Origin of the sequence: Marinomonas hwangdonensis, assembly GCF_003721245.1 — a bacterium.
Classification (GTDB): domain Bacteria; phylum Pseudomonadota; class Gammaproteobacteria; order Pseudomonadales; family Marinomonadaceae; genus Marinomonas; species Marinomonas hwangdonensis.
This window is the reverse complement of the sequence record NZ_RIZG01000002.1, coordinates 57,672-173,014: the sequence shown is the minus strand read 5'-3', so window position 1 is coordinate 173,014 and position 115,343 is coordinate 57,672. Positions and strand designations below refer to the sequence as shown.

The window sequence follows — 115,343 nt, the reverse complement described above, 5'->3', positions numbered from 1 at the left end:
AGCCAGACGATGTTTTTTGGTGTGCAGCGGATGTGGGTTGGATTACAGGACACAGCTACGTAGTTTATGGACCACTTGCAAATGGTACAACCAGCATTTTGTTTGAAGGCGTGCCAACCTATCCAGATTCCGGTCGAATTGGTCGTGTAGTGGATAAATTTGGTGTGACTATTTTATACACCGCACCAACGGCGATTCGAGCTTTGATGGCCAAAGGTGATGAAGCTACGAAAACCAGTCATCGCGGTTCATTACGTATTTTGGGCAGCGTGGGTGAGCCCATCAACCCAGAAGCATGGTCTTGGTACTATAACGAAATTGGCAAATCAGCTTGCCCAGTTGTCGATACTTGGTGGCAAACCGAGACTGGTGGCACCATGATGACGCCGCGTATTGTTCAAGGTGATATTAAACCAGGTTCTTGTACGGGACCTGTATATGGTGTTAAGCCTGCCCTAGTTGATGCACAAGGCGTACTTCAAGATCAACAGGGTGTCTTGGTAGAGGGTGGACTGGTTATTACTGACTCTTGGCCTGGCCAAGCGCGTACGGTTTATGGCGATCATGAGCGTTTTGAACAAACGTACTTTAGTACATTTGATGGCATGTATTTCACTGGAGATGGTGCGTCGCGCGATGCCGATGGCCATTACTGGATCACGGGTCGTATGGATGACGTACTAAACGTTTCTGGTCACCGTCTAGGTACCGCTGAGATAGAGAGCGCTCTTGTGGCTCATCCTTCTGTTGCTGAAGCGGCGATTGTCGGTTACCCACACGATATCAAAGGTCAAGGTATTTACGTATACGTAAGTGCAATCGCTGGAGTGACGCCAGACGAAGAGTTGACTAAGTCATTGAAGCAATTCGTACGTCAGGAAATTGGACCGATTGCCACGCCTGATTTGATTCAGTGGGCAAGTAAGGGGCTCCCAAAAACTCGGTCTGGTAAGATCATGCGTCGTATACTGAGAAAGATAGCTGCCAATGAACATGATCAGCTGGGCGATACAAGTACGCTGGCCGATCCAAGTGTAGTTGATGATTTGATCGAAAACCGTTTAAATGTGTGATCGTTTACATATTTAAAAAAGGATAGGCAGTGATTTCACTTGTTATCGCAGATGATCATCCTTTGTTTCGCAGTGCACTCAGTGGTGCACTGCGTTCAGAGATACAAGGCATTTCGATTGTCGAATCCTATGATTTAGAATCGACTTTGCAGTGTCTGAGCAAACTCAATGACATAGATTTGCTGTTGCTGGATTTAAATATGCCGGGCAGTGGTGAACTCTACGGACTGATTCGTATCCGTAAAGATTTTCCAGACGTGCCTGTTGCTGTGATTTCTGGCAGTGAAGACAGTGCTATGGTTGCGAAAGTGATGGATGCTGGAGCGCTTGGTTTTATCTCCAAAACCAGTGAGCCTGCTACCTATGTTCATGCTATTCACGCTATTTTAGCCGGTGATATCTGGTTATCGGACGAGCTAAGTGAAGCGGTTGCTAATCAACCAAAGCCAGACCTGTCTATGCAAAATAAAGTAGCAGAGCTGACACCTCAGCAATACAAGGTTCTTTGTTATTTGCACGAAGGGTTGCTGAATAAACAAATCGCTTATCAATTGTCGATTTCTGAAGCGACAGTGAAGGCACACATCACCGCGATTTTTCGAAAACTAGAAATTAATAATCGTACCCAAGCGGTATTGGTAGCCAGCGATTTGAAGTTGCAGATGACCGTCATTTAAAGATGACGTTTCTGACCTTAATGGTTTTTCTTACCTTGATTGCTTGTCTGAAGTGGATTCTTCTGAGATCGATTGTTTTTTCTTTTCTTTGTGTTGGCAGCTAGGTACAGGATCTATACCCCCTTCGTGCCAAGGGTGGCATTTGGATAGTCGTTTCACGCCCAAATATATGCCCTTAATGACGCCAAACTCTTCAATAGCTTGAATCATGTACTGTGAACAGCTGGGATAAAAACGACAGTTATTGCCCAAAAAAGGGCTGATGAATAATTGGTAGCCTTTCACGAACAGAATACACAGTTTTTTTATCATGGGGATGCGTCGCCTAATGGGTTAGGTGCTTTGTTTCTCTTTACTCAATGTCACTTCTGGTTCTTTTTAGAACGTATGTCGTAATCAATTAAAATAATTTAATCATAGTCTGTTTTTTTGGACACAGGCCTTCGTCTTTTTTGTGTATCATAGATGCCATTATCTTGATCCAGTATCTGACGAAGAAGTTATATTACCATGCCAGACCAATATTTAACGCTTGATGCTACCCAAATAGTGGCCTATCAAGGAGAGCCCGGGGCCTACTCTCATCTGGCCTGCACGCACACGTTTCCCGATTGGACCAATGTGAACTGTGCGACTTTTGTTGATGCACTTCAGATGGTTGAAAAAGGCGACGCCTATTATGCAATGATACCCGTTGAGAATTCTACGGCAGGCCGCGTTGAAGAAATTTACCGCGAGTTGCAGCGAACTCAGCTTTATGTGGTGAAAGAGCATTTTGAGCCAGTAAATCATTGTCTTATTGGCCGCCACACTATGACAATAGATCAAATCACTCGAATTGGCAGTCATCCACAAGCCTTGGCTCAATGCGACCGCAATATCAAAGCCTTAGGCGCAAAAAGCCAAGCCATGTATGACACCGCTGGTGCGGCTAAGCACATTTCAGAAATCGAAGAGCCGGGGTTGGCGGTCATTTCGTCAGAATTAGCCGCGGAACTGTATGGACTCCAGATACTGCAATCACATTTTAATGACACCGTTGGTAACACCACTCGCTTTTTGGTTTTTGCGCGCCAACAAAAAATGCCCGTGTATGAACCTCATCAAACGTACATAACGTCTTTTATGTTTCGTGTACGCAACATTCCAGCGGCTTTATACAAGGCCATGGGTGGTTTTGCGACGCAAGGCATCAATATGTTGAAGCTGGAAAGTTACATGGTCAACGGGCATTTCACCGCGACTCAGTTTTACGTCGATGTCGAGGCACACTTTCAGTCCTCTGCCATGCAGGCGGCGCTTGAAGAATTAGGTTTTTTCTCTGAAGAAGTACGAATACTGGGAACCTATTTAGCGGATGATTACAGGTTAAAATAATGAAAGGAATGGGTTTTCAATGGATTGCTGTTGGGGTGTTGGTGTGCGGCAATGTGCTTGCTGAAGCCAACGAGGATGCATTTGGTCGTGAGTTGAGTTTTGCAGGGTATGACAGCTTTTTAAGCGCCATCCCCGTTGTTGTTACCCCTTCTAAAATGCCGCAGCCAAGAGTCAATGTATCTTCTACCTTGTCGGTGTTGGACGGGGAGTTTATCCGTCGCATCAATATGCAGTATGTGGAAGATCTTTTGCAGTTTGTTCCGGGCTTTTCTGTGGCGCCTTTTAAGACCTCCAGTCAAAAGATTGTCTCGTACCACGGCACACAGCTGGATGAATATCGGCGTATCCAAGTCTTGGTCAATGGTCGTTCTGTTTACAGTGCGGGCTTGGCACGTGTCGAGTGGGCAACCTTGCCGCTCAACATTGAAGATGTGGCGCGAGTCGAAGTAAACCGAGGCCCTAACGCCGCCAGTTACGGTATTAATTCTTTTTTTGCTGTTGTTAATATCATCACTCGTACGCCTCTAGAAACGTTAGGATCAAGTGTTTCTGCTTACTCAGGTTCTCGTGGTGACTACCGTTTATTTGGTCAACAAAGCCGTTTAAGTGACGAGTGGAGCTATCGGGCGTCGGCGTCTATTAATTCAGTTCAAGGATTTGATGAAGACGCTTCAGGTCGTCCTCGCCACGATGGTCATCGCTCTGTGATGGGCAATGTGGTGATGCAGAAAGACATGTCTAATCGCTCGTTTGATATTGACATGGGTGCTAGTCAGCTACGGGATCGTGTTGAACCGTCTCAATATGTTTCTAATCGTTCTCGAAGTGGAAATTACGACACTAATCAGCCAATGCGACTCGTTGACCGGGAACATATTAAGTTAGCTTATCGTCAACAGTTATCCGCTGACCATGAAATAAAGCTGCAATATTATTACGACCAATCGGATTTGAATGAATACCATGAAGTCTTGTTAACGCCGGAGTTTTATAACGAAGTTTTTGGCGGTGTCAGTGCTGTGAATGTGAATAAAGCGTATTCGGTTGACTTGTTTGAAACGCGTCATGACCTCGAGCTTCAAAGTGATTGGAAAGCATCGGAGCGGCTCAGAGTAATTAGTTCGCTAGGGTATCGTTGGGATGAAGCTGACTCGGATCTTTATCTGTCAGGCAAAGCCGGTGATGAAGTGTTTCGGGGGTCGTCTAATTTAGAGTATTTACTCGGGGACGACTGGGTACTAAACACGGGTGCCATGCTAGAGCGCAGCCAGATGGGAGGTACTTTTTTCTCCCCCAAGCTAGGCGCGACTTATAAATTGTCTGAGCGAGAATCGGTTCGTATGAATGTTTCTCAAGCGGTGCGTACACCCGATATATCGGATCAGTTTTTTCGCTGGCGTTATACCTTGACAAGTGGAGAAGTATCCACGACCAGTTACGCACTTAATGGCGAGAAGAGTGAGGAGATTACGTCTTATGAAATGGGGTATTTTCATTACTGGCCTAGTCAAGGGGTATCTTTAGACCTCAAGTTTTACCACGATAAAGTGCAAGATATGGTGTTAAGTAAAAAGCACTTTTCGGCACTTTTTGGGGCTGATAGGCCGATTCAAGAGGGCGTTGTTGAGGATGTGACTATCCGGGGCGCCGAGATCGAGCTTGATTGGCGCTTTCGTTCGGGTGCCATGGCTCGCGTTACCTATGCTTATCAAGACACACAGACTCAGAATGCGTCGCTGTTAGAGTCTACGACACCGAATATGATGTCTTTGTTTGGTAGTGTGCCATTTGCCGACGTATGGGCAGTGAATGGCTATTATTTTTATGCCGATAAATTGGCAAATAAAAACTACCAGTTTCTCAATACTTGGCTATCTTATAGATTGACTTTAGGTGGATATTCTAAAGCTACGTTAGGCATTGGTATGGAAGCTCGACTAGATAAAAATGCGCTCGTGAGAAAACACAATAATCTAGCCGATGATCGTTTTGCTTATGTTTTTACTAACATCACTTTTTAAGTGGGATTAAAAGAAACGTGAAAAGGATTTTTTGGATTACGCTATTGCTGTTGTTTTCTTCTACGAAGGTATTTGCAGCGGTTTATGTTGTGCATGACATGGAAGAAAGGGTTGCTCGGTCCTTTGTGTTTGAGCTCGACCGACGTTTATTACTCGATGTATCGCTGGTGCCTGTGCGCAGTCATGCTTTTTTAGAAAATTCAGCTCAAAAGCTGAAAGAGGATGATCTTATCGTAACTGTTGGCGTTAAAAGTGCGCAACAGGTATGTTCCTCTTTGTCTAAGGGGGTTGTGGTAGCGGTATTTATTGGTAAAGAAGAGTTTCAGAAAGCCCAGTTTGATTGTTCTGTGCCGAGTAGTGCGGTTTTTTCAGGGGCACCTTTGGATACTCGGTTTGCTTTGCTTAAAGCCATTTGGTTTGACCGCAAGCCGCTTGCGGTTCTTCATAGTGATCATCTGCTGATTGATCAAGAAAGTATGTCACGTCAGGCAAAAGAATACGGTTTTGAGCTTAACTTTCATCATACAGAATTAGATCGTCTGTCGGTGTTGAAGTCAGTGAATTTTGTTTTAGAAGAGTCAGCAATGATTTTTTCTTTGGTGGACTCTGAGTTGTATCAAAATACGTTAGCGCAAGATATTCTCAAATTGCTTTTTTATAAGCGCCAGGTGATGGTAGGGCCTTTCTTGCCTTTTGTGAAAGCGGGTGCATTGCTTGCCATAGACTCAGATACCGAGGTTAAGCTTCAGGTTCTGACGAATCATATTACAGTATGGCATTCTTCAAGGGTGCTGCTGCCCGCTCAGTATCCTGATAAGTTACGCGTAAGCTTTAATCCACATTTGATTAAAGCTTACGGTATTGTTCCACCTTCTGCGGCTTTTTTGCGAGACGAATACGGCCTGTGCTCTGACACACAGTGTGACTAATCAGGATAAAAAGCGCTTTACAAGGCTCGTAAACGGCAGAGGTTTCTCGGCATGAAGCCAATGCCCCGCCTCAGCAATCACTTTGACACTCACCTGAGGAAACAAGGTCGTAATCGCGGTCTGGTACTGTTGGACAATATAGTCAGAGCGTTCGCCTTTAATAAAAAGAGTAGGAATATCAATAGGGCTATTCATTACCGGCTTTTGCAATATGGTGTGGTAACTGTCTGCAATATTGTCTATTGATAACGCCAATTGGTAGCCTTTGTCTGTACGGATGAGATTTTTTAGTAAAAACTGTCTTATTGCCAAGTTGTCTTCATATTGGCTCAATATCTTATCCGCTGCCTTGCGAGAGGGAATGTCGACCGCATTAATGGCATTAAGCCCTTCCAAAATTCGAGTATGGCTAGCCTGATAATCTACTGGGGCGATGTCGACCACGATGAGTTTTTCAATCACAGAGGGCTTTGCCAACGATGCCATTTGCATAGCCACCTTTCCTCCCATTGAATGGCCCAACAAATAGAAGGAGTCGATACCATTTGTGCTTGCCCAACTGAGAAGGGCGTCTGCCATTTTTGGGTAGCTGGCCTCTTTCATTGGCGCTGATTTGCCATGATTGGGTAGGTCGACACAGTAAACCGTAAATTGTTCTGCAAGACTTTGTGCGATGGAGTGCCAGTTATCCGCGTTGCCAAATAAGCCATGTATCACAATGAGGTTGGGGCCAGAGTGGCCGTATTTTTTTGCGTTGATCATAAAAAACCTAATAAGCTATCAAGTAGAAAGATGCGTGTTTTACTGTATGCTTTTGTACAGTGTGTTTTGGTGATGGTATTCGACGTTGTGCTGCTAATGTATTGTATCAAGTCTTTAAAATTCCTGTTTTATCAAATCAAGGTTATTTCTTATGTTTGACACGTTTTTTATTAAAAACCTAAAGCGTCCTTTGCACTCGAGTGCCTTAGTGATCGATAAATGTGGAGTAAAAGCCAATTGGATTACCGTGTTGGGTTTTGTTGTTGGCATGATGGCGGTGCCCGCTTTGTATTTTGAGCAAACTGGACTGGCGTTGCTTTTGATCATTATGAACCGCTTAATGGACGGGTTAGATGGGGCTGTGGCAAGAGTGCAAGGTCCGACCGATCTTGGGGGCTATTTGGATATTACGCTGGATTTCATTTTTTATTCTGCGATCGTGTTTGGTTTTGCCTTGATGAATCCGTTGGAAAACGCTTTGGCCGCCAGTTTTGTTATTTTTTCTTTTATGGGAACGGGCAGTAGCTTCTTAGCCTTTGCCATTATGGCGGAAAAGCGGAGTATCGAGCGTTTGGATTATGGGCGGAAATCTTTGTATTTTTTGGGCGGATTAGCAGAGGGTAGCGAAACAATTGCCTTTCTTGTGTTGATTTGTATGTTGCCTGAGTATTTTGTTTGGTTGGCGTATGGCTTTGGGGCGATTTGCTGGGTGACGACGGCAACGCGCATTTATGCAGGTTACCGTACGTTACGGTAGTATTCGACTCTTTTACAGTCAAACTTGATTATAGCTAAACTTGTTGGCTGAAACATTCTTGTTAGTCAAAAAAGGCAATCTCTATGTCGCTTTTGACTATGGCACAACAGGCGAGCAAATACCCACTTTGCACCCAGGCTAAGGGCTCGAACGGATAGCTCACATTGCCCCATAAAAGCTTTATCGAGCAGGAAGAGCAGTAGCCTTCACGACATTGGTATTCAACGTGAATGCCTGCTCGTTCTAGCTGCACTAGTAGCGGCTCTTCTTCCGTTACCAATATCTGTTTTTTACCCAATAGGACGCGGTGTACCGCGTCCTTGTTGGCGACAGTACTCACCTTAGAGGTCGAAGTCATCAAAGTCAGAGTCGTCAAGTTGGTTGTCAGTCTGCCCAACCAAATAGGAGCTTATTTCCGCTTCCTGCGGGGCGACTTGCACGTTATCACTCACCAGCCAAGCATTGATCCATGGGATGGGGTTGTGTTTTGTGTTGAAGCAGGTTTCAAGCCCTACTGCTTGCATGCGTATATTGGTAATGTATTCCACATACTGACCAAGGATTTGAGCATTTAGGCCAATCATTGATCCATCTTTAAACAAATACGTTGCCCATTCTTTTTCTTGCTCAGCGGCTTCGATAAAGATGTTACGCACTTCTTCTTGGCATTGTGCTGCGATGACAGCCATTTCAGGATCGTCCCGGCCGGATGCCATTAGATTTAGCATATGCTGTGTACCGGTTAGGTGCAGAGCTTCGTCGCGAGCGATAAGCTTAATGATTTTGGCGTTGCCTTCCATCAAGGTGCGTTCAGCGAACGCAAAGCTACAGGCAAAACTGACGTAGAAACGAATCGCTTCTAATACGTTGACTGATGCTATTGTCAGGTACAGCGCTTTTTTTAATTTAGGCATGGAGACTTCAACGTCACCTTTGCCTGGAATGTGAAAGGTCCCCATTCCCATAGTATTGTAGATATTGACCATTTCGATCAAGCGATCATAGTATTTTGACACACTGTCTGCGCGCTTGGTGATTTCGTCATTGGTGACTATGTCATCAAAAATCTTACTTGGATCATTGACTATATTACGAATGATGTGAGTATAGGAGCGGCTGTGTATGGTTTCACTGAACGACCAAGTTTCTATCCAAGTTTCCAATTCAGGCAAAGACACAATGGGCAAGAAGGCAACGTTAGGGGAGCGGCCCTGTACACTATCAAGCAATGTCTGATACTTTAAATTGCTAAGGAAAATGTGTTGTTCGTGCTCTTCCAATCGTTGAAAGTCTTTGCGGTCATTTGAAAGGTCTACTTCCTCGGGACGCCAGAAAAACGACAATTGTTTTTCAATCAGTTTTTCAAAAATAGGGTGCTTTTGTTGGTCGTAGCGAGCAACGTTCACATTTTCACCAAAGAACATCGGCTCTTTAGTGCTGTCAAAATGTTTGCGGTTGAATGTTGAGTAACTCATATATCAGGACATTCCTCAAAAGCGTAGGACGTTATTTTACTGAGTGCTGGCACTGAGTAGCTGTCTGTAAACGTCGCCGTTAATATCGATTATTTGCGTGTGTACTTTTCGTCGTACTGTTCTGTGTAGAACTCACAAAGCCTCACTGTAAAAAGTGAGGCTTGTTAAGAGCCATAATTGAATGGTTATATTTTGCACGCGCCGCCTGCGCAGTCATCCATATCTTCTTGCTTATCATCCGCACCATCACGAGTATTGTGATAATAAAGCGTTTTAACGCCGTATTTGTACGCTGTCAGCAAGTCTTTCAAAATGACTTTCATGGGGACTTTTTGTGCATCAAATTTTTGCGGATCATAGTTAGTATTGGCGGAAATCGCTTGGTCAACAAATTTCTGCATAATACCAACGAGTTGCAAATAACCATCGTTTGATGGAATGGTCCACAAAAGCTCATAGTCCTGTTTTAACCGTTCAAATTCAGGCACGACCTGCTTCAAAATGCCGTCTTTACTGGCTTTCACAGACACAAAGCCGCGAGGTGGCTCTATGCCGTTGGTCGCATTGCTTATCTGAGACGAGGTTTCAGATGGCATCAACGCGGTTAAGGTTGAGTTACGAAGGCCATGTTCTACAATGCTTGTACGTAAAGACTCCCAATCATAGTTCAGTTTTGGTGAACAAATTGCGTCAATTTCTTTCTTGTAGCTGTCAATTGGCAACACACCTTTTGAATAGGTGGTTTCATTAAAAGCAAGGCATGGTCCAAACTCTTTAGCCAGCTTGTTTGATGCTTTTAGCAAATAGTATTGAATGGCTTCAAAGGTATCATGAGTCAGCTGGTTCGCACTGCCGTCAGAGTATTTGACACCATTTTTTGCTAAGTAATACGCATAGTTAATGACCCCAACACCGAGTGTGCGACGCATTTCAGTGGCACGTTGAGCGGCAGGAATCGGATAGTTTTGGTAGTCCAGTAAGCTGTCTAAAGCGCGAACAATCAATTCTGCCAGCTCTTCTAGCTCGTCAAGATTGTTCAAGGTTCCCAAGTTAAACGCGGACAAAGTACACAGGGCAATTTCACCCTCTGGGTCATCTACACTGTTTAAGGGTTTCGTTGGTAATGCAATTTCTAAACACAGGTTGCTCTGTTTTACCGGGGCAACTTTAGGGTCAAAAGGACTGTGTGTGTTGCAATGATCAACGTTCTGTAAATAGATGCGGCCAGTGCTTGCACGTTCAGAAGCAAACAAAGTAAACAACTCGCTGGCTTTAATAGTTTGCTTGCGAATAGAGGCATCTTGCTCATACAGGGTATAGAGGCGATCAAACTCCTCTTGGTCTGCAAAGAAGGCATCGTACAATCCCGGTACATCGGATGGACTAAACAGCGTGATGTTGCCGCCTTTTATCAGACGTTGATACATCAAACGGTTAAACTGCACGCCGTAATCTAGGTGACGAACACGGTTCTCTTCAACACCGCGGTTGTTTTTCAATACCAGTAGGCTTTCCACTTCTAAATGCCAAATAGGATAAAAAACTGTGGCAGCACCACCACGTACACCGCCTTGAGAGCAGCTTTTTACCGCTGTTTGGAAGTGTTTGTAGAAAGGGATACAACCCGTATGGAAAGCTTCACCACCGCGAATAGGGCTACCCAGCGCACGAATCGCACCGGCGTTCACGCCAATACCTGCGCGTTGGCTAACGTACTTAACAATAGCGCTTGAGGTGGCGTTGATTGAGTCTAGGGAATCACCACATTCAATCAATACACAACTACTGAACTGACGAGTTGGTGTGCGGATGCCAGACATGATAGGCGTCGGCAAAGAAATTTTAAATTTAGACACCGCATCGTAAAAACGACGAATCAGATTTAGGCGCTCATGTTTGTCGTAACCGGCAAAGAGGCAGGCCGCAACGAGAATATAAATAAACTGTGGGCTCTCATAGATTTCGCCAGTAACGCGGTTTTGTACCAGATACTTGCCTTCCAGTTGCTTCACGGCAGCATAGGAAAAGTTCATGTCGCGTGAATGATCGATAAAATCATTCATCTGGTTAAAATCATCTTCTGAATAGTCTTCCAAAAGATGAGCATCGTAGCGTTTTTGCCCGACCAAGTTTTTAACATGAGTATAAAGATGAGGCGGCTCAAAATCCCCAAAGGCTTTCTTTCTTAGATGAAAGATGGCCAATCGGGCGGCAAGGTATTGGTAGTCTGGGGTGTTCTCAGAGATTAAGTCAGCGGATGACTTGATCAGAGTCTCATGAATGTCCGTAGTACGAATGCCTTCAAAGAATTGAATTCGTGCTTTTAGTTCTACTTGAGAAACAGATACATTTTCTAAACCCTCAGCAGCCCACGCGATGACTTTGTGGATTTTTTCTAGGTTGATATTTTCGGTCTTCCCGTTACGTTTTGTAACTGTGAGAGTGCTCATGCCTTGTTTTCCCATTAGTGCGGTAAAGTGGGTAAATTACACGATATAGTGTTTTATTTTTATTGTGGCACTACATGTAGTGTTAATGTTTGAAATCTGACGCGAACAATAGTGCGCATTTCTTCGAAAATCAAGGCTTGAAAATTTTGCTAAAATGAGAAACAGAGATTACCTAAGTGGTCACTTACTTTGTTTGCCACAAGAAGCGTAAAGTTAGCGTTTGGCAAGTCTGTAAAGGTAATTTTCATCTATTTTTTTGAGTTAAATTGGACGTGTTTTTTCGCCATCAAAAGTGATCAAGAAAAGTGCAATAATGTCATTTTGACAGCAGCGACTAGAGTAAAGAGAATAAGTTGATGACTCAGATATATTGTCAGAGCATGACGCCCCATAAAGGTCAGAATGTTAGGGAAAAGGCGCGGTGGCCATTTTATTCGATGCCATTGCAAATAACCTAACAAGGGGCCCAAGAAAACGACACCGATCCATGGAAAAGGAAAAACAATATCAAGGGTTTTTTCAGGTAAAGAGACATAGCGCGACAATACAGCAAAGGCATTCGGAAACTCTAGCCAAGTGGTTGTTTGATATACTAGAAGGATAAGGCTTCCAAACAGCGCACACGCGATTGGCCATTTTGCTAGGGGTCTAATGATAAACGAGGCGACTAGTATGAAATGCAATATGCCAAAATAGATCCATTGGTCAGGTAAGGCGAGATATGTGGCAAGGGAAATGACGCAAGCGGAGATAAGGAGTTTGCTGTCGCGCTTCCATGAAATCAGTCGATGCTTTGAGGTTGTTTCTGACGTTAGGTAAGCAGACCAACCTATAGCGGTTAAGAACAAGGTCAAAATAAGGCTGCGAAAATCAACCCAAAATGGGTCTTGCAGGTTGTAGTGTATAAAACCAAAATGTCGTAAATCCCAACACAAATGAAAAATCATCATTAAGAGGACCGCAAGACCGCGGTACACGTCTAAAAAGGGACTGCGGTAGGCAGACGTACTATGATGCGCAATGTGCATGAGAATCCACGAGGAAAGGTTAAATGAAAACCCAGCCATCATACCGATACTCATTTTCTAGCTCAAGCTTGGCGCTCAGTCTTGATAAGCTGAAAGCGGATTTACTATGGGAGCGGGAGAGCCTCATGATGTTTGGTCGACCCGTTTTGGTGCCGAGAAACGTTGCTTTTGTGGCGGACCAAGGAGTGATCTACCGATACTCGGGGAAAGACCATGTAGGGGAAGGATGGCCTGATTGGTTGTTGGCAGCTAAAGCGGAGGCGGAAAGCGTTGCCCAGCAAGTGTTTAATGCGGTGCTACTAAACTGGTACCAAAATGGCGAGGAATATATGGGCTGGCATTCGGATGATGAGAAGTCTTTGGGACCGGCCCCTGTGGTGGCGATGTTAAGTCTTGGTGCCACGCGCAGTTTTCTATTTCGATTGAAGAAAAAGCCTTCGATTAAGCACAGTATTGAGCTAGAAAACGCCAGTTGGTTGGTGATGTCTGCATCGACACAGGTGATGTGGCAGCACTGTTTACCCGTAAGGAAGCGCGTTAAAGAGGAGCGCATAAGTCTGACTTTTCGGTTGATTCTTTGATTTTAAAACTCTGCTAAGCCCCTTGTTTAGGAGCGGTTAGCAGAGTGTAGGAGAAAGACTGTTTAAGGTGCTTTTCGGGTTCTTAACCAGGCACTGTCTTGCTGAGTGTAACAGATTCGATCATGAAGTCGGCTGGGTCGTCCTTGCCAAAACTCAATGAACTTGGGTTTTAAGACATAGCCTCCCCAGTTGGTTGGACAAGGAACGTCTTGGCCTTCAAAAGCGTTTTCTTCTTGTTTAAAGGCGTCTTGTAGGGCTTCTCTATTTGCAATTTCCATGCTCTGTTTAGAGGTTCGTGCGGCCAGCTGGCTGCCTCTAGGTCGGCTGGCAAAGTAGTCTTCTGACACCTGGCGTTCGACTTTCTCAACGATGCCTTCCACGCGGATTTGGCGAGACAGGGCAGGCCAGAAAAAAGTCAAGCTGGCCTTATTGTTCAGTGCAAGCTGTTGGCCTTTGTCGCTGTCGTAGTTAGTAAAAAAAGAAAAACCCGCGTCATTGCGCTGTTTCAATAGCACCACCCGTGAATGAGGCCAACCTTCTGAGTCAACCGTGCTTAATACCATGGCCGTTGGGTCATCGGGGCAGGCATCAATGGCAGCGTTTAACCAGCTATCGAAAAGCGTGAAAGGATCGTCACCTGCTTTTTCTTCTAATAAATCTTCAAACTGATAATCTCGACGAATGGAATGTAAGTCTCTGTTCATGATTAAATCCGGTAAGTTGTTGTGGTCATGACTTTAGAAATATGAGTCATTACGGCCATCACAGGCTGAGGAAATTCGTACCCACCTGCTTGCAATGCCATGGCTCGATGTTTTGCTTCATCCGTATGCATTTGAGTTAACACGGCTTTACTTTTCAAATCGCTTTTTGGCAGTTCTGTCATGTGTTTGTCTAAATGTGTGCAAACCTGGTCTTCAGTGGCGGCAACAAACCCAAGGCTTAGTTTATCGCTGACTAGGCCAGCACCAGCTCCGATCACAAAAGAGGCGCCATAGAAAAAGGGGTTTAGAATGCTAGGCTGGCTGCCAAGATCGTAAAGGCGCTGCTCACACCACACAAGATGGTCGATTTCTTCGTCTGCAGCGTGTTGCATATCTTGGCGTACTTTTGCCAGTTTGGCTGTCGTAGCCTGACCGGCGTAGAGTGCCTGAGCACACACTTCGCCCGTGTGGTTGATTCGCATCAATCCTGCAGCATGCTTGCGTTCTTTGTCGGTTAATTCAACGTCATCAAGTAACAGTGCTGGCGATGGGCGTGATGATGTTGCCGCACGAGGAACGAGCGTTTGTAGGGCTCTATCAAGTTGTAAAACCGCTTTGTCTATAAAAGAAAGCATAGGTATTCCTCTTTGAATGTCGTTCAGTTAGCCAGGCGGCCAAGTCATTGCTCGGCCACCAAGCACATGCATATGAATATGATAGACGGTTTGTCCACCAGCCTCATTACAATTCATCACCACACGGTATCCGCTATCGGCAATGCCTTTTTGTTTGGCTACTTTGGCCGCCGTAATTTGTAATTTACCAACTACGTTAGCATCCGCGTCGGTTAAGTCATTCAAGGTGCTAATATGGCGTCTTGGAATGACTAAGAAATGACTGGGTGCTTGAGGCATGATGTCTTCGAAGGCAATAACATCTCCATCTTCGAATAAAACATGGGCTGGGATATCGCCATTCACTATTTTACAAAATAAGCAATCCATGTTGTTTTTTCCTCGCTGTATTATTCAGTGTATGTTGGATGGTATCAAGGCACTTTGCGTAAAGGATTGATCCGTGACAAGGGCGCTTTCTTTAATCTATCACCTTTTTGTACAAGGCGCGAAAAACGTTGCTCTAACTTATCGTCCAGTTCATCACAGGTGAGAAAGTCATCAAAGCCAAGTTTTTTGGCGTAATCAAGTGACATTTTGACATTATCGCTGATCAGTAAACACTGGTCTTCATTTCGCATTATAGGAAACAGCTTTTGTTGTGTTATGTGGGGGATTTGTCCCCCATTATCAAACACAATAATAATGAGCCCTGAGTCACGAGTAGCCGGCGGTTCTAGTTGTTCTAGTAAACGCTCAAGTGATGAGAAGTGTTCAATTTTATTACTGTTACTTTGCAGCATAGACAGAGACTTTTGTAGGTTTTCATCCGTCTGACCAAGCAACACAATATCAAATGGGTGTTGTGACGCTAGATTGTTTGGAGTAGGGCGAATGTGGGTGCGAATGGGTACGAACAGTGTGATTTTTTGCAAGTCGTCTTCTTTGCTGAGTACAATTTTTCCATTTAAATGCTGACATAGTATGTTTATGTAATACATACCAAGGTCAAAGTTTGTGTTGTTGGTACGAACTCTTCTTGGAATAGGATGACAACATATAACGAGTTCAGTGACGCCTTCACGGTTAACGTCTTGGCGTTCGATCTCCATGGTCAGCACTTGATCGGTGAAGTGCTTACATTCAAGCAAGATGCTTTCAATGAGGTGTTGCAGGATGGGGGCGTGCTGTAAAATCTCGACTTGTTCTATTTTGCGAGTATGTATTTCGATCAGGGAATTGTCTTGATCGAGGTTTTGTACCTTGTTGTAAGCGTTATCAATTAACTGGTTTAAGGTAATGGGTGTAGGCTGATCTGTTGATGTGTTTTCATAGATCTCGTTGAGTAAGTCCACTCGATCAATCAGGTTTATGACATTTTTATTGGCTCTTAAGCTGTTCGCAAGATGACTGTCGTGTCCATCATGAGCCAACGTCTTTTCAAGGTGAACTAGGCCACCTTCAATAATATTGGTCTGGCGTCGTAGTCGGCTAGAAATATCTGACAAGAGATCAGCGATTTCATTTTGTGACGCTGACGTTTTATTGAGCTGGCGTTTAAAAATAGAGGTCGATTGAGCAATCATGCCAGCAAAGTGGATAATAGCTTCAATGATAATAGTCCCCGTTAATCCCCATTTATAGAGGGTAGCACTCGGGACAAAACCGTACACGGACATGAGCCAGCAGAAATGTCCTGTCAGTAACACTGTCCTTGCGGCCAAATAATACCCAGAATAAGGCAAGTTATTTATGGACGCGGCGACAGCGTGGACTGTCAAAATACAAATCGTTAAAACCGCAATCATTGACAACAGTATAATGCTGGGCGTGACGGGAGAGAAAGTGTAAACCAACGCCATTAAACCATTAATTGATCCTGCCAGAATGAGCAGTTTATCCAGTCGTGGTAAATAGCTTTTTGTGTCCAAGTAGAGTCGAGAAAAAAAGGCGATCGCACTTAGGCAAGTTAACGCGGTTAGATTGTACACACGTTCTTGCACGTTGACGCTGTTGGGAAAAAATTGTGACACCAAGTCATGCAGTGACAGATGTAAAACGGTAATGCCAATTAAAAGCATGCCGTATATTAAATACATAGGGTGTGACGTTTTAATGAAGAAAAATAGGTTGCCGATAAACAAGGTGAATAAAACGCCAATCATGATACCCGTTAGTGTTAGATCTTGCTGGGCTCCTTGACTGAGTTCAGACAGTGTCTTCAGTTCTATTTCAGCATTAATAGGCAGGTGAGACGACATCTTAATAAATACGGTAAATACCGAGGGAGTATTGGTTGGGATAACAAAAGCATAGTGAGGTGCTTTAATCTGTTTATTGTTATAAGGTCGAGCGCCACCCAATTCAGCTTGAACCTGACTGCCAAAAATGGTCGGTAAATAGATATCTAAATATTGTAATCTGGGTGAGCGTATTTCGAGTAAAATGGGGTTTTTGTGTGTGGTTCGAATGGCGATGTCGGATCGAATCCAAATGTTTCCTTTTACTAGACCAAACTGTAAATACTCTCGATTAATGGGGCGAAAGCGTTTTAGATACTGTTCAGATGATACGGTGGTAAAAGAAAGATCAGCGGTTTCATCGATAAAAAATGAAGCGCTTTTGCCAATATGAAACGTATCCATAGAGTCATCTATGATGGCAATGGTGTTTGAGCTCCAAGCGGTATTGGAGAAAATGAGTAAAAACAGTAAAATCGATCGATAAAGCAAAACACTAGCCCAAACAAAATCTATAAAGGCTGTCATTATTAACTAGATAGGGGATCAAATGCTATATCCAATGTTGGTGGAACACTATGTTTGGTTTAGTCTGTTGCTATTGGGTGTCACTTGGTTTGCTAGGCAGTCGAAGCCTGCCACACGAACCAATCTCATGTATGGCTACGGAATGATTGCGACCTTAGGATTTTTATTGGGGTTTGATTGGGCGGCCGGTATTATATTTGGTCTCTTAGTACTGGAAGTGGGACGTTTATTCAAGGCGTGGCTGGATAAGAAAGAGTCCCAGCTAAAGAAATAGCTTGCCGTACATATGTCGTGTATTTAGATAAGAAAAAGGCCTCATTCGAGGCCTTTTTAGCGATCTGAATATTTTATAGCAGACTAATTTTGTTCGCGAGCAATGGCGCGGTGGCCGATGTCGGTACGGAAATACACCTTGTCCCAAGACAAGGTTTTGACAACCTCGTAAGCAGACGCTTGAGCTTCTGCAACCGTATCACCAAGAGCAACAGCACAAAGAACACGGCCGCCATTGGTCACTACTTGGCCGTCTTTTAATGTTGTGCCCGCTTGAAAGACTTTTTGGCCTTCAGGAAGGACGGTGTCCAAACCAGAAATAACATCGCCTTTAGGGTAATCGGCAGGGTAGCCGCCAGCCGCAAGAACAACACCTAAGCTGGCACGTGGATCCCAATTTGCTTCAATGGTATCAAGTTTGCCATTGATGGCAGCCAAACACATTTGTGCCAAATCAGAACGCAAGCGCATCATGATTGGTTGTGTTTCTGGGTCACCAAAACGGCAGTTGTATTCCAATGTTTTTGGTGTGCCATCGGGGGCGATCATCACCCCAGCGTATAAAAATCCACGGTAGCGGTTGCCTTCAGCGTTCATGCCTTTAACAGTTGGCATGATGACTTCATTCATAATGCGATCATGAATTTCTGGTGTCACAACCGGTGCTGGAGAATAAGCGCCCATGCCACCAGTATTCGGACCTTTGTCACCGTTGTCGCGTGCTTTGTGGTCTTGGCTTGTTGCCATAGGTAAAACGGTCTCGCCATCAACCATGCAAATAAAGCTAGCTTCTTCACCAACCAAGAATTCTTCGATAACAACTCGACTACCTGCATCGCCAAAAGCGTTGCCTTGTAACATGTCTTCAACCGCTTCGATCGCTTCGGCTTCGGTCTGAGCTAAGATAACGCCTTTACCAGCGGCTAGACCATCGGCCTTAACCACAATCGGAGCGCCTTGTTGCTTGATGTAAGCAACCGCAGGCTCGATTTCTGTGAAGTTGCCGTAAGCGGCTGTTGGAATGTTGTGGCGAGCTAAGAAATCTTTCGTGAAGGCTTTAGAACCTTCCAATTGAGCTGCCGCCGCTGTTGGACCAAAGATAGCCAAACCTTCTTTTTCAAACGCGTCTACCACACCAATAACCAATGGCGCTTCTGGGCCAACAATGGTCAAATCGATGTTTTCGCGTTTTGCAAAAGCGACAAGATCGGCAATGTCGGTTACGCCAATGTTAACGTTCTCTACTTTGTTTTCTGTTGCAGAGCCTGCGTTACCAGGTGCGACGAATACCTTTTGAACTTGGTCAGATTCAGCGGTTTTCCATGCGAGTGCATGTTCACGACCACCGTTACCAATAATAAGAACTTTCATTATCTAATCCTTTGTATTGCAAACCAGAGGCCGCAGCCTCTGGTGACGAACTAAGAAGTCTTGGCTTCTTAGAGACGGCTTATTAATGACGGAAGTGGCGCATTCCAGTGAAGACCATGGCCATGCCTGCTTCATCAGCAGCGGCGATAACTTCGTCATCACGCATAGAGCCACCAGGCTGAATAACAGCCGTAATGCCCGCTTGCGCTGCAGCATCGATGCCATCACGGAATGGGAAGAAAGCATCAGACGCCATAACGGAGCCCGCTACTTCTAGATTTTCGTCAGCGGCTTTAATGCCTGCGATTTTAGCACTGTAAACGCGGCTCATTTGGCCTGCGCCAACGCCAATGGTTTGTTCTGCCTTCGCATACACAATCGCATTGGATTTAACGAATTTAGCGACTTTCCAAGCAAACAATAGATCTTTTAGTTCTTCTTCGCTAGGTTGACGTTTAGAAACAATTTTAAGATCGTCTAAGGTAATGACGCCGTCATCACGGTCTTGAACCAGTAAACCGCCGTTAACGCGTTTGTAATCCAGCGCCGCTGGCTTGTCTTTTGACCATTGGCCACACTCAAGTAGGCGAACATTTTGTTTCGCAGCCACGATGTCAGCGGCTTCTTTGCTCACGCTTGGTGCAATGATGACTTCAACGAATTGACGATCAACAATCGCTTGAGCGGTTTGTGCATCTAGCTCTTGGTTAAACGCAATGATGCCGCCAAAGGCAGACGTTGGGTCTGTTTGGAAAGCAAGGTCATACGCTTCAAATTGCGTTGCTGCAGTTGCAACGCCACAAGGGTTGGCATGCTTAACGATAACACAAGCAGGCTTATCGAAACTTTTGACGCACTCAAGAGCGGCATCGGTATCGGCGATGTTGTTGTAAGACAGTGCCTTACCTTGGATTTGTTTAGCCGTGCTGATGGACGCTTCTTTAGGATTCACTTCAACATAGAAAGCGGCTTTCTGGTGTGGATTTTCACCGTAGCGCATTTCTTCTTGTTTGTGGAATTGTAGGTTGAAGGTGCGAGCGAAGTCTTCGCTACCGCCTTCTACTTTTTTGCCTAGGAAGTTCGCAATCGCACCATCATAGTGTGAAGTGTGTTCGAACGCCTTAACCGCAAGGTCGAAACGTTGCTCGTACGTCAAACCGCCGTCGGTTTTAAGAGAGGCCAAGATGCCTTCGTAGTTAGAAGGAGAAACCACGATAGCCACATCTTTGTGATTTTTCGCTGCAGAGCGAACCATGGTAGGGCCACCGATGTCGATGTTTTCAATCGCCATGGGAAGATCACAATCAGGGCGTTCGATCGTGGCTTCGAACGGATATAGGTTCACCACCACCATATCGATTTCTTCGATGCCGTGCTCTTTCATGATAGCGCCGTCGATATCGCGACGACCAAGAATGCCACCGTGTACTTTAGGATGAAGTGTTTTAACGCGGCCATCCATCATTTCTGGGAAGCCTGTGTAGTCAGAGACTTCGGTTGCTTTCACGTTGCTGTCCAATAAAAGACGGTAAGTACCACCCGTTGAAAGAATTTCAACGCCTTGAGCGGTCAGTTCACGTGCGAATTCGACAATGCCTGTTTTGTCGGAAACACTGATTAACGCTCGTTTGATAGGAGTTACGGTATTTTGATTTGCCATCATGGTTCTCGCAATTAATTTAACACTAAATAAAACAAGGGGAAGATAGGACGAAAAAAAGGGCGAATCCGCCCTTTTTTCTTTGTGCTTATAGCATGCCGTATTGCTTTAGCTTCTTGCGAAGCGTTCCTCGGTTTAATCCAAGGATGGTGGATGCTTTGGTTTGGTTATCCTTTGTGTAGCTCATGACAGACTCTAGCAAAGGCGCCTCAACCTCCGCTAAGACTAACTGATATAAGTCTGTTATTGGCTGCCCATCAAGATGAGCGAAATAGTTTTGTAGGGCTTTTTCAACGTTGTCACGTAGAGTTTGTGACTGCTCTGAAGAAGCGGCTTGAAACGTATGAGTATGAGTTTGTTCTACCACAGAATGACCTTCTATTTTTAAAGCTAACCATTAGTTAATGTGCATTGATTAATACAGCGGAAAACACATCGGCTTTCTTATAATAATACCCATTACATTAAGTGTGAGATTTGTTTACCTATTGCTAAACAAAGAACTCTTCCAATTTATCCAGCTGTTCTTGCGTATTATCAATACGGTTAAACACGCTGCGAAATTGTGTTTTATCCGCTAACGTCTGCAGGTACCAGCCAACATGCTTACGAGCAATTCGCACGCCAAGGTAATCGCCATAAAACTGATGTAAGGCGTTTACATGGTTGATTACAAGTTGTCTTACCTCAGACAGAGGGGGTGGTGCTAACAATTCATTGGTTTGTAAATAGTGGTTTATTTCGCGAAAAATCCACGGCCTTCCTTGAGCGGCTCGTCCAATCATGATGCCATCCGCTTTGGTGTACTCTTTCACGAACTTCGCGGATTGCGCGTCGTTTATATCCCCATTAGCGAAGACGGGAATACGTAAATGATGCTTAATCTCGGCAATCGTATCGTATTCCGCCTGTCCTTGGAATTTGCATTCTCGCGTACGACCATGAATAGCCAGCGCTTGAATGCCGATATCTTCCGCCATTTTCGCAATGGCTAAGCCATTTTTTTGATCTTGGCTCCATCCAGTACGAATCTTCAGCGTGACGGGAACCGAGACACTATTTACAACAGACTCCAGTATTTCTCGAACAAGTGCTTCATCTTTTAGTAATGCAGAGCCTGCTGCTTTATTGCATACCTTTTTAGCGGGGCATCCCATGTTGATATCAATGATTTGGGCGCCAAGCTCAACATTTTGTTGAGCGGCTTCTGCCATCATTTGAGGATCACCACCTGCAATTTGAACGGATCTCGGCGAGACTTCCGCATCGTGGATTAAACGATGACGGCTTTTTGTCGAGTTCCACAGGCGAACGTCAGAAGTGACCATTTCTGATACCACTAAGCCTGCACCTAGATCATGACAAAGGCGGCGAAAAGGCAAATCCGTTACGCCCGCCATTGGGGCAAGAATAACAGGGTTGTCAACGCAATACGGGCCAATAGCAAAAGCCATGATGTTCCTGAATACTGGATTGAATGTTAAAGATCGTCGACAGTGTCGAGCGGGCGTGAATAATACCTAGGCAATCGTTGTTTTTGAAGTCTTGACAGTGCAAAAACTGACTATTTTTTGTGCTTTTTTTCACTTAATCACAAAACGTGCTCAAACTAGTACGAACGGGTATCTGTTGGGAAGGCTTTGAGTTGATGAGTGACAGCACGGGCGCCCGGATCCTGTATCGGAATAACGAGATGGATGGGGGTTTCGGGTGGCATATAAGTGATGTCGAGAAAGTCTTTGTGTAAATAATCGCTTGGTGCAAAAAGACGTGCGGCCACAGGGGCGCCATTGAGGTCGAAAAATTCCAGGGCAATTTTCGGCATAGGCTGAGAAAAGCTACTACCGTTGGTGATGATTGCGTTTACTAATAGCGTGTTAGCTAAAGAAGGATGGCTTTGTATGCGCACGTGCTGGAGTGAAATGGCGGACACATCTTCAAAGCGAGGTAGCACGCAACCCGTGTACGAACAAACAGAGCGATAAAAATGGCGAAAGCTTGATGAGCGGCTACCTTCGTCGAAGAAATGAATCGCAGCTTGGGCAAATAATAAAGAAGCCCCAAGTAACGACGCTAAAAACCAAAGCCACAGGTGCTTCTTTCTACTGCTTTCTGGATGGGGTTGGTCATCCAGTAAGGGGGCGAGATTTTGTTGAGCGGAGAGCTGGTCAAGAAAACTGTGTTGGTTATGGCCCGCTGGGTCTTGTTTAGCGGCTGTTTGCGCCAACGAGTGCAGAGCGGTCATGTAATCCGGCTCTTTTTCATCGGCGATAAAGGGTTGGATGGATGTGTAGGGCGATGTCTGTGCCTGTAATGGCTCTCTTGATGTGTCCGCTTTAGATGGTTGGCTCTTTGTCTCCTTGTTTGTATTGCTAGTGTAAGACGCGTTGAGAGCCGCTTCCACTTCGGCAAGTTCGACTTCCCAAGGTGCTTGGTCTGTTTGTGCTGGAGATGTCACCGATTTTGTGCGGTCGGTAGCGGGTTGGGCTTTAGGCGCTGTGGCCGCTATTTGTGTGGCATTGTGCTCATCCGATACGAGCGCTTCTGTTTCAAGGTAGTCTGGTTGAGACGGTTTATAGTCCGTCACAGGGTTAAGGTCATCATCGTCAAAAAGTGTCTGCAGCCAGTCAGGGTTAATCACTTCTTCGGTTGGCTCTGGATTGTTATCCGTTGATTCAGTGATACCAGTAAAAATTGACTTGGATTCTGGCTCATTAAATGATGCTTGTGGCACGGAAGGAGTGATGGCTTCTTTTTTGCGATTCTGTTCTTTTTGGGTGGCCGAGCTGGCAGCAGAATCTTCAGACTGGCTGGCATTGAAAATATGGAAGCACTGACCACAACGAACTTTGCCCTTGGCCATGCGTAAAACTTCATCGCTGACGCGAAATGCAGTGGAACATTTTGGGCAACGTGTGATTAGGCTACTGGCCATGAGTGACAACTATCCTGTTTGGTTTACAATCAATGATTACAACTTATGCGTGTTTCGTTCCAACAATACGAACCCATTCTTCTTTTTCTACTACAGAATCAATGGTGAACCAAGTTTTGTAAGCGTCAATGACATCGTGTGCTTGATTGGCAAGAATACCAGAAAGCGCCAATTGGCCATTGGTTTTCACCAGTGCAGAGATGGTAGGTGCCAAATGAGCAAGAGGGCCTGCAAGAATGTTGGCAACAACGATATCGGCTTGTAAGTCGGATTCGTAAGGCGGTAATTTGACTTCAATACGGCTTGGCTCAATGTTGTTGCGTTCTGCGTTGGCTTCGGTGGCTTGGACGGCTTGAGGGTCTATATCAATGCCGACCATATTCTTTGCGCCCAGCAATAAACCGGCAATTCCTAAAATGCCTGAGCCGCAACCATAGTCAATGATGGTTTTGTCTTGGCAATCAACACTGTCTAACCATTGTAAGCATAAGGCGGTTGTCGGGTGTGTGCCAGTACCAAAAGCGAGGCCAGGGTCAAGCATTAAAGTGACCGCATTTGCATCAGGTACTTGGCGCCAGCTTGGGCATACCCAAAGGCGTTCACCAAACTGAATAGGGTGGTAGTTATCCATCCACTCTCTTTCCCAATCTTTGTCTTCAAGGATTTCGATTTTTAAATCTATGTTGGTTTCACCAAGCGATTCGGCTTTATGCTCAACCACAGGGCGAATATGCTCAATGTCTGCGTCTGCTTCGAACAAGCCTGTCACTTTCGTATGATTCCAAAGTGGGGTGGTGTTTAAGTCAGGTTCATATACAGGGTCATCATGAACGTCTTCAAAGGTGACCACCAAGGCGCCACATTCTAAAAGTGTATCCTCAAAAGCGGGAACATGATCGGGTGTAGTGTGAATGCGTATTTGAAGCCAAGGCATAAATGAAATCCAACAATGAAAAAAAACAGGAATAGAATAGCGAAGCTTGGGATGGGTGGCGAGAGGAAAATGATAACCCCTAGTGAAATACTCGTTCGCTAGGGGTTAAACTACGGTGATTACAAACCGAGTTTTTTCTCCAAATAATGGATGTTAACGCCACCTACAATGAAGTTAGCGTCATTTACCAAGTCTTTTTGTAACGCTATGTTGGTTTTGATTCCATCAATAAAGGTTTCGTCTAGTGCCCCAGAAAGGCGTTTTAGCGCTGCCGTTCGGTCGGGTGCATGACAGATGATCTTTGCGATCATGGAATCATAGTTCGGTGGTACGGAATAACCACTGTATAAATGTGAGTCAACGCGAACTCCCATACCGCCAGGCGCATGGAAATAATGAACTTTACCAGGGCAGGGCATGAAGGTTTTGGGGTCTTCCGCGTTGATACGCGCTTCGACAGCGTGGCCATTTAGTTTGATGTCTTCTTGCTTCAACGATAACGGCATACCGCTCGCGATGCGAAGCTGTTCTTTCACAATGTCGACACCTGTGACCATTTCCGTTACAGGATGTTCTACTTGAACGCGAGTGTTCATTTCTATGAAGTAGAAATTACCATCTTCGTAAAGGAACTCAAACGTACCCGCGCCGCGGTAGTTGATTTTGATACAAGCATCTACACAGGCCTTTAAGCAAGCTTGACGAGACTCTTCATTCAGCATGGGAGCGGGAGCTTCTTCCAACACTTTTTGATGGCGACGCTGCAAAGAACAGTCACGATCGTATAGGTGTATAGCGTTGCCTTGACCGTCGGCCAATACTTGAACTTCAACGTGACGTGGGTTTTGGAGGAATTTTTCCATATACACAGTGCTATCACCGAAGTAAGAGCCGGCTTCAGACTGAGTGATGCTGATGGATTTTAATAGGCTCCCTTCGTTGTGAACAACACGCATACCACGACCACCGCCGCCCGCTGCTGCTTTTACAATGACTGGGAAGCCAATTTCTTTTGCGACGCGCAAACATTCATCTGGATCGGTAGGTACGGGACCATTTGACCCTGGAACGGTGGGAACGCCCGCTTCTTTCATTGCTTTAATAGCCGATACTTTATCGCCCATTAGGCGAATGGTTTCGGCTTTAGGGCCGATAAAAGCAAAACCAGAACGCTCAACTTGCTCAGCGAAATCCGCGTTTTCGGCTAAAAAGCCATAGCCTGGGTGAATCGCTGACGTATCGGTTAATTCAGCCGCGCTAATGATCGCTGGAATGTTCAAATAGCTTTGAGCTGAAGGGTTAGGTCCAATGCAGATGGATTCGTCTGCAAGGCGCACATGGAGTAAGTCACGGTCAATTTTTGAATGAACCGCAACGGTTTTGATACCGAGTTCTTTGCACGCACGCAGAATACGCAATGCGATTTCGCCTCGGTTAGCAATCAATACCTTATCGAGCATGATGAAACCTTTGTTTGCGTTGGATTAAATGATGGAAACAAGTGGCTGATCAAATTCAACCGGCTCGCCGTCTTCAACAAGAATAGCGCCGATGGTACCGGATTTGTCCGCTTCAATTTGGTTCATCATTTTCATGGCTTCAACGATACAAATAGTGTCGCCTACATTCACTTTTTGGCCTACTTCAATGAAAGGCTTCGCGCCTGGTGCAGAGGATTTGTAGTAGGTGCCAACCATTGGTGAATTAACAGTATGGCCGTGATTGACAGCAGCAGGTGCCTCAGGCGCCGCAGCGGAAGGAGTGGGGGCAGCTTGTGGTGCCATAACCGGAGCGGGTGCATACGCCGCTTGCAAAGGTGCACCACCACGGCTAATGCGAACCGCTTCTTCGCCTTCCTTTATTTCGATTTCGTAGACGTTAGATTCTTCTAATAGTTCGATTAGTTTTTTGATTTTGCGAATGTCCATGAATACTCTCTTCTGTCTTTATTGGCGTTTCAGTGATTGCATAGCTCACTGACTATTATAAATTTTTCGCAATAATCCCATTTGATGCGTAAATATGACGGATTACGAATGATAATGGTAAATGCTTATAGTTCGAAATTATCGGTAAAAAGCGGTATTTTGTCCAGTTCTGTAGCAAAAAAACCAAAAAATGTTTATGTAGGTTGAATAATGATCTTTTGTAAACTTGCTCTGTTGGCTTTTTTGCTAAGGTTGTGTGATGGCGTCTAAACGTGCGGAAATAAGAGATTGGGTTGGCGTTCCCATTAAGGTCATTCCTGGGTATTCGTCTCCCTGAGCATTTAAAAACACCAAAGAGGGTGGGCCAATCAAATTAAATTGGCGCATTAACGCCTTGTTTTTCGCACTATTTTGCGTGACATCCACCTTAATTAGCCGGGTCTGATTAAGCTGTAAAGCGATATCTGGTGAGGCAAGCATACGATTGACGCTTATGCAGCTGATACACCAGTCTGCGTAAAGATCCAATACAATAGGTCTGGGATCTTGACGATGAATTAATGCGTTCAATTCGTCCAAACTTGTTATGGTGGCGTGAAAGATAGGCTGGCTGTTCATGGTGCCAAGATTTTTGCTTTCTTGCGATGACATGTTGAGCTTTCTCAAAGGTTGAAGGGGGTCAACTTCACCCATTGCTCCTCCTAAAAACTCAATGATCCCCAATGTCATAAACACTAAGGCCATAAACCAGCGTATGGGGTGACTGTGTTCCTTGATACCGCGGTGAATAAAATAACCGCTAATAGACAGTGCTAATCCTCCCCATAACAGCAGGTGGCTGCTAAAGGGGAGCCATCGAGTTATCAGCCAAATTGACATTGCCAATAAGGCAAAGCCCATCATTACTTTTATGTCATGCAGCCACTCGCCATTTTTAGGTAGAATTTTGGGGCCAAATAAGCCGACTAACAAAAGCGGCACGCTCATGCCCATCGCCATCACAAACAAAATGAGTGCGCCTTGTAAGGCGCTATTTTGACTGCTGATAAATAGCAAGGCACCTGCCAATGGGGCCGATACACAGGGTGAGACGATTAAGGTAGATAAAACGCCAGCGATAAAAACACTGATGCTGGTTTTCGAAGAAGGGTGTTTGGTACTACTGGCTACCTGCAGTTTTTGTTGCCAAGAACCTGGTAGCTTGAGCTCATAAACGCCAAACATGGCTATCGCGAGAGCAACAAATATTCCGGCACTTAGCAGTATTATGATGGGGTTTTGCAGGCTAGCTTGTAAATTGAGCTGAACACCAAAGAGTCCAACTAGACCACCAATAGCCGCATAGGTCAGTGCCATGCCCAGTACATATACCAAACTGTAGTAAAAAGCCCCCATTCTTGAATTTTGTGTCCCAACAACGATAGCGCTCACAATGGGAATCATTGGTAATACGCAAGGAGTAAACGATAAAAGCAAGCCTATTCCAAATAAGGTTGCAAGCGTGGTCCATGAGAAAGACTGGTTTAAAAGCTGATTCACTGACTCGGTTTGTGATGGCGAGATCTGAGGTTGTTGGCTTGCACTCTCGTTCTTCTCCGACGGAACCTCACCAAGTTGTGAGGCGTTAACGTCTTGATTTAAGGGGGGGTTAGGCACTGTATACTGAATTGGATGGTTAACGGGGGCATAACATAACCCTTTATCGGCACAACCTTGGTAGGTCAGCACGGCGTTTATTTGCGTCCCGGGTGGAAGGCGTGGGTCGTGTTGAATGGACAGCGATAGCTCGTCTCTGTATACCGTTACCGTACCGAAATAGGGGTCTTGTATGATTTCGCCTAACGCAAAGGATGCGAAAGATAACCCGTTTACTTGGTCCGTTCCGGTGAGATGACTCAAGTCTACTGAGGGTGTGTATGTGAATTGCTCTAATTTGAACTGATCACGATATAAATAATACCCCTGGTGAATTTTCCAGTGTGCAACCAAGGTTCCGTCATCATTAGGTGTAACCAACAGCTGAAATGCTTGTTCTACGTCGAGAAATGTGGGCTTGGTTAGGGAAGGCGTGACAGAGCCAAAGGTGAAAGCGGGAGACGCACTGTGAAAAAAGAGAAAAAACAATAGAGCGAAAAAGCGCATAATAGCCTTTTGATAGGTTAACCTAAGCTTGTTAGAGGAGAATCCATATTTCATCCAATACCTTGATACGTGTAGACTAGCAAGGTACCGATTATATGCCAATTGTAAGGTGAAAAGTTGATGATAAAATGGGCGTGTTTCCTAATTGTTGTGCTTTTCCTGACAGGCTGTCAGGGCGCCATGACGACCCTGAAAGGGAATCATAGCGCTGAAACCGAGCAACTCACTCACGTTCAGCCGCTGAGGGAATTGAATGATGATGAAGAGAGCAAGGAGAATACAACAATGCTAGGTCAAGTTGCTGACGCGAGTATTCAGAAACCATCCGCTAGGGTCAAGCGTCTTAGCCAAGCAGAACAACTGACACAAAATTTGATCGAACGAGGTAATCAAGCATTGTCTGGTAATCGACTGGTAACGCCAGAAGAAGATAATGCCAATATGTATTTTCAAGCGGCTTTAGGAAGGGACCCTGGCAACTTTTATGCGATTCAAGGCATCAGTAAAATTGTTGATCTTTATACAGAGTGGGCTTGGCAAGCGGCTCTAAATCGTCAATATTCACAAGCCAGCCGTTATCTTGACTTAGCTCGCTCTGTTAACTCCGAAGATCCCGTTTTATTGGAAATGTCTTCGCGAATAAAGGATTTGCATGAGCGTCGTAGTGTGTCAAATACCGCTTTAAATGCCCCACAAAACAGCGTCCGTAACGATTCGACGGCAACAAACGATAGTCAAGACGCTAAGGGGGGGAGACAGGTACCGTTGGAAGAAGGTCAGTTTCGTTTGCCAAAAGACCTTTTCAGTCGGAGTGAAGAAGACATTATCCTGCAAATCCAGCCTATTATCGATCAAGTGTCAGCGTTACAATCGTCTATAGTGATTTATTGGCCTAACGATAAAGAGGCTCGATTGCTTTATCAGATTATTAACAGCCGAGTTACAGAGTTTCGTGTGCGTGCGATGACATATCATCGTGCCGATTATAGGGTGGAATTACAACAAGATTAAGGTAGGTCAAAATGTCGCGTATAACGGAAAAGTTAATGGCTTTAAAACCAAACGTGAATATGTCTGGAATGGGAAAATCCGCGACCATTGCGGTTTTAGTGGTCGTGGCTTTAGTGACTGTCTTGGGGATGTACTGGAGTAATGAGCCTGAGCCTTTTGATGTCGTGGCAGTGGCAAAAGAAAAAGCCGCTGAGCGTGGGTATTTAGACAACAGTCAAAATCTTGTTGTTGGGTATACCACGGCAAGTACCTTACACACGATTGTTGAGACTCTACTGGAAAAGCCTGGTGGTTTTATCACCAATGATATCATGCCGCCTGGTGTGTTTATGGATAACATGCCAGCGTGGGAATTTGGGGTTTTAGTACAGTCTCGTGATCTGGCTAGAGCGTTTCGTAAAGAGTTTAGTCGGTCACAGTCTCAGTCAACGGAAGATGTCAATTTAAAAGTGGCTGAACCACAGTTTAACTTTGATAACAAAAGCTGGGCGCTGCCATCAAGTGAAAATGAGTATCGTCGAGGCAACAATGAGTTGATGGCGTACTTGGATCGTTTAGCAGGAGAAAGTAATAATAAGGCACAGTTTTATGCCCGTGCTGACAACTTAGCCGACTGGCTTTCCGATGTGAGTACCCGTTTAGGCAGCTTGTCGCAGCGTCTGTCAGCCAGTGTGATCGATGACGAGCCGCAAATGGGCTCAGACGAAAACAGTCGCTATGTAAGAACACCTTGGTTAAAGATTGACGATGTGTTCTATGAGGCGCGCGGCACCAACTGGGCGTTGATTCATATGTTGCAAGCAATAGAAGTCGATTTTATGTCTACTCTAGAAGACAAAAACGCACTAGTGAGTTTACGTCAAGTCATTCGCGAGCTGGAAGCGACCCAAGCTACTCTTTGGTCACCTATCATCTTAAATGGTAGTGGCTTTGGTTTGTTAGCAAACCATTCATTGGTGATGGCGTCCTACATAGCGAGAGCGAACACTGCGATTATTGATCTTCGTCGTTTGTTGTTACAAGGGTAAGTGTTGTTGACAGCAAATAAGAAGAATCACATTGTGCGTCGAGCCGAATTGGACGATGCTCCGTCTATTTTGGCCATTTTTTGTGGTGAGCAGGCGCACTCTGGCAAGTCTCGTTACAAAGATGTCAATCTAATTGATGTCATTGATTGGATTGAGAGAATGACGGATAGGCATCCTTTATTCGTCATGGCGCAGCAAGGAGAGATCATCGCTTGGTGTTCTATTGAGCCCTTTTATGGACTCGCGGCCTTTGATGAAACCTGTGAAGTCAGTTTGTACGTTAAACCTGCTTATCAGCAAAACGGCGTCGGTACTCAGCTACTGGGTTATTTGATGGACCAACACCTTGCCTTGTGTTTTACCCGCTTAATTGCCTACGTTTTTGAGAGCAACTTAAGTAGCAGGGTGTTTTTTGAAAAACAGGGGTTCGAGCAGTGGGGCAAATTGCCTGGCGTTGCCAGGCATGAGTTCGGCCAAGAAGATGTGTATTTGTACGGTAAATTATTGTCGTGATGTTTTTAGACAGTGTTTTTAGACAGAGCGAAAAGACAATCTGAGTATCTGCTTCACCTAAAGCGATCCGTTAAAAGGGGCTCTAGGTGAAACGGTCTAAATCAAACGGCTGAGCGGGTTAAATTAGTTCCAGCGCTTCCATGGTTTGACGAATCGTCGCTTTGGTGCTGTCTTGAAGTGGTACCATCGGCAAACGGCATTCTTCTGTGCATAGCCCAAGTAATGACATGGCGTATTTTGGCCCTATTGGATTAGGTTCTATGAAGAGTGCGGTGTGCAAGGCAAACAGTTTGTCTTGTAATTGAGCCGCTTCGACATATTTTCCTTCGCGACATAAACGGTGTAATTCGACCACCTGTTTTGGTGCCACGTTTGACGTTACGGAAATACAGCCGTTACCCCCACCAATGTTATAGGCAACTGCCGTAACATCGTCTCCGCTTAAAAAGTTAAAAGGCTTATTAATTAAAGCGCGCTCCCTAATAGGGCGGGTTAGATCTCCTGTGGCGTCTTTTACGCCAATGATGCGAGGCAGTTCAGCCAGTTTGGCCAATGTACTTACGTCTAAGCCGACAATAGAGCGTGGCGGAATGTTATATAAAATAATGGGCAATTTACTGTGGTCGTGAACATATTTGAAATGTTCATAGAGGCCCGCTTGGTTGGGGCGATTGTAATATCCCGCAACATGTAGGGTGGCGTCTGCCCCTGCTTGGTAGGCGTACTCTGAATAGTTGACGGCCTCAACAGGGTTGTTTGATCCGGCGCCCGCAAGCACAGGGACGGCTTTATTTGTTTCTTGAACGGTGATCTCAATAACGCGTTTGTGTTCTTTTTCGCTTAGAGTGGGCGACTCACCCGTTGTGCCGACTGGCACTAAGCCGTTTATCCCCTGATCTATTTGCCAGCGAACGATATTGCGCAACGCACTTTCATCAAGCTGGCCGTCGCGGAAGGGGGTAATTAGTGCTGTGATTGCGCCGTAAAACATACATTTGCCTCATTTGGGCCGGTATGCATTTTGCTGAAGAGAGAAACAATACCGTCAGCAAGAATGCTGCCGGGGAAGTTTAATATCTTAATTTCACACGCCAGCCAAGCAGAGCTTCTTTGCTTTACGTTTATCGCCGTTGTGTTTTTTTAAGATGCTGTTGTTCATAAAGTAACGTTAAATTAAGTAAATATTCAGTGTTTTTGTATGCTGAACTTTTTTTCTAAAAAGGTCAACCTACTAAAAGGCTTTTATTTGTCTTGCAACTCTGTAGAAACTGTATGCCCGCCACGAACCTATTCTTGAGGTGTTTTTGTGGCGGGCATCAACGTCTTAGCCGTCTAGATTGATCGTTTGAATGATTTTCTCAAGCGTGGCATCGGCGTCTGCATTGTCAATTTGGCAGGTGCCAGCATTAAGATGTCCACCGCCACCGTATTGCAAACAAAGTTCACCCACGTTGGTGTTGGAGGATCGATTGAGAATCGATTTACCGATAGCAAACACGGTATTTTGTTTTTTCAATCCCCACATTTTGTGGATGGATATATTGCAGTCTGGAAACAGAGCATAGATCACGAAACGGTTTGTGGCGTAAATGGTTTCTTCTTCAGTTAGGTCAAGCACTACTAAGTTTTTATGCTGTGTAGCGCAGCGGCTTAGCTGAGCTTTCGCCAGTTCGTCGTGTTCGTTATACAGTTTTACTCGTTCCTGAATATCTTCAAGGGCGAGTATGTCTTCAATGCTGTGGTTGGCACAATAATCAATTAATTTCATCATCAGTTGATAGTTAGAGATGCGAAAATCACGAAAACGCCCCAGGCCTGTTCTCGCATCCATAATGAAATTTAATAACACCCAATCGGTAGGATTGAGTATTTCTTCTTTGGAAAACTGTGCGGAATCCGCTTTATCAACCGCATCCATCATGTCGACAGAGATGTGAGGGAATTTGTCTGCACCACCATAGTAGTCGTACACCACACGAGCCGCAGAGGGCGCGTCTGGGTCAATGACATGGTTTTCTATACGGCTGTCGTTACGAACGGTTTCACTCAAATGGTGGTCAAATGCAAGATGACAGCCTTTTACATAAGGCAGATTGGTTGTAATGTCGTTAGGGCCAATCGGTACCTTGCCATCTTGCATGTCTTTAGGGTGTACGAAAAGAATATCGTCGATGATATTAAGATCTTTCAGTAAAACGGCACAAACTAAACCGTCAAAATCACTGCGTGTCACGAGTCGAAACTTTGTTGTTGACATGAAAATCCTACTGCGTTTCATCAAATGTTAAGGGTTATTTTTGGAACACAAAGCTTTCAATCTCAAGGAGTTTTTCTGTCCAAAGATCATACGCTTTATGATTAATATGTAACTTATCATTTTCAAATAAGTTTTCTTTCATCTCACCGTTTTTGTCTATCAGCAGGGTGAACAGGTCAAGGTAGCGAGTATTTGGACGCGTTTTGGCCAACCGTTTGAGCTGTTGGTTGGTTTTTTCTATCGTCCCGCGCATGGCTTTTCGAGCAGGGCTGCATTTTATGCTGATTAGAGTGACCGGTATGCCAGTGAGGTGACGGTCAATTTTTTCAAGCAGCTGAATATAAAGCTCAATGACTCTGTTGCTGTCACATTGGTTGCCAATGTCGTTGTCTCCCGCATAGATCACCAATGAGCGGGGTTTATGAGGCAATATAATGCGTTCAAAATAATACACACAGGCTTCTAATGTGGCCCCGCCAAAGCCTAAGTTTATACCGTCTTTATCGCGAAAGTGTTGCGCAAAGTCATGCCAGAGGCGCATTGTTGAAGAGCCAAAAAAGGCCACAGGGCGTTCTTTGTATTCTTGATAGGCCAGATGAAACTCTAGTTCACGGACATCCGATTCGAATTCCACGTCTATTTGATTCAGTCCCATCACGTTGGAACGATAGCCATTTTGCCCACTTAATATGGGGTACTGGTGTATTTCTCTTGAAAGGTTTACGGCTTCATCCACATACCCTTTATATTCAGCTTGGTAGTCGATGAGAAATTGGGCAAGAGCCTCTTTATCCGCTGGATTCACTCGGCTGGACAGCTTAAAGGCCGGTTTTACTATCACGGTATACAGGTTGTGATCCGCTCTTTTATCAAAGTTAGCCACAGCGACTGGTACAATCCAAGGCTCATCGGCCCCCATAGAAGCGGCAATTTCGAAAGCGTGAGGCAATAATGGCCCAGGTGACTGTGATGTGCTAAAACTTTGACCTTCTGGCGATATCATTAATGGGAAATTATTGCGCAGCGTCGTCTGAGACTGCTGAATAAACGAATCGTATTCAGGCGTGTCTTTGGTAAGGCTGTCCCAGCTGCTAATGAATACATTACCGAATCGACTGTAAAAATCGTCTCGCCAAAATTCGCTTTCTTTACTGCGACGAACGACTCGTTGACCAGATACGCCGTATTCGTTGTCGATGACCATAGCGCTAATAAACTGAGCGTCCATGGAAAAGCGAAAACCATTAGGCAGTCTATTTGTCGGTGAGCCTAATAAGTGATTGTAAATAAATAAGGAGCCAGCTTTTTTAGGTAGGTTTTCCAGTCCTTTAATGACATAAGGCACCTGCTGAAACGCCTGCTTAAACAGCTCTGTCCCCAAACGTCGTGCGTCCAGGGCAGGCGTCTCTTTGGGAAGGTTGTTAATGGTGTCATACACATTTTGCAGATGTCGGTAAAAGGCGTTTTCACGCTGAAGATCTTTTAAAATGTCTAAACACATACCCGCGATTGTACGTTCCAGTACACAGCCAAAATGCAGGCATTTATAGAGTACGCCAAAGGCTTCGTCAGTGGTTATGGCGCTTTTTAGTAGCTCGCTGACCTTGTATAAAGGGGAGCTGACGGGCAGAAGTGCCGCGTTTTGTTCGATCACATTGCTGACGGCCAGTACTTCATCATTTGCAATTTGTGATAAATAGCGCATGCGAGCCGAAAGCAAGTGTGTGCCAATTAACCAAATCAATCTATATAGGTATTTCACAGAGAACTTGGGGTTCTCTTCGAAAATGGCCAATAAGTCTTTCTGTGCAATGTATAAAATACTGCTGTCTCTAGAGGAAATAATCGACGTACGATTCTTCATTGAGGCATTTTTTGTGGTCCACGCCAAAATGGTGCCGGGACGGGAAATCGAGCGAGTTGTGATGATGTCGCCCGTTTCCGTTTGGTAGCTGACCACGACCTTACCTTTAATGAGCAGGTATAGCCCATCAGAAGGTTGGTCCTGCTGGCTAATAATGTCGCCCTGGTGCGCCAACAAGGTGGTGGATTGTTTGGCTAGGGTGTGAATTTCCGCTTGGGTAAAAGTTTCGCAGAAAGGCGCATAATTCAGTAGATTGACCGCATCTTTGATTATTTGAGTCGGCTTTTCGGTTGTGACCAAAGGGCGTGTTTCTTCAAACGCCAAGGATTCGTTAGAGAAAAAGGGGCGCGTTTGATTTTGAATGTCGGTCAGAATAGGCAAAGACTCTTCATACACAAACTGCAAAAAGCGATTCGCTAAGACTAAATCGGTTTCTAATATTCTTTGTAATTCAACAATCGGCCATAGAATCAAGGTGGATGATTTTGTCGCCGTAAACGTTGTGGCGTAACGGGAAGGGTGTCGAAATGCAGACCAACCAATAGGAGACAATGGTTTATTGATTAAGCCAACGTTGTACGATTTCCCTGTATCTTGTAAGGGGACTGAAATAGCGATTTCACCCTCAATAAGAAAATAAATATACTGGCCTACTTCAAATTGCTTGGCCAGGACTTCACCGACTGTCAGTGTTTTGGTGCTGGCAAGATCAACCAAGGACGTCATCAGTTCTGTGCTGACGTTGCCCATAAAAGGGAAAGCATGTATCTGTTTGGTTATATCCATTTTTGGTACCTCAAAACGGTATGGCTCTAATTAGGGCGCTTGATCGTTACTGTTTCACCGAGCAGTGCGTAGTGGTTGCCACCGAGTCGTGAAAGCGGGTTGAGTTTCTTGTTATCGATGACGGTACGACGATCATTTTCGGTTACTAGATCGTCGTCGATAAACACATCGATAACTTCAAGGTAGAGCGCATCAAAGCCTTTATCGCCTAAGGAATGGCTATCAAACAATCGGCAATGAAACGCGACCTTTGCTTGTTTGATACGCGGCAGTGTTTTTGTGAAGGCTTCAAGAGTAAGCGCTGAGCCAGACAATTCAGACTCCCCATAGGCAAGGCTGGCGGCGCTATCGTTCACTGCATTGACTAAGTCACCGCTTGGAATATGCAAAACACATTCCTTTTCTCGCAATAGGTTTTGCTTGGTGTCTTTGGCGATTTCGTGGGTTTTATTGCCCACCGAGACAACAAACAGAGCAGGATCAGAAGAGAGGGGAGCAAAGTAAGAAAACGGTGCGAGATTAAAGGTCGCATTGTCATTTTTTGTCAGAATCCACGCGATAGGGCGCGGTGTCACTGTCTGAGTGATCAGATGATAGCGTTGACCTTCACTCAGTTGATCAAATTGGAAACGCATAGACTTCCCCGTCGTTGTGAGACACTGCTTGTTAAATTACTACATATACGGATCAGTTGTGAATGTTTGCAGTAAAACTTATGGAATTTCCTGTTAAATCTTTCTAATAAGCTTCGATGATGGCGTTGAAAGCGATGACGACGCGGTCGTTATCACCAAAATAAGGCAAAGCAGAATGCTTCAAATAAGACGGGAAGAGAATGACCTGACCATCTGTCGGAGTAAAATCCCAAACCCCATGCCCGCCAAGGTAAGCGGTTCCTGGATCGGCGTAATGTTCTGCATTGACTCTAGGGTCATAGAATCGGTTAAGTCCACCCTTACCCGCTGTTGCGGCATCGCCAGGTTCGAGATAATAAATACCACACCACGAACAGTTTGGGTGGCTGTGGGCATCATGGTAGCCCCCTTTTTGTGTGACGTGATACCAAGACTCAATAATATGTGCTTCAGCCTGCATATCTTCAGGCCAAAAGTTCCCATTGACGGAAGCCGCGACTTCCAAGATAAGCTCTTCCAAAGCGCGTTTTACTTCGGTCACGTTGGCATCCGCAAGTTCTAGAAAATCCAGCGTGCTTTCATGCAGAGCGTGTTTGGCTTTGGGTGCGATTTGGCTTTCTATTGCGGTGGTCTGCGTCGACTTTTGCTGATACACAGCGGCCAGTAAGGCTTCTTTCAGAAACTCATGGTCTGGCATTTGAGTCACAAAAAGCGGTGTACTCCAGACGGTCAGTTCTTCTAGGACAAGGGGGTTGTCAGTCATTTTGTAGTTCAACTTAATCTATTATGAAGCATCATAATAGCAAGCCTCAATAAGAAGTGAAGCAATCCTTTGATTGCTTCACTTAAAAACGCTAGAGGCTATTGGCTTTCTTCAGTTGCTCTATCACCATGACTTCTTGATCTATTTCAGCCATCCGAGCGGTCATGTCTTGGATTGCAGCGATGCTCTTAGTGACATCGCTGCTGGCCATATTAGACGCGTCGCCTAGGTTGAGAATTTGTGCAGTTAGCTCGCTGGTGTTGTCTGTAAGTCGCAACATAAACTGCTCGATGCTTTCGATTAGCTGGCTGATGGAGCTGGTGGATTGTGTCACCGCAGAGATGGTTTCGCCGGTTTTGTTGAGACTGTCTTGCGTGTTTTTTGACAGCTGTCGTACTTCGTCAGCCACAACGGCAAATCCTCGGCCGGCTTCCCCAGCACGCGCAGCTTCAATAGCGGCATTTAGAGCCAATAGATTGGTTTGGTCTGCGATGCCTGAAATGACTTTCAAAATGGCCAGCACTTGTTCGGAATTGTTTTTGAGTTGTGCGACATTGCCGCTTAGGGCTTTGCGGCCATCTTCCTGAGCATGAATATCGGTTTTTAGACCGTGAAAGGTGTTGCTCACGTGATTGATAATCTCTTCTGTTTGCTGAGAGTAGGTGGTCATTTGGTTAAAGCTCACCACTACCTGCTCCAAGAGGGGACGATATTCTGAAAGGTAGGTGATTAAATCCGCTTGAAGACGGTTGATCTGCATTAAGCTGTTGAGGCGCGATAGGGTAAAAAATTCTTTGAAAAAGCTGTAATGAATCGGGAAATTATCAACAATAGGGTCAGAGAATGCTTCGCCTTTAGCGACGTTAAAGAAGAATAGCGCGGTTAGTGTTTGGTTCATGTGAACACCAAGCAATTCACCAAAAGTTGAAAAACCGGCGGCTTTGATTTGTTGAAAAGCGGTTAACTCAGGCAGTGCTTTTGCGTTATTTAAGCGACGTAAAATACAGTCGTTTGCCAGCATGGCAACGGGCTTAGGTTTGCCTTTCATAAATTCATCAAAGGCTTGCTTTGTGCTGTCTGCAAAGCCTTTAGCTTGCACTAAAATAAGTTCGTCACCAAAGTCTAGATCGCAGAAAAAGTGAATGACTTTTTTGTCTAAGTCTATGTTCGCAATAGAACGAATAAACAGTTCTTTGCCAATCTCAACGGCAAACGAATGGCTGATGAGCTTTTTATCTAGGTCAGTGGGGTGGCATTGGAAGTAGTCACAAAGGTGGTCAACAATATTGACTATTTTGCCGGTGGATTTTGAAATGACCGTAGTGACGGTGCGTTTTTGTGGGTCTGATTCGGCAATATAAAAGGAGCGCTGGGTTTTTTGAAAATTGTGCGTTTTCAAGATGCCGTAGCGAATATTCTCTGCCAGCTTAGTGAAAATGACCACCGCACAGTGATGGGCGACTTTGTTGCCATCATAGACACTGGCTTGTTTGAAATCTAACTTACCCCCTGCTGATCCGCCGATAAAATGGCAAGGAAAGCGTTGACTGTCATACAGGGCTTTCATAAAAAAGTTTTCGCTGGATGACAAGCCGTCAATAAACGTAATAGCAATGGTGTTTTGATAATTAATCGGCATTTCTACGTTGAGCTTTTCTATTTCGCTCTGAATGGTTGCAATCCTATCTTGCTTAGATTTGTTGATATTGCCTTGTTTTAGATCTTCACAATGCAGTGGAATGGTTTTGATTTCGGTTTCAGCGAGCAAATCTTCACTAAAACTTTGTAGCACAATAGAGTCCCATTGACCTTCCGTGGTCTGATAGAAGTTTTTTTGCTGGCTGTTAAGCTCGCCGGCGGTCATGACGGCGACTACCTTGTTGCAAAATGGTGTGTATTTTTGAATCTTGGTCACGACGTCTTCAAAATTCAGATTGGAGGAGACAAAGGCAAGTATGAGTTGCGTTTTTTTACCTCGGAACTGCAGCGCCGATAAGCTGGCTTCTGATAGTTCAGAGTAGGTAATCTGTAAAATCTGTACACTCTCGTGCTCTTGTGTACTGTGATGGCTGGGTAGGGTTGTTCTTTTGAACCAAGACATAAATACCTCTATCTATCAAACGGCTGCATGTTAGCAAGTGATCATCTCATTCTTTAAGGTAAAACAATGTTGGCTTTGTGTATACATGGGGTGAAGAGAATAACCTTAATTCCTATAAGGAAAATAAGGTGTGGCAGGGTGTAAAGCAGAGATTGATAGAGGCGTTTTGGTATTGAGAAAAACCTTGAGTTAGATATCCAATTCAGTGACCGTTGGCTTGTAACCACAAAACATCATAACGAGGTTGCGAAAACCCGTTGCACTGTCCGGGCCATCGAGTCCTTTGATGCTTTTGTCGATGAGTGCTAGGTAGTTTTGCATGTAGGGCAGGGTAATGGCATTGTGCCGAGACATGGCGCTTTCATAAAAAGGCACGCGTTTGTCCCAAATTTTTTCGGCCTGACAAGCCTGACGCAGGCTGGCGGATTGCATGGCGCGCAGTAAGTTGGTGAGCGTTTGGATTTCTCTATTGAATAGCCATAAAATGATGCTGCTTTCTATACCTTCGCCCATCAGTTGGTTTAGACAATGCATGGCGTCTTTGGTTTTGCCAAGCAGCAGTCGATCACTGAGATCAAAGATAGAATAGCGACTGCTGTCTGCCACAGATTCAACGACTTTTTCCGTATCAATCTTGGCGCCTCGACCGTGTGATAACGCCAGCTTCTCTAGCTCTTGCGATATCGCCAACAGGTTGCCTTCGCCTCTTTCACACACAATGCCAGCGGCCCCACGGGTCAGTGTTAGCTCTAACGTCTGCGCTCTTTGTTGCACCCAGGCGGGAAGGCGGGTGGCATCAATCGGCCAAATTTGAACAAAGACGCCTTTTGATTCTAGCTGCGTGAACCATTTAGCTTTTTGAGTGCGGGCATCAATTTTCGGTAGGGTTAACAAAATAACGTTATCTTCGCTCAGAGATTGGCCTAATTGTGTTAGGGCCTTACTGTGCTTTTCACCCATTTTATCAATTTGAATATCAAATAGGCGACGATTAGAGAACAGCGATAAACTTTGGTTTTCGTTGATGACCTCTTCCCAATCAAACTGGGCGTCGGCAACGAAGCGTAAGCGTTCATCGATCTGATGGTTTTGAGCAGCTTTACGAATCTGGTCAGCAGCCTCTTGACATAAGAGCACCTCGTCCCCTGAAAGAATATAAATCGGGGCGAGATTTTTATTAAGCTGTTGTGCTAGTTGATCAACTCTGACTTTCATTCGCGTTGCCTAACCGACGTGCGGTTTATAATGGGGCATAACTCAGGTCATACAGCAATTGATTTGCCAGCGCCTGATGCATGCTTTCTGTTTGAGCTTGGTTGTAAGAAATTTTGGCACTTTCTTCTGCGTTTTGATTCGCGAGTGTTTGTGTGGTGGTAATGGTTCGTGGGCCATACACCGATTTGCCATCCGCTTGGCGAATAAAATAATACGCGCTTAGACGACGCTGTAATTGGGAAATGTCATTATTTGCGTCACGCGCCAGCTCAGTATCGGTGGACGCAATGGCGTTGATTTTGACGTTTAACGTATCCGGTGTCGCGTTCGCTTGATCAATGATCATGATGCCGGCTCTACTTAGTGAGATACGTAGTGCGCGATCGAAACTCTCAGAGCCGCTGTCGGAGGTTAAGGTAATGACCTTGAGTCTGTCGGGTACTGTGACATTACCACGTAATTGGAAGCCACACGCGATTAACGACATGGTCACTAATACGAGTAAAAGGTAACGAGAGGTATGTGTCAATGTGCCTATCATATCGATGATCTCGGTGATGTGATGAAGATAGGAGGGACGGCGTAGCCATCCCTCATTTAGGCTTTAGTTAGTTCGCAACAATATTGACCAATCGCCCTGGCACAACAATCACTTTGCGTACGGTTTTGCCTTCTAGGTGTTTTATGACACCTGGGTGGGCAAGTGCTTCGGCTTCAATGGTTTTGTTGTCGGCACTGGCTGATACTGTCAATTCAGCGCGTTTTTTACCTAATACTTGCACCACAATGGTCAATTCGTCTTTTACTAAAGCCGCTTCGTCCAAGGTGGGCCATGGTGTATTAACGATATTGTCACTGTGTCCCAACTCGCTCCATAGCTGGTGGGCAATATGAGGAACGATCGGAGACAGCAATAAAGTGGCCGCTTCCAACGCTTCTTGCTGGACGGCAAGACCCAGTTTAGAGGCGTCTTCGAACTTGCTGATGTCGTTGCAAAGTTCCATCACAGCAGCAATGGCCGTATTGAACGTTTGGCGACGCTCAATATCGTCAGTGACTTTCTGGATGGTTTCATGGGTCTTACGTCGTAAGGCTTTTTGAGCACCGTTTAATTCAGCAGGGTTCAATTTGCCAATGTTGCCGGCATTCATGTGTCGATAGCACAAAGCCCACAAGCGGCGTAGGAAGCGTGAAGCGCCATCGACACCTGCGTCATTCCATTCAAGTGATTGCTCTGGTGGTGCACTGAACATCATGAACAAACGAACCGTATCGGCACCGTATTTTTCAATCATTTCTTGAGGGTCGACCGTGTTGCCCTTTGATTTGGACATCTTGGTGCCGTCTTTGTTAACCATGCCTTGTGTTAACAATCGTTTGAATGGCTCGTCAGAATTCACCAGGCCAGCATCACGCAATAACTTATGGAAGAAGCGTGAGTACAGCAAATGCAGAATAGCGTGCTCAACACCACCAACGTATTGGTCAACAGGGAGCCAGTAATTCGCCTCTTCCGTTAGCATGGCATCGGTAGAATCTGGGCAGCAGTAACGTGCAAAGTACCAAGACGATTCCATAAAGGTATCGAAGGTGTCGGTTTCGCGCTCAGCTTCTTCGCCATTGAACATAATGGAGGAGAAAGCAGGGTTGTTTTTAATGGGAGAATTCACTCCGTCCATGATCACATCGGTGGGTAATTCAACCGGTAACTGATCCGCTGGCACAGGAACAACCGAACCATCTTTTAAGTTGATGGTAGGAATAGGGGTTCCCCAGTAACGTTGACGGCTAACACCCCAGTCACGTAGTCGATAGTTAACTTTCACTTCGCCAAGCTCACGTTCAACCATCCAAGCAGAAATAGCATCGAAGGCTTCTTTAAATGCCAATCCGTCAAATTCCCCAGAGTTGCAAAGTGTGCCTTTATCTGTGAAAGCGGCGTTCTCTAAATCGAGGGTTTCCTCTCCAGCAGATTGGACGACTTGTTTGATGGGCAAGTTGTACTTTTTAGCAAATTCAAAGTCACGCTGGTCGTGAGCAGGAACCGACATCACAGCACCCGAGCCGTAATCCATCAACACGAAGTTGGCTGCATACACAGGAACCGCATCACCAGTAATGGGATGAATGGCTTTAAAGCCTGTGTCCATGCCTTTTTTCTCGACCGTTGCCATGTCGGCTTCAGTGGTTGACATCTTTTTACTTTCTTCAATAAAAGCAGCAAGCTCGGCATTGTTTTGAGCGGCTTCTAATGACAATGGGTGTTGAGTGGCAACCGCCACATAAGTGACGCCCATGATGGTGTCTGGGCGCGTCGTATACACTGACAGACGCTCTGTTTTATCTGTTATTTCAAAGCTGAATTCTAGCCCTTCAGAGCGACCAATCCAGTTACGTTGCATGGCTTTAACTTTTTCTGGCCAGCCATCTAGTTGATCTAGATCGTTTAACAGTTCTTCTGCGTAATCCGTAATGCGAATGAACCACTGAGAAAGCTCTTTCTTTTCGACCGTGGTGCCACAACGCCAGCAACCTCCATCTTCCACTTGCTCATTGGCGAGTACCGTTAAGTCATTGGGGCACCAGTTCACCGCAGCGGTTTTTTTGTAGGCCAAGCCTTTTTCAACGAGTTGGGTGAAGAACCACTGCTCCCATTTGTAGTATTCAGGCGTGCAGGTGGCGATTTCTCGGTCCCAATCATAACCAAAACCTAGCTCTTTAAGCTGGCCTTTCATGTAGGCGATGTTTTCGGTTGTCCATTTTGCTGGTGCGGTTTTGTGTTTGATGGCGGCGTTTTCAGCGGGTAAACCAAAGGCGTCCCACCCCATCGGTTGAAGGACGTTTTTGCCTTGCATGCGCTGATAGCGAGAAATGACATCGCCGATGGTGTAGTTACGAACGTGACCCATGTGTAGGCGGCCACTTGGGTAAGGAAACATTGAAAGGCAATAAAACTTCTCTTTGCTGGAATCGGCGACGGCTTTGAAGACTTTGTTTTCGTCCCAAAATGATTGAGCCGCTTGTTCAATTTGCTGCGGATTGTATTGTTCTTGCATGATGTATTCTTATCCCGTGGTCGACGTCAGATTAGTAAAAGGTTATTTTCTAGTATAAAAGAAAGGCGAATAGCGCGATTTAATGCAAAAAATCACTCTTCAGCTTACAGAGTTTGAAAATAGTCGCTATTTTATAGAGATGAGGCTCTAATTAGAAGCTGCATAAAGAAGGAGTTACGAAATCCATGAAAAAAGATCCAGTAAAAAACGACAATGAAGCGAATTTAGTCGAAGAAGCCCAAAAAACCTTAATGGGTGCGAAAGATTGGTTTTTAGAAGACGTGGCGTTAATGAAAGCCTACTGGCACGACAAAATGGGTTACACCGAAGCATGGATAGACGCGAACTGGCACCTAGTGTTGGACGAAGGTCATGAGCTTATTGACGATTTGGATGAAAAAGAAGACGCGGCTTTGTTGTGGCTGATCAATCATGCTAACAATAACCCTGTACCGCTTGAGCAGTGTCATGTTGCTGGCAGCTTGGTGGAACCAGGCACTTACCATTGCATGTCATGTGGCTATGATAACGTGATTGAAACACAACAAGCGCTGGCGCCTTGTGAAGTTTGTCACTATGGTTTGATGTCGACTCACCACGATGAGGAAACCAACGACTAAAAATACCCTATTAGGTGATAGTGTTAGTGATTAATGCGCTGTTCTTTGTCGATGAGCGATTAATCCACTTAGATAGGAAAAAATCACACACAGGCTTAGCAGCCAAAGCATCGGCCAGTAGCCCCATTGTACATAAGGCGTATTGCCCGTAAACGCTTTGGCTTCTGCGGTTAATGTGGTTCTTTCAAATTGCGGGGCTTGCGCCACCACAGCGCCTTTTTCATCAATGAAAGCGGTTATGCCCGTATTAGTGGCGCGGATCACATAACGCCCCGTTTCTTTGGCTCTAAATTGTGCAATCTGCAGGTGCTGCCAAGGGCCAATAGAGGTGCCAAACCAGCCATCATTGCTGATCGTAATGAGGAAATCACTGTCTCTGACCATGCGTCTAACTTGCTCTGCATAGACGATTTCGTAACAGATAAAGGGCGCAACCCCCCATTCACCGACTTGCAGTACGGGTTGGTTGTTATCGCCCGCTTTAAAACTCGACATAGGCATACCAAAAACATCCAAAATAGGCCCTATGTACTCTTCAAATGGAATGTATTCGCCAAAGGGCACCAGTCGACGCTTGTAGTAAAGTCCGAACCCCTCTCCCGTTGCCCAAATGGCATTGTAATAGTGCTTCCTGTTTGGACTAACGTCTGGAATACCCGTAATTAACGTGGTGTTTGTGTTAGCCAGCTCTTCGCTAAAAGCAGCAAAATAGGGCTCTACTTGCGGGTAGGTGTAGGTGATAGCCGTTTCTGGCCAAACGACTAACTCACTGTCGAGATTTTCTATGGTCGCTTGTTGGTAATAAGCAAGTGACTCTCCAGCGGTCTGTGCAAGCCACTTCTCGTCTTGTTTAACGTTGCCTTGTACCAAGGTGGTTTTGAGAGTACCGGTTTGTTCTACCCATGAGGTAGGAAAGTAGTTTAAAAATGCAGCGCCGCCCCAAGCGATAATCACAACGACCATTAACGGGCTTTGTCGCGTTTTTCTCAGTAAAGCGCTGGCCATAACGCTGGAGGTGAGTAGCACACAGGCGCTGGTCAGCCAGATTCCGCCTATGGGTAAGAGCTCAAACAACCAGGTGTTTTCAATCGCGTAGCCAGGGAGTAGCCAAGGGAAGCCAGTAAATAAGGTGCTGCGTGCAAATTCCCCCAGCAGTAAGCTAAGGGTAATCCATAGACTGGTGGGGAGGAATGTGAAGCGTCGCCCCAGTTTCCATGATGCCCATGCGGCAAATACCCAAAAAGTGCACAGCACGGCAACAAAGGCGAAGGTAATCAGTCCAGCGATAATCTGGCCGACTTGTCCGTATTCCGCAATGCTCACATACACCCAAGACACGCCCGCACCAAAGAAACCTAGTGCCACAGAAGCGCCGCGCCAGCACGCAGATTTAGCGGTTGGGCTGGTGATTACGAGAAGGCTAAAAACAACCAAGCTAATAAAATAGCCCGGCCAAAAATAAAAGGGTGAAAAGCTGGTAGCACCAACAGCGCCTGCCAATAACCCCATGAAGCCAATGAGTTTGGGGGAAGCGGTGTTTATAAAACGGTTCAAAAAAAACACGGGTTCTTCTTTTGAAGAACCCGATTTAGAGGGGGTTGTTGCCATACTATTCTACAGGCGTCAGTTTGGGCTTGGTGACTCGAATGGTTTTCACGCGTCGACCGTCCGACTTAACAATCTGAAAGTGGAAGTCATTCAAAAATAAGGACTCGTCTCGTTGAGGGACATGACCAAACTGTTGCACCAAGATGCCGCCAATGGTGTCAAATTCTTCTTCATTGAGATCAGTCTTGAAAAACTCGTTAAAATCCTCGACTTCACACAATGCCGGTACAAGGTAAACGCCAGGTTCTGACGTTGCTTGAATGCCTTCGTCTTCAAGTTTGTCTGTCTCGTCTTCGATTTCACCGACGATTTGTTCCAGTACGTCCTCAATGGTGACCAAACCAGACACGCTACCGTACTCATCAAGAACCAATGCCATGTGGTGACGTTTGGTGCGGAAGTCGTTTAATAGAACATTCAAGCGTTTGCTTTCTGGAATAAAATTCGCTGGACGCAAACGAGCTAAAATATCTTCAATGGTTATCTCATCTTCTTTGAACAAGAGAGGGAGTAAATCTTTGGCCAGTAGGACACCAAGGATTTCATCAGAATCTTCACCAACAACTGGGAAACGTGAATGGGATGAATCGATGATTTTACGAATGGACGTTTTCGGATTGTCTTCGGATTTTATCACCACCATCTGTGACGGTGGGATCATTATATCCCGAGCTTGAACTTCAGACACTTCCAGTGCCCCTTCCAAAATAGTAAAGGCGTCTCTGTCGATAATGTCAGACTTTACGGCCGCATCTAAAATTTTGACGATATCAGCGCGGCTGCGCGGCTCATCATTGAAGGCTTGGGTTAAACGTTCAAACCAAGATTTTTGTTGATCGTTGGATAAACTCGATCGGTCGTCACTCATTGGGGTATTAGCTCACTCTTTAATCAAATAAGGGTCGGGAATCGACATGGAAGCCAATAGACTGGTTTCTAGTGATTCCATTTCGTCTGCTTCATCGTCATTTATATGATCATAGCCACGTAAATGCAAGATGCCATGAATCGTCATGTGCGCCCAGTGATGAAATAACGGTTTTTCTTGTTCTTCTGCTTCTTTGGCAACAATTTGGGCACAAATCACTAAGTCACCTAGTAAAGGTAGCTCAAGTCCCGGTGGTGCTTCAAATGGAAAAGATAAGACATTAGTCGGTTTATCTTTGCCGCGGTATTCGTGATTTAACGCATGGCTCTCTTCTTCATCGACGATGCGTATGGTCACCTCAAACTCTTCGTCACAATCGGACAAGGCTTTTTCTACCCATGGCCTAAAATCGGCTTCACTGGGCAGTTGCTCTGTATTTTGCGTTGCGATTTGTAGGTCGAGTTCTAAGTGCGCCATTACGGATTACCTGCAGTGTGTTCAGCTTGTGCGTTGAGACGGGCTTCTGTTCGAGCTTTTTTTTCTTCTTCCACTTCGATATCAAACTTATCATAGGCTTCTACAATACGCTGAACAAGCGGATGGCGAACCACATCAGCGGAGTTAAATAGCGTCATGCTGATGCCATTTACATCTCTTAGAACGTGCATAGCTTGCGCCAAACCTGACGTAGTGCCACGGGGTAAATCGACCTGGGTCGTATCACCGGTGATCACCGCGGTAGAGCCAAAACCAATCCGCGTCAAAAACATCTTCATCTGTTCGCGTGTGGTGTTTTGGCTTTCATCCAGAATAATAAAGGCATTGTTTAAGGTACGACCACGCATAAAGGCCAGTGGTGCGATCTCAATGACATTTTTTTCAATCAGTTTATCAACCAACTCAAAGCCAAGCATTTCGTACAGGGCATCATAAAGCGGACGCAAATAGGGGTCGATTTTTTGTGACAAATCGCCTGGCAAAAAGCCCAGCTTCTCGCCAGCTTCAACCGCAGGACGAACCAGCATAATGCGCTCAACACGATCGGCTTCTAGGGCTTCAACCGCACACGCAACAGCCAAATAGGTTTTGCCCGTACCGGCTGGTCCAATGCCGAAGTTGATGTCGTGCTTGCGAATTTGTTTTACGTAGCCTTGTTGGTTTTTACCTTTGGGTTTGATAAAGGCTTTGCGAGTTTTGATAACCAACTGATCGCCTTTGTCTCTTTTGTTGCTAGAAAGCGATTCAACCGCCGACTCTTGCAAGTAAAGATGGATGGTCTCGGGGGTAATTTCTGTATTGGCCAAGGCTTCGCGGTAGAGGTTCAGCAGCAAGGTTTTGGTTGCCGCCACATGTTCAGAGTCTTCTCCTGAAATATCGAAGAGTTCTGCGCGATACTTGATGGAAACATCCAATCTTTTTTCTATTAGCTTGATGTTTTCATCTAATTGGCCACATAGAGCCGCCAAAGCCTTGGCTTCGGCGGGGGCTAAACGAATTTGTTGAGTTGTCTGTGTAATTTCCAAGATCTACCTTTGATTTTTAAAGTGCATTGTTATTGCAATACAAAGTCGGTATCGAGTTCTGAGCCGACTAGCTCACCTAATAGGGAATTAGGGTAGGCGTCAGTGATGACGACATCAGCAAATTTGCCAATTAACTGCGGATCAAATGCACGGAAATTGACGATCCGATTATTTTCAGTTCGGCCTTGAAGTTGTCCAGGGTCGCGAGGTGAATAGCCGCTGATCAAAATGCGTTGTACTTCGCCAACCATGGATAAACTAATATCATAGGCTTGTTGGCTAATACGACGCTGTAAAATAGACAAGCGCTCTTTTTTCACGTCTTCCGGCGTGTCATCTTCTAGATTCGACGCCGGCGTACCAGGACGTTGACTGTAAACAAAACTGAACGAGTGATCAAAGCCGATTTCCTGAATTAAATTCATGGTGTCAATAAAGTCTTCGTCGGTTTCCCCAGGGAAGCCGATAATGAAGTCGGATGACAAACTAATGCCAGGACGCGCTTCTTTGATGCGATTAATTTTATCAATGTAGTATTGACGATCGTGACCACGTTTCATGGCACTAAGAATTTTGTCAGCACCACTTTGAACGGGCAAATGTAAGTGACTGACCAATTTAGGTTCATTACGAAATGCTTCTATTAAGCTGTCGCTGAATTCAACAGGGTGCGACGTGGTAAAACGAATGCGTTCAACGCCATCGATTTGCGCCACAGCGTGAATAATGTCAGCAAGATCGGCTTCGTCACCTTCCGCCGTATCGCCACGGTAGGCATTAACGTTTTGCCCTAGTAAATGGATCTCGCGAACGCCTTGTTCAGCAAGCTGCATCACTTCCTTTAGAATGCTATCAAACGGGCGGCTGACTTCTTCGCCGCGAGTGTAGGGCACAACACAGAAAGTGCAGTACTTGCTACAGCCTTCCATAATGGAAACAAAGGCTTCGGCACCGTCTACCCTTGGAGCTGGCAAGTGGTCAAATTTTTCGATTTCAGGAAAGGTCACATCCGTGATTGGAATGTGCTTGCCTGCCGCATTGACCATCTCGGGTAATTTATGCAGAGTTTGGGGGCCAAAAATCATATCCACGTGCTTGGCACGCTTGCGGATGGCATCGCCTTCTTGGCTGGCGACACAACCACCCACACCGATGACAAGATTCGGGTTCTTTTGCTTGAGCTTTTTCCAACGTCCTAGCTGGTGATAAACCTTGTCTTGGGCTTTTTCACGAATCGAACAAGTATTTAGAAGAAGCACGTCGGCTTCTTCTGCGTTGTCTGTGAGTTCCATCTCGTGGCTTTCGCCAAGTAAGTCTGCCATACGAGACGAGTCGTACTCGTTCATTTGACAGCCATGGGTCTGAATAAAGAGTTTTTTTGCCATGTAACGTATAAACCTAAAAATGTGTTTGTCTAATCGACGTTGCTCTTATTATATTGGGCTTTGCTTACGAATCACAGGGGTGTTCTCAATTCCCCTGACATTAAGTCAAAAAACGACGCTAAAAAAGCCAGTTGAGACATCTCATCAAAATAGTAAGCCGTCGTCATTCGACTCTTTTCAGCTGGAGCTTTTGTGCAAGACCCGTCACAATGCTTTATATTTATGAATTGTCTATTTGGGTATGTTTTGACCAATTTATCTCGTTTTTTATTGTTACCCTTTATTATTAGTGTCAGTCTGAACGCATTGGCTGAAGAGAGCGATGAGTCGCCTAATTTTGCGTTTGGCTTGGGTTATGGGCTGTTGAATGAAAAGTCGCTTATGAATATTGATTTCAAAATTAATATTCCCCTTAATGACACTTTTTCAACTCAGGTGCTGTTGAACAGTAATTATTTATTAACGGGGTCTTCTCGGGACAGTTTTGCGCAATCTGAATTTACCTCGAACTGGTTTTTAAAGAGTGAGTATGTTCGTCTTGGTCTGGGTGTAGGTGTAAGTGAGCTGGAGCCAATGGATGAAACCTTGGCCAGTGAGCGTGAGGTGTCGGGGCAGTTTATGGGCGAAGTGTTTATTGGGGACGTCGCTTTCACTACGAATTATGTATCGGCTGATATTACCCTCAGTAACATTACCAGTTCACGGTTTGGTCTCGGGTATTACCTTAATGAAGATCATCGCGTGTCACTGTTTCGAGAAAAATACAACGGCAATCAAATAGGTTGGCGTTTAGAGACCTACTACCAGCCCAAAAAATATCGACAACTAGGTCGAGTGGGCTTGATCGTGAGGACGGGCAAAGACTACGACTATGCTGGTGCTATGATTGAATATTATTTTGATCATGCGCGTTCATTACAACAACGCGAAAGAGAATTTCATTGAGTGTGATCTTGAGCCAGAAGGTATTTGTTTCGGTCTAACATAATAATGGGATATGTCGACCTTGCCTGTAGAATAAAACGATCTTTGTGTTCACCATGGCGCGTATTCTATCTACAATGATAAGTACGAATTTAAAATGTCGACTGAAATGATTACCTTAATCAATTCAAGGTTGTTTGTTCCTTGTGATGTAAGGCTGTAATGGAAGAGTGTAATGGGCCATTTTGCTTGTAAAGCGTTTTCAGCGTTAGAAAAAGAGCTCAAGGACGACCTGTTAGAGTGCTATGTAGAAGCACAGCAAGAAATCGAAGAAGTGATAAACAGCATTGAGATGGATGGGTTTTCATTTGATAAGCTTGATAACCTGTTTCGATCCTTGCACAGCATGAAAGGGAACTGTTCTGTCTGTTTTCTTGACCCCTTGGTGGGGGTGCTACATAAGCTTGAAGAAATCGTCGATGGTATGCGCGGCGGTTACATCCAATATCATCACCAGTTAGGTGAATTGATCATTGTTGTGGTTGAAAAAGTCTACGACTTGCTAAAGCAAATTTATCATTCCCATGTGGCTGAAATTGCATTGCGCGATCTATTACAAACAGGGTTAGATGAGCTCTACGCTCAAGAGGATGACGCTAAGCGCCCTGGGATGGCTGCGGGCTTGCTTAAGCGGTGTACTCAAACCTCACAGGAAGAAGATAAAGAGGAGCCAGCGGCATCTTCTGTCATTGTTAAAGTCGTGTTTACGGAATCGCAACAATCCGATATCAACTTGTTTATTGGGTTCAGTCAAAAATTAAACCGTTTGTTAGGTTACTCTTCGGAGCGCAGTGAGCGCATCTTGAAATTGTGCCAACTCATTAATGTGGAATGTAAAACCCCGGTGGATCCTGCACAATTAAGTGCCGCTGCTTACATGCATAATATGGGGATGGCGCTTATTTTAAACTGCAAAGGCGATGATGCTCTTAAGCGTCAAGCGGAGCATAATCATCCTCTTGTTGGTGCCAATCTTCTTGCTAAGCACGAGGGATGGCAAGAGGCAGTCGCTATGGTGCAAGCTCACAAAGAACGCTTTGATGGAACGGGTTACCCTGAGGGTCTTGTTGGGTCACTCATACCGCAAGGCGCTTTTATTTTGTCTATGGCGGTGATGTTTATTGATATCGTCTGGGGCAAGTCTGGCAGTGAATACAACAAAAGTGCCATGCGCGCTGTGCAAAAAGTTAATTTCGAAAGTGGTAAAGGTTATCCTCCTCACCTTATTGAGTCCTTCAATGCGGCCATACGAAAGGTATTGGTGGCAAAAAGTCGTTAAGTTTGGATAGTTTTTAGTCTATGAGTGAGTCCCGTTTACCCTTGGTGTATCACCCCCATTACAGTATTCCGTTTCCTATGGGGCACAGGTTTCCTATGGCAAAATTTGCTTTACTGGCTGAAACGCTAAGGGAGCAAGGTATATTAACCGCGTTGAACGAACACATCCCACCTCCGTTGTCCTTGTCTGTACTGATGGACGCCCACGATAAATCGTATGTTCAGCGGTTTATTCGTGGTGAACTGGCTCAGCAAGAAGAAAAAAACATTGGCTTGCCTTGGTCGGAGTGGTTAGTTGAACGTACTCTGCGTGCGGTATCTGGCACGATCTTGACCAGTGAACTTGCGTTGCAATATGGATTGGCGTGTCACCTTGCTGGGGGAACGCACCACGCTCATCCTTCCTATGGTTCGGGTTTTTGTATTTTTAATGATCTTGCTGTTGCGGCCTTGGCGCTGATACGTTCCTCTAAAGCAAAGAAAATAGTTATTTTAGACTGCGACGTGCACCAAGGTGATGGCACCATCGCTTTTTTCAAAGACAGAACGGACATTATTCCCGTGTCGTGGCATTGTGAAGCGAATTACCCTCAGGTTAAGCAGACGGGAGGTGTCAATATTACGATTCCCCGTGGGGCGGACGATCAAACCTATTTATCCATTTTGCGAAATACCCTGCCTGGCTTGTTGGCCGAGCACCAACCTGACTTTATTTTTTATGACGCTGGGGCTGATGTGCATAAAGATGACCGCTTAGGGTATGTCAACTTAACGGATGCAGGGATTTTAGAGCGGGATACTTATGTGCTTAATACCTGCTTGTCAGAAGGCGTACCTGTTGCTTGTGTTATTGGTGGTGGCTACGATCGTCAAGAAGATAGAGTCGCTTGGCGACATAGTTTACTTTTCCAAGCGGCAAATCAAGTTTGGCTATCTTTTAAAGCAAATGGCATCTTTGGAAAAAACATTAAGCGTAAATAGTGATGACATGGGTTCGCATTTGGTGTGTGCGACCACTATACTAGTAAATGTGACTAGCTCGCACAGTAGATGATCAAATAGTACACAATGAAACAGTACATAATGAAACAGGGCAAAACGACTCAACAAACAAGTGGAGCCACATGCTGAGATTTTTGAGAACATTGACCATCCTAGGTTTATTGCAGGCTGTATTCTTGCCCTCAAGCCATGCTTTTCCTGTTGCTGATAGTGGCGATCAAGAATCAGCGAAATCGTTAAGCATTAGTGTGGGCGAGTGGCCCCCTTTTTTGAGTGCCGATCTCCCGCATTATGGTGTTGCTGGCCACTTAATCAAAGATGTCTTCCACAATATTGGTTACCATGTTTCGTTTACTTTTTTGCCTTGGGCGAGAGCCTATCAAGCGGCTGCTAGTAGTCGTTACGATGCCACCGCGGTGTGGATGCACCAAGCGGATCGAGAAAATGATTTTCTTTACAGTGAGCCTGTATTAAATGAAAACTTTGTCTTTTTTTACCACAAAGACAATCCCCTTGAGTGGGAGAGTTTGGCAGATTTAGAGGGCAAGCTTGTCGGTGGTGCTCTGGCGTACAGCTACGGGCCGGCATTTGACCAAGCAGTGAAAGACAATTTGTTTACTATGCTTAGAGTCAGTTCTACAGAGCAAAACCTTAGGATGCTCGCAGCAGGGCGTATTGATTTTTTTGCTGAAGAACTGAGTGTAGCCTATTACACGCTACTGAATAATACTCCAGAGCTAGCGGGTGACATCTTACATCATCCAAAACGTTTACTGGTTAATCAAAGTTACCTATTATTTCCTAAGCGCGACCCTTCCAGTACTGAGCTTGCGGCGGCGTTCAACGAACAGCTCAAGGTTTTTAAAGAAGATGGTCGTTATCAAGCGTATTTCGATCGCCTCAGAAGAGGCTACTATCGTCCAAGCCAACGTCCTGCATCGACATCCTCAAACAACTGATCAAATCATTTCATCAATATTATGGTGGGTATGGCGGTCTGCAGCTGCCTTCTTCGTTACACAAACACTGCCTGCAGTGGATGTGCTTTGACAGGGTGAAACCGCCGTTTTGCTATTAATAATTAGGATAAATTAGTTTGCTGTATCGCCGCGCTTCATTTGCATGCGGCGTAGGAATTCCGACATGATTTGCATGTAGAGTTCGTCGCCGATGTACTTGTCTTCAACACCACGGTCGATGCTGGGGTTATCGTTGACTTCAATCACATAGCCTCGGCCGTTGATTTCTTTTACGTCTACGCCGTATAAGCCTTCACCAATGGGTTTGGTGGCGGCGATTGCGGCTTGTAATACACGGCGTGGTACTTCAAAGGTGGGTAAGGTGTCAAAGCCACCACTTTGGCTTTTGCTGCCTGTATGTTGGTAAATTTGCCAGTGGTTTTTCACCATGTAGTAACGGCAAGCGAAAATAGGTTTGTTGTTTAATATGCCGATACGCCAGTCAAATTCGGTGTACAGATACTCCTGAACTAGCAGTAACGAAGATTTCTTAAACAGTGTGTTAAGGCTTTCTGTTAATGCTTCACGGTTTTCTGCTTTGATCACGCCTTTGGAAAAGGCACCGTCAGGGATCTTCACGACCATAGGATAGCTGATCACGGCCTCTAAAGCGTCTTCAACGTCTTTTTCACCTTTATGCACGATGCGTGTTTTTGGGCAAGGCACTTTGTGAGTGTTAAATAAATCGGCTAAGTAGACCTTGTTGGTACAGCGCATGATGGATTGAGGATCGTCCATTACCACTAAGCCAAGACCTTCTGCTTTTTTTGCGAAGCGATAGGTGTGGTGGTCAATATTGGTGGTTTCTCGAATGAATAAACCATCGTATTCAGGCAAACGCATGATGTCTTTTGGACCAATGATGTCCACGTGAATGCCAAGCTGTTTACCCGCTTGGATGAATTTCTTAATGGCTTGGTCATCACTTGGCGGCATGGCTTCTTCTGGATTAACCAAAATAGCCATGTCAAATTTCGCTGCGCGCTGGATACGGCCTTTGCTCCACACCTTGTTGCTAAAGGCTTCCAACGATTCCGCGAAGAGGGTTTCTTCGGCGTCGGCCAGTTTGCTTTGTGATGTAGAGAATAGGGCGGTGACTTGCCATTCTTTACGGAATTTTAACGTGACTTCTAATACTGGGCTTGGGAAACTTTCAAATAGTTTGCGTGCGAATTCCTTCATCTCGGGATGAATGGTTTTGCCGAAGACGCAGTGAAATTTCATTTCCATGGGCGCTTCTGGCTTGGCCAGTTTTTTAGCTAGTAATGGTAACCATTGTGAAATTTCAAGCTCATAAAGGTCTTTTTTGCTTAAATCGTTTAAAACCCGCACAGACGGCATAACGTGATGACCACGGCTTTCTGCTAATAAAGAGCAATAGTACCCATCAGATAGATATTTGCTGTTTTTGCAGAGGTTGATGATACGAATACGGCCTTGGCTTTTTGTTGCGGCCAAGTTGAGATATTGGGTAAAAGTGATTACGCGGTCGCTGGGTAGAAAAGCGGACCAATCTTTGGCCTGATCAACAACTATGTATGTCTGTGACATTAGGTATGCGTTTCCTTTTGCTTAAGTGAGAGTCATCATGAGTGTTTTAAAACACCCTGAATTTGTGCGGATAGTGCGCTTGTTTTTCTGTTTTAACAATAGACTAAAAGGGAAAAACAAAAAGTTTTTTTGATGAAAAATTAGTCTATCTTTTACCTAGATTTCGCCCTAGAATGCGCGAAATTTTTTATCGTTAATCCACGCTTGCTAAGCTGTTTTGAGAATGGCTGAGCACGTGTGTTTCTGCGATCCTAACCGCTTATTGCCCTCCTGAGGCGCTGTCATGATCTTGAGTTCGGTCACCGAATCCTCTGCAAGTATCGAGATACGTTTAGCCAGTTTAGACGATCTAAAAGCCTTGCTTGTGCTAGAAAATAAATCCTTCACGGGTGACCGATTGAGTCGCCGTAGTTTTCGTCATGCGATTACGAGCTCTGGCTCGGCCTTGTTTGTGGCAAAACGAGATGAAAGTGAGTTATTGGGGTATGCCTTGTTGCATCTGCGTCAAGGTACTCGCTTGGCGCGATTATATTCACTGGCGGTCTCATCTGATGCGCGTGGCTTAGGTATTGGTAAGTTGTTGATTCAAGCGTGTGAGAAAAAAGCACTGAAAAAAGGCAAGATGCTGTTGCGCTTGGAAGTCAGTGATGTGAATCACACGGCTATCGCATTGTATCAAAAAATGGGCTACAAAGAATTTGGTCACTATGATGCCTATTACGAAGACCAGACCGATGCGATTCGCATGCAAAAGCGCCTACGTCATGCAGGTGATGAGCAAACCACGCGTGCTATGCCTTGGTTAGCACAAGGCACGCCCTTTACTTGTGGGCCTGCGTCCTTGCAAATGGTGTTGTCTGCGTTGCACTCTGATTATCAAGCCACCCCAGATGATGAATTAGAGATCTGGCGTGAAGCCACAACGATTTTTATGACGTCTGGCCATGGTGGTTGTCATCCTATGGGGTTGGCGCTGGCTGCAAAAAAGCGCGGCCTATCCGCAGATGTTTGGTTGAGCGAAAGTGGCCCGCTATTTGTTGATAGTGTGCGTAATGAGTTGAAGAAAAGCGTTATCACCCGTGTGCATGAAAGCTTTGCAAAGCAATGCGAAGAGTCTGATGTGCCTTTGCATTACACCGCGATGCCGTTAGCGCAATTAATTGACGCTTTCGATGCTGGTGCGTTGGCGATTATCTTGATCAGTACTTTCCGTATGGATGGGAAGAAGTCTCCTCACTGGGTAGTGATGTCGGGGTATGACGAACATTGTATTTTGGTGCATGATCCTGATTTAGATGACGATAAAAAGCTTCCCGATGATCCACCCAGTCCACTGGATTGTCAGTTTGTGCCGATTGCACGGGAAGAATTTGAAAAAATGTCGCGTTTTGGGCAAAGCCGCTTGCAGGCTGCCATAGTATTAAAATCACAGTAGCTGTGTGTAAAAGGTAGACGAGAAAAGCCACAAAAAAATAGGCTTCTTGTCTCATTCGCTGGCATTATATGGTTACCTGAATAAATAAGGAGAAGTTGTAATGAAGGTAGCCTTTACCAGTGACAATATTGCCGGTGCGTCTGAATCTGTGTTGCAGGCGATGATGGAAGCCTCTCAGGGTGATGCCATGCCATATGGTAATGATGACATGACGGCCGAAGTCACCGCTATGCTGTCGACCTTGTTTGAGTGTGATGTGGCGGTGTTTTTAGTTTCTACCGGCACGGCTGCGAATGTGTTGAGCATCAGCGCCATGACGCCCCCTTGGGGCAGTGTTCTGTGTCACAGTGAAAGTCATCTATTAAAGGACGAGAGCACAGCGCCAGAGTTTTACACAGGAGGGGCGCGTTTTGTCGGCATTGGCGGTGCGCATGCCAAAATAGACCCAGTTCAACTGAAAAAAATCGTTAGCCAAAAAGTGGGGGATGTCCACACGGCTCAGCCTTCTGCTCTGAGTATTTCGCAGGTCACGGAAGTGGGCAGTGTGTATTCTTTAGAAGAAATTCGCGCTATTACTAAGATTGCCAAAGAAGCCAATTTACCTGTTCATATGGACGGTGCGCGCTTTGCGAATGCTTTGGTTGCTTTGGGGTGCACACCCGCGCAAATGACCTGGCAAGCGGGCATTGATATAGTCTCTTTTGGTGCGACCAAGAATGGCGTGATGGCGGCAGAAGCCATTGTGGTGTTCAATCCGGAGCTTGCCCAGTCTTTGGGGTTTCGTCGCAAGCGTGGTGGGCATTTGCATTCGAAAATGCGTTTATTGTCTTCTCAAATGAAAGCTTATTTAACCGATGACTTGTGGCGACACAATGCGACTCATGCCAATGCCATGATGGCGCTACTGCAGGATGGTTTGAAAACGATCCCAAGTATCAAAATCAATACGCCTGCTCAAGCCAATATGCTGTTTTGTACTTTTCCCGAAGGCATGGCGGACTCTTTATTGGCCGAGGGTTTTGCTTTTTATGGTGGTCGTTGGGAAGAGGGGGTTGTGCGTTTGGTGACGTCTTTTAGAACACCAAAAGCCGGCGTGGAGGCGTTTGTAAACAGCGCCCGACGTTATCATGATGCCAAGTTAGGCAAATGAATCCTTTTTCTTAATGACTTTTACGAGTGAACCGTGCCTACTGGGTGAGCGTAAAAAGCAATAAGTTATCGTGTTTTGTCGGTACTGTTAATGTTTCTGGTATTTAAAAGATAAGGCGTCACGGTACTTTAGGTACCTAACTTCTAGGAGCAAGTATGATAGAGACAATATTGAGTTATCTGCTCAGCGTGCAGACATTAGTTTTAGTCTTGGCGGTTGTGCTAATTAAAACGTCCATAAAGTTTGTGCCACAAAACCAAGCTTACGTGATTGAGCGCTTTGGTAAGTATCAATCTACCAAAGAGGCTGGGTTGAACTTCATCCTACCTTTTGTCGATCGTATATCGGCGGATCGTACTTTAAAAGAGCAAGCGGTAGATGTGCCGGAGCAGAGTGCGATCACCAAAGACAATATTTCTTTGCGTGTAGACGGTGTTTTGTACTTCCGAGTTCTGGATCCTTATAAGGCCACTTATGGTGTAGAGAATTATGTCTTTGCCGTAACTCAACTGGCGCAAACGACCATGCGCTCTGAATTGGGTAAAATGGAGCTAGATAAAACCTTTGAAGAGCGTGATGTGCTTAATGCCAGTATTGTAGCGGCAATTAATGAAGCTGCTGGACCTTGGGGTATTCAGGTATTGCGCTATGAGATTAAAGACATCATACCACCGCAATCCGTAATGGAAGCGATGGAAGCCCAAATGAAAGCGGAGCGTGTAAAGCGTGCGCAGATTTTGGAGTCGGAAGGCGATCGCCAGGCGGCGATTAACCGTGCAGAAGGTCAGAAAGCCTCTGTTGTCCTTGCGGCGGAAGCCGAAAAAGAAGAGCAAGTGCTCAGAGCCGAAGGTGAAGCTAAAGCCATAGTGGCGGTTGCCTCAGCGCAAGCAGAAGCACTTCGTCAGGTGGGTGAAGCGGCCAATACAGAAGAGGGGCAAAAAGCGATTCAATTGGATTTGGCGACAAAGGCAATCGAAGCCAAGCACGCGATTGCCAAAGAATCTTCTGTTGTTCTATTGCCAGACGGTGGTACAGAGGCCGCTGCAGTGGTGGCCCAAGCCATGACCATTATTCAAAAAATGTCTAAAGGGAGCTAGGTATGGACTTCTTTGCCAATAATTTACCGCAGAGCTTGTTTGTAATCGGTTTGATTCTATTGGTCATCGAAGTGGCCGTACTTGGATTCTCGACCTTTGTGTTGTTTTTTGTTGGCTTAGCGTCTATGGCAACGGGCGCTTTGGTGTATATCGGGGTTATCCCTGATAACTTGTTAAGTGCTTCGTTCAGTACCGGGTTATTGACCATGTTCATTGCCTTGGTATTGTGGAAACCTTTGAAGCGCATGCAATCCAAGGTCAGTCGCAAAAAAGCCAAAAGTGAATTTACCGATCACCAATTTGTGTTAAAAGAGTCAGTGTCTCCAACACTCTCTCCTAAGCATCATTACTCTGGGGTAGAGTGGTCTTTAGTTAGCGAAGAGCCCATCGAAGCCGGTACCAGAGTTGAGGTAATTGAAGCCGAAGTGGGGATATTGCATATTAGAGCCATAACCCCCTAATTGGGTGATGTGTTAAAAGTCTCAACAAAAGCGTCGAGTGAATCGGTTGGTTAAACGCTGACCAACTTGGCGTTTTTTTTGCCATTTATTTCAACTTAAACACCGTAACATACTGCTATTAAACGCTATGTTTTATGAGCGTCCCGCCAACACCGCTTTATATCCCCTTTAATCTGCTCAAAACAGTCAATACTGTACCAAGGTACAATAGCGGCTTTACTTTAATTGGCCTATCTTGTAAGCAATTATAAATTTATTACGCCTGTCTCGTCACACCTAACGGGCTTTATTACAAGGAAAATACCATGAGCGACAGTCAAGTACCTTTTGCAACACTCGGTAATGCGATCGGCTTTGTTACTAAAATAAGTGGTTCGGTTATTGTTCAGTCAATTGATGGCCAAGAGCGAGTGGTAAAAATCGGCGACCCGATTTTCTTTGGAGAAACGATCGTTACGGGCGCGAATGGCAGTGTGACTATCGCCTTTATCGATGGCACGGAAGTGGTTATTGGTGGCGATTCCATCGTTGAAATAAACGATGAAATTTACAACACAGGCGATACTGAAGATCTTGTCGCAGATTCATCCAGTGATATAGACGCGCTTCAAGAAGCTATTTTGGCGGGTGATGACCCGACGCTCATTCAAGAAGCCCCTGCGGCAGGTGAAGCAACGGGCGATCAACAAGATCGATTTGACGTCGACATCGACCGAAACGACAACAGCGCACTGCCTACTTTTGGTAACGATACCTCCAGCGTACTGCCCACTTACGGCTATGACACAAATACCAACCGCAGCCTTCGTACAACAGAACAGCAATACAACGCCCCTGAGAGTGTAGAAAGAACAACATCAGAATCTACTTTTGCCCCCACTTCGAACGCATCCACAGCGGTTGCCGGCATTGTAACGGTTGGTTCTATTACCGCTGATGATGTAATTAACGCTTCAGAAGCTGCCAGCACCATTGCTGTATCTGGGACTGCGACAGGCGGCGATATTTCACAAGGCGATCAAGTTGTCTTAGTGGTTAATGGGACCGCTTACTCCACGACAGTCAATGCTGCAGGGGCTTGGTCAGTCGGCGTTGCTGGTGCTGATTTGGCGGCAGATACCGCATTCGATGTGGTTGTAACGTCCAGCAACAGCTCTGGCGATACAGTGCAAAGTGTCGGGAATTCAACGCATACGGTGGATCAAAGCGCTCTACTTGTTAATCTTGATATCGATCCTATTACGGATGATAGCACGATAAATACTGCTGAAAGTAACTCTACAGTTACTGTTACGGGTAGGGTTACTGGTGAAGCATTTAATAGTGGCGTCGTGACGCTCGTTATTAATAATGTCACTTACGAGACTGCGGTTAATAGTGACGGTACTTGGTCAGTTGACGTAGCTGGATCAGATTTATCTGCTGACTCAGACCGTATTGTCGATGCGAGTGTTATTGTTTCGAATAATATTAATCAGCAGGGGCGTGCTGAATCAACTGAAGCGTATTTTGTTGATACTACTGCACGCGGTTCAATACGTGTTGATAGCATAACAAGTGATGATGTCATTAACGATGCAGAAAGCAAAGGACAAGTAACCGTATCGGGACGCGTTGGATTTGATGCGTCTGCTGGTGACACTGTATCTATGACTATCAATGGTGCACTCTATACTACAGTTGTATTAGCAAATAAAACTTGGTCCGTGGAAGTTTCAGGTAATGATCTTGCTGCAGTTACTTCTTTCGTTGCCACGGTGACTGGAAAAGATGTTGCGGGTAACCCTTTTACAGCGTCAACGACGTCGACTCATACGGTCGACCTTGCGGCGGATGCGGGTACGGTGACGGTAGCGAACATCACGGCAGATGACGTGATCAACGCCACAGAAGCGGCAGGCACCGTTGCGGTGACAGGTACGGCGACAGGTGGCGACATCAGTGAAGGCGATGTTGTGACCATGACGATCAATGGTAAAGACTACAGCACGACAGTAGTAGATGCGGCTGGCAACTGGACAGTGAATGTGGCGGGTGCAGACCTTGCGGCGGACACCGAGTTCGAGGTTGTCGTGACGTCTGAAGACGCGGCTGGAAACACAGTCGAGAGCAAAGCGACGTCGACTCATACTGTTAACGATGCGCCAACAGCGACAGCGGCGACCGGCAGCGTGACAGAAGATGCGAGCATCACAGGCACCATCAGTGCCGATGACGTGGATCTTCCAGCGGGTGCGAGCTTAACGTTCAGCACGACGTCAACAGCGGAAGGCTTGACGCTGAATGCAGACGGTTCTTACAGCTTCGATGCATCGTCTTACGACAGCTTATCGGAAGGCCAAACTCAGGTAATCACTGTGCCTGTGACCGTTGAAGACGATCAAGGCGCTACTGCGACTACGACGTTAACCATCACGGTAACGGGCACGAACGATGCGCCAACAGCGACAGCGGATATTGCTTCGGTTACCAGCGGATCAGGAGCAATTACAATAGATGTGTTGGCGAATGACAATGATGTGGATATTGATACGTTGACCATTACAGGCGCGACGGTACCAGCAGAGGAAGGTACCGTCGTTATAGTTGATGGCAAGCTTGAGTTCACACCAGCCGAGAACTTTAACGGCGTTGCGACTATTAGCTACACTATTGGTGATGGTAATGGTGGAACTGATACTGCGGACGTGAAGGTGGCTGTCAATGCTGTAACTATTAATCCAATTACAGAAGATGACGTGATCAACGCGACCGAATCGGCAGGCACCGTGTCAGTGACAGGTACGGCGACAGGTGGCGACATCAGCGAAGGCGATGTTGTGACCATGACGATCAATGGTGAAGACTACAGCACGACAGTAGTAGATGCGGCTGGCAACTGGACAGTGAATGTGGCGGGTACAGACCTTGCGGCGGACACCGAGTTCGAGGTTGTCGTGACGTCTGAAGACGCGGCTGGAAACACAGTCGAGAGCAAAGCGACTTCAACTCATACGGTCGACCTGGAAGCTTTTGCAAATATCGATATTGATAGAATCACTTCTGATAGTGTCATTAATAGCGTTGAGTCTGCTGATGGCGTTATGGTGAGCATCACTGGTTGGGTAAGTAATGATGCTAAACCTGGTGATGTCGTGACCATTACTTTAGAGGGTGAAGTAATTGGTTCGGCGCTTGTTTCAAATGATCAAGATGAGCAAGGTCGATATTTATATTCTGTTGACGTCTTGGGTTCTGTTCTTGCTGGTACTGCATTGGCCAACCCATTTATTGTGGCAACGGTCACGGGTACTGATGAGGCAGGCAACTCATTTGAGGCCGAAAGTACAGAAATCTATAAAGTCGATACTTTTGCTGATCTTGATGCTTTTGTTCAGGAAGCTAGCGGTGACAATGTTATTAACTTCGATGAACAGGGTAACGTAAAAGTTGGTGGTTTTATTGAAGAGGGTGGAAGTGTAGAATCCATTGTGATTACTGACTCTGCTGGTAATTCAATCACTATTACTGACGCTTTAAATGTTGATGTTGATTCTTATTTCGAAAAAGCAGTAGATGTTTCCGCACTTGTTGATGGTGAATTGTCTATAACTATAAACGTGAAAGACGGATTTGGTAATGTAGGCTCTGATACTTTGTCTATTGCTAAGGATACGGTAGCCACGGCTGGTACTGTGACTGTTAACCCAATTACAGAAGATGACAAAATTGATGGCACTGAGTTAGGTAAGCTTATTACTGTATCTGGTACAGCCAATGGTGGTGATATTTCTGTTGGTGATACTGTCAAGATGATCATTAACGGTAAGGAATATTCTACACAGGTTACTACTGGTGGTGTTTGGACGCTTGCTGTTGCTGGAAGCGATTTGGCTGCTGATTCTGTGTTCGAAGTTGTCGTGGCGTCTTCTGATATGGCGGGTAATACCGTTGAGAGTAAATCGACGTCGACTCACAGCGTGGATCTTTCTGCTGAAGCAAGTTTTAGTCTAGCTGAAGGGCAGCAGCATGTTCTTGCTAATCTTCCAGAAGGCTTTACTTTCCCTGAAGGCACTACTCAGGTTTCTACCGAGTTTGGTGGAACCATTAGTCTGGTTGATGGGCAGTATATTTACGATGCACCTGTCCGTGATCACAGTGATGATCTTGCTGACCGTGACTCTATTACTGTCTCTCTTCCGGATGGACGTACTTTCACCGTAAATGTTGATATTGAAGATTCTGTTCCTGTTGCCAAGGATGATGAGAACAACATTATTGTTCAACGAGACACGTTTGAGGTATCAGGTATTGTTGCTAGCTGGACTGAATGGACGAATGGCACTCATGTTAATAGACTTGATGGTGATGACAATGATGCTGGTTTAGACCAAATTCGTTGGGGTGATCCTGCTGGTTCCAACTCTCAATCTGGTTATGGGTTTGTTGACAATGACGCTAACTTAAATGGTCGTTTTGAGCTAAACGAAGACATAAATCTTGGCACATTTACTCATTATAACTATCCCGTTTATGACGGTGGCGCTATTACTGCGGCTTCTATGAACGTTGCTTTTTCTCTTACAGATAAATCGGGTGTGACTCGTGATGTAAACTTAAAAGTAGACTTTGATCATAATGAAACGCCAAATAGTGATGATCTAAATGCTTCTAAAGATATTGTAACGGTGCGTAATGCCCAGGCTACGTTTGAATGGGAAGGCGAGGTCTATACCTTGCAGGTTGTGGGTTTCAAGGATGCAAGCGATCCAAACAGCCCAGTTGTTACTTCTATTCAGACAGCCGAAAATGCAGCGACAAGCTATGAATTGGTTGTTCGTGTTGTTGAAGGTGCTGGTTACAGTTTGCCTGAAACAACAGGCAACGTGCTTGATGACAATGGATTAGGTGCAGATGAACTTAGTGCAGATGGTTCAGTTATGGTAGTGGGTGTTGCTTCTGGTGGTGCCGTTACTTTAACGGATACCAATGTGGGTCAAACTATTCATGGACAATACGGTGACCTAGTATTGAACGATGATGGCAGTTATGTCTACAAAGTGACGGCTGGTGTTTCTAGTATTCCAAGTGGTACTAAAGAGACCTTCTCATACATGATACAAGACTCTGATGGTAGTACGTCGTCTGCAACTCTATCTATCAACGTCGGGACCAACACGGCTCCGGTTGCTCGGGATGATGGGGCTTCTAATTCATTATTCGCGGGCCTTGTTGGGGAGTATTACGGTACGAGTTCTCAACTTAAAAATCTCAATGACTTTAGAGCATTGGTTGATAGTAAAGAGCCTGATGCAACGTTTAAGGCTTCTAATATAAATTATCAACAGGGTAGTGGAGATGTTGCAAGTGGTACTAACTTGCAAACTTTCTTGGGTTCAGATGCGAGTACATTGAGTACGGATCCTAGTGAGAATACGGATGGTGGTATTCATCTTCAAGGTTATGTGTATCTAGCGGCGGGCACTTATAATTTTAAAGTGACGGCAGATGATGGTTATCAGATAAAGGTTAATGGTGAAGCTGTTGCGACGATTGATCATAATCAGTCAGCAAATACGATTGCGCACCAATCGTTTACTATCAGTGAGTCTGGCTACCAAGCTATAGATATGATCTGGTGGGACCAAGGTGGTGCCTATGTGTTCCAGCCAGTGTTGAGCGCAGATGGTGGCGCAACGTATTTTGTACTCGATTCTTCTATTTTGAGTTCTACATTAACTACTTCGCCAGAGCAAAGTCTGGTGATAAGTGCTGATAGCTTACTTGCAAACGATACAGATGCTGATGGTGATACTTTAACCGTAACGAGTATTAGTAATGCACAGAATGGTTATGCGTATATGGATTCTGCTGGAGTGATTCATTTCACTCCATTACAAGGATTTACTGGTGTTGCGACATTTGATTACACCATATCAGATGGCCGAGGTGGCAGTGATACTGCTACGGCATCAATCCAGGTGACACCAGATGGTATTTTGCCGGCGGTTACTGTATCCACAAGTGAAACACCTATTTTAGATGTTAATGTATGGAAAGGGCATGCTGATAACTTTGCATCTCAAGTGGCATCTCATTCAGTTGGGTATCAAGGAACCAATGGCTCTTATACAAATAATGATAGTTTAAATGAAAGTTTGTATGTTGGTGATGGTAATGATGATGTCGTTATTGCTGGTAATGTTAATAATAAGTTGGAGCTTGATGATGGCAACTCTGACGGTGATGGTGATGACAATCTTCTTGTCAAAGGCAGTTTGAACAATGAACTAACTAGTGGTGCTGGCAATGATTCCATCGAAATCAAAAGGGATGCGAATGATGATATCAACTTGTCTAGTGGCGATGATCGTTTGTCGATAGGTGGTAGTGTTAATTCAAATTCAGATATTGATCTTGGGGATGGAAATGATACCGCGTATGTTGCTCATGACCTTAGTGAAAATATTTCTGCTGGAGATGGCAATGACACTGTTGTAATTGGTGGTAATGTCAACTCTGGTGGCGACTTATATTTAGGTAGTGGGGATGACACTGTTCTAGTCGCTGGTAATGTCTACTCTGGAGGTGACATAAATTTAAATAGTGGGAACGACGTTGTTGTTTTGGGTGGTAAGCTTCACAATAAAATTGATGGTGGAAGTGGAAATGACTCAATCTATCTGACTGCATATACTAAAAGTGATTATTACAACAATGTAGATTACATTAAGAGTAGAATTTATGACTTTGAAAATATCATGATGAGTGATGGTATTGTAAAAGGGAATTCTAGTGCCTTTAATAATAATTCAGTCACATTTAGTTATAGCGTTTCTGTTGATATTGATAATACTAATAGTACAACAGACTCTTCGATAGTGACGTTATCTGGTATTCCTGCAACAGCGTCTCTTGCATTAGCAGGAGTGCCGTTAACGGCTAATTCAGATGGAAGCTATGACATTGAAATTACCAGTGGTCAGACAACAGTCGATAACCTTGTAGTATCTAGTAATGTTCAATTACCAGATTTGGAAGTAACAAGTACCGTTTCTTTCAAACCGAGTAGTATTGATTTATTGGCAGATGAAGATAATTATCTTGTAGGTACATCTGGTGAGGACACATTACTTGGAGGAGCAGGAGACGACATCCTATTTGGTGGTAACGATCAAGTTTCAGATACTCTTACTGGTGGAGAAGGTAAAGATATCTTTATATTGAATGACACAACGGATGCTTCAAATATAGATACCATTACTGACTTTAATGCTGCGGAAGATGCCTTGGACTTGACTGATTTACTGGTTGGTATTGAAGGAAGTCCCGGTAAAGATGCTGACGCTGATTCGATTACTGCATTTTTGACAAGTAACGTCACAGTAACTGATGGGCAAGTCAAAATTGGTGAGAAGGATGTTGCTAATTTTGGGGAAGAATCTAACTTTAGTTCGAGTGACTCTATTAAAGTCATCTACAACGACCAAGAGTACAACATCAATATTGATGGTTAATCTGGGTCTAGATAGACGTTAATAAAAAAGGCCGAATCGTTTTGCGATTCGGCCTTTTCGTTTCTGTAACTTACTAGGTTCAGAAAGAGATTATTCCAATTACTTAAAAACTACACAGCTAAGCCGATAGGGCAGCTCACACCCGTTCCTGCTAGTCCGCAGTAACCGTTCGGGTTTTTGTGTAGGTACTGCTGGTGATATTTTTCAGCGAAGTAGTAGGTATCGAGTGGTTCAATCTCGGTGGTGATCATGCCGTGGCCAGCACTGAGTAGCTCTTTTTGGAAGGCGGCTTTGCTGGCTTCCACGATTGCCATATCTTTATCATTGGTTGTATAGATAACAGAGCGATATTGGCTGCCTATGTCGTTGCCTTGGCGCATGCCTTGAGTAGGGTCATGGTTTTCCCAGAAAACCTTGAGTACGCCTTCTAGTGAAATAACAGAGGTATCGAAAACAACCTGAACGACTTCGCTGTGTCCTGTTTGTCCTGAGCAAACTTCTTCATAGGTTGGGTTGGGGGTGTAACCGCCTGCATAGCCAACAGAAGTGACGATAACACCGGGGGTGTTCCATAACTTACGCTCGGCGCCCCAGAAGCAACCCATACCTAGAATGATCTCAGATTCATTAGGGCTTTTGGTGCGGACAAAGGGTTCTTTGTTAACCGCGTGTATGCCGCTAATGGTTAGCGGGGTGCTTCGACCGGGTAGGGCGTCGGTTTTGCTGGGGATGCTGGATTTTTTTAGTATGCTTTCAATATGGCTTGGCATGAGTAACTCCTAACAGTCAGATTGACGTGGTCACAATCGTTTTATATTGTGGCGCTCATTTTTTGTTAACAAAGGATACAAGGAAGCATTCATTCGGGCTATAGCTGAAGCGTGCGGCAATTGTGTATTTGTGAGTATTTATATTGAGTTAATCACCGTGGGCTCTTGACTTCAAGATCTATGTACCTATAATACGCACCTCGTTGTCGCGGGATGGAGCAGTCTGGTAGCTCGTCGGGCTCATAACCCGAAGGTCGTAGGTTCGAATCCTGCTCCCGCAACCAGCAGCGAGAAAGAAATACAATATTTAGTAAGATTTAATTTGTCGCGGGATGGAGCAGTCTGGTAGCTCGTCGGGCTCATAACCCGAAGGTCGTAGGTTCGAATCCTGCTCCCGCAACCAATATTAACATAATTTTACGCAATAAAATGGCATGGTATTTCTGGTAATAAATGCAAAATCTAAACGTAACTTACTGTTTAGTTTGTCGCGGGATGGAGCAGTCTGGTAGCTCGTCGGGCTCATAACCCGAAGGTCGTAGGTTCGAATCCTGCTCCCGCAACCAGCAGCGAGAAAGAAATACAATATTTAGTAAGGTTTAATTTGTCGCGGGATGGAGCAGTCTGGTAGCTCGTCGGGCTCATAACCCGAAGGTCGTAGGTTCGAATCCTGCTCCCGCAACCAGCAGCGAGAAAGAAATACAATATTTAGTAAGATTTAATTTGTCGCGGGATGGAGCAGTCTGGTAGCTCGTCGGGCTCATAACCCGAAGGTCGTAGGTTCGAATCCTGCTCCCGCAACCAGCAGCGAGAAAGAAATACAATATTTAGTAAGATTTAATTTGTCGCGGGATGGAGCAGTCTGGTAGCTCGTCGGGCTCATAACCCGAAGGTCGTAGGTTCGAATCCTGCTCCCGCAACCAGCAGCGAGAAAGAAATACAATATTTAGTAAGATTTAATTTGTCGCGGGATGGAGCAGTCTGGTAGCTCGTCGGGCTCATAACCCGAAGGTCGTAGGTTCGAATCCTGCTCCCGCAACCAGCAGCGAGAAAGAAATACAATATTTAGTAAGATTTAATTTGTCGCGGGATGGAGCAGTCTGGTAGCTCGTCGGGCTCATAACCCGAAGGTCGTAGGTTCGAATCCTGCTCCCGCAACCAGCAGCGAGAAAGAAATACAATATTTAGTAAGATTTAATTTGTCGCGGGATGGAGCAGTCTGGTAGCTCGTCGGGCTCATAACCCGAAGGTCGTAGGTTCGAATCCTGCTCCCGCAACCAGCAGCGAGAAAGAAATACAATATTTAGTAAGATTTAATTTGTCGCGGGATGGAGCAGTCTGGTAGCTCGTCGGGCTCATAACCCGAAGGTCGTAGGTTCGAATCCTGCTCCCGCAACCAAGTTATATTTGTGTTTAGTTTGTGTCTATAAACTATTAAAAATAATAGTTTAATCTGTCGCGGGATGGAGCAGTCTGGTAGCTCGTCGGGCTCATAACCCGAAGGTCGTAGGTTCGAATCCTGCTCCCGCAACCAATTCGCATAGTAGAGATGAATTGGTCAAAAAGCGTTATCATTAAAAATCTATTGAACTCAATAGATCAGTTGTCGCGGGATGGAGCAGTCTGGTAGCTCGTCGGGCTCATAACCCGAAGGTCGTTGGTTCGAATCCAGCTCCCGCAACCATTTCAATGTCTTATTCAATTTTTCCTTTCTTATTCTTTCTCTAAGTTCCTGTGCCTTTGATTTGACTGGGCTTCATACCTCACACTATATTTGTCTTTGTCTTTGTCTTTGTCTTTGTCTTTGTCTTTGTCTTTGTCTTTGTCTTTGTCTTTGTTGGTTGTACTTCTGTTTTCAGAATAAATGTTTAATTTTATTTTAAAACATAGTGATAACGATTATCATAAACGATAAATTCAAATTGCATAAGGTATCGCTATGGTTAAGTCGTTTGTAATGTGCATGTTCATGTTGGGGATGAGTGTTGTGTGGGCCGGTCAGGTCACGGTAAGAGATGTTCTCGATCGTGAGGTGACTTTTGATGCTCCTGCTCAACGGGTGATTGTGGGTTTTTATCCAGAAGATTATATGGCCATTGGTACGGAAGCGGCTTATGACAAGGTTGTTGCCATGTCCAAGTACATTTGGGAAGCCCGTCCAGCCAATTGGGAAATGTATGTAAAGTATCGCCCTTCATTACAAGATATTCCGGAAATTGGCCGTGTTGATACGCAAACCTTCTCAGTAGAAAAAACCATCAGTTTAAATCCAGACGTGTTGATGTTAGCCGACTGGCAGTTTAAAGGTTTAGGTACGGATATTGAGCGTATTGAGAACGCGGGTATTTCGGTTGTTGTGGTCGATTATAATGCCCAAACGGTGGAGCGACACGTTAGAAGCACCGAACTGATTGGTTTAATCACTGGGCAAGAAGCGAGAGCCGCAAAGATTGCTGCTGAGTATAAGCAAACCGTAGAAAACATCAGTAAGCGTCTCGCTGCTGCAAATTTACCGCAGCCAAAAGTGTATACGGAGTTTGGTGCATCGGGTGTGCAAGAGCTGGGTTTTACCTTTGGTAAAAACATGTGGGGCGCGATTTCGACCATGGCGGGAGGTGATAATATTTCCGCCCCGTTTGTTGAGTGGTGGGGGCGATTGAATCCTGAACAAGTTATTGCCTCAAACCCAGATGTGATTATTATTACTGGATACGAGACAGGTAAGGGGACGGATTCTATGCTGATGGGTCAAGGTGTGGACACAGCGGAAGCTCGAAAACGTTTGGCTGGGTATAAGGATCGCTTGGGTTGGTCTTCCATTTCGGCGGTGCAAAACAATCGTTTATTTGGTGCTTATCATGGCGCATGCCGTACTATTTTAGACAGTGCTATGATTGAGTTTTACGCAAAATCTATGTATCCAGAATTATTCTCAGATTTAAATCCTCAGCAAGCGTACTTGGATTTTTATAAAAAGTACCTACCTGTAACACCGGAAGGTACTTTTACCTTAGCGTTATAAGTACTTCTTTCATTGTTAAAAAAGGGACGCTGGTGCCATTTTGGTTGCAGCGTCCCTTTTTTCGTTTCGACGTATCACTTTAAATTCAAATTTGGCCTATTTATCAGTGGTTATATTGAGGTTGATGTTAATTCAATGCATTGGCCTTTCATTGCTTTTGCGTCATCTGGGTCATGGGTGACGAGCAGTGCGGGTATGTTGGCTTGTTGTATTTCGTTAAGCACAAAAGCGCGTACGTCACGTCTTAACGCGGGGTCGAGTTTGCTGAAGGGTTCGTCGAGCAATAGGTAGTCGGGTTTTGCGAGCAGGGTACGAAGCAAGGCAACACGCGCTTGCTGGCCCCCTGAGAGGGCTTTGGGCAGTGTGTTAGCTTTGTCTGGGATGCCGAGCTTTTCTAAAGCTTGTTGTGCGCTGGCATATCGGTCTTGTTTATGGAGGTTCTCAGGAATCGCGAAAAGCAAGTTTTCTATAATGCTCATGTGTGGAAACAGCAAAGGCATTTGTTGTAGTAAGCCCACTTTTCGATTTTCGGTGGCTTGGTTATTTAGGTTAACTCCATGCAATGAGGCTTCGCCAGAGGCCATTAAACCACCAACTTGGTTTCCATGGTGAAGTGTGCCACTTAGAAAATGCAGCAGGCTGGATTTACCAATGCCGCTTGGCCCCATAATGGACAAGACTTGACCATCGGCGATGTCGAAATGGAGGTTACTTATTAAGTTGCTGCCGTTTAACGACAGTGAAAACTGTTTTACGCTGAGCACTTTGTCTTCCTCTTAAGCGTCATTTTCATTGCCAATCGCCATTTTGTCCAACGCGGCGGTAGGGTCAAAGCCAGCCAAAATACCAAGATAGGAAAGGCCGCTTGCAGGAGCGCCATACTGCCGACCTGTTTTCTGTCGCCTGAGGCGGCTTGCGTTACGGCTTCAGTGGTTAAGGTGCTGTAACGGCCTTCACCCGCGATTAAAGTGGGTAAATACTGGGCGATACTCACTGAAAAGCCAATGGCAAACGCGGTAAAAATGGCAGGTTTTAGCATGGCAAGTTTAATTAACACGTAGTTGCGCCAAGGTTTATGATTGAGCCGATTGGCTTGCCGCAAGTATTCTTCTTCGTACGCCAAATAAGGACCTTTTAGGGTCAGGTATACATAAGGTAAAACATACATCAAGTGAAGTGCAATAATGGCGCTAAGTGCACCATTAAGGTCCAGATATATCAACAACACGTGCAAGCCAAACAAAAAGCCAATTTGTGGCAACAAGATAGGCACATAAATTAACCAATCAAAGGCATGATGCTGAGCACGTGTATTGTTGCGCTGATTTGTTCCTTTTGCGATAAGTCGTTTGGTCTCCAGCATGAGAAGACTAACAAGGCACGCGATCAGAGTGGCGGACAAGGCAATGATGAGCGTGTTGCTGGTCAATGTTATCAGTAAAGGAGCGGCTCGTTCTAGGTTGTCAAATGTCCACTGCGACGGCAAGGCATCCGGAAAACGCCAGCGTTTGGCAAGCGACCAAACAGGCAACAACAGCAAGGCGACAAAACCACTCAGTAGCGTCACCAGCCCAAGTATTCTTCCTACAGCGAGTACGGCGTCGGTTAGGCCGTGGCGTTTGCCATTGCTGCGTTCAGTGCGGGTAATCTTGCTCAATAAATAGTGAGCCATCTCCCACCCGCCCAGTACCAAGGCAATGCTTAGCATAAGAAATACCGCCCCTGCACTTGCCATAAATCGCATGGACAAGTCAGGGTCATTAAACCAGCGAAACAAGGTAACGGCTAACGTTGATGGTGTGTTGGGGCCGATCACTAACGCCAAATCCACCACAGTAAGACTAAAGGTAATGACAATGAAGATCGGCAGTCGAATCAATGGGTAGAGTTGCGGAATAAGCACTTTTCGCCACGCAGTATAGCGGCTGTACCCCAGCGACTGACAGACTTGTAAACTTTCTCTGGCTTGAATGCTTTTCATGGTGGCCAGCATCACAAACAGTAAATAAGGCATTTCTTTGATGACCAGAGCAAAGATCAGTGACAGGCCGTATGGGTCTTGCACACTGATCCAGTTCGGTGGGCGATCAAACCCAGTGAGCCAAGGGCTAAACAACCGAACTAACCAACCCGAAGGGCTGAGTAAAAACAGCAAGCCAATGGCAATGGCAGCATGAGGGATCGCCAAAAGAGGAGATAATAAGGCTTCAAATTTCTTGAAAAACGCTCGCTCATAGCCCCATGCTAGCAGCGACAGAGCCAACCACAAAGCAATAACCGGCGCTACAATACCTGTGATGAGCGTGAGTTTTAAACTAGCGTAAAACTCTCCTTGAGCAAACAGGTTTTGCCAAGGAGTGAATGCCATCCGGTGTTCGCCTAATGGAGGAAAGTACTGAAAAGCGGGAAGCAAGGTGCCAATTAACCCTACGGCAATGGGCAGTATCAGTAACAAAGCCATTAGCCAAGTGATGAGAGTTGTGTGTTTTAAAGGCATCTTACTTCTAACTTTTTAGCATTATTGAAATAGCGTTTTTTATCCATCGTCCATGATGGCGAGTTTAGATCTTTACTGTGCGTAACGTGCGCGCCATGCTTTTTCTAGTGCACCCATCCAGCTACTGTGTGGCTCGGGTAAGGTTTTGCCCAGCTCTTCGATGCTTAAAGTGGCGATGCCTCGTGGTAACGCGTCGAATTTGGCTTGGTCCGCATTGGACAGCTTAGCGTAAGATAAAACGCTTAAATCGCCCCAAACAGTGGGCGTTTGTTTTTTGATTTGCGCTTCTGGTGACAACATAAAGTTAGCCACGACTTGGGCGCCCGCTGACACGCCAGTGTTATAGGGAATGGCTAGAAAGTGGGTGTTGCCAATAGTGCCGCCTTGAAACACATATGAGCGTACGGTGTCTGGTAGGTTGCCCTTATCAATTTGCACCGATGCAGCAGAAATGTCAAAACTGAGCGCAACGTCAATTTCTCGATCGTCTAGTAAGCGCATCATTTCTTCTGAACTGGATGGGAATGTTTGACCGCGGCGCCACGCTACTGGATGAAGCTGATCGAGATAGGCCCATAAAGGGGCGGTGATTTTTTCGAAATCCACCGTGTCTACTGGTTGCGACAAGGCTTTGCGGTGTGGGGTTAATTCGTACAATGCTTGTTTTAAAAAGGTTGAGCCAAGGAACTGTGGCGGCTCGGGGTAGGTAATGCGGCCTGGATTGGTATTGGCATAAGTCAGCAATTCAGTCATGGACTTTGGCGGATTTCTCAAGGTGGCCGTGTCGTGCATGAAGATGACTTGCGCCATGCCCCATGGGGATTCCATACCATCGACAGGGGTGCCAAAGTCTTGGGTCAAGCTTTGGCGAGCGTTTTCATCCACGTAAGCCATGTAGTTGGGAAGCGATTGACTGAATGGGCCAAACAAAAGGTTGTTGTCTTTCATGGCGCGGAAGTTTTCGCCATTTATCCAGATTAAGTCAATTGAACCATTGGTGTTTTTGCCCGCGGCTTTTTCGGCTAGTACACGGTTAACGGCATCGGCGGTGTCGGTCAGTTTTACGTGCCTTAACGTGACATTGTAGTCGTCTTTGATACGATCAGCGGCCCATTGAATGTAGTCATTAATGTTGTCAGCACCGCCCCATGCATTAAAATACACTGTCTGGCCTTTGGCTTGGTTGAGTGTTTCTTGCCATGTTGCGCTGTCATCTAACGTGTCTGCTACCGTAGGTAAGCTTACAAAGGCGAGAGTAGCCGCGATAGACACAGCGACAAACGATTTTTTCATTTTTTTCTCCTGACATTGTCAAATGGCTTTAGTCTGTATGAGCTGTTAGACGCAAACCTATCCTTGTTTATTACAGTCTTTTATTAAAAAAGTGTTTTAGCGTACCATGATGTGGGCTCAAATTGGGCGAATGTTTTTCCGCTTTTGCGAGGTGTTATGTCTTATCAAATTTACTCTCATATTTTGCCAAGTGCGACACCAGGCACTCAGCGTATCCTAAAAGCGCATCATTTTGGTGAGGCTGGTGCGCGACCAAAAATGTATTTTCAAGCCGGATTACATGCCGATGAGTGGCCGGGCTTTTTAGTGCTGAATGCTTTGCTGAGAAAGTTAAAAAAAGCCGATGAAGCAGGACTCATCCAAGGTGAGATCATTATTGTGCCTGTGTCGAATCCAATTGGTTTGGGGCAAAATTTTCATGGCTACATTCCTGGGCGTTTTTCCTTTTCCGATGGCGGTGGCAATTTTAATCGAAATTGGCCGCAACTGGGCGCCAAAGTGCATAAGCGCATTAAGGAAGAGGTCACGGGCAATCCGGAAACGAATGTCGCCTTGGTGCGAAAAGCGATCCATGAAGAACTGATGCTTTTGCCTGAGCACACGGAGTTGCTAGGCATGAAGAAAAATTTGTTGGCTTTGTCGATGGGCGCTGATGAAGTGATTGATTTGCATTGTTCTGGTGAAGCCAATATGCACGCCTATGTGGCGCAAGAATTTGAGGGGCATTTTAAGCCGCTACTGGCGCTGTTAGGAGCAAAAGTGGGATTGTCTGAGCTGGAAACGGGAGCCGCCTCGTTTGATGAAACCAATGTGAGTGTCTGGCGTGAGCTAAAATCCCACTACGCTCATTTGATTCCTTGGGGAAGCCGCTCGTTAACGGTAGAATTGCGCGGCGAAAATGACATTTCCAATGATTTTGCTCAACAAGACGCGCAAGCCTTGTTTGATTACCTTATTTTGCGCGGCGTGGTGGCGGGGGATATGCCCGAGATTGACGATAGTCAGGTGGCCTATTATCCGCTGGACGCTATGGATTTGGTCAAAGCGCCTTGCGCTGGCATTGTGTGTTATCACAAAGCCATTGGCAAGGAAGTAGAAGCAGGCGAGGTGATCGGTGAAGTAGTTAATCTGATGGACGATGAGGTGGAGACCTCAAGCTATCCTTTGGTTGCACGCACTAACGGCGTTTTCTTTGCGCGCGTGCAGCGTCGCTTAGTGGTATGTGGTGAATCCATTGCTAAAATTGCTGGTCGGGAGCATCTTGCTTTTCGTGAAATTGGACATTTATTTGAAGATTAAAACGCTCAACACTCGTACGTTAATGATGAAAAACTGGATACGATTATTTTGACACAAGTAGCGCCAAATACAGAGGTAAACACCTCGTTAACCGATGAGCAAACGCTTGTTGTCCATCACGATCTGACCACGCCTGCGAAAGTGATCGCCGTCGCTGGGGCAGGCAAAACCACTACCTTGATTTCGCGCATCGAGCATTTATTGTCTCAAGATGTTGATCCGTCACACATCGGCGTGTTTATGTTCAACAAGAGCGCGCAAGAGGAATTTTCTGAGCGTTTGAGTAAACGACTTATGCAGGCTGGGCATTTTCGCTCTCCGAGTGTGATGACGTTTCACGCGTTCGGGATGAAGTTTTGTCGTCGGTTGGAGCAGCAGGGTTGGTTAGCGCCTGCCAAGTTGGTGACCGATGATTTCAGCTTAGTAAAAATGTTGCGCGAGGCGTTGCAGCGTTTAGCGCGACGTGGCGAGAAAATAGCCATTTTGGATGAGAAAGATTGGCTTGAAGATGCGTTGTTGTTTGTTGATCAGGTTAAGGCGTCGCATCAACCCGCACAGATCGTCTTTGAAGCCTTGGGTTGGTCAAACGAGCGTAAGTTTTTCCCCGCGCTGTATAACGAATTAGAAACCCTACGCAAGCGTAATAATATCCGTTTTTTTGCCGATTTACTCAGTGATCCCTACGACTTAATGGGTTCGTTAGACGAGCCCGATCGCGTGCGAATGCGTGCTTTAGTGCCAGATTTTCGTTATTTGCTTATCGATGAGTTTCAAGACATTAACCCTTGTCAATATGAGTTGCTAAAACACCTTTATCCAGCGCCTTGCCAATGGATGATAGTGGGGGATGTCCAGCAGTGTATTTATGAATGGCGCGGTGCTAGCCCAGAGATCATGGCGAGCCAGTTTGATCAGGATTTTGGTCATGTGGTGACCTATCCATTAAGTACCAGTTTCCGTTTTGGTCATGCAGTGGGGTTAATGGCATCGAGCGTGATCAGTGAAAATGACCCTGATGCCTTAGTGATTGGGGCGGGGGCACGCACACGGGTTTCCTTTGCTCGTGCGCCCAAGACAGGTAAGGCCTTGCTGGGCGAACTGAAAGCCTGGGTCGAAGAAGGTCGAGCTCTTAATGACACGGCGGTTTTAGTGCGCTTGTACAGCGACATGGTGCCAGTGCAACTGGCTTTAATGCATAAGGGCGTTCCATATCAACTGCACGGCGATTCGCCCTTATTGGAAAATCGCCAAATTCGTATGCTGATGGCTTATCTTTCGGTGATTGCCGGTGGATTAGAAAACCCCAGCGCGTTTTTTCATGCGGATGATATTGAATACCTGCTGACCATTCCTAGCCTTGGCGGGTCCATGGCGCAGCGTAAAACCTTGATTCAGCAAGCCAAGCAAGCACCGCATTTGTTGCCACAAATTATTGAGTCTGTTGCGGATGCCAGCGATGGTTGGCGCGCCAAAAAGCTCTATGAGCGTGCGGATTGGTTACGCAGTTTGAGCATTTATCGTACCGATCCTGCTCAGGGGTTGGCGCATACCTTGGAGAAGCTAGGTATTTATCGCTACTTTGAAAGCACCAGCAGCAAAGACATTCAGACCCAAGAGAAAATCGCCACCTGTGATGCCTTCATGGCTTATGTGCGGGGTGTCGGCGGTGACGCTAAATCCATTTTAGAGCAGCTTGCGAGTTTGAATGAAAAACACACCGATGACAGCCATGGCGTGCATTTGATGACGATTCACAAGTCCAAAGGTTTAGAGTTTGACCACGTTTTACTGTCAGGGCTGCAAGAAGGGCGTTTTCCTTATTATGAGGAAGATTTGAGTGCGATTGATAAGCAAGCCGCCAGTAATTTGGCTTCTGAGCGTCGCTTGTTTTATGTGGCCATTACACGGGCCAAGCACAAACTCGTATTGTTAGAGACGCCCACGGCAGACGAGCATAAACGCATGAAACAAGGGGATATTCCTCGCGTCGCTCTGAAAAGTTTGTCGTTGTCGCGATTTGTGTTTGAGGCTCAACCGTATGCGGTCAGTCACATTTGTGATGCTTGGTACACACAAAAAGCAGACGCGCCGATTGATACCGCCAAGGGCGCCGTATTTCAGCGTTATCTTAATGCCGTCGACTCTTCACCCGCCTTGACCTTTCGTCATCGTGTTGAAGGAAAAAGTCTTTTACAACCTGGCGACAAGGTTCGTCACGACCAATTTGGACAAGGCGTCGTGGTGCGACAAGAAAGAGACGATAAACAAATGATTTTTGTGGATTTTGGGGAAGTGGGTTTAAAGCGGTTTAACCCTAAACACACTCAATTGATCAAATTATCTTCCCGCACTTAATCTAAAGTGATGGGACGTATTTGGAACTGCCGTTGTTTTATACTTGCCATGTGACCCGCGGGCACTTGTGTCCAGCTGTCACTGCAATGATCAAGGGGTTCTGAGCCAATGACAATGTGGTGCTCGAATGCCTTGTAGTAGAGGCTAGGGGCTTGCTCGTCACTCGAAAAGCGCACGGCAATGACTTGTTCTCCATCCGAAAAGACGGACGTAAAACGCAAGGGCTCTTTAATGTGTCTTTGGTCCATGATTTCTAGGATTTGTTTGAGTGTGGTGGTGATCGCGTGCTCTGGATGAGTCTGCAAACCATTGGCGATCATCAGCAAAAAAATCAGTTCAGAATCGGTTGCGCCATGACGTGCGTTATACAAGTATTCGGGAATGAGTCGATCGAGTTGCCAGCGTAAAGATTCATAACCACCTATTTGTCCATTGTGCATAAAAAGCCAATTTTTATAGCTAAAAGGGTGGCAGTTTGACCGACTGGTTTCAGTGCCGGTTGAGGCGCGCACGTGAGCAAAGAATAAGCCGCTTTTGATGTGCTTCGCCAAGCTTTTTAAATTGCTGTCACTCCATGCGGGTAAGATTTCATGATAGAGGCCTGGCTCTTCACGTTCATCGTACCAACCTAATCCAAATCCATCCGCGTTGACCGTCACTTCCGATTTTCGAGCGCTTAAACTTTGATGAATTAATGAGTGCTCTTGTTTAAAAAGCAACGATTCAAGGTAGACTGGCTCGCCTTGATACGCCATCCAACGACACATGATTGTCTCCTAAGAGTGAGAGAGAAACGAAAAGAGGGAAGTAACATACTTCCCTCTTAATCTTTATTCAAGCGGATACTTTACGCTTGTTTATTTGAGCATTCTACACCTTAAAGTAGCTGATTTTAGCAGACAGCTGTGTCGCCAAATCGGCCAATTGCTCTGCCGAATCACTGATGGCGTGTATTGACTTAGTGGTCTGTGCACTGATTTCTGTAATGTTGGCGACATTGCGACTGACCTCTGCTGTTACAGAGGCTTGCTCTTCCGCTGTTGCAGAAATACGGTCGTTCATGTCGCGTATTTTAGACACAGATTGGTTGATGTTTCGTAGCGATTCTTCTTCGTGCTTAACTTGGTTTACTGCATCTGTAGAGCGCTGGTGGCTTGAAGCCATTGCTTTAACCGCAGACGCTGTGCCATTTTGCAGTAGCACAATCATCTTCTCAATTTGCTGAGTGGCGTCCTGAGTATTTTGTGCTAAATGACGTACTTCGTCGGCTACAACGGCAAAGCCTCGCCCTTGTTCACCCGCTCGTGCGGCTTCAATGGCGGCGTTTAACGCCAGCAAATTGGTTTGTTCTGCAATGCCTAGGATCACATTAAGAATGCTGCTGATTTCTTTCGTATTGGCTTGCAGTTCATTAATGGTGTCCGCCGAGGAGGCAATATCTGTCGCCAGTTGTTGAATACTGTTAATGGTCTCGACGACGATTGCGGTACCTTCATTGGCCGCATTTTCTGCATCATGGGCGGCTTGGCTAGCATCGACAGTGGATTCTGAAACATGCACAGCCGTGCTCTGAATTTCCTGTACTGCTTGCGAAATTAAATTGGTTTCAGATTGTTGACGATCCACCATGTCAGACGATTCGTCGGTAATGCGGTTTAGGCTATTGGCCGCTTTGGTTAACATGGTGCTGGAGTCGGCTACGTCGTGTAAAATGCTGCTTAGCTGGGCAACTAGCTTATCCATGGCGGTTTCTAATAAGCCAATTTCATCTTTACGAGTACTGCTGATTTTAGGTTGTGCCAGGTCACCCGCTGCGATTCCCTCCGCTCTTTTAACCGCTTTGACAAGAGGGCGACAAATACCATTTACAATGATGATACTGACTAAAATACCGCCGATAATCAGCACCGCCGCCAAAATTGCGCTGGTGTAGATGGTTTGGTCGAGCTTTTTGTTTTGGTTTTGAGTGACGATGGTGCTGTATTCATCGATGGCGGCTATGATTTCTTCCATTTGGGTGTTGACCGCAATTAGGCTTTCGTCTGCGGCGCGGCGTGGTTTACTGGCTCTCATGGTGTTGAGTTTTACCCACCAGCTGTAGGTTTCTGTGCTGGCTTCAAGAAAAGCCGCTTGCTGCTCTTCTAAAGTGTTGATTTTTTCTAATAGGGTATTTAGGCCGTCATTCTCTGGCATGACGGCTAAGGTTGCCTTAACGTTTTCAATGCTTATTAACAGTTCATCAGTGTAGGTTTTGAATTTTTCTTCTGACTCGGCAATTAATTCTGTACCGTAGCCCCCAATCGATTTTGCGATGGAAACTTGGAAAAAACCACGTTCGAATTCCACTGATTGTTGCAGTAATAGTTGTCTGCTTCTTTCTAGATTTTTGATTAAATCCAAGCTTTGATTAGAGAGACTTTGTAGTTCAGAAGAGACAGATTTGCTTGATAAAGCAGAACTAACACTAATGCCGACAATAACCAATGAAAAAAGCGCAATAAGAGAGAGTATTTTTGTGCGTACTGACAAGTTCAACATACTTAATCCAATAAATTAATCGGTTTTCGATACCTCATCAAAGCAGCATTTATGCCAACAGGTTGGAAGTTCTTTTATTACGTCTAAGTCGCCAATAAAAAACCCAGCTAATGACTGTTTTGTCATGAGAACGCTTTTATCTTTTCAAGGACAACTCCTTGATACACTTGTGATCTTGTCACTAGTTTTGAACAAGAAAGCATGATGCACAAAAATAGCGCAAAAATAAAGGAAATGATCGATGTGTTTTATTTTGCGCTCTAATATGGTGCGTATTTTTTTAATGCTTATCAAGATGTCAGCATTGAGGTGCTGAATTAATAATCACGTTACTACCGTCAACCTTAAAAAAGAAGCAATCTCGTCGATTGGTATGACAGGCGGGACCTTTTTGATCAACCTTTAATAAAATAGCATCACCATCGCAGTCAAACGACATAGAAACGAGTGTCTGACGGTGACCAGAGCTTTCGCCCTTACGCCAGTAAGTTTGGCGAGAACGAGACCAATAACACACTTGGCCTGTCTCCAAGGTTTCTCGAATGGACTTCTCATTCATGTAGGCCAACATGAGCACTTCGCCCGTGTCATGCTGCTGAGCGATAGCCGCGATTAGGCCATGCTCGTCAGTCTTTAGATTGGCTAATACCGTGTCTAAAGAAAGTGTTTCGCCTTTGGCGAGGTTTTCGTGCTCTTTTAAGCTCATTTTTTGGCCTGTATTTTTTCTGAAATGGCGCCTTTGCCAATGCCTTCGAAGCCATGAGCCTCAATATGCGTGCCTGGGTTTTCTTCCGCTAATACATCAGCAATATGGGCTGAAAGCGACTCCACCGTGGTGTCACAATCGAGCATGTAAACTTGATTGCTGTCGATTTTTAGCTCAAACAATCCCTGCTGGCTGGTGTAACGGAAACAGTGATAATTCACGTCGTTTTCTGTGATTTCTTTGTCTAAGTCTTCTTGGGTGCCTAGGTAGATATCTTCCCAACGCTTGGCCCAATCATGTTCCATGGTGGCGTTACGTGCGCCATCGGCGTAAATCTCAACAGTAGAGCGATGACCGTGAGCAATACGCTGACAATTGCCAGCGTGTTTTTTCAAGCCATGACTATATTGGTATTGCGCGCCAGTGATGTGCTCTGGGGTAAAACGCACGCTAACCGCCTCTAGCTCCGCGGGCAGCAGATTGAGGATTTGCGACTCAACCCACTTTGCAACGGCGACTGGTGTGACTTCTGTCATGGGTAAGACGCAAATGGCTTGAGTTGGCGCATCGCACTGAAACACCCGTTTGTCGTCAGCGGTTTCTTTACTGTGATCAAAGAGAAAAGCAAAACGATCATTGGCCAACGGCGTGAGCATAGAACCCTCATGTTCGGCAGGAATCGCCAACATGTGATCAATATTGTCATCCAGCCATTTCTTGATTTGTTTTTTCACGATACTGAAATCACAAATCATGCTTTCATCGTTTAGTTTGCCAGTCAGCACAATGTCTGTCTGCCAGCTTTCGCCCAACAAACCACGCTTGGCATCAAAATAGGAAAAATCCACGTGGGTCAGGTTCTTTACAAATAGCTTCAACTCGCTACTCCTATGATTCTTAATGACGCGTATCTTACCGTAAACAAGTGCATCGTTATAGATTGATAACGTGTCTTAATAAAGAAAGCGCAGTAACAATCTGAAGAGCAAAAAATTGCGACTGAGTTTAACCATTTGAAAATACATAAGAAAGCCGGTTGATATTTCAATAGGGCTGCGTATAATTGCGCACCAAGGTCAACGAGCCTCCTCTATGGTGTCTCTGCTGGTCCCCTCGCAACAATAAACCGTTAATCTGGTCAGGTCCGGAAGGAAGCAGCCACAGCGGTGGACTTGTGTGCCGAGGTGCGGCTGGTAGAGATGCCACCTAAATTCCCGCTATATTAATTGAAGCATAAGCTGTCAAATTTGCACTGTATGATGCCATAGTCTACCTTTAAGTTGTTATTTAGTTACCACTTACAAGATAAGTGAACGTACAACCCTAACTTTCGTAAGCACAACTCGAACAAAATATCTCCAGTTGCTAAAGCCTTAAAAAATGCGCCAACAATGATGTGCTGAAGCACCTTAGAGTTTGAGTTTTGTTTCAAGCTAGACCATTCCTCATTCATTATTCTTATTTAAACTACGGTTTATAGTTATAGTACGCTGAAGTATGGGCAGTTATGAAGAAGGCAAGTCACCGTAAGAATGTATCCTTACATATTACCAAATGCATAATCACTAAAGTCAACTCGAGCACAGCTCCCAAGCTTATCGTTGCTATAAATCTTTACTGCTAGAGGTTGCCTGACTTATATTCAGCTAAAACTAAAGTCGGGATAGTAATATTTTCGTGGGGATGCTAATAATTACGATTGTGATCAAGAGTTGACGGGAGAGTATATGTTTTCACGAAGTAACACATCACCTCGTATCCTTTTGGTTGACGACGATTCAACTCAAATTACTATTTTACATACAGTGCTTAAAGTTATTGGGCAGGTTTTTTTTGAGCAGAATGGATTAGCGGCCTTAGAGCAGGCTATTAAGATTCGCCCAGATGTCATCTTGTTAGACATAGATATGCCCGATCTTAACGGCCACCAGGTGTTAGCTCAGTTAAAAAATAATCAATTTACTCGTCACATCCCCGTCATTTTTATTACCTCATACAACTCTGTTGAAGATCAGCTGCTTTGCCTTAGAGAAGGTGCTGTCGACTTCATCGCCAAACCGTTACAACCTGATATTGTCGCTGCGCGTGTTAATACGCATTTAATGTTACTCAATAGAAAGCGTGAATTACTGGAAGTCTACCGACATGCACAAGTGACGCTTAATTCGATTGGTGACGCCGTTATTACGACAAATAAAGATGCTTAAATCACCTATATGAACCCGACCGCTGAATTGATGATTGGAATGTCGTCAAAGGATGCTGTGGGGCGCTTTATTGAAGAAGTGATGCCACTAAGAATTGGAGAGGACGGTCCAGTACACACAAATCCTGTTCGCATCTCCATGAAAGAAAATCGAGTGGTCGGTATGGCGCTTAACTGCCAAATGATGAAACAAAATGGTCATTGGATAGCCGTTGAAGACAGTGCTGCCCCTCTCGTATCTGAGGAGGGAGAAGTGATTGGTTCTGTGATTGTATTTGATGATATTAATGAGTCTCGTGCCATGGCACTTAAAATGTCTCATACCCTGCAATACGATCAGTTAACAAATCTCCCTAATCGTTTTTTATTTATGGAACGTCTGAATTCAGAAATGGCACTGTGCCAAACAACGAACACAAAAGTTGGCTTGATTTTGTTTGATATTGATCGCTTTAAGCTGATAAATGAAGAATTTGGTTTTGAGTTTGGTGATGCATTGCTTAAAAAAATTTCTCAACGAATGAAGTCTGAGTTACAAAAAAATGAAACACTTAGTCGACATAACGCAGATGAATTTATGGTACTGGTGCCTGGTTTAGAGCAACCTAGTGATTTGGCTAATTTGGCCGTCGCGATCAGAGAACATGTAATGGAGCTAACGACTCTGTACCCTGAAATAAATAATTTCTCACTGAGTATGGGGTTAAGTGTTTATCCCGATGATGCCACTGACGGTCAAACCTTAATGTTGCATGCGGATGCGGCGTTGAATAGGGCAAAAACAGATGTGATGCGAGAAGGTTTTTGCTTTTATTCTGAAGATATGGAGTCTAAGTTTATATCTCGCAGACGGCTCTATATGCAGCTTAAATCGGCTATTGCCGCGAATAATGTGATCGCTTTATACCAGCCTATTGTGGATGCAAATACAGGGTCTTTAAAGGCAGTTGAAGCGCTTATGCGCATCAGAGAGCAAGACGATTCGTTGATATCTCCTATCGAATTTATTCCCCTTGCTGAAGAAACACGTTTAATTATTCCGTTGGGCGAGAGAATGATACAGCTTGCCTTTGAACAGTTAAAACGGTGGTGCGACGATGGGCTAAACATTCGAATGTGTCTGAATATCTCTCCTATACAATTTTTTGATCCGCATTTTGTTCCTTTTTTGCTAAAGGCGATTGATGAGTATCACATAAACCCGAAAATGGTGGAGCTTGAAGTAACCGAAAGTTTAATGCTTGACAGCTTACAGCAAGTGATTCGAGATATGGAACAGCTCCGAGAAATGGGGATATCCATTTCGATTGATGACTTTGGCACAGGCTTTTCTTGCTTGAGCTATCTGAAAGAGTTGCCTGTTGATGTCTTAAAAATTGATAAATCCTTTGTCGCACAGCTTAGTATTGAAAAACCCGATGAGATTCTCGTAAAGACAATCACGACATTAGCGCAAAGTATGGGACTAAAATCGGTAGCGGAAGGAGTTGAATCGTTAGATCAAGCTCGCCGTCTGAAAGAGCTAGGAGTTTCCTATCTGCAAGGTTATTATTTTTCGAGACCCGTTATGGCCAATGAAGTAAGAGGCAGCTACGATTTATGACGTTAAAAAAGGGTAAAAAAATCGGTTTTCTCACCTGTTGGTTACCATTGTTGGTTGGCATCCTTACTACTTCAGCGGTCGCGTGGATTGTAGACTATAAAAATAACTACGAGGTCAATTTATACACAAACAACCTAGCGAATAAAACAGAGACCCTTATAGAGCAACATTTTCAGCACTTTCAATATGGACTGCGTGGTGCCAGAGGGGCGATTGTTACCGCAGGCGTCGATAGCGTTACCCGAAAACAATTTGAGACGTATAGCGGCACACGAGACGTAGGAAGTGAGTTTCCTGGAGCACTTGGTTTTGGTTTCATTCGACGCGTACCCGTAGAACAAGAAAACGCTTTTCTTACACATGCCCGTGCCGATGGCGCGCCTGACTTTACCATTCGAGCTTTAACGCCACACGACACTGATCGATTTGTCATACAGTATATTTATCCAGTAGAAAAAAACAGACAAGCCATTGGGCTTGATATTGGATCAGAAGCCAATCGACGAGCCGCGGCATTATTAGCCGCAAGAGAAGATAAACCGTACTTAACGGCACCCATTACCCTAGTACAAGCAAATAAAAAGCCGAGGAAAGGCGCATTGGTACTTTTGCCAATCTATTCTGACGGTACAGTTCTAAACACCGCAGAGGATCGGGAGTCAGCCGTTATCGGCTGGTCTTACGCTCCATTAATCATTGATGAGGTACTGGCGCATCTTGAGTCCTTAACTGATCAAGCGTCGGTAACCTTGACCAACTTAACAGAAGACGAACCTTTTTATCGTTCAGATAATACCCAATCATCCAGTTCCATAGAAAACGCCATGTCTCGTACTATTTTTGTACTGGGCCAGCATTGGAAGATGGATCTGATGCCGTCAACGCAAGCTGTCAACCAAATAAAAACATTAAATGTCGGTTGGGTGATTATTTTGGGGTTAGGGCTAACTTTGTTGGCTCTTTTTGTGATTAATTTATTACGTTCTAATCCGACGACGATTGATCATAGTAGTGAGATCTATCAACTGAATCTCAAAAGTATTGTGGCTTTTTTAAAAAGTCCTCAATTTAAGCAATCTTGCCCATTTGGGATGGTGTTAATTGTCCTTACATTCTTAGTATCAGTTTGGTTCATTACACAAAGCCGCTTTGCTGAAGTGGTAAACCATTTGTCGGCAATAAAACAGTCTGCAATTTCAACCTTCGACGAAGAAGCGAGCCAATATCGTCGAGATACTCTTTTTCTTGCTCGTTCACAACCAATAACGGAATTAATGTCATCGGTTGGCGACGCAAATAGACTAGATGAAATGCCAGTTTTGTTGTCTCAGTCTGACAAAAGGTTAACAGACATCTTTAAAGCCTATATGTTGTCTAAGACGGATGTGTATCAAGTACGATTTATTGAAGCAGCTAATGGTTGGCGAGAACGAGTCAAAGTGCAGCGTAATAGCGATGAGCTTGATGAGTTTGATGAAGCATTACTCCAGTCTAAAGAAAATGAACCTTATATTGGCCAAACACTTAGCGTTGGTCGTGGAAGTGTTTTTCAATCGGATATTAATTTGAATCGTGAGTTTGGTAAAATTGAACAACCGATGAGACCTGTTTGGCGCTTTTCTACGCCAGTATTTTATGCTGACGGTCGGCCGTTAGGTATTATCATCATCAATGTCAATGCCGATCGTTTTCTAAAAAAAGTCACAAATAACACGACACCCGAAACAAAGTTATACATTACCAATAACGAGGGGGACTTTTTACTACACCCTAATTCAGCAAAAAATTTCACTTTCGAGTATGGTAATTCTAATCGATGGCAGAATGAATTTCAGCCAGTCGATCTTTCTTATGGTTTGAATCACTTTGATTTCACCGCTTTTAATGGTCAGCAGGGGAGGGTGTTTGCGAGCGAAAGTGACTTCTCATTAAGTGAGAAGTCTAATGAACGGGTAATAAAGATATATTCAGTTGTTTCCCAATTCTTCGTTTATAGAGACATGGTAATCACCATTGGAAGTGTACTTGTCGCTCTCCTTTTGATTGGTTTGATTGGTGTCATCGTTCAATATTGGATGTGGCTGAGTGGGAAAATTCGTCAAAGAAATCTTTGGAATACTCAAAGAGAATTGCAATACGATAAAGAAATGACGAGGTTCAAAGGTCTATTGGACTCGGCCCCCGATGCCACTTTTGTTATTGATGAGTTAGGGATAATTCAGGTCGTTAATGCCCAAGCTGAGAATGTGTTTGGCTATGATCGACTGGAATTAGAAGGGAAAGAAATACAAAAATTATTACCAGAATATTCTAGACAAGTGAATGAATCAAACATAATCGATAGGGTGAGGAATCATCAAGCAGTAGATCAAGGGAGTGCTAAAGAATGTGTTGCGTACCATAGCAATGGTGACGAATTCCCAATAGAGATAAGTTTAAGTGCGGTATATTTAGATGAACAACTCTTGGTAACAGCCTCCGTGCGTGACATAACTGAAAGACTAAAAGTGGAAGAGAAACTTAAAAACGCGTTACGTGATGCAGAACTCGCCACACAGGCTAAAAGTGCCTTTTTAGCGAATACTAGCCACGAAATTCGTACACCACTTAATGCCATTATTGGTTTAGGCTATTTGTTGGCTGAGGAAAAATTAACAGAGTCACAACACCAATTAGTGTCGAAGATTCAGATTTCTGGCAAGTCTTTGTTGGGGATAGTTAACGATGTATTGGATCTATCAAAAATAGAAGCGAATGAAATGGAGCTAGAAGCTCAGCCTGTCGAATTACGCGAGTTATGTGAAGAAGTTTCGAGTGTGTTTGCCATACAGGCCGAAGCAAAAAATTTGCAGTTCTATTCTGATTTAGACTCTAAACTGCCATCGTGGGTAATCACAGACAGCACTAAATTACGCCAAATATTGGCCAATTTAGTTAGTAACGCGCTTAAATTTACCACAATTGGCAAGATTTCTATCAGTGTCAAAGTAGAAGATACTGACCAAGTGTTGCCTGATAGCCATACCAATGTTCGCTTTACGGTTGTCGATACTGGAATTGGTATTTCACCCGAGGCACAATTCCGTTTGTTCAAGCCATTTACTCAAGCTGATTCTAGTACCAGCCGTCGGTTTGGTGGTACAGGTCTCGGGTTATCTATCGTTCACCAATTGGCTACTTTAATGTCGGGGAAAGTCGGCATGGAAAGTACTGAGAATGTAGGCAGTCAGTTCTGGGTAGATTTACCTCTACAAGTTTCAACACACGAAGAAGTTTTGGCACAAGCAGATCAGAGCCAAACGCTTTTCGTGCTGATAGCCGAAGATGACCCCGTAGATGCTTTGCAACTTCAGAAAATGACACGGTCTCTTGGGTGGCGCTCTGAAGTTGTTAGCAATGGAGCTGAGCTAATAGACGTTTACATTGCTCGTCAAGAAAGCAATTTGCGCCCACCCGATGCCATGATAGTTGACTGGCAAATGCCTATAATGGATGGGTTAGAAGCCATGAAAACGTTGGCGAGTAAAATTGGACGAGAAAATATTCCGGCTGTTCTTATGCTGTCAGCACATGATAGAGAGATTATTGCAACGCACGATCCTGATCATTATGTAGACAGTTTTCTAGTAAAACCAGTAGAAGTATCATCGCTGTTTAATGCTGTAAACGATGTGGTAACTCTCACCACAGGTAATTCTAAACGCGTATTGCAATCGACTCGTGCCGATGCGGTAGGAGCAAAATGGTTACCTAATATGCGTTTGTTGGTTGTGGATGACAGTGATACGAACCTCATCGTAGTCAGCCATGTGTTAACGCACAATGGTGCCCAGGTGCAAACTGCAAACAGCGGTGAAGAAGCCTTGGTATTATTAGAGGATTCTTTAAATGACTATGATGCGGTATTGATGGATGTTCAAATGCCCGGTATTGATGGGCTTGAAACAACAATAAGAATTAGAAACGATTTAGGACTGACTTCACTGCCTATTGTTGCGCTAACGGCTGGAGCATTGACAGAAGAAAAAAACCGTGCGCTAGCGGCTGGTATGGACGATTTCCTGACAAAACCCATCAACCCCTCAAAGTTAATTAATACATTACGTGGGTTGGTAGAGGTTTATCGTGGTAAAGAAGTCGCTATTATAGAGCCTTTTAATTCAACTGAGCCTGAAATGCCTCATGAATCAGATACATGGCCTACCATAACTGGATTAGATAGTGCGACAGCAAAAAGTATGTTGCTTGGAGATAAAGCTCTTTTCTTGAATACGCTTGGCCGATTATTAGAAGAATATGCCAACTTAGCCTTAGCGCCTGACGAGGAGATAGACGCTCCTGATTCTGCATCCTTGCGACTCGAAGCGGCATCTCAAGTGCATAAACTGAGAAGTGTTTCCGGCATGGTTGGTTCGGACAAAATACAGCAACTTGCTGCTCAAGCCGAAACATTATTACGTTCTGACCATAATCCTGCAAAACATGTGTTAGTAGAGCTCTCCTTTGCTTTGCAAGAATTGCAGCAAGCCAGTTCAGTTATATTAACCGCTTGGAAGAAAGAAAAGCTTGATTCAGTACCTTCTAAAGGCGAGGTTCCTATACTTCAATCAGAGACAGTGGAACATATTTTGACACTGCTAGAAGCACAGGATTTAAGCGCATTAGAAGAGTTTGATGAGCACAGTGCGTCGTTTCATGAGGTTTTGGGGGAAGTGCGTTTTCAAGCGCTTCAACAGAGTTTAGAAAAACTTAACTACAAAGAAGCTATAGACATCCTAAGCTCCCTTTAACTGTTTTTAGGGCAATAAATTGACATGATAAAAGCGAATAGAATTCTCTCTGATATCCTCATTATTGATGATGACAATAATGTTGTAATGGCGTTGAATAAAGCCTTAAATAAAATTGGTCGCATTCGTTTTGCCTCAGATGCTAAACAAGCGTTTGCCTCGATAAAAGAACAACAACCCGATTTGATTTTACTTGATGTTGAATTGCCAGACATTGGTGGTTTGGAAATTTGTTCTATTCTAAAAAATGCCCCAGAAACAGAAAATATACCAGTATTGTTCATTACCAGTCATACAGAGATGGGTTTTGAGGAAAAGGTATTTGACGTAGGGGCAGCTGATTATATTCTTAAACCACTTAAGCCTAGAGTCGTAGCGGCACGTGTTCAAACACACCTTGACTACCATCTAGCGATCAGGTTGCTAGAAAAGCTGGCTCACACAGATAGTATGACAGGGCTTGCCAATAGGCGCACTTTTGATGAAAGATTAATAGTAGAGTTAAAGCGTGGCCGGCGGGAACAAGAACCCCTTACTGTCGTGATTATTGATATTGATGAATTCAAAAAATTCAATGATCATTTTGGTCATATAGAAGGTGACGAATGTATTAAAAGCATCGCATTAACATTAGAAAATGGTATAAAACGCTCAACAGATCTTGCCGCTCGATATGGTGGTGAAGAATTTGCTTTTATTCTGCCGAATACCGATGTTGAAGGTGCTAATAGATTGCTTTTTGATTTACTTTATTCGATAGAACAGCTGGGGCTTACTCATGCTCCAGAGGCTAAATACGATAATGTGACAATATCCATAGGATATAGCACCGTAATACCTGGCGAAAGTTACGCGAATGATTCGGATAATTGGGCTGTGGTCAAAGCGGCGGACAGCGCGCTTTATAAATCAAAGCAAAATGGCCGAAACCAAGTTAACTATGAACCTCTAGAGTGAAAGGTAGAATTTAGGGTCAGATGAAAAATAGTATTGAAATCCCATCTGATTTCGGTTCGTATAAATAGGAAGAGTCATATTTCAAATCATCGTGTGACAAAAACCTGACAAATCTTTTTATGATGAAAATACATATTTTTTGATACTTTCAAGCCACCTTTCGGTGGTTTTTTTGTGTCTGCAGAAAGTGCTTCTGTATTGCGTTGAGTACCTTCTTTCAAAAATTCACTTGGCCTTTTCTATGATTTGAAATTATACTGTATATCCATACAGTAATTGGTGTTGATTATGCGTGTGACGTATCTTGGTGTGTCTGAGTCGGCGGCGTTTATTGCGGCCAACAGTGTGCGAATCCCGCTTTATGTGGATTCTGTGTCGGCGGGGTTTCCTTCGCCTGCCCAGGATTTTGTTGAGAAATCGTTGGATTTGAATGAGTTTTGTGTGGCGCATCCTAATGCGACGTTTTATGTGCGGGCTCAGGGTGATTCGATGATTGATGTTGGAATTTATTCGGGTGATGTTTTGGTGGTAGACCGTTCGTTAACGGCTCGACACGGGGATATTGTCATTGCTTGTATCCATGGGGAAATGACAGTGAAAACGTTAGAGTTGAACCCTAATGTATTGCTGCGGCCGAAGAATAAAGCCTATAAGGCGATTCATATTACCGAGGAGTCGGGTTTGGAAATTTTCGGTGTGGTCACGGGTGTGGTTCGCAAATATGAGCGCGGCTAAGAATACGGTTTTTGCTTTGGTGGATTGCAATAATTTTTACGCGAGTTGCGAGAAGTTGTTTCGGCCTGATCTAAAGCACACGCCTGTGGTGGTGTTGTCTAACAATGATGGCTGTATCGTTGCGCGTTCTAAAGAGGCAAAAGCGCTGGGTATTAAAATGGGCGTACCTGTTTTTCAGGTTCAGGACACGCTAAAAAAACACGGTGTTGTGTGTTTCTCGTCGAATTATGCCTTGTATGCTGATATGTCGAATAGGGTGATGATGACGTTAGAAGAGGAGGCGCCGCGGCTTGAGATATATTCTATTGATGAAGCCTTTATGGATCTAACCGGTGTCGAGCATGTGGCAGATTTGCTGGCGTTTGCTCAACGAGTAAAAGCAAAGATCGATAAATGGACAGGCATCACAGTCGGAGTCGGTATTGCGCCCACTAAAACCTTGGCGAAGTTGGCGAATCATGCGGCGAAAAAATACCCCGCAACGGGGGCTGTGGTGGATTTGATGAATCCAGATAGGCAAAAACGCTTATTGGCTTTGGTGGATGTGAGTGATGTGTGGGGCGTTGGTCGTCGAACGACAGCAAAGCTCAAAGCAAAGGGGATTCATACGGCATGGGATTTGGCAAACGCGAACGCTAAAGTGATGCGCAGTGAGTTTTCTGTGGTGATGGAGCGAACGATTCGAGAGTTGAATGGCGTGTCGTGTTTGGATTTAGAATTGGTTAGGCCTACCAAACAGCAGATCATTTGCAGTCGATCATTTGGCCATAAAGTTACAGATAAGCGTGAATTGCGTGAAGCCATTGCCAAATATATGACCCGTGCCGCTGAGAAGTTACGTGGCGAACAGCGTTTTTGTCGCGTGGTCAGTGTGTTTATTCGTACCAGTCCCTTTATCCCAAACGAACCACAGTATTCAAAGTCGCTTACTGTGGAGCTGCCGAATCCAACCAATGATACACGAGACTTATTAGCGGTCGCTGAGGTCATTTTTCATCGCTTGTATCGTGCTGGCTACCGTTATGCCAAGGCGGGTGTCATGCTTGCGGATTTTTATGAACAGGGGACGTTTCAGCAAGACTTCCTATGCGTCGATAATACGAAAGCCAATTCAAAAGCCTTAATGAGTGTCATGGATAAGATCAACCGCAGTGGCATTGGCCAGGTTTTTTTTGCCTCACAAGGCGTGTCGCCACAGTGGTCAATGAAACGAGAACATTTATCGCCAGCTTACACGACTAAGTGGGATGATTTGCCAAAAGTCTACTGAATGATTCTATTGTGATCTATCCGTGTTATAACGCAGTGCCACTATAATATGGCACTGCAATATGAACAGGTTTTGTGCGTTGCTTGGTTCAGTCGTTAGGGAGAAACTTCATTGAGATGGAATTGACACAGTGGCGTATGTTGTTTTCTGTGAGTCTTTCACCTTCAAAAACATGACCAAGATGGCCTTCACAGTTGGCACAGACGATTTCGATGCGTCGACCATCGGCATCGGGTACGCGTTTTACCGCATTGGGGATTTCGTCATCAAAACTTGGCCAACCACAATGAGATAAAAATTTATGCTCTGAAGTATAAAGGGGGCTGTCGCATTGGCGGCAAACATATAAGCCGCCTTCCATGGTGTCTGTGTATTCACCGGTAAAGGGGCGTTCTGTGCCTTTATGTATGATCACATTAGCTTCAAATGGTGTGAGCGTGTTGTAGGGTTTGTTCATATAGACTCTCTTACGTTATGTGATGTGACATGACGATACAGCAAGACAAACTAAGATGGTACTGTGTGCCATATTAACGATAATGATGGCGGTACAATGCTGTTTGCCTAAGGTATTGACTGTTTATACGTTATTAAGTTGCCTATAAGCTCAAAAAAATGCGGTGAAAAGGGCGCTTGATGGGCCACTTTTCACCGCAGGTTGAGTGAGACTATCTTGAGGATAGAGTGTTTTAAGATAAATTGTTTGAAGATAAATTGTTTGAAGATAAATTGTTGCGAGTGGTGTTGGAGTACCAGTTCAAAAAGTTTATCACGCCAAATTCAAACGTATTGGAGTAGGGGCCTGGCTGATAACCAATGGAGTTCACGCCACGCTGATTGCGTTCCCCAAGTATTTTGTCTTGCTCATTGGTAGCATCCCAAACTCGACGCAGTTTTTCTGGATCATAATCCACGCCTTCGACAGCGTCTTTGTGCACAAACCACTTTGTCGTCACTATGCTTTCTTGCGCTGAAACCGGCAATACACGAAACACCACAAAATGATCCGATTGCATGTGATTCCAAGAGTTAGGCAAATGCAGGATGCGCATTGAGCCAAGTTCACGATTTTGAATGCGTCCCAAGGTTTTGATAGACGCCGCTGATCCGTCGATAGTCATGACTTGTGTGCCTTTTTTAAGCGGCATACGCACGATTCGATTGCGTTGCACTGCGCCAAAGCTTTTTAGCTTATGAGGAATGCCTTCTTTATCCCATTGAGCGGCTTGGGCGTTGTAGTGATCTAAAAAGTCCTGCGGTGCTCTTGGGTCTTCGGTATCGTCCCATTCAAGTAGGGTATTGAGTAGTTCTGGGTGACTTCCCGCACAGTGATAGCATTCGCGGTTATTTTCAATGACCAGTTTCCAATTGGCTTTTTCAATCATGGTTGATTCAACTGCCAGCTTGGTATTTTCTACGTCGTAGGGTTCCATGTAGTCATTGAGAGTGGATAAAAAGTCATGAAACTCGTCGTCTGGCGCGGTTTCAGCCAAACAGATAAAAATAAACCCACCCGCGGTTTTGCAATGGGCTGCTTTTAACCCGTGTTGCTTTGTATCAAACTCTTGGCCCATTTCGGTGCCTGCAAACAGTAGGTTGCCTTTTAGGTCGTAAGTCCACTGATGATAAGGGCAGACGAGATTGGCGACTTTGCCTCTATGTTGGGTGCAAATAACTGAGCCACGGTGCCGACAGGTATTGTGAAACGCGTTAATGTTGCCATCGGCGTCACGCAAAATAAGCACAGGATTTTGCCCAATCTCGACCGTGAAGTAGTCGCCTTTTTTGGGGATTTCACTGCTCATACCAACAAAAAGCCACTCTTTTTGAAAGATTTCTTCCATGTCAATTCGAAACATGTGTGGGTCGTTGTAGAGAGCGGCGTCAAGTGAGTAATTACTGGCGCGTTTTTCGAGGGTTTCAGACATGGCGATTTTCGCTTCATTAACGGAAGCATGACGTACATTTAATAGGTCGTGTTGATTCATCTTTCTGGGCCTTACATGACAAAAAGATTGATGGACTGTTTAACAGTGGCGATAAATTGCAAGGTTATAGTCGCCTAACTGGGTGCGAAAGAAATGCCTATTCACGACATCAGATGGTATTTAAATCGACCCGTAAGACCCTGTGTTTACTGGCGTTGACTGGCATGAGCAAGTATTTGTCGCGCAGAGGTAATTTGGAATAGCCAACTGGATCCAAAATGCGCTCAAACGGTGCCTTCTATTACCCATTTAACGGTATAGAAGTGTATTACAGGAGCAGTGTATTACAGGAACAATGTATTACCGGTGCAACGCGACATTTAAACGAGAGAGATTACTATGGCCAACTTTTCCAACGCCTCCGCTACAGCCGATTATTTAGCACCCGTCAATACACAAACGTGGGTTAACGGACGTCACAATGTTCGTTGTGTGAAGATCATTCATGAAACATGGGACGTTAAAACCTTTTGCTTTATGGCTCAGCAGCCGGTGATGTTCTTCTTTAAGCCAGGTCAATTTGTGACGTTAGAGCTGGAGATAGAAGGCAAGCAGGTTATGCGTTCTTATACGATTTCAAGCTCTCCGTCTGTACCTTACAGTTTCTCGATTACGGTGAAGCGAGTGCCGGGTGGCGAGGTGTCGAATTGGTTGCACGACAATATGTCAGTGGGGGATGAGTTGGCTGTACATGGCCCTGTTGGACAGTTCAACTGTATTGATTTTCCAGCGGATAAGGTATTGCTATTGTCTGGCGGAGTCGGCATTACGCCGGTCATGTCGATGGCACGCTGGTGGTTTGATACCAATGCGGATGTGGATGTGACTTTTATTCATAGTGCGCGTTCACCTCGTGATGTGATTTATTCTCGCGAGTTAGATCATATGGCCGCGCGTTTGGATAATTTTGGTTTGTATCTGATTGTTGAACGCATGGAAAACGGCTTGCCGTGGCAAGGCTATCGTGGCTATTTGGATGCGGCCAAGTTGGACATGATTTCTCCCGACTTTATGGAGCGCGAAATCTATTGTTGTGGCCCTGCTCCTTATATGAACGCTGTGAAAACCTTACTACAAGCAAGAGGTTTTGACATGAAGCGGTATCATGAGGAGTCATTTGGTGCGACGCCCGTCGAGGTTGTTGAAGAGGCAATAGAGCAGGCGGAAGTGGCTCAGGCTGAGGCCGAGGCTTTTGATCAGACCGATTTATTGCGAGTGGAATTTTCTGGCTCCGGTAAGAGTATCCAGATTATGGCAGGAGAAACGCTTCATAATGCCGCCGCTAGGTTGGATTTGATGATACCCAAGGCCTGTGGCATGGGGATTTGTGGTACCTGTAAGGTACTGGTGAAGGGGGGAGAAACTCAGATGGACCATAATGGTGGGATTACCGACGACGATGTGGAGGCCGGTTATGTGTTGTCTTGTTGTACCGTACCAAAAACAGATGTGGTTATTGAATTCTAATTATTTTCTAGTCAGCGGTCGCTGTGATGGCGGTAGTGCGCAATAACGAAGCGTTGTGATTTAAATTGGTTCGTCGAGGTGGTTTTTTCGTCGATAAGCGAGTAAAAAAACGGAAGCGTATTAAATGAAATAGCACTATATTAGTTTTTATCGTGCAAATGGGCGTGTTGGATTTCCTTTAAAAATAAAAATAAGTGCTGCTGACAGAAGTTTAGGACTTGGCCTAAGTCTTGCTGTGTTAGTTAAAGTATGTAAACGAGGATGAATGTATGGCGGATAACTCAGCGACGATGTTTGATGCAAGGAATAAGACGAGAGTGGGTTTCTTGTTGTTGGATCATTTTACTATGATTGCACTGGCCTCTTCGATAGAGCCATTACGTATGGCCAATCAACTCTCGGCAGAAGAGCTGTACAGTTGGACCTTAATTTCAGAAACAGGTCAGCCTGTCACCGCCAGTGACGGCCTAGTATTGACACCAGATGTGTCCATGGAAGATAAAGCCGAGTTCGATCTTATTGTTGTGGCTGGTGGTGTTGATATTACACGAGCGTTTAATGCCAAGCAGGTTTCTTGGTTGACAAAGCAGTCACGTAAAGGAATTAAGTTAGCCGGTATTTGTACAGGCGCTTATGTGCTTGCTTACGCAGGGTTATTGAATGGCTACCAATGCAGTGTGCACTGGGAATGTCTCACGGCGTTGCAAGAAGCATTTCCGAAGGTAAATTGCAATAATAAGTTGTTCTCCATCGACAAGGACCGTCTTACGTCTTCTGGTGGCAGCGCGCCGATGGACATGTTTTTGAACATGATGACCAAGCAGCACGGCCCTAAATTATCGAATGCCATCTCTGATATGTTTATTTGTGATCGTATCCGCAGTGAATCTGATCAGCAACGTATGCCAATGCGCCAATTTAATAGTGTGGGTATGTGTACGCCTAAGTTGGTGGATGTGATTGAGTTGATGGAAAACAACTTAGAAGAACCCATTGAGCTAGACGAATTAGCCACTTTTGTGGATGTGTCCCGCCGTCAAATCGAGCGAATGTTCCATCGTCATTTAGATTGTTCTCCTTCCCGCTATTATTTGCGTTTAAGACTTGAAAGAGCGCGCAAATTATTAAAACAGTCGAACATGTCGATTGTGGAAATTTCCATGGCCTGTGGTTTTATTTCGACGCCGCATTTTAGCCGCTGCTATCGCAAACACATTGGCGTGTCACCTCGCGATGAGCGAAAAATTGCTTGGAAAGGTGAAGTGGTGGAGTCGTTACTTGAAGAAAAAGGGGCGGCTATTATGTACATTGCCCATGCGCAAGATGCGTTAAATCATTCACACAGTGAGCCCAGTTATGGATCGGTTGCTGTATAGCATTTGGTTTTAGCACACTAAAAAGGAGCCGTATGAAGGGCTCCTTTTTTTCGAACGTTCGAAAGACAGTTTGTTTAGAGATCTTATTTACAATATATCAGGCTCTTTTTGCCTGTTGTGTTTCGCTCTTCACATGACCAGTTCACATAGACAGTATGCTCCTTGCTGCCTTGTACGATGAAAAATGGCTTGTGTTGTGATGGTAGCCAAGAATCTAAGTCTGTAGAGCGTTGTTTGGCTTTACCGGCCGAATAGTATTGTGCCGAGAATGGGCGTTTATGCAAGTAGAATAAATCGCTTTGTGTGGCTTCAGGTTGTTGTTTCCAGACGGCTAATATTCTGTCTTCGGAACGTTTTTCAACCCAATCAAAATGCAGAACACTGATGAGAATAATCAGTAAAATAGGCGTTATAAACCCTACTTTGTAGATCCAGTTGGCGAGCGGCTTCTGGTGGTGCAAATGCACAACTAATAGCGCGGTTGCTGGCAAAGCTGGCATCACGTAGCTGGCTAAAATATTACCCGAGAAACTGAATAGAATCATCGGCGATAGCATCCACATCAGCAAGAAGCTACCAAAGCCATCTGGGCTTTCTTCCACGTCTTTGTCGTCTTTGATCGAGCGAATCCACTGCCAAATAACCAATGGACTCCATGGCAGCATAGAAATTAAAGCGTATACCCAAATTGTACCGCGTGTTCTTTCGTGTGCGCTGCCATAAAGATCGCCTTGCCAGCCGCTGACGATAAAACGTTTAATATGCTCGCCAATGATGAAATAGTCTAAAAACCCCGGTGTTTTGTATTCTGCAACAATGTACCAAGGCATGCAGATGAGCAGAAAGAGCAGTGTGCCCACACCCCAAGGTAGCGTGCGCCATAGTTTTTTCCAGCGCGCATTGGGAAATAACCATACGCTTAGGCTGATACCAATTAATACCAGCGCCAATGGGCCTTTTGACAGCATGCCTAAGGCCAGACCGACAAAGAATAAATAGCCCCAGACCTTGCCTTTGTTGTTCCATGCTTGCCAGAAGCTGACCATGCTGAGTGCGATCGAAAAAGTCAGAGCGGTATCTGTCATGACCGCGCCACTTAAGACAATGAATGAGACAGTCGAGGCCAAAATACTCGCACTAAAAATACCCATGGCGGTGGACTGAAAATGGTCTTTGCCGAGTTTGTACACTAAGCCGATAACCCCTATTCCAACGAGAAGGTGTGGTACACGTGCCGCAAATTCATTTATACCAAATAGACTGAAACCTAGGCTGCTGAGCCAAGTAAAAAGAGGGGGTTTTCCCCAAAAGGGCACGTCGTAGTCAAACATGGGGGTGACCCAATTGCCCGTTTCAAACATGATACGTGCCATTTCACCATAGCGTGCTTCGGTGGTGTCCATTAATGGGTACAGAGCAAGTGACAGCAAGCGCAATGTCAATGTGCTGATCAGTAAGATAAGCAGCATTTTTGCAGAAGGGAGAGAGAGCATTGGTTTTTGCATTATTCAGCGTCCACAGAGTGAAGAGTTGGTTTGGTTAGGGTGTTTTCCATAAGTACAAACAAGGGGCGTTGTTTGGATTCAATGAATAATCGGCCAACGTATTCCCCAAGTACACCAATGGATAAAAGCTGAATGCCGCCTAAAAATAATACGACAAGAATAGTGGATGGATAACCTGCCACTGGATCGCCCCAGACGAGGGTTTTGCTAAGAATAACCAATGCCATGATAAACGCGATGGCCGATGTTGTCAGACCTGCCATGGTCGCCCAGCGTAAGGGTTTGGTACTAAACGAGGTGATCCCTTCCAGCGCTAAATGGATGAGTTTTGGGTAATTCCATTTGGTATTACCTGCTAAGCGAGGATCGCGGTCAAAGGTGAGTATTTTACGAGTAAAACCAGGCCAAGCCAGCAAACCTTTCATAAAGCGCGTTCTTTCTGGCAAAGTGTTGATGACTTGCACGACTTTTCGATCCATCAAGCGAAAGTCGCCAACATTTTCGGTTATTGGGTGGTCACTTATTTTTGACATAAAACGATAGAAGCAATGAGCCGTGGTGCGTTTAACCCAGCTTTCACCGTGGCGTTCACGGCGTTGCATCTCGACCACTTGGGCGCCATCTTGCCACGCTTTTACCATTTCTGGGATGTATTCTGGTGGGTCTTGTAAATCGGCATCCAATAAAATGATAGCGCGTCCTTCAGCGATTTTCATACCCGCACTCATCGCCGCTTCTTTGCCAAAATTTCGGCTTAGGCGTAAGCTGCGTACTTGATGTAAAGGATGTTTCAACTGGCTGACTAATGCCCAGCTGGCGTCGGTGCTACCGTCGTCAACATAGACGATTTCACAAGGCTGCTGGAGTGAAGAAAGAGCGTCACAGACGCGTTGGTGGCATACGGCCAAGACATCCGCTTCGTTTAGAAAGGGAATAATCACGGATACGAAAGGCTGGGCTTTGACTTTGGGTTCTTTTGCGGCCTGTTTAACGTTTGCATAGTGTTTGTATTGGATGGCTTTCATGGCGGCTCTCCTGCTCAGGAAAAGGTTCTTGAGCTCATCCTACTCACTGTCTTGTCGCAAAAAGGTGATTCACTTTTTTTTCATGCTTTTATGTGACAATAGGCCTTTATTAGGCCACTCTTTTTATATTGGCATTTTGGATTGTTGAGATAACGATGAAATTATTGTTAGTGGAAGACCATAAAGACATTGCTGGCGTTATTTTTGATTATTTTGAAATCAAAAATTATGTGTTGGATTATGCGAGCAATGGCCTGCAAGGGTATGAGTTGGCAAAAACGGAGCATTATGATGCGATTATTTTAGACGTTATGTTGCCCAAAATGGATGGTTTAACCGTCTGCAAATCGTTGCGCGAAGCGGGGATTGATACACCGATCCTGATGCTGACGGCGCGTGATACGAAAGACGATATTCTGTCTGGTTTTGAGCATTTAGCCGACGATTATTTGATTAAGCCTTTTGATTTGGAGATTCTTGATTCTCGATTGCAGGCTCTGGTTCGAAGGCGTAAAGGTAGTGTGGCAAATAAGATGCTGACCTTTGGTCATTTATCATTGGATATGAGGACAAGGATATTACAGCGAGAAGGCAGTCGTTATTCCTTAAATCCCTCTCAGTACACGATTTTAAAATGCTTGATTCAAAAAGCGCCCGATGTGGTGTCTAAAGAAGAGGTGTGCGATGCGTTATGGGGCGATGAAGAGCCAGACAGCAAGGTGTTGCGTAGTCATATTTATCAATTACGCAGCTTAATTGATCGACCATTTGAGCATGCCTATTTGCGTACGGTTTCTAAAGTGGGTTATCGTCTTGTGGCAGAAGATTAAGAATGAAACACATTAAAACGGCTAAGCAATTAACCTTTACATATTTCTCTATTGTGGCGTTCGCTATTATTGCTTTTCACTTTTCTATGTTTACTTCAATGATTGAAAATATAGAAATGATTTACGCTGAAAATCGCATGCTCAAGGACAGAAATACCGCGGTGTCTTTGTTGAACGGTACTCAGCAGAAGCATGTGGCTGTTCCGCCTTTTTCTGACGTTTATGTTGGTAAAGAGAATTTGCCCATGTGGGTTGAGTTAAATCCTAGCATGACCAACGATAAACCTTATGAGTTAGATGAAGGCCCAGATACGATGTTGGAAGTTTTTTCAATGCGTTCTGAAGTGACATTAAATGGTGAGTTAAAAGATATTTATGTCATTCACTATGATGAGATTTATGAAATCTCCGAAGAGCAAATGTTTGAAACGCAAAGTACCCAGTTGATTTTGTCTTTGTTGCTGTTGATTGTAAGTTTGTGGGTGGTAATGCGGATCTCGGATCGTTTAACGAAACCTCTTGCTCAGTTGTCTAAAAGTTTGGGTGAAAAAACACCAGCGAATTTATCGGCTATAGAATTACCTGAAGGGGCGGCGACGAGAGAGATTCGTCATTTAGTGGATCGATTAAACAGTTATCAAGATCAAATCAAAGATCTGATCGAACGTGAGAGAGCATTTAATCGTTATGCGAGTCATGAATTACGTACGCCTCTCATGGTGATGAAGGGCGCTACCACCTTGTTGGGTAAATCCGATTCTAAGGTGTTTCTAGAGCGGCAAAGAGTGCGCATGGTACAAGCATGTCAAGAGATGGAAGATTATATCACCACGCTGTTGTCCCTGACCCGAGATGAAGATTTAGACGCGATTGCGTCGCGTGTCGTGCAATCCAGTGAGTACGAGAGCATTCGGCAAACGCATTTAGGTTATCTTTTGGACAAATCGGTAGCGGTTGATTTTATTGAAACGGGAAAGGTGGTGACCAAGTTGCCGATTCCAACCTTACATATTTTAGTGGGGAATTTGATAAAAAATGCTATGGCTTGTACTGAAGAGGGTCATGTGAATATTTTGGTAGCGGATAATGAAATTGCCATTGTGGACACGGGCTGTGGTTTAAGCGGTAAGCCGGGTGGTGAAAGTTACGGTTTGGGTTTAATGATAGTGCGGGATATATGTGCTAAGTACCATTGCTCGTTCTCACTGGCGGACAATGTTGGGCAAGTAGGATGTACGGCGAAAGTGGTTTTTCCAACGACATCATAATCTGAGCGGCTTTACTGTATTTTTATCTAAAATATCGATCTTTTGAAACCGATATCAGTATAAAACAATCGACTTGGTAGATGATACTATAGATGTATTCGTTACATTATTGCTTGATGGAGAAACAACATGAGCTCATCCATTTTAAAACGTATACCGCTGCAAATGTTTTGGCCCACATTTGATCCCTTTTTATTTTGTGCATTTCATAATGATACTTACCCCAAGGCCAACGCTGCTATGGGGCCTGATGCGCCGTTGAATAATCGTCCAATAGGGCAAGACTTTGGCGGCATTGATGGCTGGCGCATGTACCATGGTAAAACTATTCCAGGCTTTCCAGCCCATCCGCATCGTGGTTTTGAAACGGTGACTATCGTTAACAAAGGTTTTGTTGATCATGCCGATTCTATGGGCGCAGCGGGTCGCTATGGTGAAGGGGATACTCAATGGATGACGGCAGGCGAAGGTGTGCAACATTCTGAAATGTTTCCTTTGCTAAACCAAGACGATGTGAATCCTCTGGAGCTGTTTCAAATCTGGCTGAATTTACCCAGTAAAAATAAAATGGTTCCACCGCATTTCACCATGCTTTGGAATGAAGACACGCCTGTGGTTAATGTGCCAGACAGTAATGGCTTAGAAACGCAAGTCAAGGTGGTAGCAGGGACTTTCCAGCGGATCGAACCTTCACCTTGTCCACCAAATTCATGGGCAGCAGATAGTAACAACGACGTGGCTATTTGGTTAATCGACTTACCAGAAAATGGGGAATGGACGTTACCCGCAGCAGGAGCGAACCTGAGCAGAGCTTTGTACTTTTTTGAAGGTGAAAAGGTATCGCTAGATGGTGCGAATGCGTCTATTAATGAAGCCTTTGTCTTGAAAAGTGATTCGGCTGTTGTGTTGCGCAATAAGGGTAAAAAAGCCAGGTTTTTATTGTTGCAAGGTCGTCCAATCGGTGAGCATGTAGAACAGCATGGGCCGTTTGTGATGAATACACGTGCAGAGCTTCAGCAGGCGTTTCAAGATTATCAGCGTACGCAATTTGGTGGTTGGCCTTGGCCACGCCATGATCAAGTACACGATAAATCGAAAGGGCGTTTTGCTGAGTATAGCGCGGAACAAGCCAATGCTTGATTGAATTGACAAACACGCCTGATTACAGCTTAGCGGCAGAAAATACCCAAAAGCGTGAGAAAAAATAATTGAGCATCATGCCAATTAAAATGCCGGGGATCATGGCTAAATAAGGCCATAAAAGAATCAGTGTCGCGTTGGATGTTGGTGGTGGTTGAGACATTAATAGTAGATAGCAGCCCCAATTAGGCACAAAGGCAATAACAGAGCCGCCGAGAAATTGCATCCATTGCAGTGCGGCGGCTTTTTTGTTTTTACTTATGTCAGTTTTGTTAATGCTAAGGTTTACGCCGTCTACTTTGGTACCTTTAAAAGTAATGGTGCGATTCCACCACCAGTTTGAACTGGCAGCGATCCAAAAAGCGATGCCTCTTGCGACAAGGTGCGGTAACCAAATGGACAGTAGCAGCATGCTGGCAAGGTCGACCAGAAAACCAATACCGCCTACTATGGCAAAGCGTACAAAAGTATGTTTAAAAATTAAGTTCATGGTGGCATTCTAAGTCGTGGGACATCAAAAAAAGATGAAATCATCTTTATCATAGCGTTTTAATATTAACGAAATTAAAGGATCGAATATGAAAATACTTGCATTTGGTGCTAGTTCAAGCAGCCAGTCTATTAATAAAGCGTTGGCGAGTTACACTGCTAACCTTGTTGAAGGCTCGGAAGTAACACTTCTTGATCTTAATGATTTTGAAATGCCCATTTTTAGTGAAAACATAGAAAAAGAATTAGGTGTCCCAGCGCAAGCACAAGCTTTTGTGGACGCTATTGCTCAAACAGATGCTATCGTCGTTTCATTTGCTGAGCATAATGGTTCATATTCTGCGGCTTATAAAAATATTTTTGATTGGGCATCTCGTATTGAGAAGGCGGTTTATCAGAATAAGTCAATGGTTGTGCTATCCACATCACCAGGCCCAGGGGGAGCAAGCAGTGTGCTTACTCAAGCGATAAATAGTATGTCGTATTTTAAAGGTAATGTCGTTGGTAGCTTAAGTGTTCCTAGCTTTTATGATGTTATGAAAGACGGTGAAATCATAAATGAGTCTGTGAAGCAGTCATTAACGGCGCTTGTAGCCAAACTGTAAGGAAATCATTATGCCCTATGTCAATATACGAATTACCGATGAAGGTGTGACTAAGGAACAAAAACAAGCGCTTATTAAAGGCGCGACGGAGTTGTTGGTTGATGTGCTAGGGAAAAATCCAGCGACGACCGTTGTAGTGATTGATGAAGTGAATACCGACAACTGGGGAATTGCAGGCGAGCAAGTCACTGAGTTGAGAAAGAAATAAAAAATGTAAGCGAATTCCTATTAGGAATCCAAATTATAAGTTTTATTCCTTTTACAAATACCTATTCTAACCTCATGCTAGCGCTTTTAAATCGTAAGATAAGGCGTTGGCATGTGGATCTTTATTACTCTGTTCGCTGCAGGTTGTCAGTCAGTTCGAACGGCGTATCAAAATACTCTGGCGCGTGAAACAGGGTTTTTACATGCCACTATGTCGCGTTCTTTGTATGGTTTGCCACTAGTTAGTGTGTATCTTTTTGTCTGCTGGCAAATATTTGACTGGGTGACGGTGAGTCAAAGTGTAACGTTTTTTGTTACTGCCAGCATTTGTGCTGTTGCTCAGATCATGGCAACGTATTTTATGCTGCGAACTTTTCAGTCCGGTAGTTTTGCCATTGGAACCTTGTTAGCGAAAACGGAAGCTGTTTTAGCGGCACTTATTGGTCTACCTTTATTGCACTATACGTTGACAATGGGAGCGTGGCTCGGCATTGCTTTTGGCGTGCTAGGAGCCGTTGTGATGAGTGTGAAATGGAAGAATATCAGACAGGCCCACAAAGATATCTCTCTGTTGTTAGGAGTGGCTAGTGGCTTATGTTTTGCCATCACCTCAGTAACAGCATCGATTGCCAGTCATTCTTTATCTGGTTCCATTATTACGAGCGCGGGTGTCACGCTTTGGTATGTTTTGGCTTTGCAGTCAATTATCTTGTGTGGCATTCAGATTTATAAAAGCAAAGATATTTTAGCGCCGTTCAGGCGTGAGTTTGCCCTAAGTTGCAAAGTCGGTGTGTTAAGTTCATTAGGCTCAATTGGTTGGTTTACGGGGTTTGCTTTGGTTAATCCAGCTTTGGTGAAAACCTTAGGGCAAATTGAAATAATTGGCACCCTATATTATTCGAAAGTACGCTTTGCCGAAAAAATAACAAAGCAACAGTGGATTGGTGGCGCTATGATTGTGATCAGCGTTATTTTAGTGGTGACATCGACGGTTAAGTGAGGGAAGTATGGAATCCAATAAGATCAATTATGTTGAATTGCCCGCGCGAGATTTAGCGTTAAATAAAGACTTTTTTAGTCAAGTGTTTGGTTGGGGCTTTAAAGATTATGGTCCGGAATATTCAGCGTTTGAGAACGCAGGATTGGATGGTGGTTTCTTCCAGGCGAACTTCTGTTCAAGACCACAAAATGGCGCGGCTCTGATTATTTTGTATAGCCACGAACTCGAGGTTGTATTTGAAAAAGTGCAGGCGGCGGGAGGCACAATTGAGCAAGTAATTTTTGATTTCCCCGGCGGTCGTCGTTTTCATTTTTTAGATCCGTGTGGTAATGAATGGGCGGCTTGGAGTGAGCCTAGCGAGTAAAGATAAATGGCCTTTGCACAGCGTCGTGTAAAGACCATTTACAGGCATACTTAGTATGATTGAGGCGTAAATTCACCGCAATAATTGGTATTCCATTTTTCTAAAAGGCCATAGTAGTTTTCGCCCGTGGCAATCAGCCAATGAAGTTTGCAGAAGGCCGCTTCTAAAGTCATATCTCTGCCACTTAATACATTCATTGACGATAAAATAGATCCTGCCGCATAAGCGCCTTGAGAGACGCCACCGTGTAGGCATTGTGTTAAATTTACAATGTTTTTCTTGCGCAACATGGCTTCCGTTAAGAAGGATAAAAAGGCTGGATTTTGATCAGGAACATTGCCTGCACCATATGTGAGAAGAACAATGGCTTTGCAGTTATCGTCTTCTAAAAGGCTTTGATAGACAGCGGTTGGCTGACTCGGATGCAATGTGATAACACCGACAGCGCCTTCTATGAAACTGACCAGCTTGTTCTCAAACCTGTTGTTGGGAGTGTCTTTGTGGCATTGAAGCATGCGGGCTGGGTACAACTGGATGTCGATGGCAAGTTTTCCTAATAAATCATCGTTTGGCGTATGGAAAGCTTCAAATCGGCCGCTGCTGATTTTTTGGATGCGATTGCCGCGCATCAGTTTGCCATCAAAAACAAGGCTGACATCGGCTATTCTGTGTGAAGTCGCTAAGGATAATGCGGCTTGCAAATTAGCAGTGGCGTCACTGCGATTCATGCCGAGTGGGATTTGTGAGCCTGTGAGTATGATATTTTTCGCGCAAGCACCGAGCATGAAAGACAAGGCAGAAGCCGTATACGCCATGGTGTCCGTACCATGCAGAATGACAAAACCATCATAATCTCGCCAATGGGTTGCCAGAATGGCCATCAGTTTTGTCCAATGTTTTGGTGTGATATTGGCACTGTCAATTAATGGCGATATTTCCAGCACTTCAAAAGAGGGAAGGGTATTTAGGCTGATTCCTAATGCCATTTCTATGCGTTCTTGTAAGCCAGAAGCAGGAGTTAAGCCCTGCTCTGTTTGCACCATACCAATAGTTCCGCCCGTGTACAAAACCAGTACTTGTGAGTTCATATCACCACCTTACTTGGAGACAGCATGGATTGTGGGCTGAGCAAAATATTGACCTGTTCTTCCGTGAGTAGGTTTTCCTCTATGATCAGAGCTTTAACGGTAGTGCCAGTATGCAGTGCGGTGTTAGCAATGCGGGAAGCATTGGCGTAACCAATATAGGGAACCAGTGCGGTGATGATGCCGATGCTGTTTTCTACATGGCCTGCGCAGACAGCTTCATTGGCGGTGATGCCACGTATGCATCGAGTTTCCAGCATCTGGCAGGCTTCTTTGAGCATTTTTAACGAATTTAATACGTTGTAAATGATCATGGGTTCCATGGCGTTTAATTGTAGCTGTCCGGCTTCCGCCGCCAAGGTGACCGCAAGATCAGAGGCGATAACTTGATAAGCCGTTTGGTTCATCGCTTCTGGAATCACTGGGTTGACCTTGCCTGGCATAATGGAGGAGCCTGGCTGCATAGGTGGCAGGTTAATTTCACCCAAACCTGTGCGTGGTCCACTTGAAAGTAGGCGTAAGTCGTTGCTCATTTTGCTTAATTTAATCGCAAGGCGTTTTAATATGCCGGAGAAAAACACAAACGCCCCCATGTCGGATGTGGCTTCCACTAGGTTGCTGGCAGGTACCAGTGGCTTGGTCGAAATGGTGGCCAATTTTTCGACCACCAGTTTGGCGTATCCTTCTGGTGTGTTAATGCCCGTCCCGATTGCGGTACCACCAAGGTTGACTTCGCAAAGCAGTGTGCAAGCTTCACGGATGCGGTCAATGTCTTCACCAAGGGTGACGGCAAAGGCGTCGAATTCTTGGCCCAGTGTCATAGGAACGGCGTCTTGAAGTTGTGTACGACCCATTTTGACAATGTGTGCGAATTCACGCGCTTTGGCTTCCAAGGCGTCTTTTAGAGACGCAAGGCTAGGAACAAAGTTGTCGGCAGCAAATTGAATGCCTAAGCAAGCCGCCGTTGGGTAGGCGTCGTTGGTGGATTGTGAGCGGTTGACGTCGTCGTTTGGGTGTAGGTATTGGTATTCGCCTTTCACATGCCCCAATTTCCTAAGGGCAATGTTGGCAATGACTTCGTTGGCGTTCATGTTGGTGGAAGTTCCGGCGCCACCTTGGATGACATCGACAATGAATTGATCGTGATATTGGCCTTGGATCAAATCTTGGCAGGCATAGACAATCGCGTCGGCTTTTTCTAGCGTGAGCAATTTCATTTCTTGGTTGGTTCGAGCGGCGGCCGCTTTTACCATCGCCAAGGCTTTGATTAATTCAGGAAAATGTGAAATGGGAACGCCGGTAATGGAAAAGTTCTGGGCGGCACGCAATGTCTGTATACCGTACAATGCGTCAGCGGGAACGTCCATATTGCCAAGTAAATCGTATTCAGAGCGAGTATTCATGATGTGCTTCCTGACGTGTCATCATGGTGTGATGACGTGCTGTTTGTGTTGTTATTGAGTTTTTCATTTAAAACAAAAAGTGGGGTAAAAAGCAGTTCGTAATAAGGTGCTAAAAGACGCTAGTTGATGCTTTATTAGCATCAACTAGCGTCATTTTTGTGGTATTTTTTCTGTGTTTAATTGCTTACACTGGCGTTAGATTTTCATGAGCGTGTACGAGGCGAGTTATGGGGCAAGATTTTTCGATGAATTTGCGATTGCTGTGCAGTTTTTATAAATCTGTGGCCGAAGTCTGTCGTCGTTTGGGTATGAATAGAGCGCAATTCAATCGCTATCTCAATGGTACGACAGCGCCCACTCATAGCACTCTGCGCCGCATTAGCGAATTTTTCGGCGTTGAGCCTGAGGAAATGGCGCTACCTCATAGTCAGTTTGCTGTGTTGGTGCAATCTCGCCCTGTTCGCCAAAATGCAGACGTAAAAGCCTTGACGCCAGAGCAGCAAGAGTTTGACCGCTTGAACCAATCCGGCAAACATGGGTTGGCAAAATACAGTGGCTATTATTTTGAGTACTACTTATCGATGGCGTGTCCAGGCAAAATTTTAAGAACCTTGGTGCACATCGAATCGCAGGGTGATAAGACCTACTATCGACGTACTGAGCGGCTCAATCTACGTAATCGCAAGAAATCGTTTCATGGGGTGTATAACGGTATCGTGCAACTGCTGTCTGATCGGCTATTTTTGATGGACTATGAGTGTCAGACCCATGTGGAAATGACACAAACGATTCTTTATCCGTCTTTTAGAAATCGAGTTGAACGTTTGACAGGCTTGCGTTTGGGGGTGTCGGGCAGTGGGGAAAGAGCGCCCTGTTGTACGCGAGTGGTTTATGAATATTTAGGTTCCACAATCAACAAAAAGCGAGCTATTGCACAGTGTGGTTTGTACGAGCTAGACAGTGGAGCTATAGATGAAGATATTTGCCAGTCAATCAAAAATGATATGAAAGAAGGTGACTGGCATTTTAGGGCACGGTTCTAAGTGTCTTGTGTTTCGTTATTTTCCGTTGTTTCTGAAGTCGAGTCATTGCTTGCGTTAGCCGCTGCTTCAGCTTCCATTTTGGCGCGTTCTGCTTTGGAAATGTATTTAGGCTTTCCCTTTTTTGGATTAACCTTTAGGTTAGCTTGCTTCATACGCTTTTCGTAGACGTCTTTGATTTTTTTGCGGCGATTCATAAATAATTTTGTTCCTAATTGACTTGTTGATTGCCCAAGAATGGCATTTGAGGAACATGGCATTCAAAGAACAAAAAAAGCCCTGATCAAAGATCAGGGCTTTCATGTTGGTACCAGTAGGCGGACTCGAACCGCCACACCCGAAGGCAACGGATTTTGAATCCGTCGTGTCTACCAATTCCACCATACTGGCCTTGAAAAAGGTGATGCGTATTCTATGGCCTTTTGAAAATAAGTCAATATTAAATAGCCATGTTTTTTAATCTTTTTAAGATGTCGTCCTGTGGAAGTACCTTTTTACTGGGATTTTCGCTAGAATGCCGGGCTGATTTTAATAGGTGGCTTTAACTTATGCTCGTTTCTGACTATCACTTTGATTTACCAGATTCTCTAATTGCCCATTACCCAACGCCAGATCGTACCGCAAGTCGGTTGTTGCATCTTGATGGGCCTTCCGGTGAGGTGGCGCATCGACACTTTCCTGACCTTTTGGATTTGGTGCAGCCAGGGGATTTGATGGTGTTCAATAATACGCGTGTCATTGCGGCACGTGTTTTTGGACAAAAAGCGTCAGGTGGCAAAATAGAGATACTGATTGAACGTGTCATTAATAGTACGGAAGCTTTGGCCCATATTAGAGCCAGTAAATCGCCAAAAGAAGGCGCCAAGCTCTTTCTTGGGCAGGATAAAGGAGAAGAGATCGAAGCCACTATGATCGGGCGATCAGGTGCTTTGTTTCATCTTTCTTTTAATGAATCTGTGTTGGATATATTGTCGCGGGTTGGCCATATGCCTTTACCGCCTTACATCGAGCGTCCTGATGAAGACAGTGATCAAGAACGGTATCAAACGGTTTATAATGAAAAGCCCGGTGCGGTCGCTGCACCCACGGCAGGCCTGCATTTCGATGAGATTTTGTTGGAAAAGCTTAAAGCAAAAGGCGTTGAAATAGCGTTTGTCACCTTACATGTTGGTGCTGGGACTTTTCAGCCGATGAAGGTTGAGAATGTGAAAGACCACATCATGCACGCGGAATATGTGGAAGTTGAGCCCAGTGTGGTTGAGCAAGTGAAAGCCACGAAAGGGCGCGGCGGACGAGTGATTGCGGTTGGTACGACCAGTGTGCGCAGTCTTGAGTCGGCAAGCCAAAGTGGTGAAATAGCGCCGATGCAAGATGATACCAGCATTTTTATTTATCCAGGATATGAGTTTAAAACCGTGGATGCCTTGGTGACGAATTTTCATTTGCCAGAATCCACGCTGATTATGCTGATTAGTGCGTTTGCGGGTTACGATCATGTGATGGCGGCTTACAAGGTGGCCGTAGAGCAAAAGTATCGATTTTTTAGTTATGGTGATGCCATGTTTATTACACGAAATGCGCAGGCTAAAGGCCCGCAAGGTGAGGAATAAGACGTATGTCTGATAAGCGTCCAGAATGTTTTATGGATTTTGAACTTCACACCACGTCAGGAAAAGCACGTCGTGCGACCTTGACGTTTCCCCGTGGGAAGGTTGAAACGCCAGCGTTTATGCCAGTGGGTACTTACGGTACGGTAAAAGGCATGTTGACCAAAGATATCGAGGAAATTGGTGCGGATATTATTTTGGGTAATACTTTTCACCTGTGGTTGCGTCCGGGAACAGACGTGGTGAAAGCCCATGGTGATCTGCATGATTTCACCCAATGGAAAAAGCCGATTTTAACGGACTCAGGCGGTTTTCAAGTATTTTCTCTTGGGGAAATGCGCAAAATTACCGAAGAGGGTGTTAGCTTCCGTTCGCCGATTAATGGCTCGAAAGTGTTTTTAAGTCCTGAAATTTCGATGCAGGTTCAGCGTGATCTTGGCTCTGATATTGTGATGATCTTTGATGAGTGTACGCCGTATCCTGCGACGCCTGAAGTGGCAGCGAAGTCTATGCGCATGAGTTTGCGTTGGGCACAGCGTTCAAAAGATGAGCACGGTGACAGTCCATCTGCCTTGTTTGGTATTATCCAAGGCAGTATGTACGAAAACCTTCGAGATGAGTCCTTAGAGGGTTTAGTGGGCATAGGGTTTGATGGTTATGCCATTGGTGGTTTGTCAGTGGGTGAGCCTAAAGACGAAATGATGAAGGTGTTAGATCACACTACGCCTAAAATGCCGGAAGATAAGCCGCGCTACCTTATGGGGGTTGGTAAGCCTGAGGATCTAGTTGAGGGGGTGCGTCGTGGTATTGATATGTTCGACTGTGTGATGCCAACACGTAACGCCCGTAATGGCCATTTGTTCACATCCGATGGTGTGGTGCGAATTCGTAATGCGCAGTATCGTCATGATGTGGGTCCACTTGATAAAGAATGTGACTGTTACACTTGTAAAAACTTTTCTCGGTCCTATTTACATCATTTGGATAAGTGCCAAGAAATGGTCGGCGCACAATTAAACACGATTCATAACTTACGTTACTACCAAACACTCATGGCGGGATTGCGTCAGGCGCTCGATGAAGGTAGATTTGACGCCTTTGTTGATGAGTTTTATGCAAAGCGTGGCTTAGAAACGCCTGCTTTGAATAAAGAGTAAACAAATATATGCGGATTCCTTGATAAAAAGGCCGCAACAGTTTCATAAACCATTGGAGAGTTAACACCATGATCGCATTGATCTCACCAGCTTACGCTGAAGGCGGCGCACCAGCAGATGCAGGTATTTTTAACCTAGTGCTTCTTGCGGGCTTCGTTGTCATTTTTTACTTCCTTATGTGGCGCCCACAAGCGAAACGTGCAAAAGAGCATAAAAACTTGATTGCATCGCTAGCAAAAGGCACCGAGGTCGTTACTGGCGGTGGTGTTTTAGGTAAAGTGTCTAAAGTTGACGATAACTACGTCATGCTTGAAGTGGCCGAAGGCATTGAAATGAAATTTCAGAAGGCTTCTGTGGCAGCCGTGTTGCCCAAAGGAACATTGAAGTCTATCTAACTTTCTTAGAAAAGCGCCTCGACTGAGGCGTTTTTCTTTTCCTCTAGTCATTAAATTTAGGTGTAAAGGACTTTTCATGCTTAACAAGTACCCCTTGTGGAAGTATTTGCTAATTCTTCTTGTTTTGGCTTTGGGGCTACTGTATGCCTTCCCAAATCTTTATCCAGATGATCCAGCGCTACAACTATCTACCCAAAAAGCCACGTCTGTGGTTGACGAGCGAACAATACAAACAGCGAAAGACGCGCTCGAAAAAGCCAATATTGAATTAAAAGAGGCAGAGGTTACCTCTGTTGGCGGTACCTTACGCTTCAATAGCGGTGAGGACCAGCTGGCTGCTAAACCCATTGTGGCGGCGGCATTAGGTGAAGGTTTCGTGACGGCACTTAATTTGGTGCCAACAACGCCAGATTGGCTGTCTTCGTTGGGTGCAGGACCTGCGAAATTGGGCCTTGATCTGCGCGGTGGTGTGCATTTTTTGCTAGAAGTTGATACGCCTGCTGCGCTTAGACAGCGACTCGAAATCGCGTCCAGCGAAATGAAGGTGTTGCTACGAAATGACAGGATACGTTACCGCAGTGTTGAAGTAGATGGAGAAGTCCTATCGATCCGATTCTTGCAGGAAGCTGATTTGTCGGCAGCAGAGACGATTTTAGAAGATGAATTTGCTGAATATCGTTACACCTCTCGTCAAACTGAGGGTGATTTTTACTTAGATGTTCGTTTTACGGAAGTGGCGAAGCAAGAAATTGAAGTGTATGCGCTTCAGCAGAACTTAACGACATTGCGTAATCGCGTTAATGAGTTGGGCGTCGCTGAGCCTTTAGTGCAGCGTCAGGGTACAAATCGCATTGTTGTAGAATTGCCTGGTGTACAAGACACGGCAGCGGCAAAACGTATTATTGGTGCTACGGCTAACTTGGAGTTCCGCCTTGAGGCAGGGTTAGACGATAGGGGTTCGGATATTGAATCCTTGACCTTCCGCGATGGCAGTGGGCGTACGGCGCGTTTAGAGCGAGATATCATTATTACTGGTGACAGTGTTTCAGATGCCAGTTCTTCGTTTGATGAAAATGGACGTCCACAGGTAAACATCAGTTTAGATGGCAAGGGCGGCAAGCAGATGAGTAAAGTCACTCGTTCTGCTGTTGGCCGTAATATGGCCGTGGTGTTTATCGAACACAAGTCTCGCAGTCGTTTCGTTGAAAAAGACGGTGAGTTGGAAGAGGTTCGTCGTAGCTACAGCGAAAAAAGCATTATTTCATTGGCAACAATCCAAACAACATTGGGTAACTCATTTCGTATTACCGGTTTAGACAGCCCCCGTGAGTCGTCTGAATTGGCGCTATTATTGCGAGCTGGTGCGCTTGCCGCACCTATCTACTTTGTTGAGGAGCGTACGATTGGGCCGAGTTTGGGTGCTGAGAATATTAAGCTAGGGGTGAGTTCTGCGCAGATAGGCTTAATGGTCGTTATGTTGTTTATGCTAGTTTATTACAAGGTGTTTGGTGTTTTTGCCAACATTTCGTTAGCGTTAAACATCATGTTATTGATGGCCTGTATGTCATTGCTATCAGCTACGTTAACTTTGCCCGGTATCGCTGGTATTGTTCTGACAATGGGGATGGCTGTTGACGCGAATGTGTTGATTTTCTCAAGGATAAAAGAGGAGCTGGCAAATGGTGTGCCCAGTCAGCAAGCTATCCATTCAGGATTTAATCGTGCTTTTACGACGATTTTTGATGCCAATATTACCACTTTATTGGTGGCTGTAATCTTATTTGCAGTTGGTACTGGACCAGTCAAAGGGTTTGCTGTGACCTTATCGTTAGGGATTATTACCTCGATGTTTACAGCGCTCATCGTGACTCGTGCGCAGGTAAATCTTGTGTATGGTGGTCGTAAAAACAAGAAACTGTACATTTAGGAGAGCGCCATGAAAGTGACAAATATTCCATTTATGGCAATGCGCAAGCTGGTTGCTGTTTTCTCAATTGTGCTGCTTTTGGTATCAATTGGCTCGTTAGCGGTAAAGGGTTTGCAATTTGGTTTAGATTTTACCGGTGGCACCCTGATTGAAGTGGGTTATCAAGAAGCGCCAGATCTAGAAGATGTTCGGGAGCTGCTTGCTGCTAATGGTTATGGCGATGTGGTGGTGCAGAACTTTGGGTCTTCAACCGACGTTG

General features: G+C 44.9%; 95 protein-coding genes, 13 tRNA genes and 1 other RNA gene (2 of these 109 cut by a window edge). 58 read left to right on the top strand and 51 right to left on the bottom strand.

Annotated features, from left to right (window positions below; translation table 11 throughout):
• Positions 1 to 1,073: the 3' portion of an acetate--CoA ligase gene (gene acs / locus EBI00_RS03820; protein ID WP_123094599.1), read on the top strand. It extends 886 nt beyond the left edge of the window; 1,073 of the gene's 1,959 nt are visible here — the last part of the coding sequence; its start codon lies off the left edge, out of view; its stop codon occupies positions 1,071 to 1,073.
• Between the two features lie 29 nt (positions 1,074 to 1,102).
• Positions 1,103 to 1,750, top strand: a complete 648-nt coding sequence (locus EBI00_RS03815) for a LuxR C-terminal-related transcriptional regulator (protein ID WP_123094598.1) — start codon at positions 1,103 to 1,105, stop codon at positions 1,748 to 1,750.
• A 30-nt stretch (positions 1,751 to 1,780) separates the two neighbouring features.
• Here EBI00_RS03815 and yidD read toward each other — a convergent pair whose 3' ends face one another.
• Positions 1,781 to 2,062, bottom strand: coding sequence for a membrane protein insertion efficiency factor YidD (gene yidD / locus EBI00_RS03810; RefSeq protein WP_206612547.1), 282 nt, complete (start codon positions 2,060 to 2,062; stop codon positions 1,781 to 1,783).
• A 198-nt stretch (positions 2,063 to 2,260) separates the two neighbouring features.
• Here yidD and EBI00_RS03805 point away from each other — a divergent pair, with 198 nt between their 5' ends.
• From EBI00_RS03805 to EBI00_RS03795, 3 genes are read left to right on the top strand one after another with little or no spacing between them, the layout of a single operon-like run.
• Positions 2,261 to 3,127: a prephenate dehydratase gene (locus EBI00_RS03805; protein ID WP_123094597.1), complete on the top strand. Its 867-nt coding sequence runs from the start codon at positions 2,261 to 2,263 to the stop codon at positions 3,125 to 3,127.
• Entirely contained in the window at positions 3,127 to 5,148 is a 2,022-nt protein-coding gene (locus EBI00_RS03800) for a TonB-dependent receptor plug domain-containing protein (protein ID WP_123094596.1), read from the top strand. The genes EBI00_RS03805 and EBI00_RS03800 overlap by 1 nt, the downstream gene beginning before the upstream one ends.
• Before the next feature lie 17 nt (positions 5,149 to 5,165).
• A complete protein-coding gene (locus EBI00_RS03795) occupies positions 5,166 to 6,077 on the top strand; it encodes a hypothetical protein (RefSeq protein WP_241556940.1) in 912 nt (303 codons plus the stop codon).
• Here the strand turns inward: EBI00_RS03795 and EBI00_RS03790 are convergent, their stop codons facing one another.
• Entirely contained in the window at positions 6,078 to 6,839 is a 762-nt protein-coding gene (locus tag EBI00_RS03790; RefSeq protein WP_123094594.1) for an alpha/beta fold hydrolase, read from the bottom strand.
• A gap of 151 nt (positions 6,840 to 6,990) precedes the next feature.
• Here EBI00_RS03790 and EBI00_RS03785 point away from each other — a divergent pair, with 151 nt between their 5' ends.
• Complete coding sequence (locus tag EBI00_RS03785; RefSeq protein ID WP_123094593.1) at positions 6,991 to 7,596, top strand: CDP-alcohol phosphatidyltransferase family protein; 606 nt, start codon at positions 6,991 to 6,993, stop codon at positions 7,594 to 7,596.
• Between the two features lie 61 nt (positions 7,597 to 7,657).
• Here the strand turns inward: EBI00_RS03785 and yfaE are convergent, their stop codons facing one another.
• The 4 genes from yfaE to EBI00_RS03765 all read right to left on the bottom strand — a co-directional run bounded on the left by yfaE (position 7,658) and on the right by EBI00_RS03765 (position 12,549).
• Positions 7,658 to 7,954, bottom strand: a complete 297-nt coding sequence (yfaE, locus tag EBI00_RS03780) for a class I ribonucleotide reductase maintenance protein YfaE (protein ID WP_123094592.1) — start codon at positions 7,952 to 7,954, stop codon at positions 7,658 to 7,660.
• Positions 7,938 to 9,071, bottom strand: a complete 1,134-nt coding sequence (nrdB, locus tag EBI00_RS03775) for a class Ia ribonucleoside-diphosphate reductase subunit beta (RefSeq protein ID WP_123094591.1) — start codon at positions 9,069 to 9,071, stop codon at positions 7,938 to 7,940. The genes yfaE and nrdB overlap by 17 nt, the downstream gene beginning before the upstream one ends.
• Before the next feature lie 185 nt (positions 9,072 to 9,256).
• On the bottom strand, positions 9,257 to 11,521 hold the full coding sequence (gene nrdA, locus EBI00_RS03770; protein ID WP_123094590.1) for a class 1a ribonucleoside-diphosphate reductase subunit alpha: 2,265 nt from the start codon (positions 11,519 to 11,521) through the stop codon (positions 9,257 to 9,259).
• Between the two features lie 296 nt (positions 11,522 to 11,817).
• Positions 11,818 to 12,549 carry a heparan-alpha-glucosaminide N-acetyltransferase gene (locus EBI00_RS03765; protein ID WP_123094589.1) on the bottom strand — a complete coding sequence of 244 codons (732 nt, stop codon included), beginning with the start codon at positions 12,547 to 12,549 and terminating at the stop codon, positions 11,818 to 11,820.
• A gap of 23 nt (positions 12,550 to 12,572) precedes the next feature.
• Here EBI00_RS03765 and EBI00_RS03760 point away from each other — a divergent pair, with 23 nt between their 5' ends.
• Positions 12,573 to 13,130: an alpha-ketoglutarate-dependent dioxygenase AlkB family protein gene (locus tag EBI00_RS03760; RefSeq protein WP_123094588.1), complete on the top strand. Its 558-nt coding sequence runs from the start codon at positions 12,573 to 12,575 to the stop codon at positions 13,128 to 13,130.
• Between the two features lie 62 nt (positions 13,131 to 13,192).
• Here the strand turns inward: EBI00_RS03760 and pdxH are convergent, their stop codons facing one another.
• Genes pdxH through EBI00_RS03740 form a run of 4 tightly spaced genes read right to left on the bottom strand, consistent with a single transcriptional unit; the run spans position 13,193 to position 17,216 of the window.
• Positions 13,193 to 13,834, bottom strand: a complete 642-nt coding sequence (gene pdxH / locus EBI00_RS03755) for a pyridoxamine 5'-phosphate oxidase (RefSeq protein ID WP_123094587.1) — start codon at positions 13,832 to 13,834, stop codon at positions 13,193 to 13,195.
• Positions 13,835 to 13,836: 2 nt separating this feature from the next.
• Positions 13,837 to 14,469, bottom strand: coding sequence for a 2-polyprenyl-3-methyl-6-methoxy-1,4-benzoquinone monooxygenase (coq7, locus tag EBI00_RS03750; RefSeq protein ID WP_123094586.1), 633 nt, complete (start codon positions 14,467 to 14,469; stop codon positions 13,837 to 13,839).
• A gap of 27 nt (positions 14,470 to 14,496) precedes the next feature.
• Entirely contained in the window at positions 14,497 to 14,838 is a 342-nt protein-coding gene (locus EBI00_RS03745) for a histidine triad nucleotide-binding protein (protein ID WP_123094585.1), read from the bottom strand.
• Positions 14,839 to 14,882: 44 nt separating this feature from the next.
• Entirely contained in the window at positions 14,883 to 17,216 is a 2,334-nt protein-coding gene (locus EBI00_RS03740; protein WP_241556939.1) for a 7TMR-DISM family protein, read from the bottom strand.
• A gap of 22 nt (positions 17,217 to 17,238) precedes the next feature.
• Here EBI00_RS03740 and EBI00_RS03735 point away from each other — a divergent pair, with 22 nt between their 5' ends.
• Positions 17,239 to 17,490, top strand: coding sequence for a hypothetical protein (locus tag EBI00_RS03735; protein ID WP_123094584.1), 252 nt, complete (start codon positions 17,239 to 17,241; stop codon positions 17,488 to 17,490).
• 83 nt (positions 17,491 to 17,573) lie between these two features.
• On the opposite strand, the gene purD is transcribed toward EBI00_RS03735, so the two are convergent.
• The 9 genes from purD to dsbD form a co-directional block, all read right to left on the bottom strand.
• Positions 17,574 to 18,860 carry a phosphoribosylamine--glycine ligase gene (gene purD, locus EBI00_RS03730; RefSeq protein ID WP_123094583.1) on the bottom strand — a complete coding sequence of 429 codons (1,287 nt, stop codon included), beginning with the start codon at positions 18,858 to 18,860 and terminating at the stop codon, positions 17,574 to 17,576.
• A gap of 82 nt (positions 18,861 to 18,942) precedes the next feature.
• Positions 18,943 to 20,520: a bifunctional phosphoribosylaminoimidazolecarboxamide formyltransferase/IMP cyclohydrolase gene (purH, locus tag EBI00_RS03725; protein WP_123094582.1), complete on the bottom strand. Its 1,578-nt coding sequence runs from the start codon at positions 20,518 to 20,520 to the stop codon at positions 18,943 to 18,945.
• A gap of 88 nt (positions 20,521 to 20,608) precedes the next feature.
• Positions 20,609 to 20,887, bottom strand: coding sequence for a DNA-binding transcriptional regulator Fis (gene fis, locus EBI00_RS03720; protein ID WP_012070668.1), 279 nt, complete (start codon positions 20,885 to 20,887; stop codon positions 20,609 to 20,611).
• Between the two features lie 124 nt (positions 20,888 to 21,011).
• Positions 21,012 to 21,974, bottom strand: coding sequence for a tRNA dihydrouridine synthase DusB (dusB, locus tag EBI00_RS03715; protein WP_206612546.1), 963 nt, complete (start codon positions 21,972 to 21,974; stop codon positions 21,012 to 21,014).
• Positions 21,975 to 22,129: 155 nt separating this feature from the next.
• Positions 22,130 to 23,455 carry a DUF3426 domain-containing protein gene (locus EBI00_RS03710; RefSeq protein WP_123094580.1) on the bottom strand — a complete coding sequence of 442 codons (1,326 nt, stop codon included), beginning with the start codon at positions 23,453 to 23,455 and terminating at the stop codon, positions 22,130 to 22,132.
• Between the two features lie 43 nt (positions 23,456 to 23,498).
• On the bottom strand, positions 23,499 to 24,389 hold the full coding sequence (gene prmA / locus EBI00_RS03705; RefSeq protein ID WP_123094579.1) for a 50S ribosomal protein L11 methyltransferase: 891 nt from the start codon (positions 24,387 to 24,389) through the stop codon (positions 23,499 to 23,501).
• 119 nt (positions 24,390 to 24,508) lie between these two features.
• The gene (gene accC / locus EBI00_RS03700; protein ID WP_123094578.1) at positions 24,509 to 25,849 is read right to left on the bottom strand and encodes an acetyl-CoA carboxylase biotin carboxylase subunit; all 1,341 of its coding nucleotides are present in this window, start codon (positions 25,847 to 25,849) and stop codon (positions 24,509 to 24,511) included.
• Positions 25,850 to 25,873: 24 nt separating this feature from the next.
• Positions 25,874 to 26,317, bottom strand: coding sequence for an acetyl-CoA carboxylase biotin carboxyl carrier protein (gene accB, locus EBI00_RS03695; RefSeq protein ID WP_123094577.1), 444 nt, complete (start codon positions 26,315 to 26,317; stop codon positions 25,874 to 25,876).
• Between the two features lie 246 nt (positions 26,318 to 26,563).
• Complete coding sequence (dsbD, locus tag EBI00_RS03690; RefSeq protein WP_241556938.1) at positions 26,564 to 28,513, bottom strand: protein-disulfide reductase DsbD; 1,950 nt, start codon at positions 28,511 to 28,513, stop codon at positions 26,564 to 26,566.
• Positions 28,514 to 28,579: 66 nt separating this feature from the next.
• Here dsbD and EBI00_RS03685 point away from each other — a divergent pair, with 66 nt between their 5' ends.
• From EBI00_RS03685 to EBI00_RS03675, 3 genes are read left to right on the top strand one after another with little or no spacing between them, the layout of a single operon-like run.
• Complete coding sequence (locus EBI00_RS03685) at positions 28,580 to 29,470, top strand: hypothetical protein (RefSeq protein ID WP_123094575.1); 891 nt, start codon at positions 28,580 to 28,582, stop codon at positions 29,468 to 29,470.
• Between the two features lie 11 nt (positions 29,471 to 29,481).
• Positions 29,482 to 30,498: a DUF2333 family protein gene (locus EBI00_RS03680; RefSeq protein ID WP_123094574.1), complete on the top strand. Its 1,017-nt coding sequence runs from the start codon at positions 29,482 to 29,484 to the stop codon at positions 30,496 to 30,498.
• 3 nt (positions 30,499 to 30,501) lie between these two features.
• The gene (locus EBI00_RS03675) at positions 30,502 to 31,011 is read left to right on the top strand and encodes a GNAT family N-acetyltransferase (RefSeq protein WP_241556937.1); all 510 of its coding nucleotides are present in this window, start codon (positions 30,502 to 30,504) and stop codon (positions 31,009 to 31,011) included.
• A 118-nt stretch (positions 31,012 to 31,129) separates the two neighbouring features.
• Here the strand turns inward: EBI00_RS03675 and dapA are convergent, their stop codons facing one another.
• The 9 genes from dapA to leuS form a co-directional block, all read right to left on the bottom strand.
• Positions 31,130 to 32,002, bottom strand: coding sequence for a 4-hydroxy-tetrahydrodipicolinate synthase (gene dapA, locus EBI00_RS03670; RefSeq protein WP_123094573.1), 873 nt, complete (start codon positions 32,000 to 32,002; stop codon positions 31,130 to 31,132).
• Positions 32,003 to 32,335: 333 nt separating this feature from the next.
• Positions 32,336 to 33,268 (bottom strand): DHH family phosphoesterase, encoded by a 933-nt coding sequence (locus EBI00_RS03665; protein WP_123094572.1) that lies wholly within the window; start codon positions 33,266 to 33,268, stop codon positions 32,336 to 32,338.
• A gap of 34 nt (positions 33,269 to 33,302) precedes the next feature.
• Complete coding sequence (locus EBI00_RS03660; RefSeq protein WP_123094571.1) at positions 33,303 to 35,918, bottom strand: cyclic nucleotide-binding domain-containing protein; 2,616 nt, start codon at positions 35,916 to 35,918, stop codon at positions 33,303 to 33,305.
• 26 nt (positions 35,919 to 35,944) lie between these two features.
• A complete protein-coding gene (locus EBI00_RS03655; protein ID WP_123094570.1) occupies positions 35,945 to 36,553 on the bottom strand; it encodes a flavin reductase family protein in 609 nt (202 codons plus the stop codon).
• A gap of 103 nt (positions 36,554 to 36,656) precedes the next feature.
• Positions 36,657 to 37,316, bottom strand: coding sequence for a TIGR02466 family protein (locus tag EBI00_RS03650; RefSeq protein WP_123094569.1), 660 nt, complete (start codon positions 37,314 to 37,316; stop codon positions 36,657 to 36,659).
• A gap of 91 nt (positions 37,317 to 37,407) precedes the next feature.
• Complete coding sequence (locus EBI00_RS03645; protein ID WP_123094568.1) at positions 37,408 to 39,417, bottom strand: methyl-accepting chemotaxis protein; 2,010 nt, start codon at positions 39,415 to 39,417, stop codon at positions 37,408 to 37,410.
• A gap of 189 nt (positions 39,418 to 39,606) precedes the next feature.
• Entirely contained in the window at positions 39,607 to 40,632 is a 1,026-nt protein-coding gene (holA, locus tag EBI00_RS03640) for a DNA polymerase III subunit delta (protein WP_123094567.1), read from the bottom strand.
• 25 nt (positions 40,633 to 40,657) lie between these two features.
• Positions 40,658 to 41,173 (bottom strand): LPS-assembly lipoprotein LptE, encoded by a 516-nt coding sequence (locus EBI00_RS03635; protein WP_123094566.1) that lies wholly within the window; start codon positions 41,171 to 41,173, stop codon positions 40,658 to 40,660.
• 67 nt (positions 41,174 to 41,240) lie between these two features.
• A complete protein-coding gene (gene leuS / locus EBI00_RS03630; RefSeq protein ID WP_123094565.1) occupies positions 41,241 to 43,688 on the bottom strand; it encodes a leucine--tRNA ligase in 2,448 nt (815 codons plus the stop codon).
• A gap of 185 nt (positions 43,689 to 43,873) precedes the next feature.
• Between leuS and EBI00_RS03625 the strand changes: the two genes are divergently transcribed.
• Complete coding sequence (locus tag EBI00_RS03625) at positions 43,874 to 44,308, top strand: hypothetical protein (protein ID WP_123094564.1); 435 nt, start codon at positions 43,874 to 43,876, stop codon at positions 44,306 to 44,308.
• 30 nt (positions 44,309 to 44,338) lie between these two features.
• Here the strand turns inward: EBI00_RS03625 and lnt are convergent, their stop codons facing one another.
• From lnt to miaB, 5 genes are read right to left on the bottom strand one after another with little or no spacing between them, the layout of a single operon-like run.
• Positions 44,339 to 45,916 carry an apolipoprotein N-acyltransferase gene (gene lnt / locus EBI00_RS03620; protein ID WP_241556936.1) on the bottom strand — a complete coding sequence of 526 codons (1,578 nt, stop codon included), beginning with the start codon at positions 45,914 to 45,916 and terminating at the stop codon, positions 44,339 to 44,341.
• A 1-nt stretch (position 45,917) separates the two neighbouring features.
• Entirely contained in the window at positions 45,918 to 46,784 is an 867-nt protein-coding gene (locus tag EBI00_RS03615) for an HlyC/CorC family transporter (RefSeq protein WP_123094563.1), read from the bottom strand.
• 12 nt (positions 46,785 to 46,796) lie between these two features.
• Positions 46,797 to 47,261 carry an rRNA maturation RNase YbeY gene (gene ybeY, locus EBI00_RS03610; protein ID WP_123094562.1) on the bottom strand — a complete coding sequence of 155 codons (465 nt, stop codon included), beginning with the start codon at positions 47,259 to 47,261 and terminating at the stop codon, positions 46,797 to 46,799.
• Positions 47,261 to 48,307, bottom strand: a complete 1,047-nt coding sequence (locus tag EBI00_RS03605; protein ID WP_123094561.1) for a PhoH family protein — start codon at positions 48,305 to 48,307, stop codon at positions 47,261 to 47,263. The genes ybeY and EBI00_RS03605 overlap by 1 nt, the downstream gene beginning before the upstream one ends.
• A 29-nt stretch (positions 48,308 to 48,336) precedes the next feature.
• Positions 48,337 to 49,692 carry a tRNA (N6-isopentenyl adenosine(37)-C2)-methylthiotransferase MiaB gene (gene miaB / locus EBI00_RS03600; protein WP_123094560.1) on the bottom strand — a complete coding sequence of 452 codons (1,356 nt, stop codon included), beginning with the start codon at positions 49,690 to 49,692 and terminating at the stop codon, positions 48,337 to 48,339.
• 246 nt (positions 49,693 to 49,938) lie between these two features.
• Here miaB and EBI00_RS03595 point away from each other — a divergent pair, with 246 nt between their 5' ends.
• The 4 genes from EBI00_RS03595 (at position 49,939) to EBI00_RS03580 (ending at position 53,915) form a co-directional block, all read left to right on the top strand.
• On the top strand, positions 49,939 to 50,637 hold the full coding sequence (locus tag EBI00_RS03595) for a hypothetical protein (protein WP_241556935.1): 699 nt from the start codon (positions 49,939 to 49,941) through the stop codon (positions 50,635 to 50,637).
• A 214-nt stretch (positions 50,638 to 50,851) separates the two neighbouring features.
• Positions 50,852 to 51,955: an HD domain-containing phosphohydrolase gene (locus EBI00_RS03590; protein WP_123094559.1), complete on the top strand. Its 1,104-nt coding sequence runs from the start codon at positions 50,852 to 50,854 to the stop codon at positions 51,953 to 51,955.
• Between the two features lie 20 nt (positions 51,956 to 51,975).
• The gene (locus EBI00_RS03585; protein ID WP_123094558.1) at positions 51,976 to 52,935 is read left to right on the top strand and encodes a histone deacetylase family protein; all 960 of its coding nucleotides are present in this window, start codon (positions 51,976 to 51,978) and stop codon (positions 52,933 to 52,935) included.
• 143 nt (positions 52,936 to 53,078) lie between these two features.
• Positions 53,079 to 53,915 carry a substrate-binding periplasmic protein gene (locus tag EBI00_RS03580; RefSeq protein ID WP_123094557.1) on the top strand — a complete coding sequence of 279 codons (837 nt, stop codon included), beginning with the start codon at positions 53,079 to 53,081 and terminating at the stop codon, positions 53,913 to 53,915.
• Between the two features lie 132 nt (positions 53,916 to 54,047).
• Here the strand turns inward: EBI00_RS03580 and EBI00_RS03575 are convergent, their stop codons facing one another.
• Positions 54,048 to 55,526, bottom strand: a complete 1,479-nt coding sequence (locus EBI00_RS03575) for a RimK family protein (protein WP_123094556.1) — start codon at positions 55,524 to 55,526, stop codon at positions 54,048 to 54,050.
• A gap of 283 nt (positions 55,527 to 55,809) precedes the next feature.
• Here EBI00_RS03575 and EBI00_RS03570 point away from each other — a divergent pair, with 283 nt between their 5' ends.
• From EBI00_RS03570 to EBI00_RS03550, 5 genes are all read left to right on the top strand, one after another.
• A complete protein-coding gene (locus tag EBI00_RS03570; RefSeq protein ID WP_123094555.1) occupies positions 55,810 to 56,961 on the top strand; it encodes a GNAT family N-acetyltransferase/peptidase C39 family protein in 1,152 nt (383 codons plus the stop codon).
• A gap of 100 nt (positions 56,962 to 57,061) precedes the next feature.
• Positions 57,062 to 58,111: a threonine aldolase family protein gene (locus EBI00_RS03565; protein ID WP_123094554.1), complete on the top strand. Its 1,050-nt coding sequence runs from the start codon at positions 57,062 to 57,064 to the stop codon at positions 58,109 to 58,111.
• 155 nt (positions 58,112 to 58,266) lie between these two features.
• A complete protein-coding gene (locus EBI00_RS03560) occupies positions 58,267 to 59,208 on the top strand; it encodes an SPFH domain-containing protein (protein ID WP_421930362.1) in 942 nt (313 codons plus the stop codon).
• A gap of 2 nt (positions 59,209 to 59,210) precedes the next feature.
• A complete protein-coding gene (locus EBI00_RS03555) occupies positions 59,211 to 59,669 on the top strand; it encodes an NfeD family protein (protein ID WP_123094553.1) in 459 nt (152 codons plus the stop codon).
• A 305-nt stretch (positions 59,670 to 59,974) separates the two neighbouring features.
• Complete coding sequence (locus EBI00_RS03550; protein WP_123094552.1) at positions 59,975 to 67,165, top strand: retention module-containing protein; 7,191 nt, start codon at positions 59,975 to 59,977, stop codon at positions 67,163 to 67,165.
• 110 nt (positions 67,166 to 67,275) lie between these two features.
• Here the strand turns inward: EBI00_RS03550 and msrA are convergent, their stop codons facing one another.
• Positions 67,276 to 67,935 (bottom strand): peptide-methionine (S)-S-oxide reductase MsrA, encoded by a 660-nt coding sequence (msrA, locus tag EBI00_RS03545; RefSeq protein ID WP_123094551.1) that lies wholly within the window; start codon positions 67,933 to 67,935, stop codon positions 67,276 to 67,278.
• Between the two features lie 207 nt (positions 67,936 to 68,142).
• On the opposite strand from msrA, the gene EBI00_RS03540 reads away from it, so the two are divergent.
• The 13 genes from EBI00_RS03540 (at position 68,143) to EBI00_RS03480 (ending at position 70,957) form a co-directional block, all read left to right on the top strand.
• Positions 68,143 to 68,219 (top strand) — tRNA-Met (locus EBI00_RS03540).
• 42 nt (positions 68,220 to 68,261) lie between these two features.
• Positions 68,262 to 68,338, top strand: a tRNA-Met gene (locus tag EBI00_RS03535).
• 86 nt (positions 68,339 to 68,424) lie between these two features.
• Positions 68,425 to 68,501: transfer RNA gene (locus tag EBI00_RS03530), tRNA-Met, on the top strand.
• Between the two features lie 42 nt (positions 68,502 to 68,543).
• Positions 68,544 to 68,620, top strand: a tRNA-Met gene (locus EBI00_RS03525).
• Positions 68,621 to 68,662: 42 nt separating this feature from the next.
• Positions 68,663 to 68,739, top strand: a tRNA-Met gene (locus EBI00_RS03520).
• Between the two features lie 42 nt (positions 68,740 to 68,781).
• Positions 68,782 to 68,858: transfer RNA gene (locus EBI00_RS03515), tRNA-Met, on the top strand.
• Between the two features lie 42 nt (positions 68,859 to 68,900).
• Positions 68,901 to 68,977: transfer RNA gene (locus EBI00_RS03510), tRNA-Met, on the top strand.
• 42 nt (positions 68,978 to 69,019) lie between these two features.
• Positions 69,020 to 69,096 (top strand) — tRNA-Met (locus tag EBI00_RS03505).
• A 42-nt stretch (positions 69,097 to 69,138) separates the two neighbouring features.
• Positions 69,139 to 69,215, top strand: a tRNA-Met gene (locus EBI00_RS03500).
• A 42-nt stretch (positions 69,216 to 69,257) separates the two neighbouring features.
• Positions 69,258 to 69,334, top strand: a tRNA-Met gene (locus EBI00_RS03495).
• A gap of 58 nt (positions 69,335 to 69,392) precedes the next feature.
• Positions 69,393 to 69,469 (top strand) — tRNA-Met (locus EBI00_RS03490).
• Between the two features lie 73 nt (positions 69,470 to 69,542).
• Positions 69,543 to 69,619 (top strand) — tRNA-Met (locus EBI00_RS03485).
• A 255-nt stretch (positions 69,620 to 69,874) separates the two neighbouring features.
• A complete protein-coding gene (locus EBI00_RS03480; RefSeq protein ID WP_123094550.1) occupies positions 69,875 to 70,957 on the top strand; it encodes an ABC transporter substrate-binding protein in 1,083 nt (360 codons plus the stop codon).
• Between the two features lie 110 nt (positions 70,958 to 71,067).
• Here EBI00_RS03480 and EBI00_RS03475 read toward each other — a convergent pair whose 3' ends face one another.
• The 3 genes from EBI00_RS03475 to EBI00_RS03465 form a co-directional block, all read right to left on the bottom strand.
• Positions 71,068 to 71,721 (bottom strand): ATP-binding cassette domain-containing protein, encoded by a 654-nt coding sequence (locus EBI00_RS03475; protein WP_123094549.1) that lies wholly within the window; start codon positions 71,719 to 71,721, stop codon positions 71,068 to 71,070.
• The gene (locus tag EBI00_RS03470; protein WP_123094548.1) at positions 71,709 to 73,454 is read right to left on the bottom strand and encodes an ABC transporter permease; all 1,746 of its coding nucleotides are present in this window, start codon (positions 73,452 to 73,454) and stop codon (positions 71,709 to 71,711) included. The genes EBI00_RS03475 and EBI00_RS03470 overlap by 13 nt, the downstream gene beginning before the upstream one ends.
• 72 nt (positions 73,455 to 73,526) lie before the next feature.
• Entirely contained in the window at positions 73,527 to 74,747 is a 1,221-nt protein-coding gene (locus tag EBI00_RS03465; RefSeq protein ID WP_123094547.1) for an ABC transporter substrate-binding protein, read from the bottom strand.
• Positions 74,748 to 74,903: 156 nt separating this feature from the next.
• On the opposite strand from EBI00_RS03465, the gene EBI00_RS03460 reads away from it, so the two are divergent.
• Positions 74,904 to 76,046, top strand: a complete 1,143-nt coding sequence (locus EBI00_RS03460) for a succinylglutamate desuccinylase/aspartoacylase family protein (RefSeq protein ID WP_123094923.1) — start codon at positions 74,904 to 74,906, stop codon at positions 76,044 to 76,046.
• A gap of 48 nt (positions 76,047 to 76,094) precedes the next feature.
• Positions 76,095 to 78,401, top strand: a complete 2,307-nt coding sequence (locus EBI00_RS03455; RefSeq protein ID WP_123094546.1) for an ATP-dependent helicase — start codon at positions 76,095 to 76,097, stop codon at positions 78,399 to 78,401.
• Here EBI00_RS03455 and EBI00_RS03450 read toward each other — a convergent pair.
• The 4 genes from EBI00_RS03450 to EBI00_RS03435 form a co-directional block, all read right to left on the bottom strand.
• A complete protein-coding gene (locus EBI00_RS03450) occupies positions 78,398 to 79,168 on the bottom strand; it encodes a class II glutamine amidotransferase (RefSeq protein ID WP_123094545.1) in 771 nt (256 codons plus the stop codon). The genes EBI00_RS03455 and EBI00_RS03450 overlap by 4 nt on opposite strands.
• Positions 79,169 to 79,271: 103 nt before the next feature.
• Complete coding sequence (locus EBI00_RS03445) at positions 79,272 to 80,939, bottom strand: methyl-accepting chemotaxis protein (protein WP_123094544.1); 1,668 nt, start codon at positions 80,937 to 80,939, stop codon at positions 79,272 to 79,274.
• Between the two features lie 298 nt (positions 80,940 to 81,237).
• Positions 81,238 to 81,645 (bottom strand): phosphoribosyl-AMP cyclohydrolase, encoded by a 408-nt coding sequence (gene hisI, locus EBI00_RS03440; RefSeq protein ID WP_123094543.1) that lies wholly within the window; start codon positions 81,643 to 81,645, stop codon positions 81,238 to 81,240.
• Complete coding sequence (locus EBI00_RS03435; protein ID WP_123094542.1) at positions 81,642 to 82,523, bottom strand: 6-carboxytetrahydropterin synthase; 882 nt, start codon at positions 82,521 to 82,523, stop codon at positions 81,642 to 81,644. Before EBI00_RS03435 ends, hisI begins: the two co-directional genes overlap by 4 nt.
• Positions 82,524 to 82,747: 224 nt before the next feature.
• Here EBI00_RS03435 and ffs point away from each other — a divergent pair.
• From ffs to umuC, 7 genes are all read left to right on the top strand, one after another.
• Positions 82,748 to 82,844: signal recognition particle sRNA small type (gene ffs, locus EBI00_RS03430), an RNA gene on the top strand.
• A gap of 528 nt (positions 82,845 to 83,372) precedes the next feature.
• Positions 83,373 to 83,852, top strand: a complete 480-nt coding sequence (locus EBI00_RS03425; RefSeq protein ID WP_123094541.1) for a response regulator — start codon at positions 83,373 to 83,375, stop codon at positions 83,850 to 83,852.
• A 9-nt stretch (positions 83,853 to 83,861) separates the two neighbouring features.
• Positions 83,862 to 85,454 (top strand): GGDEF domain-containing phosphodiesterase, encoded by a 1,593-nt coding sequence (locus EBI00_RS03420; RefSeq protein ID WP_123094540.1) that lies wholly within the window; start codon positions 83,862 to 83,864, stop codon positions 85,452 to 85,454.
• Positions 85,451 to 90,244, top strand: a complete 4,794-nt coding sequence (locus EBI00_RS03415; protein WP_123094539.1) for a CHASE domain-containing protein — start codon at positions 85,451 to 85,453, stop codon at positions 90,242 to 90,244. Before EBI00_RS03420 ends, EBI00_RS03415 begins: the two co-directional genes overlap by 4 nt.
• Positions 90,245 to 90,268: 24 nt before the next feature.
• Positions 90,269 to 91,201, top strand: a complete 933-nt coding sequence (locus EBI00_RS03410; RefSeq protein WP_123094538.1) for a diguanylate cyclase — start codon at positions 90,269 to 90,271, stop codon at positions 91,199 to 91,201.
• 288 nt (positions 91,202 to 91,489) lie between these two features.
• Positions 91,490 to 91,936, top strand: coding sequence for a translesion error-prone DNA polymerase V autoproteolytic subunit (gene umuD / locus EBI00_RS03405; RefSeq protein ID WP_123094537.1), 447 nt, complete (start codon positions 91,490 to 91,492; stop codon positions 91,934 to 91,936).
• Positions 91,923 to 93,206, top strand: coding sequence for a translesion error-prone DNA polymerase V subunit UmuC (gene umuC / locus EBI00_RS03400; protein ID WP_123094536.1), 1,284 nt, complete (start codon positions 91,923 to 91,925; stop codon positions 93,204 to 93,206). Before umuD ends, umuC begins: the two co-directional genes overlap by 14 nt.
• 88 nt (positions 93,207 to 93,294) lie before the next feature.
• Here the strand turns inward: umuC and EBI00_RS03395 are convergent, their stop codons facing one another.
• Positions 93,295 to 93,663 (bottom strand): methionine-R-sulfoxide reductase, encoded by a 369-nt coding sequence (locus EBI00_RS03395; protein ID WP_123094535.1) that lies wholly within the window; start codon positions 93,661 to 93,663, stop codon positions 93,295 to 93,297.
• A gap of 232 nt (positions 93,664 to 93,895) precedes the next feature.
• Positions 93,896 to 95,194 (bottom strand): aromatic ring-hydroxylating oxygenase subunit alpha, encoded by a 1,299-nt coding sequence (locus EBI00_RS03390; protein ID WP_123094534.1) that lies wholly within the window; start codon positions 95,192 to 95,194, stop codon positions 93,896 to 93,898.
• A 339-nt stretch (positions 95,195 to 95,533) separates the two neighbouring features.
• Here EBI00_RS03390 and EBI00_RS03385 point away from each other — a divergent pair, with 339 nt between their 5' ends.
• Both EBI00_RS03385 and gbdR read left to right on the top strand, forming a co-directional pair.
• Complete coding sequence (locus EBI00_RS03385; protein WP_123094533.1) at positions 95,534 to 96,661, top strand: FAD-binding oxidoreductase; 1,128 nt, start codon at positions 95,534 to 95,536, stop codon at positions 96,659 to 96,661.
• Positions 96,662 to 96,930: 269 nt separating this feature from the next.
• The gene (gbdR, locus tag EBI00_RS03380) at positions 96,931 to 98,037 is read left to right on the top strand and encodes a choline metabolism transcriptional regulator GbdR (RefSeq protein ID WP_123094532.1); all 1,107 of its coding nucleotides are present in this window, start codon (positions 96,931 to 96,933) and stop codon (positions 98,035 to 98,037) included.
• Between the two features lie 83 nt (positions 98,038 to 98,120).
• Here the strand turns inward: gbdR and EBI00_RS03375 are convergent, their stop codons facing one another.
• Together EBI00_RS03375 and EBI00_RS03370 are read right to left on the bottom strand one after the other, a co-directional pair.
• Positions 98,121 to 99,542: an ArnT family glycosyltransferase gene (locus EBI00_RS03375; RefSeq protein ID WP_123094531.1), complete on the bottom strand. Its 1,422-nt coding sequence runs from the start codon at positions 99,540 to 99,542 to the stop codon at positions 98,121 to 98,123.
• Positions 99,542 to 100,567: a glycosyltransferase family 2 protein gene (locus tag EBI00_RS03370; RefSeq protein ID WP_123094530.1), complete on the bottom strand. Its 1,026-nt coding sequence runs from the start codon at positions 100,565 to 100,567 to the stop codon at positions 99,542 to 99,544. Before EBI00_RS03370 ends, EBI00_RS03375 begins: the two co-directional genes overlap by 1 nt.
• Positions 100,568 to 100,722: 155 nt before the next feature.
• Here EBI00_RS03370 and EBI00_RS03365 point away from each other — a divergent pair, with 155 nt between their 5' ends.
• The 3 genes from EBI00_RS03365 (at position 100,723) to EBI00_RS03355 (ending at position 103,805) form a co-directional block, all read left to right on the top strand.
• Positions 100,723 to 101,397, top strand: a complete 675-nt coding sequence (locus EBI00_RS03365; protein WP_123094529.1) for a response regulator transcription factor — start codon at positions 100,723 to 100,725, stop codon at positions 101,395 to 101,397.
• Between the two features lie 2 nt (positions 101,398 to 101,399).
• The gene (locus tag EBI00_RS03360) at positions 101,400 to 102,665 is read left to right on the top strand and encodes a sensor histidine kinase (RefSeq protein WP_123094528.1); all 1,266 of its coding nucleotides are present in this window, start codon (positions 101,400 to 101,402) and stop codon (positions 102,663 to 102,665) included.
• Positions 102,666 to 102,794: 129 nt separating this feature from the next.
• Positions 102,795 to 103,805, top strand: coding sequence for a pirin family protein (locus tag EBI00_RS03355; protein WP_123094527.1), 1,011 nt, complete (start codon positions 102,795 to 102,797; stop codon positions 103,803 to 103,805).
• Between the two features lie 22 nt (positions 103,806 to 103,827).
• Here EBI00_RS03355 and EBI00_RS03350 read toward each other — a convergent pair whose 3' ends face one another.
• Entirely contained in the window at positions 103,828 to 104,295 is a 468-nt protein-coding gene (locus EBI00_RS03350; RefSeq protein WP_123094526.1) for a GtrA family protein, read from the bottom strand.
• An 88-nt stretch (positions 104,296 to 104,383) separates the two neighbouring features.
• On the opposite strand from EBI00_RS03350, the gene EBI00_RS03345 reads away from it, so the two are divergent.
• The 4 genes from EBI00_RS03345 to EBI00_RS03330 all read left to right on the top strand — a co-directional run bounded on the left by EBI00_RS03345 (position 104,384) and on the right by EBI00_RS03330 (position 106,470).
• Positions 104,384 to 104,899 (top strand): NADPH-dependent FMN reductase, encoded by a 516-nt coding sequence (locus EBI00_RS03345; RefSeq protein ID WP_123094525.1) that lies wholly within the window; start codon positions 104,384 to 104,386, stop codon positions 104,897 to 104,899.
• Between the two features lie 10 nt (positions 104,900 to 104,909).
• Positions 104,910 to 105,107 (top strand): 2-hydroxymuconate tautomerase family protein, encoded by a 198-nt coding sequence (locus EBI00_RS03340; protein ID WP_123094524.1) that lies wholly within the window; start codon positions 104,910 to 104,912, stop codon positions 105,105 to 105,107.
• A gap of 111 nt (positions 105,108 to 105,218) precedes the next feature.
• Positions 105,219 to 106,106 (top strand): DMT family transporter, encoded by an 888-nt coding sequence (locus tag EBI00_RS03335; RefSeq protein WP_123094523.1) that lies wholly within the window; start codon positions 105,219 to 105,221, stop codon positions 106,104 to 106,106.
• A gap of 7 nt (positions 106,107 to 106,113) precedes the next feature.
• On the top strand, positions 106,114 to 106,470 hold the full coding sequence (locus tag EBI00_RS03330; protein WP_123094522.1) for a VOC family protein: 357 nt from the start codon (positions 106,114 to 106,116) through the stop codon (positions 106,468 to 106,470).
• Positions 106,471 to 106,520: 50 nt separating this feature from the next.
• Here the strand turns inward: EBI00_RS03330 and EBI00_RS03325 are convergent, their stop codons facing one another.
• Positions 106,521 to 107,558 (bottom strand): asparaginase, encoded by a 1,038-nt coding sequence (locus EBI00_RS03325; RefSeq protein ID WP_123094521.1) that lies wholly within the window; start codon positions 107,556 to 107,558, stop codon positions 106,521 to 106,523.
• The gene (locus tag EBI00_RS03320) at positions 107,555 to 108,958 is read right to left on the bottom strand and encodes an aspartate ammonia-lyase (protein WP_123094520.1); all 1,404 of its coding nucleotides are present in this window, start codon (positions 108,956 to 108,958) and stop codon (positions 107,555 to 107,557) included. The genes EBI00_RS03325 and EBI00_RS03320 overlap by 4 nt, the downstream gene beginning before the upstream one ends.
• Positions 108,959 to 109,185: 227 nt before the next feature.
• Between EBI00_RS03320 and EBI00_RS03315 the strand changes: the two genes are divergently transcribed.
• Positions 109,186 to 110,001 carry a helix-turn-helix transcriptional regulator gene (locus EBI00_RS03315; protein ID WP_123094519.1) on the top strand — a complete coding sequence of 272 codons (816 nt, stop codon included), beginning with the start codon at positions 109,186 to 109,188 and terminating at the stop codon, positions 109,999 to 110,001.
• Here the strand turns inward: EBI00_RS03315 and EBI00_RS03310 are convergent.
• A complete protein-coding gene (locus tag EBI00_RS03310; RefSeq protein ID WP_123094518.1) occupies positions 109,998 to 110,195 on the bottom strand; it encodes a DUF2986 domain-containing protein in 198 nt (65 codons plus the stop codon). The genes EBI00_RS03315 and EBI00_RS03310 overlap by 4 nt on opposite strands.
• 108 nt (positions 110,196 to 110,303) lie before the next feature.
• Positions 110,304 to 110,388: transfer RNA gene (locus EBI00_RS03305), tRNA-Leu, on the bottom strand.
• Positions 110,389 to 110,546: 158 nt separating this feature from the next.
• Between EBI00_RS03305 and queA the strand changes: the two genes are divergently transcribed.
• The 5 genes from queA to secF form a co-directional block, all read left to right on the top strand.
• On the top strand, positions 110,547 to 111,608 hold the full coding sequence (gene queA / locus EBI00_RS03300; protein ID WP_123094517.1) for a tRNA preQ1(34) S-adenosylmethionine ribosyltransferase-isomerase QueA: 1,062 nt from the start codon (positions 110,547 to 110,549) through the stop codon (positions 111,606 to 111,608).
• Between the two features lie 32 nt (positions 111,609 to 111,640).
• Positions 111,641 to 112,762 carry a tRNA guanosine(34) transglycosylase Tgt gene (gene tgt, locus EBI00_RS03295; protein WP_194037701.1) on the top strand — a complete coding sequence of 374 codons (1,122 nt, stop codon included), beginning with the start codon at positions 111,641 to 111,643 and terminating at the stop codon, positions 112,760 to 112,762.
• Positions 112,763 to 112,830: 68 nt separating this feature from the next.
• Positions 112,831 to 113,157, top strand: coding sequence for a preprotein translocase subunit YajC (gene yajC / locus EBI00_RS03290; protein WP_123094515.1), 327 nt, complete (start codon positions 112,831 to 112,833; stop codon positions 113,155 to 113,157).
• Between the two features lie 76 nt (positions 113,158 to 113,233).
• On the top strand, positions 113,234 to 115,084 hold the full coding sequence (gene secD, locus EBI00_RS03285; RefSeq protein WP_123094514.1) for a protein translocase subunit SecD: 1,851 nt from the start codon (positions 113,234 to 113,236) through the stop codon (positions 115,082 to 115,084).
• Between the two features lie 9 nt (positions 115,085 to 115,093).
• Positions 115,094 to 115,343, top strand: partial view of a protein translocase subunit SecF gene (gene secF / locus EBI00_RS03280; RefSeq protein ID WP_123094513.1) — the start only. The gene runs 665 nt beyond the window's last position; the window shows 250 of its 915 coding nt (coding positions 1-250); its start codon is at positions 115,094 to 115,096; its stop codon lies beyond the right edge, outside the window.

Bases quoted from the DNA above. Each gene is read 5' to 3' on its own strand.
- yidD (WP_206612547.1), bottom strand. From the start codon at position 2,062: ATGATAAAAAAACTGTGTATTCTGTTCGTGAAAGGCTACCAATTATTC.
- EBI00_RS03805 (WP_123094597.1), top strand. From the start codon at position 2,261: ATGCCAGACCAATATTTAACGCTTGATGCTACCCAAATAGTGGCCTAT.
- EBI00_RS03800 (WP_123094596.1), top strand. From the start codon at position 3,127: ATGAAAGGAATGGGTTTTCAATGGATTGCTGTTGGGGTGTTGGTGTGC.
- EBI00_RS03790 (WP_123094594.1), bottom strand. From the start codon at position 6,839: ATGATCAACGCAAAAAAATACGGCCACTCTGGCCCCAACCTCATTGTG.
- EBI00_RS03785 (WP_123094593.1), top strand. From the start codon at position 6,991: ATGTTTGACACGTTTTTTATTAAAAACCTAAAGCGTCCTTTGCACTCG.
- yfaE (WP_123094592.1), bottom strand. From the start codon at position 7,954: ATGACTTCGACCTCTAAGGTGAGTACTGTCGCCAACAAGGACGCGGTA.
- nrdB (WP_123094591.1), bottom strand. From the start codon at position 9,071: ATGAGTTACTCAACATTCAACCGCAAACATTTTGACAGCACTAAAGAG.
- nrdA (WP_123094590.1), bottom strand. From the start codon at position 11,521: ATGAGCACTCTCACAGTTACAAAACGTAACGGGAAGACCGAAAATATC.
- EBI00_RS03765 (WP_123094589.1), bottom strand. From the start codon at position 12,549: ATGCACATTGCGCATCATAGTACGTCTGCCTACCGCAGTCCCTTTTTA.
- EBI00_RS03760 (WP_123094588.1), top strand. From the start codon at position 12,573: ATGAAAACCCAGCCATCATACCGATACTCATTTTCTAGCTCAAGCTTG.
- pdxH (WP_123094587.1), bottom strand. From the start codon at position 13,834: ATGAACAGAGACTTACATTCCATTCGTCGAGATTATCAGTTTGAAGAT.
- coq7 (WP_123094586.1), bottom strand. From the start codon at position 14,469: ATGCTTTCTTTTATAGACAAAGCGGTTTTACAACTTGATAGAGCCCTA.
- EBI00_RS03745 (WP_123094585.1), bottom strand. From the start codon at position 14,838: ATGGATTGCTTATTTTGTAAAATAGTGAATGGCGATATCCCAGCCCAT.
- EBI00_RS03740 (WP_241556939.1), bottom strand. From the start codon at position 17,216: ATGACAGCCTTTATAGATTTTGTTTGGGCTAGTGTTTTGCTTTATCGA.
- EBI00_RS03735 (WP_123094584.1), top strand. From the start codon at position 17,239: ATGCTATATCCAATGTTGGTGGAACACTATGTTTGGTTTAGTCTGTTG.
- purD (WP_123094583.1), bottom strand. From the start codon at position 18,860: ATGAAAGTTCTTATTATTGGTAACGGTGGTCGTGAACATGCACTCGCA.
- purH (WP_123094582.1), bottom strand. From the start codon at position 20,520: ATGGCAAATCAAAATACCGTAACTCCTATCAAACGAGCGTTAATCAGT.
- dusB (WP_206612546.1), bottom strand. From the start codon at position 21,974: ATGGCTTTTGCTATTGGCCCGTATTGCGTTGACAACCCTGTTATTCTT.
- EBI00_RS03710 (WP_123094580.1), bottom strand. From the start codon at position 23,455: ATGGCCAGTAGCCTAATCACACGTTGCCCAAAATGTTCCACTGCATTT.
- prmA (WP_123094579.1), bottom strand. From the start codon at position 24,389: ATGCCTTGGCTTCAAATACGCATTCACACTACACCCGATCATGTTCCC.
- accC (WP_123094578.1), bottom strand. From the start codon at position 25,849: ATGCTCGATAAGGTATTGATTGCTAACCGAGGCGAAATCGCATTGCGT.
- accB (WP_123094577.1), bottom strand. From the start codon at position 26,317: ATGGACATTCGCAAAATCAAAAAACTAATCGAACTATTAGAAGAATCT.
- dsbD (WP_241556938.1), bottom strand. From the start codon at position 28,513: ATGAAATATGGATTCTCCTCTAACAAGCTTAGGTTAACCTATCAAAAG.
- EBI00_RS03685 (WP_123094575.1), top strand. From the start codon at position 28,580: ATGATAAAATGGGCGTGTTTCCTAATTGTTGTGCTTTTCCTGACAGGC.
- EBI00_RS03680 (WP_123094574.1), top strand. From the start codon at position 29,482: ATGTCGCGTATAACGGAAAAGTTAATGGCTTTAAAACCAAACGTGAAT.
- dapA (WP_123094573.1), bottom strand. From the start codon at position 32,002: ATGTTTTACGGCGCAATCACAGCACTAATTACCCCCTTCCGCGACGGC.
- EBI00_RS03665 (WP_123094572.1), bottom strand. From the start codon at position 33,268: ATGTCAACAACAAAGTTTCGACTCGTGACACGCAGTGATTTTGACGGT.
- EBI00_RS03660 (WP_123094571.1), bottom strand. From the start codon at position 35,918: ATGGATATAACCAAACAGATACATGCTTTCCCTTTTATGGGCAACGTC.
- EBI00_RS03655 (WP_123094570.1), bottom strand. From the start codon at position 36,553: ATGCGTTTCCAATTTGATCAACTGAGTGAAGGTCAACGCTATCATCTG.
- EBI00_RS03650 (WP_123094569.1), bottom strand. From the start codon at position 37,316: ATGACTGACAACCCCCTTGTCCTAGAAGAACTGACCGTCTGGAGTACA.
- EBI00_RS03645 (WP_123094568.1), bottom strand. From the start codon at position 39,417: ATGTCTTGGTTCAAAAGAACAACCCTACCCAGCCATCACAGTACACAA.
- holA (WP_123094567.1), bottom strand. From the start codon at position 40,632: ATGAAAGTCAGAGTTGATCAACTAGCACAACAGCTTAATAAAAATCTC.
- EBI00_RS03635 (WP_123094566.1), bottom strand. From the start codon at position 41,173: ATGATAGGCACATTGACACATACCTCTCGTTACCTTTTACTCGTATTA.
- leuS (WP_123094565.1), bottom strand. From the start codon at position 43,688: ATGCAAGAACAATACAATCCGCAGCAAATTGAACAAGCGGCTCAATCA.
- EBI00_RS03625 (WP_123094564.1), top strand. From the start codon at position 43,874: ATGAAAAAAGATCCAGTAAAAAACGACAATGAAGCGAATTTAGTCGAA.
- lnt (WP_241556936.1), bottom strand. From the start codon at position 45,916: ATGGCAACAACCCCCTCTAAATCGGGTTCTTCAAAAGAAGAACCCGTG.
- EBI00_RS03615 (WP_123094563.1), bottom strand. From the start codon at position 46,784: ATGAGTGACGACCGATCGAGTTTATCCAACGATCAACAAAAATCTTGG.
- ybeY (WP_123094562.1), bottom strand. From the start codon at position 47,261: ATGGCGCACTTAGAACTCGACCTACAAATCGCAACGCAAAATACAGAG.
- miaB (WP_123094560.1), bottom strand. From the start codon at position 49,692: ATGGCAAAAAAACTCTTTATTCAGACCCATGGCTGTCAAATGAACGAG.
- EBI00_RS03590 (WP_123094559.1), top strand. From the start codon at position 50,852: ATGGGCCATTTTGCTTGTAAAGCGTTTTCAGCGTTAGAAAAAGAGCTC.
- EBI00_RS03585 (WP_123094558.1), top strand. From the start codon at position 51,976: ATGAGTGAGTCCCGTTTACCCTTGGTGTATCACCCCCATTACAGTATT.
- EBI00_RS03580 (WP_123094557.1), top strand. From the start codon at position 53,079: ATGCTGAGATTTTTGAGAACATTGACCATCCTAGGTTTATTGCAGGCT.
- EBI00_RS03575 (WP_123094556.1), bottom strand. From the start codon at position 55,526: ATGTCACAGACATACATAGTTGTTGATCAGGCCAAAGATTGGTCCGCT.
- EBI00_RS03570 (WP_123094555.1), top strand. From the start codon at position 55,810: ATGATCTTGAGTTCGGTCACCGAATCCTCTGCAAGTATCGAGATACGT.
- EBI00_RS03565 (WP_123094554.1), top strand. From the start codon at position 57,062: ATGAAGGTAGCCTTTACCAGTGACAATATTGCCGGTGCGTCTGAATCT.
- EBI00_RS03560 (WP_421930362.1), top strand. From the start codon at position 58,267: ATGATAGAGACAATATTGAGTTATCTGCTCAGCGTGCAGACATTAGTT.
- EBI00_RS03555 (WP_123094553.1), top strand. From the start codon at position 59,211: ATGGACTTCTTTGCCAATAATTTACCGCAGAGCTTGTTTGTAATCGGT.
- EBI00_RS03550 (WP_123094552.1), top strand. From the start codon at position 59,975: ATGAGCGACAGTCAAGTACCTTTTGCAACACTCGGTAATGCGATCGGC.
- msrA (WP_123094551.1), bottom strand. From the start codon at position 67,935: ATGCCAAGCCATATTGAAAGCATACTAAAAAAATCCAGCATCCCCAGC.
- EBI00_RS03480 (WP_123094550.1), top strand. From the start codon at position 69,875: ATGGTTAAGTCGTTTGTAATGTGCATGTTCATGTTGGGGATGAGTGTT.
- EBI00_RS03470 (WP_123094548.1), bottom strand. From the start codon at position 73,454: ATGCCTTTAAAACACACAACTCTCATCACTTGGCTAATGGCTTTGTTA.
- EBI00_RS03465 (WP_123094547.1), bottom strand. From the start codon at position 74,747: ATGAAAAAATCGTTTGTCGCTGTGTCTATCGCGGCTACTCTCGCCTTT.
- EBI00_RS03460 (WP_123094923.1), top strand. From the start codon at position 74,904: ATGTCTTATCAAATTTACTCTCATATTTTGCCAAGTGCGACACCAGGC.
- EBI00_RS03450 (WP_123094545.1), bottom strand. From the start codon at position 79,168: ATGTGTCGTTGGATGGCGTATCAAGGCGAGCCAGTCTACCTTGAATCG.
- EBI00_RS03445 (WP_123094544.1), bottom strand. From the start codon at position 80,939: ATGTTGAACTTGTCAGTACGCACAAAAATACTCTCTCTTATTGCGCTT.
- hisI (WP_123094543.1), bottom strand. From the start codon at position 81,645: ATGAGCTTAAAAGAGCACGAAAACCTCGCCAAAGGCGAAACACTTTCT.
- EBI00_RS03425 (WP_123094541.1), top strand. From the start codon at position 83,373: ATGTTTTCACGAAGTAACACATCACCTCGTATCCTTTTGGTTGACGAC.
- EBI00_RS03420 (WP_123094540.1), top strand. From the start codon at position 83,862: ATGAACCCGACCGCTGAATTGATGATTGGAATGTCGTCAAAGGATGCT.
- EBI00_RS03415 (WP_123094539.1), top strand. From the start codon at position 85,451: ATGACGTTAAAAAAGGGTAAAAAAATCGGTTTTCTCACCTGTTGGTTA.
- EBI00_RS03410 (WP_123094538.1), top strand. From the start codon at position 90,269: ATGATAAAAGCGAATAGAATTCTCTCTGATATCCTCATTATTGATGAT.
- umuD (WP_123094537.1), top strand. From the start codon at position 91,490: ATGCGTGTGACGTATCTTGGTGTGTCTGAGTCGGCGGCGTTTATTGCG.
- umuC (WP_123094536.1), top strand. From the start codon at position 91,923: ATGAGCGCGGCTAAGAATACGGTTTTTGCTTTGGTGGATTGCAATAAT.
- EBI00_RS03395 (WP_123094535.1), bottom strand. From the start codon at position 93,663: ATGAACAAACCCTACAACACGCTCACACCATTTGAAGCTAATGTGATC.
- EBI00_RS03390 (WP_123094534.1), bottom strand. From the start codon at position 95,194: ATGAATCAACACGACCTATTAAATGTACGTCATGCTTCCGTTAATGAA.
- EBI00_RS03385 (WP_123094533.1), top strand. From the start codon at position 95,534: ATGGCCAACTTTTCCAACGCCTCCGCTACAGCCGATTATTTAGCACCC.
- gbdR (WP_123094532.1), top strand. From the start codon at position 96,931: ATGGCGGATAACTCAGCGACGATGTTTGATGCAAGGAATAAGACGAGA.
- EBI00_RS03375 (WP_123094531.1), bottom strand. From the start codon at position 99,542: ATGCAAAAACCAATGCTCTCTCTCCCTTCTGCAAAAATGCTGCTTATC.
- EBI00_RS03370 (WP_123094530.1), bottom strand. From the start codon at position 100,567: ATGAAAGCCATCCAATACAAACACTATGCAAACGTTAAACAGGCCGCA.
- EBI00_RS03365 (WP_123094529.1), top strand. From the start codon at position 100,723: ATGAAATTATTGTTAGTGGAAGACCATAAAGACATTGCTGGCGTTATT.
- EBI00_RS03360 (WP_123094528.1), top strand. From the start codon at position 101,400: ATGAAACACATTAAAACGGCTAAGCAATTAACCTTTACATATTTCTCT.
- EBI00_RS03355 (WP_123094527.1), top strand. From the start codon at position 102,795: ATGAGCTCATCCATTTTAAAACGTATACCGCTGCAAATGTTTTGGCCC.
- EBI00_RS03350 (WP_123094526.1), bottom strand. From the start codon at position 104,295: ATGAACTTAATTTTTAAACATACTTTTGTACGCTTTGCCATAGTAGGC.
- EBI00_RS03345 (WP_123094525.1), top strand. From the start codon at position 104,384: ATGAAAATACTTGCATTTGGTGCTAGTTCAAGCAGCCAGTCTATTAAT.
- EBI00_RS03340 (WP_123094524.1), top strand. From the start codon at position 104,910: ATGCCCTATGTCAATATACGAATTACCGATGAAGGTGTGACTAAGGAA.
- EBI00_RS03335 (WP_123094523.1), top strand. From the start codon at position 105,219: ATGTGGATCTTTATTACTCTGTTCGCTGCAGGTTGTCAGTCAGTTCGA.
- EBI00_RS03330 (WP_123094522.1), top strand. From the start codon at position 106,114: ATGGAATCCAATAAGATCAATTATGTTGAATTGCCCGCGCGAGATTTA.
- EBI00_RS03325 (WP_123094521.1), bottom strand. From the start codon at position 107,558: ATGAACTCACAAGTACTGGTTTTGTACACGGGCGGAACTATTGGTATG.
- EBI00_RS03320 (WP_123094520.1), bottom strand. From the start codon at position 108,958: ATGAATACTCGCTCTGAATACGATTTACTTGGCAATATGGACGTTCCC.
- EBI00_RS03315 (WP_123094519.1), top strand. From the start codon at position 109,186: ATGGGGCAAGATTTTTCGATGAATTTGCGATTGCTGTGCAGTTTTTAT.
- EBI00_RS03310 (WP_123094518.1), bottom strand. From the start codon at position 110,195: ATGAATCGCCGCAAAAAAATCAAAGACGTCTACGAAAAGCGTATGAAG.
- queA (WP_123094517.1), top strand. From the start codon at position 110,547: ATGCTCGTTTCTGACTATCACTTTGATTTACCAGATTCTCTAATTGCC.
- tgt (WP_194037701.1), top strand. From the start codon at position 111,641: ATGGATTTTGAACTTCACACCACGTCAGGAAAAGCACGTCGTGCGACC.
- yajC (WP_123094515.1), top strand. From the start codon at position 112,831: ATGATCGCATTGATCTCACCAGCTTACGCTGAAGGCGGCGCACCAGCA.
- secD (WP_123094514.1), top strand. From the start codon at position 113,234: ATGCTTAACAAGTACCCCTTGTGGAAGTATTTGCTAATTCTTCTTGTT.